109 protein-coding genes, 1 tRNA gene and 2 pseudogenes (2 of these 112 running past the window's edge) are annotated in these 112,079 nt (G+C 66.4%); 41 read left to right on the top strand and 71 right to left on the bottom strand.

Translation table 11 applies throughout. From position 1 onward, the window contains the following. The 6 genes from AC5RUU_RS10415 to AC5RUU_RS10390 form a co-directional block, all read right to left on the bottom strand. A protein-coding gene (locus tag AC5RUU_RS10415; RefSeq protein ID WP_493975129.1) for an anti-sigma factor crosses the window boundary here: on the bottom strand, positions 1–242 show its 5' portion. It extends 508 nt beyond the left edge of the window; 242 of the gene's 750 nt are visible here — the first part of the coding sequence; the start codon lies at positions 240–242; its stop codon lies off the left edge, out of view. After that, the gene (locus AC5RUU_RS10410; RefSeq protein WP_493975215.1) at positions 229–843 is read right to left on the bottom strand and encodes an RNA polymerase sigma factor; all 615 of its coding nucleotides are present in this window, start codon (positions 841–843) and stop codon (positions 229–231) included. Before AC5RUU_RS10410 ends, AC5RUU_RS10415 begins: the two co-directional genes overlap by 14 nt. A 14-nt stretch (positions 844–857) precedes the next feature. Continuing rightward, a complete protein-coding gene (locus AC5RUU_RS10405) occupies positions 858–1,580 on the bottom strand; it encodes a class F sortase (protein WP_493975128.1) in 723 nt (240 codons plus the stop codon). A gap of 122 nt (positions 1,581–1,702) precedes the next feature. Then, positions 1,703–2,548: a DUF4397 domain-containing protein gene (locus AC5RUU_RS10400; protein ID WP_493975127.1), complete on the bottom strand. Its 846-nt coding sequence runs from the start codon at positions 2,546–2,548 to the stop codon at positions 1,703–1,705. Positions 2,549–2,679: 131 nt separating this feature from the next. Then, a complete protein-coding gene (locus AC5RUU_RS10395; protein WP_493975126.1) occupies positions 2,680–3,702 on the bottom strand; it encodes a LacI family DNA-binding transcriptional regulator in 1,023 nt (340 codons plus the stop codon). Positions 3,703–3,788: 86 nt separating this feature from the next. Then, positions 3,789–3,861, bottom strand: a tRNA-Lys gene (locus tag AC5RUU_RS10390). 178 nt (positions 3,862–4,039) lie between these two features. Between AC5RUU_RS10390 and AC5RUU_RS10385 the strand changes: the two genes are divergently transcribed. The 4 genes from AC5RUU_RS10385 (at position 4,040) to AC5RUU_RS10370 (ending at position 7,240) form a co-directional block, all read left to right on the top strand. Next, on the top strand, positions 4,040–4,699 hold the full coding sequence (locus AC5RUU_RS10385) for a hypothetical protein (RefSeq protein ID WP_493975125.1): 660 nt from the start codon (positions 4,040–4,042) through the stop codon (positions 4,697–4,699). A gap of 321 nt (positions 4,700–5,020) precedes the next feature. Next, on the top strand, positions 5,021–5,638 hold the full coding sequence (locus AC5RUU_RS10380) for a DUF47 domain-containing protein (RefSeq protein WP_493975124.1): 618 nt from the start codon (positions 5,021–5,023) through the stop codon (positions 5,636–5,638). A gap of 1 nt (position 5,639) precedes the next feature. Next, positions 5,640–6,653, top strand: a complete 1,014-nt coding sequence (locus tag AC5RUU_RS10375; RefSeq protein ID WP_493975123.1) for an inorganic phosphate transporter — start codon at positions 5,640–5,642, stop codon at positions 6,651–6,653. A gap of 179 nt (positions 6,654–6,832) precedes the next feature. Continuing rightward, positions 6,833–7,240 (top strand): hypothetical protein, encoded by a 408-nt coding sequence (locus AC5RUU_RS10370; RefSeq protein ID WP_493975122.1) that lies wholly within the window; start codon positions 6,833–6,835, stop codon positions 7,238–7,240. Positions 7,241–7,274: 34 nt separating this feature from the next. Here the strand turns inward: AC5RUU_RS10370 and pstB are convergent, their stop codons facing one another. The 4 genes from pstB to pstS form a co-directional block, all read right to left on the bottom strand. Continuing rightward, positions 7,275–8,054: a phosphate ABC transporter ATP-binding protein PstB gene (pstB, locus tag AC5RUU_RS10365; protein ID WP_493975121.1), complete on the bottom strand. Its 780-nt coding sequence runs from the start codon at positions 8,052–8,054 to the stop codon at positions 7,275–7,277. 81 nt (positions 8,055–8,135) lie between these two features. Next, the gene (gene pstA, locus AC5RUU_RS10360) at positions 8,136–9,248 is read right to left on the bottom strand and encodes a phosphate ABC transporter permease PstA (RefSeq protein ID WP_493975120.1); all 1,113 of its coding nucleotides are present in this window, start codon (positions 9,246–9,248) and stop codon (positions 8,136–8,138) included. Continuing rightward, positions 9,249–10,181 carry a phosphate ABC transporter permease subunit PstC gene (pstC, locus tag AC5RUU_RS10355; RefSeq protein ID WP_493975119.1) on the bottom strand — a complete coding sequence of 311 codons (933 nt, stop codon included), beginning with the start codon at positions 10,179–10,181 and terminating at the stop codon, positions 9,249–9,251. It lies immediately after the preceding gene. A 105-nt stretch (positions 10,182–10,286) separates the two neighbouring features. Beyond that, positions 10,287–11,408, bottom strand: coding sequence for a phosphate ABC transporter substrate-binding protein PstS (pstS, locus tag AC5RUU_RS10350; protein ID WP_493975118.1), 1,122 nt, complete (start codon positions 11,406–11,408; stop codon positions 10,287–10,289). A gap of 232 nt (positions 11,409–11,640) precedes the next feature. Here pstS and AC5RUU_RS10345 point away from each other — a divergent pair, with 232 nt between their 5' ends. After that, a complete protein-coding gene (locus AC5RUU_RS10345) occupies positions 11,641–12,768 on the top strand; it encodes an FUSC family protein (RefSeq protein WP_493975117.1) in 1,128 nt (375 codons plus the stop codon). An 85-nt stretch (positions 12,769–12,853) separates the two neighbouring features. Then, a complete protein-coding gene (gene radA / locus AC5RUU_RS10340; RefSeq protein ID WP_493975116.1) occupies positions 12,854–14,227 on the top strand; it encodes a DNA repair protein RadA in 1,374 nt (457 codons plus the stop codon). A 43-nt stretch (positions 14,228–14,270) separates the two neighbouring features. Here the strand turns inward: radA and AC5RUU_RS10335 are convergent, their stop codons facing one another. Beyond that, positions 14,271–14,540 carry a hypothetical protein gene (locus AC5RUU_RS10335; RefSeq protein ID WP_493975115.1) on the bottom strand — a complete coding sequence of 90 codons (270 nt, stop codon included), beginning with the start codon at positions 14,538–14,540 and terminating at the stop codon, positions 14,271–14,273. A 118-nt stretch (positions 14,541–14,658) separates the two neighbouring features. Here AC5RUU_RS10335 and AC5RUU_RS10330 point away from each other — a divergent pair, with 118 nt between their 5' ends. Beyond that, on the top strand, positions 14,659–15,186 hold the full coding sequence (locus AC5RUU_RS10330) for an NUDIX hydrolase (protein WP_493975114.1): 528 nt from the start codon (positions 14,659–14,661) through the stop codon (positions 15,184–15,186). A 167-nt stretch (positions 15,187–15,353) separates the two neighbouring features. Here AC5RUU_RS10330 and AC5RUU_RS10325 read toward each other — a convergent pair whose 3' ends face one another. The 4 genes from AC5RUU_RS10325 to AC5RUU_RS10310 are packed head-to-tail and all read right to left on the bottom strand — an operon-like array spanning position 15,354 to position 18,876. Then, positions 15,354–15,758 (bottom strand): universal stress protein, encoded by a 405-nt coding sequence (locus AC5RUU_RS10325; protein WP_493975113.1) that lies wholly within the window; start codon positions 15,756–15,758, stop codon positions 15,354–15,356. After that, positions 15,755–17,287 (bottom strand): tripartite tricarboxylate transporter permease, encoded by a 1,533-nt coding sequence (locus AC5RUU_RS10320; protein ID WP_493975112.1) that lies wholly within the window; start codon positions 17,285–17,287, stop codon positions 15,755–15,757. The genes AC5RUU_RS10325 and AC5RUU_RS10320 overlap by 4 nt, the downstream gene beginning before the upstream one ends. A 9-nt stretch (positions 17,288–17,296) precedes the next feature. Next, positions 17,297–17,872: a tripartite tricarboxylate transporter TctB family protein gene (locus tag AC5RUU_RS10315; RefSeq protein WP_493975111.1), complete on the bottom strand. Its 576-nt coding sequence runs from the start codon at positions 17,870–17,872 to the stop codon at positions 17,297–17,299. Positions 17,873–17,874: 2 nt separating this feature from the next. Next, complete coding sequence (locus AC5RUU_RS10310; RefSeq protein ID WP_493975110.1) at positions 17,875–18,876, bottom strand: Bug family tripartite tricarboxylate transporter substrate binding protein; 1,002 nt, start codon at positions 18,874–18,876, stop codon at positions 17,875–17,877. A 141-nt stretch (positions 18,877–19,017) separates the two neighbouring features. Here AC5RUU_RS10310 and AC5RUU_RS10305 point away from each other — a divergent pair, with 141 nt between their 5' ends. The 5 genes from AC5RUU_RS10305 (at position 19,018) to AC5RUU_RS10285 (ending at position 25,416) form a co-directional block, all read left to right on the top strand. Then, complete coding sequence (locus tag AC5RUU_RS10305) at positions 19,018–19,902, top strand: LysR family transcriptional regulator (protein WP_493975109.1); 885 nt, start codon at positions 19,018–19,020, stop codon at positions 19,900–19,902. A gap of 138 nt (positions 19,903–20,040) precedes the next feature. Continuing rightward, positions 20,041–20,955 carry a 5-dehydro-4-deoxyglucarate dehydratase gene (gene kdgD, locus AC5RUU_RS10300; RefSeq protein WP_493975108.1) on the top strand — a complete coding sequence of 305 codons (915 nt, stop codon included), beginning with the start codon at positions 20,041–20,043 and terminating at the stop codon, positions 20,953–20,955. A 37-nt stretch (positions 20,956–20,992) separates the two neighbouring features. Further along, complete coding sequence (locus tag AC5RUU_RS10295) at positions 20,993–22,600, top strand: aldehyde dehydrogenase (NADP(+)) (RefSeq protein ID WP_493975107.1); 1,608 nt, start codon at positions 20,993–20,995, stop codon at positions 22,598–22,600. Then, positions 22,597–23,925 (top strand): enolase C-terminal domain-like protein, encoded by a 1,329-nt coding sequence (locus tag AC5RUU_RS10290; RefSeq protein WP_493975106.1) that lies wholly within the window; start codon positions 22,597–22,599, stop codon positions 23,923–23,925. The genes AC5RUU_RS10295 and AC5RUU_RS10290 overlap by 4 nt, the downstream gene beginning before the upstream one ends. A 138-nt stretch (positions 23,926–24,063) precedes the next feature. Continuing rightward, positions 24,064–25,416 carry an MFS transporter gene (locus AC5RUU_RS10285; protein ID WP_493975105.1) on the top strand — a complete coding sequence of 451 codons (1,353 nt, stop codon included), beginning with the start codon at positions 24,064–24,066 and terminating at the stop codon, positions 25,414–25,416. A gap of 9 nt (positions 25,417–25,425) precedes the next feature. Here the strand turns inward: AC5RUU_RS10285 and AC5RUU_RS10280 are convergent. The 3 genes and pseudogenes from AC5RUU_RS10280 to AC5RUU_RS10270 form a co-directional block, all read right to left on the bottom strand. Then, positions 25,426–25,703, bottom strand: a pseudogene (locus AC5RUU_RS10280) (carboxyltransferase domain-containing protein); the annotation flags it as partial. Positions 25,704–25,717: 14 nt separating this feature from the next. Beyond that, entirely contained in the window at positions 25,718–26,947 is a 1,230-nt protein-coding gene (locus AC5RUU_RS10275) for a beta-ketoacyl-[acyl-carrier-protein] synthase family protein (protein ID WP_493975104.1), read from the bottom strand. Between the two features lie 6 nt (positions 26,948–26,953). Then, positions 26,954–28,567 (bottom strand): peptide chain release factor 3, encoded by a 1,614-nt coding sequence (locus tag AC5RUU_RS10270; RefSeq protein ID WP_493975103.1) that lies wholly within the window; start codon positions 28,565–28,567, stop codon positions 26,954–26,956. A gap of 494 nt (positions 28,568–29,061) precedes the next feature. On the opposite strand from AC5RUU_RS10270, the gene disA reads away from it, so the two are divergent. Continuing rightward, a complete protein-coding gene (gene disA / locus AC5RUU_RS10265; protein WP_493975102.1) occupies positions 29,062–30,138 on the top strand; it encodes a DNA integrity scanning diadenylate cyclase DisA in 1,077 nt (358 codons plus the stop codon). Between the two features lie 27 nt (positions 30,139–30,165). Here the strand turns inward: disA and AC5RUU_RS10260 are convergent, their stop codons facing one another. Beyond that, entirely contained in the window at positions 30,166–30,861 is a 696-nt protein-coding gene (locus AC5RUU_RS10260) for a hypothetical protein (RefSeq protein ID WP_493975101.1), read from the bottom strand. A gap of 62 nt (positions 30,862–30,923) precedes the next feature. On the opposite strand from AC5RUU_RS10260, the gene AC5RUU_RS10255 reads away from it, so the two are divergent. Next, on the top strand, positions 30,924–31,961 hold the full coding sequence (locus AC5RUU_RS10255; protein ID WP_493975100.1) for an HhH-GPD family protein: 1,038 nt from the start codon (positions 30,924–30,926) through the stop codon (positions 31,959–31,961). 228 nt (positions 31,962–32,189) lie between these two features. Further along, positions 32,190–32,681 (top strand): hypothetical protein, encoded by a 492-nt coding sequence (locus AC5RUU_RS10250; protein ID WP_493975099.1) that lies wholly within the window; start codon positions 32,190–32,192, stop codon positions 32,679–32,681. An 18-nt stretch (positions 32,682–32,699) separates the two neighbouring features. Here the strand turns inward: AC5RUU_RS10250 and AC5RUU_RS10245 are convergent, their stop codons facing one another. From AC5RUU_RS10245 to AC5RUU_RS10220, 6 genes are all read right to left on the bottom strand, one after another. After that, positions 32,700–32,873: a hypothetical protein gene (locus AC5RUU_RS10245; protein ID WP_493975098.1), complete on the bottom strand. Its 174-nt coding sequence runs from the start codon at positions 32,871–32,873 to the stop codon at positions 32,700–32,702. A gap of 77 nt (positions 32,874–32,950) precedes the next feature. Then, entirely contained in the window at positions 32,951–33,646 is a 696-nt protein-coding gene (dhaM, locus tag AC5RUU_RS10240) for a dihydroxyacetone kinase phosphoryl donor subunit DhaM (RefSeq protein ID WP_493975097.1), read from the bottom strand. Beyond that, entirely contained in the window at positions 33,643–34,275 is a 633-nt protein-coding gene (gene dhaL / locus AC5RUU_RS10235) for a dihydroxyacetone kinase subunit DhaL (RefSeq protein WP_493975214.1), read from the bottom strand. The genes dhaM and dhaL overlap by 4 nt, the downstream gene beginning before the upstream one ends. A 2-nt stretch (positions 34,276–34,277) precedes the next feature. Continuing rightward, on the bottom strand, positions 34,278–35,279 hold the full coding sequence (dhaK, locus tag AC5RUU_RS10230) for a dihydroxyacetone kinase subunit DhaK (protein WP_493975096.1): 1,002 nt from the start codon (positions 35,277–35,279) through the stop codon (positions 34,278–34,280). 202 nt (positions 35,280–35,481) lie between these two features. Continuing rightward, entirely contained in the window at positions 35,482–36,903 is a 1,422-nt protein-coding gene (locus AC5RUU_RS10225) for an FAD-binding oxidoreductase (protein WP_493975095.1), read from the bottom strand. A 158-nt stretch (positions 36,904–37,061) separates the two neighbouring features. Continuing rightward, positions 37,062–37,571 (bottom strand): amino-acid N-acetyltransferase, encoded by a 510-nt coding sequence (locus AC5RUU_RS10220; RefSeq protein WP_493975094.1) that lies wholly within the window; start codon positions 37,569–37,571, stop codon positions 37,062–37,064. 235 nt (positions 37,572–37,806) lie between these two features. Between AC5RUU_RS10220 and AC5RUU_RS10215 the strand changes: the two genes are divergently transcribed. Beyond that, the gene (locus AC5RUU_RS10215) at positions 37,807–39,225 is read left to right on the top strand and encodes an amino acid permease (RefSeq protein WP_493975093.1); all 1,419 of its coding nucleotides are present in this window, start codon (positions 37,807–37,809) and stop codon (positions 39,223–39,225) included. A 175-nt stretch (positions 39,226–39,400) separates the two neighbouring features. Here AC5RUU_RS10215 and AC5RUU_RS10210 read toward each other — a convergent pair whose 3' ends face one another. From AC5RUU_RS10210 to lysS, 5 genes are all read right to left on the bottom strand, one after another. Continuing rightward, positions 39,401–41,521 (bottom strand): S9 family peptidase, encoded by a 2,121-nt coding sequence (locus AC5RUU_RS10210; RefSeq protein WP_493975092.1) that lies wholly within the window; start codon positions 41,519–41,521, stop codon positions 39,401–39,403. 112 nt (positions 41,522–41,633) lie between these two features. After that, the gene (locus AC5RUU_RS10205) at positions 41,634–44,126 is read right to left on the bottom strand and encodes an ATP-dependent Clp protease ATP-binding subunit (RefSeq protein WP_493975091.1); all 2,493 of its coding nucleotides are present in this window, start codon (positions 44,124–44,126) and stop codon (positions 41,634–41,636) included. Between the two features lie 352 nt (positions 44,127–44,478). Then, on the bottom strand, positions 44,479–44,814 hold the full coding sequence (locus tag AC5RUU_RS10200; RefSeq protein WP_493975090.1) for a histone-like nucleoid-structuring protein Lsr2: 336 nt from the start codon (positions 44,812–44,814) through the stop codon (positions 44,479–44,481). Between the two features lie 135 nt (positions 44,815–44,949). Further along, positions 44,950–45,153, bottom strand: coding sequence for a hypothetical protein (locus tag AC5RUU_RS10195; protein WP_493975089.1), 204 nt, complete (start codon positions 45,151–45,153; stop codon positions 44,950–44,952). Between the two features lie 2 nt (positions 45,154–45,155). Beyond that, complete coding sequence (gene lysS / locus AC5RUU_RS10190; RefSeq protein ID WP_493975088.1) at positions 45,156–46,694, bottom strand: lysine--tRNA ligase; 1,539 nt, start codon at positions 46,692–46,694, stop codon at positions 45,156–45,158. Between the two features lie 48 nt (positions 46,695–46,742). Between lysS and AC5RUU_RS10185 the strand changes: the two are divergent. Next, positions 46,743–47,398, top strand: a pseudogene (locus tag AC5RUU_RS10185) (alpha/beta fold hydrolase). Between the two features lie 106 nt (positions 47,399–47,504). After that, complete coding sequence (locus tag AC5RUU_RS10180) at positions 47,505–48,341, top strand: alpha/beta fold hydrolase (protein WP_493975087.1); 837 nt, start codon at positions 47,505–47,507, stop codon at positions 48,339–48,341. A 66-nt stretch (positions 48,342–48,407) separates the two neighbouring features. Here the strand turns inward: AC5RUU_RS10180 and AC5RUU_RS10175 are convergent, their stop codons facing one another. The 4 genes from AC5RUU_RS10175 to AC5RUU_RS10160 form a co-directional block, all read right to left on the bottom strand. Continuing rightward, positions 48,408–49,886, bottom strand: a complete 1,479-nt coding sequence (locus AC5RUU_RS10175) for a DHA2 family efflux MFS transporter permease subunit (protein WP_493975086.1) — start codon at positions 49,884–49,886, stop codon at positions 48,408–48,410. 126 nt (positions 49,887–50,012) lie between these two features. Next, positions 50,013–50,579: a type 1 glutamine amidotransferase domain-containing protein gene (locus AC5RUU_RS10170; RefSeq protein WP_493975085.1), complete on the bottom strand. Its 567-nt coding sequence runs from the start codon at positions 50,577–50,579 to the stop codon at positions 50,013–50,015. Between the two features lie 274 nt (positions 50,580–50,853). Next, positions 50,854–51,663, bottom strand: a complete 810-nt coding sequence (locus tag AC5RUU_RS10165; protein WP_493975084.1) for an alpha/beta fold hydrolase — start codon at positions 51,661–51,663, stop codon at positions 50,854–50,856. A gap of 284 nt (positions 51,664–51,947) precedes the next feature. After that, complete coding sequence (locus AC5RUU_RS10160) at positions 51,948–52,568, bottom strand: TetR/AcrR family transcriptional regulator (RefSeq protein WP_493975083.1); 621 nt, start codon at positions 52,566–52,568, stop codon at positions 51,948–51,950. A gap of 129 nt (positions 52,569–52,697) precedes the next feature. Here AC5RUU_RS10160 and AC5RUU_RS10155 point away from each other — a divergent pair, with 129 nt between their 5' ends. Beyond that, complete coding sequence (locus tag AC5RUU_RS10155) at positions 52,698–52,964, top strand: hypothetical protein (RefSeq protein WP_493975082.1); 267 nt, start codon at positions 52,698–52,700, stop codon at positions 52,962–52,964. A gap of 11 nt (positions 52,965–52,975) precedes the next feature. Here the strand turns inward: AC5RUU_RS10155 and AC5RUU_RS10150 are convergent, their stop codons facing one another. From AC5RUU_RS10150 to dacB, 15 genes are all read right to left on the bottom strand, one after another. Further along, positions 52,976–53,908: a 4-phosphopantoate--beta-alanine ligase gene (locus AC5RUU_RS10150; RefSeq protein WP_493975081.1), complete on the bottom strand. Its 933-nt coding sequence runs from the start codon at positions 53,906–53,908 to the stop codon at positions 52,976–52,978. A 2-nt stretch (positions 53,909–53,910) separates the two neighbouring features. Next, the gene (locus tag AC5RUU_RS10145; protein WP_493975080.1) at positions 53,911–54,804 is read right to left on the bottom strand and encodes a Rossmann-like and DUF2520 domain-containing protein; all 894 of its coding nucleotides are present in this window, start codon (positions 54,802–54,804) and stop codon (positions 53,911–53,913) included. Then, positions 54,797–56,425 carry a PH domain-containing protein gene (locus tag AC5RUU_RS10140; RefSeq protein ID WP_493975079.1) on the bottom strand — a complete coding sequence of 543 codons (1,629 nt, stop codon included), beginning with the start codon at positions 56,423–56,425 and terminating at the stop codon, positions 54,797–54,799. Before AC5RUU_RS10140 ends, AC5RUU_RS10145 begins: the two co-directional genes overlap by 8 nt. Then, complete coding sequence (locus AC5RUU_RS10135; RefSeq protein ID WP_493975078.1) at positions 56,422–56,934, bottom strand: PH domain-containing protein; 513 nt, start codon at positions 56,932–56,934, stop codon at positions 56,422–56,424. Before AC5RUU_RS10135 ends, AC5RUU_RS10140 begins: the two co-directional genes overlap by 4 nt. Beyond that, complete coding sequence (locus AC5RUU_RS10130) at positions 56,915–57,460, bottom strand: DUF3180 domain-containing protein (protein ID WP_493975213.1); 546 nt, start codon at positions 57,458–57,460, stop codon at positions 56,915–56,917. Before AC5RUU_RS10130 ends, AC5RUU_RS10135 begins: the two co-directional genes overlap by 20 nt. Beyond that, positions 57,457–58,002 (bottom strand): 2-amino-4-hydroxy-6-hydroxymethyldihydropteridine diphosphokinase, encoded by a 546-nt coding sequence (folK, locus tag AC5RUU_RS10125; protein WP_493975077.1) that lies wholly within the window; start codon positions 58,000–58,002, stop codon positions 57,457–57,459. The genes AC5RUU_RS10130 and folK overlap by 4 nt, the downstream gene beginning before the upstream one ends. After that, complete coding sequence (gene folB / locus AC5RUU_RS10120) at positions 57,999–58,412, bottom strand: dihydroneopterin aldolase (protein WP_493975076.1); 414 nt, start codon at positions 58,410–58,412, stop codon at positions 57,999–58,001. Before folB ends, folK begins: the two co-directional genes overlap by 4 nt. Before the next feature lie 16 nt (positions 58,413–58,428). Further along, positions 58,429–59,349, bottom strand: a complete 921-nt coding sequence (gene folP, locus AC5RUU_RS10115) for a dihydropteroate synthase (protein ID WP_493975075.1) — start codon at positions 59,347–59,349, stop codon at positions 58,429–58,431. Between the two features lie 10 nt (positions 59,350–59,359). After that, positions 59,360–60,004: a GTP cyclohydrolase I FolE gene (gene folE / locus AC5RUU_RS10110; RefSeq protein WP_493975074.1), complete on the bottom strand. Its 645-nt coding sequence runs from the start codon at positions 60,002–60,004 to the stop codon at positions 59,360–59,362. 9 nt (positions 60,005–60,013) lie between these two features. Then, positions 60,014–62,077, bottom strand: coding sequence for an ATP-dependent zinc metalloprotease FtsH (gene ftsH, locus AC5RUU_RS10105; protein WP_493975073.1), 2,064 nt, complete (start codon positions 62,075–62,077; stop codon positions 60,014–60,016). 225 nt (positions 62,078–62,302) lie between these two features. Continuing rightward, positions 62,303–62,674, bottom strand: coding sequence for a VOC family protein (locus AC5RUU_RS10100; protein ID WP_493975072.1), 372 nt, complete (start codon positions 62,672–62,674; stop codon positions 62,303–62,305). Positions 62,675–62,677: 3 nt separating this feature from the next. Further along, complete coding sequence (gene hpt, locus AC5RUU_RS10095; protein WP_009358389.1) at positions 62,678–63,229, bottom strand: hypoxanthine phosphoribosyltransferase; 552 nt, start codon at positions 63,227–63,229, stop codon at positions 62,678–62,680. Positions 63,230–63,259: 30 nt separating this feature from the next. Continuing rightward, positions 63,260–64,336, bottom strand: a complete 1,077-nt coding sequence (tilS, locus tag AC5RUU_RS10090; protein ID WP_493975212.1) for a tRNA lysidine(34) synthetase TilS — start codon at positions 64,334–64,336, stop codon at positions 63,260–63,262. A 120-nt stretch (positions 64,337–64,456) separates the two neighbouring features. Continuing rightward, positions 64,457–65,617 carry a zinc-dependent metalloprotease gene (locus AC5RUU_RS10085; protein ID WP_493975071.1) on the bottom strand — a complete coding sequence of 387 codons (1,161 nt, stop codon included), beginning with the start codon at positions 65,615–65,617 and terminating at the stop codon, positions 64,457–64,459. 150 nt (positions 65,618–65,767) lie between these two features. After that, complete coding sequence (gene dacB / locus AC5RUU_RS10080) at positions 65,768–67,288, bottom strand: D-alanyl-D-alanine carboxypeptidase/D-alanyl-D-alanine endopeptidase (RefSeq protein WP_493975070.1); 1,521 nt, start codon at positions 67,286–67,288, stop codon at positions 65,768–65,770. Between the two features lie 155 nt (positions 67,289–67,443). Here dacB and AC5RUU_RS10075 point away from each other — a divergent pair, with 155 nt between their 5' ends. The 3 genes from AC5RUU_RS10075 (at position 67,444) to AC5RUU_RS10065 (ending at position 70,217) form a co-directional block, all read left to right on the top strand. Further along, the gene (locus AC5RUU_RS10075; protein WP_493975069.1) at positions 67,444–67,932 is read left to right on the top strand and encodes an inorganic diphosphatase; all 489 of its coding nucleotides are present in this window, start codon (positions 67,444–67,446) and stop codon (positions 67,930–67,932) included. A gap of 80 nt (positions 67,933–68,012) precedes the next feature. Next, entirely contained in the window at positions 68,013–69,443 is a 1,431-nt protein-coding gene (locus AC5RUU_RS10070; protein WP_493975068.1) for a carboxylesterase family protein, read from the top strand. Positions 69,444–69,464: 21 nt separating this feature from the next. Next, positions 69,465–70,217: a DUF429 domain-containing protein gene (locus tag AC5RUU_RS10065; protein ID WP_493975067.1), complete on the top strand. Its 753-nt coding sequence runs from the start codon at positions 69,465–69,467 to the stop codon at positions 70,215–70,217. On the opposite strand, the gene AC5RUU_RS10060 is transcribed toward AC5RUU_RS10065, so the two are convergent. Then, positions 70,214–72,637 carry a phosphoketolase family protein gene (locus tag AC5RUU_RS10060; protein ID WP_493975066.1) on the bottom strand — a complete coding sequence of 808 codons (2,424 nt, stop codon included), beginning with the start codon at positions 72,635–72,637 and terminating at the stop codon, positions 70,214–70,216. The genes AC5RUU_RS10065 and AC5RUU_RS10060 overlap by 4 nt on opposite strands. Before the next feature lie 167 nt (positions 72,638–72,804). On the opposite strand from AC5RUU_RS10060, the gene AC5RUU_RS10055 reads away from it, so the two are divergent. Further along, on the top strand, positions 72,805–73,404 hold the full coding sequence (locus AC5RUU_RS10055; RefSeq protein WP_493975065.1) for a hypothetical protein: 600 nt from the start codon (positions 72,805–72,807) through the stop codon (positions 73,402–73,404). Positions 73,405–73,474: 70 nt separating this feature from the next. On the opposite strand, the gene AC5RUU_RS10050 is transcribed toward AC5RUU_RS10055, so the two are convergent. The 3 genes from AC5RUU_RS10050 to AC5RUU_RS10040 all read right to left on the bottom strand — a co-directional run bounded on the left by AC5RUU_RS10050 (position 73,475) and on the right by AC5RUU_RS10040 (position 75,385). Beyond that, entirely contained in the window at positions 73,475–74,059 is a 585-nt protein-coding gene (locus tag AC5RUU_RS10050) for a histidine phosphatase family protein (RefSeq protein WP_493975064.1), read from the bottom strand. 69 nt (positions 74,060–74,128) lie between these two features. Then, positions 74,129–74,515 (bottom strand): hypothetical protein, encoded by a 387-nt coding sequence (locus AC5RUU_RS10045; RefSeq protein ID WP_493975063.1) that lies wholly within the window; start codon positions 74,513–74,515, stop codon positions 74,129–74,131. A 12-nt stretch (positions 74,516–74,527) separates the two neighbouring features. Then, positions 74,528–75,385, bottom strand: coding sequence for an HAD family hydrolase (locus tag AC5RUU_RS10040; RefSeq protein WP_493975062.1), 858 nt, complete (start codon positions 75,383–75,385; stop codon positions 74,528–74,530). A 246-nt stretch (positions 75,386–75,631) separates the two neighbouring features. On the opposite strand from AC5RUU_RS10040, the gene AC5RUU_RS10035 reads away from it, so the two are divergent. Beyond that, complete coding sequence (locus AC5RUU_RS10035) at positions 75,632–76,654, top strand: hypothetical protein (protein WP_493975061.1); 1,023 nt, start codon at positions 75,632–75,634, stop codon at positions 76,652–76,654. Between the two features lie 68 nt (positions 76,655–76,722). On the opposite strand, the gene serS is transcribed toward AC5RUU_RS10035, so the two are convergent. Then, complete coding sequence (gene serS / locus AC5RUU_RS10030; protein WP_493975211.1) at positions 76,723–78,003, bottom strand: serine--tRNA ligase; 1,281 nt, start codon at positions 78,001–78,003, stop codon at positions 76,723–76,725. 91 nt (positions 78,004–78,094) lie between these two features. Here serS and AC5RUU_RS10025 point away from each other — a divergent pair, with 91 nt between their 5' ends. Further along, positions 78,095–79,150: a diacylglycerol/lipid kinase family protein gene (locus AC5RUU_RS10025; protein WP_493975060.1), complete on the top strand. Its 1,056-nt coding sequence runs from the start codon at positions 78,095–78,097 to the stop codon at positions 79,148–79,150. A gap of 87 nt (positions 79,151–79,237) precedes the next feature. Here the strand turns inward: AC5RUU_RS10025 and AC5RUU_RS10020 are convergent, their stop codons facing one another. The 3 genes from AC5RUU_RS10020 to AC5RUU_RS10010 form a co-directional block, all read right to left on the bottom strand. Then, positions 79,238–79,444, bottom strand: a complete 207-nt coding sequence (locus AC5RUU_RS10020) for a hypothetical protein (protein WP_493975059.1) — start codon at positions 79,442–79,444, stop codon at positions 79,238–79,240. A 94-nt stretch (positions 79,445–79,538) separates the two neighbouring features. Next, the gene (pheA, locus tag AC5RUU_RS10015; RefSeq protein WP_493975058.1) at positions 79,539–80,519 is read right to left on the bottom strand and encodes a prephenate dehydratase; all 981 of its coding nucleotides are present in this window, start codon (positions 80,517–80,519) and stop codon (positions 79,539–79,541) included. After that, positions 80,519–80,845: a rhodanese-like domain-containing protein gene (locus AC5RUU_RS10010; RefSeq protein ID WP_493975057.1), complete on the bottom strand. Its 327-nt coding sequence runs from the start codon at positions 80,843–80,845 to the stop codon at positions 80,519–80,521. Before AC5RUU_RS10010 ends, pheA begins: the two co-directional genes overlap by 1 nt. A 196-nt stretch (positions 80,846–81,041) precedes the next feature. Here AC5RUU_RS10010 and AC5RUU_RS10005 point away from each other — a divergent pair, with 196 nt between their 5' ends. The 5 genes from AC5RUU_RS10005 to AC5RUU_RS09985 all read left to right on the top strand — a co-directional run bounded on the left by AC5RUU_RS10005 (position 81,042) and on the right by AC5RUU_RS09985 (position 85,523). Continuing rightward, positions 81,042–82,448 (top strand): amidase, encoded by a 1,407-nt coding sequence (locus AC5RUU_RS10005; protein WP_493975056.1) that lies wholly within the window; start codon positions 81,042–81,044, stop codon positions 82,446–82,448. 173 nt (positions 82,449–82,621) lie between these two features. Further along, the gene (locus AC5RUU_RS10000; RefSeq protein WP_493975055.1) at positions 82,622–82,825 is read left to right on the top strand and encodes a hypothetical protein; all 204 of its coding nucleotides are present in this window, start codon (positions 82,622–82,624) and stop codon (positions 82,823–82,825) included. 98 nt (positions 82,826–82,923) lie between these two features. Beyond that, positions 82,924–83,283 (top strand): hypothetical protein, encoded by a 360-nt coding sequence (locus tag AC5RUU_RS09995; protein WP_493975054.1) that lies wholly within the window; start codon positions 82,924–82,926, stop codon positions 83,281–83,283. 298 nt (positions 83,284–83,581) lie between these two features. Beyond that, on the top strand, positions 83,582–83,836 hold the full coding sequence (locus AC5RUU_RS09990) for a lipopolysaccharide assembly protein LapA domain-containing protein (RefSeq protein ID WP_493975053.1): 255 nt from the start codon (positions 83,582–83,584) through the stop codon (positions 83,834–83,836). 238 nt (positions 83,837–84,074) lie between these two features. Further along, positions 84,075–85,523, top strand: a complete 1,449-nt coding sequence (locus tag AC5RUU_RS09985; protein ID WP_493975052.1) for a purine-cytosine permease family protein — start codon at positions 84,075–84,077, stop codon at positions 85,521–85,523. A 73-nt stretch (positions 85,524–85,596) separates the two neighbouring features. Here AC5RUU_RS09985 and AC5RUU_RS09980 read toward each other — a convergent pair whose 3' ends face one another. Together AC5RUU_RS09980 and AC5RUU_RS09975 are read right to left on the bottom strand one after the other, a co-directional pair. Then, the gene (locus AC5RUU_RS09980; protein ID WP_493975051.1) at positions 85,597–86,178 is read right to left on the bottom strand and encodes a DUF4190 domain-containing protein; all 582 of its coding nucleotides are present in this window, start codon (positions 86,176–86,178) and stop codon (positions 85,597–85,599) included. Between the two features lie 58 nt (positions 86,179–86,236). Beyond that, positions 86,237–86,809, bottom strand: coding sequence for a LysE/ArgO family amino acid transporter (locus AC5RUU_RS09975; RefSeq protein ID WP_493975210.1), 573 nt, complete (start codon positions 86,807–86,809; stop codon positions 86,237–86,239). A 93-nt stretch (positions 86,810–86,902) separates the two neighbouring features. On the opposite strand from AC5RUU_RS09975, the gene AC5RUU_RS09970 reads away from it, so the two are divergent. After that, positions 86,903–87,865 carry a LysR family transcriptional regulator ArgP gene (locus AC5RUU_RS09970; protein ID WP_493975050.1) on the top strand — a complete coding sequence of 321 codons (963 nt, stop codon included), beginning with the start codon at positions 86,903–86,905 and terminating at the stop codon, positions 87,863–87,865. Here AC5RUU_RS09970 and AC5RUU_RS09965 read toward each other — a convergent pair. Then, entirely contained in the window at positions 87,825–88,718 is an 894-nt protein-coding gene (locus AC5RUU_RS09965; RefSeq protein WP_493975049.1) for a nuclease-related domain-containing protein, read from the bottom strand. The two genes, AC5RUU_RS09970 and AC5RUU_RS09965, sit on opposite strands and share 41 nt — an antisense overlap. A gap of 240 nt (positions 88,719–88,958) precedes the next feature. On the opposite strand from AC5RUU_RS09965, the gene pgm reads away from it, so the two are divergent. Then, the gene (gene pgm, locus AC5RUU_RS09960; RefSeq protein ID WP_493975048.1) at positions 88,959–90,620 is read left to right on the top strand and encodes a phosphoglucomutase (alpha-D-glucose-1,6-bisphosphate-dependent); all 1,662 of its coding nucleotides are present in this window, start codon (positions 88,959–88,961) and stop codon (positions 90,618–90,620) included. On the opposite strand, the gene AC5RUU_RS09955 is transcribed toward pgm, so the two are convergent. Both AC5RUU_RS09955 and AC5RUU_RS09950 read right to left on the bottom strand, forming a co-directional pair. Next, the gene (locus AC5RUU_RS09955; RefSeq protein ID WP_493975047.1) at positions 90,617–91,132 is read right to left on the bottom strand and encodes a 2'-5' RNA ligase family protein; all 516 of its coding nucleotides are present in this window, start codon (positions 91,130–91,132) and stop codon (positions 90,617–90,619) included. The genes pgm and AC5RUU_RS09955 overlap by 4 nt on opposite strands. Positions 91,133–91,320: 188 nt before the next feature. Next, positions 91,321–91,926, bottom strand: coding sequence for a malonic semialdehyde reductase (locus AC5RUU_RS09950; protein ID WP_493975046.1), 606 nt, complete (start codon positions 91,924–91,926; stop codon positions 91,321–91,323). Between the two features lie 182 nt (positions 91,927–92,108). Here AC5RUU_RS09950 and AC5RUU_RS09945 point away from each other — a divergent pair, with 182 nt between their 5' ends. Continuing rightward, positions 92,109–93,461 (top strand): uracil-xanthine permease family protein, encoded by a 1,353-nt coding sequence (locus AC5RUU_RS09945; protein ID WP_493975045.1) that lies wholly within the window; start codon positions 92,109–92,111, stop codon positions 93,459–93,461. A gap of 2 nt (positions 93,462–93,463) precedes the next feature. Here AC5RUU_RS09945 and AC5RUU_RS09940 read toward each other — a convergent pair whose 3' ends face one another. From AC5RUU_RS09940 to hxlB, 6 genes are all read right to left on the bottom strand, one after another. Next, a complete protein-coding gene (locus AC5RUU_RS09940; RefSeq protein WP_493975044.1) occupies positions 93,464–94,297 on the bottom strand; it encodes an SGNH/GDSL hydrolase family protein in 834 nt (277 codons plus the stop codon). After that, positions 94,294–95,181 (bottom strand): GAF domain-containing protein, encoded by an 888-nt coding sequence (locus AC5RUU_RS09935; protein WP_493975043.1) that lies wholly within the window; start codon positions 95,179–95,181, stop codon positions 94,294–94,296. The genes AC5RUU_RS09940 and AC5RUU_RS09935 overlap by 4 nt, the downstream gene beginning before the upstream one ends. A gap of 115 nt (positions 95,182–95,296) precedes the next feature. Continuing rightward, positions 95,297–96,280 (bottom strand): glucose-6-phosphate dehydrogenase assembly protein OpcA, encoded by a 984-nt coding sequence (locus AC5RUU_RS09930; protein ID WP_493975042.1) that lies wholly within the window; start codon positions 96,278–96,280, stop codon positions 95,297–95,299. Further along, a complete protein-coding gene (zwf, locus tag AC5RUU_RS09925; protein ID WP_493975041.1) occupies positions 96,277–97,833 on the bottom strand; it encodes a glucose-6-phosphate dehydrogenase in 1,557 nt (518 codons plus the stop codon). Before zwf ends, AC5RUU_RS09930 begins: the two co-directional genes overlap by 4 nt. Positions 97,834–97,943: 110 nt before the next feature. Next, the gene (gene hxlA, locus AC5RUU_RS09920) at positions 97,944–98,567 is read right to left on the bottom strand and encodes a 3-hexulose-6-phosphate synthase (RefSeq protein WP_493975040.1); all 624 of its coding nucleotides are present in this window, start codon (positions 98,565–98,567) and stop codon (positions 97,944–97,946) included. 46 nt (positions 98,568–98,613) lie between these two features. Then, a complete protein-coding gene (gene hxlB / locus AC5RUU_RS09915) occupies positions 98,614–99,210 on the bottom strand; it encodes a 6-phospho-3-hexuloisomerase (RefSeq protein ID WP_493975039.1) in 597 nt (198 codons plus the stop codon). A 134-nt stretch (positions 99,211–99,344) separates the two neighbouring features. On the opposite strand from hxlB, the gene AC5RUU_RS09910 reads away from it, so the two are divergent. Further along, entirely contained in the window at positions 99,345–100,658 is a 1,314-nt protein-coding gene (locus AC5RUU_RS09910) for a helix-turn-helix transcriptional regulator (protein WP_493975038.1), read from the top strand. A gap of 30 nt (positions 100,659–100,688) precedes the next feature. Here AC5RUU_RS09910 and AC5RUU_RS09905 read toward each other — a convergent pair whose 3' ends face one another. Continuing rightward, positions 100,689–100,934: a hypothetical protein gene (locus tag AC5RUU_RS09905; protein WP_493975209.1), complete on the bottom strand. Its 246-nt coding sequence runs from the start codon at positions 100,932–100,934 to the stop codon at positions 100,689–100,691. 186 nt (positions 100,935–101,120) lie between these two features. Then, the gene (locus AC5RUU_RS09900) at positions 101,121–101,801 is read right to left on the bottom strand and encodes a GntR family transcriptional regulator (RefSeq protein ID WP_493975037.1); all 681 of its coding nucleotides are present in this window, start codon (positions 101,799–101,801) and stop codon (positions 101,121–101,123) included. A 120-nt stretch (positions 101,802–101,921) separates the two neighbouring features. On the opposite strand from AC5RUU_RS09900, the gene purU reads away from it, so the two are divergent. The 7 genes from purU to AC5RUU_RS09865 all read left to right on the top strand — a co-directional run bounded on the left by purU (position 101,922) and on the right by AC5RUU_RS09865 (position 111,217). After that, the gene (purU, locus tag AC5RUU_RS09895; RefSeq protein ID WP_493975036.1) at positions 101,922–102,827 is read left to right on the top strand and encodes a formyltetrahydrofolate deformylase; all 906 of its coding nucleotides are present in this window, start codon (positions 101,922–101,924) and stop codon (positions 102,825–102,827) included. Positions 102,828–102,881: 54 nt separating this feature from the next. Next, positions 102,882–105,374 (top strand): GcvT family protein, encoded by a 2,493-nt coding sequence (locus AC5RUU_RS09890; protein ID WP_493975035.1) that lies wholly within the window; start codon positions 102,882–102,884, stop codon positions 105,372–105,374. Positions 105,375–105,376: 2 nt separating this feature from the next. Then, the gene (locus AC5RUU_RS09885) at positions 105,377–106,033 is read left to right on the top strand and encodes a cyclodeaminase/cyclohydrolase family protein (RefSeq protein ID WP_493975034.1); all 657 of its coding nucleotides are present in this window, start codon (positions 105,377–105,379) and stop codon (positions 106,031–106,033) included. Continuing rightward, positions 106,030–106,905 (top strand): bifunctional 5,10-methylenetetrahydrofolate dehydrogenase/5,10-methenyltetrahydrofolate cyclohydrolase, encoded by an 876-nt coding sequence (locus AC5RUU_RS09880; protein ID WP_493975033.1) that lies wholly within the window; start codon positions 106,030–106,032, stop codon positions 106,903–106,905. Before AC5RUU_RS09885 ends, AC5RUU_RS09880 begins: the two co-directional genes overlap by 4 nt. Positions 106,906–107,102: 197 nt before the next feature. Continuing rightward, positions 107,103–108,443, top strand: coding sequence for a molybdopterin molybdotransferase MoeA (locus AC5RUU_RS09875; RefSeq protein ID WP_493975032.1), 1,341 nt, complete (start codon positions 107,103–107,105; stop codon positions 108,441–108,443). After that, on the top strand, positions 108,440–109,315 hold the full coding sequence (gene fdhD, locus AC5RUU_RS09870) for a formate dehydrogenase accessory sulfurtransferase FdhD (protein ID WP_493975031.1): 876 nt from the start codon (positions 108,440–108,442) through the stop codon (positions 109,313–109,315). Before AC5RUU_RS09875 ends, fdhD begins: the two co-directional genes overlap by 4 nt. A gap of 375 nt (positions 109,316–109,690) precedes the next feature. Then, the gene (locus AC5RUU_RS09865) at positions 109,691–111,217 is read left to right on the top strand and encodes a polysaccharide deacetylase family protein (RefSeq protein ID WP_493975030.1); all 1,527 of its coding nucleotides are present in this window, start codon (positions 109,691–109,693) and stop codon (positions 111,215–111,217) included. A gap of 109 nt (positions 111,218–111,326) precedes the next feature. On the opposite strand, the gene AC5RUU_RS09860 is transcribed toward AC5RUU_RS09865, so the two are convergent. Further along, positions 111,327–112,079 carry the 3' portion of an alpha/beta hydrolase gene (locus AC5RUU_RS09860; protein WP_493975029.1) on the bottom strand. 102 nt of this gene lie beyond the right edge of the window, so the window shows 753 of its 855 coding nt (coding positions 103–855); its start codon lies beyond the right edge, outside the window — the gene reads right to left on this strand; it ends in the stop codon at positions 111,327–111,329.

Below are 112,079 nucleotides of genomic sequence, written 5' to 3'. Positions count from 1 at the left end.
GGATCCTCCCGCAGGGCCTGGGACAGCCCGAGTTCCCGGTGGATGCCGGCCCACACCTCAGGACCCGGCACGGACAGGCTGCTGCTGTCCGGCGTCGTCTTCACCGCGTCCACCGTCCGGCGGAGCGCCGCGAACTCGGCGGCGCAGGATGGGCAGCCCCTCAGGTGATCCCGGCCGTCCGCGTCGTCCCAGTCGTCATACAGGGCAAGGAGGCTCAACTGTTCCGGATCAAGGTGCGGCATGGTCTACCTCCAATCTTTTCCTCAAGTGCGTGAGGCTGCGGCGGATATGGCTCTTGACGGTACCAAGCGGCAGGTCAAGTTTCCGCGAGATCTGCTCATGCGTCAGGTCTTCATAGAAGGCAAGCTTCATGATGGATCCCTGGGGTTCGCCCAGCCGGTCCAGTTCCCCGTCCAGGAGCAGCCGGTCCGCCAGTACCTCTGCCGCCTCAGTGCCCGGGCCGGCCTCAGCGCCCATCCCGGCCCCCGCTGCAGCCACCGCCTTGCGCGCTTCCCGCGCTGATGCAGACCGGGCGTCGGCAATGGCGTTCCGGGTGATGCCCACAATCCAGGCAGGAAGCCGCGCTGTTTGCGGGTTGAACGTGTTGCGGGACCGCCACACCCGGATGAAGACTTCCTGGGTGACGTCATCCGCGGCCGCACGGTCAGCCAGCGATCGCAGGGCCAGGGTGTGCACCAGCGGAGCGAACTCGCGGTACGCCGTGGCCAGCGCCTGCTCGTCGCCGGCAAGGAAGGATGCGGTCAACCCGTCTTCCCACCTTTCGGCGGCCTGCCCAGGAGGTGTCACGGAGGACTCCTTCCCGGCTGCGGTGGCGAGAATCATGCCTGGATCGCCGCTCATTCAAGGACCGCGGTGACAATCACATTGTCGCTGTAGTCCATCCGCTCGTCCAGCCATCGGCCGCCGCACGTGACCACTTTGAGTTCGTGCGGCCCGGACCTGCGGAACAGCGAGTCGCCATCGAACTTGTCCTTCGCCATCGTTTCCACCCTGACCACGCGGTAAGTCAGGGCCGGCGCACCTTCGCGCCCCACCCGGATGGCGGTTCCCGCGGGCACAGACTTCAGCTGCGAAAAGGGCGCCCGGTCCGAGGCGGTGTCGATGTGGCCGGCGATCACGGCGGTGCCCTCTGCAGCTCCGGGAGCAGGGCCGAACCGGTACCACGCCGCCGTGTCGAAGGCATCGGGGAGCTCCATGGCACCCTCGGCTGACACTCCCCCGGGAACCACCGGCATATCGATCGCAGTTCCGGCGACAGTCAGGGACGCGGGTGCCGGTTCCGCGGACGCAGCCGCCTCCAGGGTGGCAGGACGGACCGGGATGTCCGCTGCCTGCGGCTGTGCGGTGGGTGCTGGCGGGGTGGCGGCGACGGGCGGGAGTGTGGCGGTGGCGGGACCGGCAGCGGTGGTGGCCTGGCTGGCAGCGGCTGCTGCCGCATCCGGGGCGGGCTCTGCGGGCATGCAGGCCGGAAGAAGCAAAGCTGCCGCGAGGAAGGCGGTCCCCGCAAAACCTGGAGAACGACGGCGGGACTCCCCGGCCGTCGTCGTGGTGGTGTTCATCTGTCCGCCTCCCTGCGGCAGCCGAAGGATCGCCACTGTGGTTGGATCAGGAGCAAGCCGTCCGGCTGGAATTCCGGGCGGCCTGCTCCCTGTTGCAGTACTGGTTTTGGTGTTGCTCCTGGCTACCGCTGCCCGCGCGCTGCCCCGACGGCCCGGGCTGCACCCATGCCGGCGAACAGGATGGCCAGTGCTGCAGCGCCGAAGCCCAGTGCGAGCGCGCCCGGTTCTGCCGGTGCTGCTGAAGCAGCGTTGGCGGAGCCGTTAAGTGCCCCCGGGACGGAACCCGGCGAGGAGTGCAGGCCCTGGATGGTCTGGACTGCCAGCTGCAGGTTGTTGTCCGCCAGGCTGCCCCACGCATACACAATGGTGTGCGTTCCCTCGGACACGGTTACGTCGGCAGGTCCGATGACCGGTGTTGTGGTCCCGGCTGCGGCGACGGCTGCGGGGATGGTTCCGGGACCAAGGGTCAGGGTCTGCTCGTTCGGGTTGGCCAGGTTGGAGATGGCGGCGGTACCTCCGGCCAGGACGTCGACGGGGGGTGCTGCCGCTGCGTGCCGGACCGTGAGCTTGCCCTTGCCCGCCGCGATCTGTGAAACATCATTGGTATAGAGGTTCGCGGTGGGGTTGCCGCCGGCGTCGAGGTTGGCCACGGCGGTGTAGTTTCCGTTGGCAGCCAGGGTGACGCTGACGGGGCCGATCACGGCTGCACTTGCGTCCGCGGCATCCGAGGCGGTGATGGCGAGCTCGTAGGCGCCCGCCGGAAGCGCCAGGGGCCCGGCCAGGGTGCCGGGGGTGAAGTCGTCCAGGGTCCGTTCGCCGTTGACCCAGACGTCAACCGTCAGCCCGGGGACACCGTGCAGCACGGAGAGCTGGGCGTCCCCCTCGGCCGCCTGGGCGGGGCCGGCGAGAGCGATTGCTGCCGCAATTGCCGCTGCACCGGCACCTGCTGTGAAGATCCTGTTGCGCATGTCCTTCTCCTTCATCGGCCCGCCTCGCGGGCGTTTTTTGCTTACACCCCTACTACTGGTGCAGGCCCGGAGATGGATGCAGATTCATGGAAAAATTCTTTTGCGGATTTGCGGCTGGCGTTCGCCGCCAGCTATCTGCCGCCTGCCGGCGGTGCTGTGCTTGCCCGCGGTACGAGTTCCGGGGTGACCACCGTGGAGCTGACTGCCGCCCCGGCTTCGATTTCCTTGAGCATGATGTCCATGCACCGCCGGCCCAGCTCCTCGAAGTCCTGCCGGACGGTGGTGAGGGGCGGGGTGAAGTACCCGGACTCAGGCTGATCGTCGAAGCCCACCACGGAGACGTCGTCGGGCACGCGGACGCCTGCCTCCGCGAAGGCGCGCAGCAGGCCCAGGGCCATCTGGTCGTTGCCCACGAAAAGCGCGGTGGCGCTGCGCTTTTCTGCCAGTCTCCGGCCGATCTCGTAACCGCGGCCGGCGCTCCAGTCGCCTTCCACAAGGAGGTTGTCCGCAAGCCCGGCCGTGTGGAGCGCCTCCCGCCACCCTTCTGCGCGCTCGGCGGCGTCGGTCCAGTCCGGCGGACCGGACACATGGCCGATCTGCCGGTGCCCCTGCCCGATGAGATGTTCGACGGCGAGCCGGGCGCCCTGCCGCTGGTCCACCATGGCGCCGCTGACGTTGCTGTTGCCGAGGGAGCCCACGGCCACCACCGGCACAGACAGCGTCATCTCGTCAAGCGCCTTCAGGGTGTCCGCGTGCGGGACCAGCACCGCTATCCCGTCCACGGCCTGGTCCATGAAGTGGCTGACGGCATCGGAGATCGTGTCGCGGCTGATCTCGCGCAGGGCGGCGATGCTGACAAAGTAGCCGGCGTCGCGGGCGGCCTGCTCCACACCCAGGAGGGTGTTGGCCGGCCCGTATTGGGACAGCTCACTGGCCAGGACCCCGATGGTCTGCGAGCGCCGGGTCACCAGGCTCCGCGCTGCGGTGTTCCGCCGGTACCCCAGCTCCGCGATGGCCGCCTCCACTTTCTCGCGGGTGGCCTTGCTGACGTTGGGATGGTTGTTGACCACCCGGGAGACGGTCTGGTGGGAGACGCCGGCCACGTCCGCCACGTCCTCAAGACGCGGCATCCTGCCCTTGCTGCTTTTTGCCATGTGCCTATTGTCCCCGCTGGGCGGGGCAGGACACTGCACGAACAACAGCAGGCCGGAGGCGATGTGCCTCCGGCCTGCTGTGCGGGTGGGCCCTGTGGGGCTCGAACCCACGACCCACGGATTAAAAGTCCGATGCTCTACCAACTGAGCTAAAGGCCCCTGCCGGCCGGTCCAACAGCCTGTGTTGTACCCGTCCGGCCCAATCCATTTCTGGACGTTAATACTCTAACGCATGGTTCCGGCACCTTCGCACGCAAGCCGGGCACCCGCCGTCGGGCTTTTCCGGACGGGAACAGCGGTGCTCGTATCCGGCACAGCACAGGAGTAGCGTGGGGGCATGAGCGAGCAAGCAGGATCCAGTCCCTACGGAGGCGCGCACCGGCACCACAAGCCCAAGCCCTTCGCCCCCATCGACTTTGAGCCCTTCGCCGGCGGCGCCGATCCAGCCCGGGTCTCCGAGGCCGCCCACCTTGCCGCGCAGGCCCTGGTCCGCCACGGCCGGGACAGCGACGACCCCGTGGTCACCCAGCGCCTGGTCAAGCTTGCCGACGAACAGGGCCTGGAAGCCATCGCCGAGATGTGGGCCGAAAGCCCCGCCCGCTCACTTCCGGGTGCGCTGTGGCGGCTCTACGCGTTGAGGGCGGCAACCGTCCACGACCCCGAACGCATTTCCGTGTATTTCCGGGCGGGCCGCGACACCGCCCAGGTCTCCAACGTGGTGGCGGGCGCGGCTGAGCCTCCCGGCGCGGACGAGATGACCGCCATGGCTGATGCCATCCTGTCAGGAGCGTTCGACGGCGAGTTCGACGTCGCGCTGGAACGTTCCGCCGCTTTCTGCCGCGTGGTGGCACTCGGCCAGGCGACCATCGCCGACGGCGCCGAGCACGCCAACGAGGCGCACGCCAGCAAGCTGACACGCAGCTCGCACCAGCTGGTCAAGACAGCGGAAGACCTTGAGCACGCAGCCAACGCATGGCGGCTCGGCGAACTGGACTGATCCTGCCCGCCCGGCCGGCCTGGCAGGCCCTTCGGCCGGACTGCCCACCAGCGCCCGGCTGTCAAGATTGACTTGGGAGCGGCATCGTAGAACACTGAAACTGGTGTCGAACCGCGAAACCCCCGGGCTTCAAAACTCAGCCGCCTAGAGCGGCCTACCGCCGAGAGGCGTATCCGGTTCGGCACCATTTTTCTGCCCAGTTCCTGTTTTCCCATTTCAGGGGTGCAGTTACGGCCCGGTAGAGTTAGCGTCAGTTGCGCGCCGGGGTCAAGTCACACGGCGGCAATCCCCGCCCTGTACTTTTCCCGGAGACGGAACCACGTGAAGCTGCGCCTTTTTCCCCAGGAGCCCGCCGGGCTGAACCTTCTCTCGCAGATGGCGCAGCAGATTGTGCTGGCCAGCGGGACGCTGGCGGAAATCCTTGGCGTGCCCGCCGGCGAGCACGCCAAGCTGGTGGAGGACATGCACAACCACGAGGCCAGGTGCGCAGAACTGCAGTTCGCCCTCCTCACCCACATGCGCACCAGCTTCGTGAACCCGCTCCCCCGCGAGGACATGTACGCCCTCTCCCGCTACCTCAACGAAGCCATGGAAAAAATGGACGCCGCCGCGGAACTCGTGGCCCTGTACAAGCTGGACCGGCTGCCCAGGCGCGCCGCCGACCAACTCGAGATCATCAGCCGGCAGGCGGAACTAACCGTGGACGCCATGCGCCGGCTGGACAACCTGGACGACCTCGAGGACTACTGGATCGAGATCCTCCGGCTGGCCAAACGCGCCGAACGGACGCACCGGGTGTGGGTGGCGGACATGATCAGCGACATGAAATGGGCGCAGTACTCCCGCAACCGGGATGTGGCCAACCAGCTGGTGGAGGTCACCAAGGACATGCGGCGGATCGCCACGCAGGTGGGCAGCATCATCGTCAAGGAATCCTGAGGTGGTTCCAGCCATTTTCGGCGCGGTGGTCCTGCTGACAGCCGGCTTTGCCTTCCTCAACGGCTTCCGTGATGTTCCCAACGCCGTGGCGCTGGCCGCCCGGACCCGGGCCCTCACCCCCAGCGTCGCCGTGCTTCTGGCCGCCTTCTTCAACTTCATTGGCGCCCTGCTAAGCGCCACCCTTGCGGTTGCCGTCAGCCAGCACTGGATCACGCTGCCGCCGGGGACCGACGGGTTGAGCATCCTGGCCGCCGGCCTTGTCAGTGCTTTTGCATGGGGGTTGCTGATGTGGTGGCGTGGCATTCCCGCTTCCTCCACCCATGCCCTCGTGGGCGGCCTGGCCGGCGCCGGGCTGGCCAGCCTCGCCGTGGGCGGCACGGGCGTTGGCGGTGTCGACCAGTCGCTGCTGCTGCAGGTGGTCCTCCCCCTGGTACTGTCCCCGCTGGTGGCCTTCGCCGGTTCCTTCCTGCTGGTCTATCCGGCCACGTGGGCGGCGCGCTACACCCAGCCCAGCGTGGTGAACCAGCGTTTCCGCCGCAGCCAGGCCGTCGCGGCGGGGGCGGTGGCCTTCGGCCACGGCCTGCAGGATGGCCAGCGGGTCAGCGCGGTGCTGCTGCTCGCCCTGCTGGCGGCCGGCTATACCGACGGAGGCAGCATCCCCATGTGGGTAGCGCTGCTGTCCGCGGTGATGATCACGGCAGGGACGCTCTTTGGCGGCTGGCGGATTTCGCACACCATCGGCCACAAGATCACGCGGGTTGATCCCCTCCGCGGCTCGGTGGCACAGATTTACAGCGCGGTAATGCTTTTCGTGGGCGCCATAGCCCTCCATTTGCCGCTGTCCACCACCCACACCGTCACGTCGGCGGTCCTCGGGGCGGGCGAGAACCAAAACTTCTCCGTAACGAACAGGAAGCTTGTCATCCGCATCCTGGCGCTCTGGGCCCTCACCCCAGCCGCAACCGCCGCTGCCGCCTTCGTGCTGGCACTGGCGTTGTCGCCACTGGGCGGTTGATCGGCCTCCGGCCACCCGCCCTAACGCCCTGTACAGCCGAACGCGGGTGACGTAGATTCAAAAGTACGTCCTTCGGCGCTGGGGCCTGGGACAGCCCGCCGCCGCGTGCAGGTCCGCGGGCGTTGGCCGCTGAAGCCAATCGGCGGCATGGATGCACATCGCGGAAAAGAGCAGGCATTATGTCTACCTCCAATTCCCGGCGCCCTCTGCCCCAACCGCGGCAGCTCGGATGCGAATCATGCGGAACCGAACACCAGCTCACCATCCATGCCATCACCGCGGTGGGTGCGGCGGGCGGCGACCTGGTGACCGTTTCCTACACCTGCAACGACTGCAACCTGTTCCAGGAGCACCTTGCCTATGCGGCTGACGTTGCAGCGGCCCTTCACCAGGTGCGCTGGATGGCGAAGGTGATCATGTTCGGGGACGACTACATCCATTGTGGTTTCCCCATGGAGGAAGCCGAGTTCGAAATAGAGCGGCTCTGCTACCGGAGCAGCAACAGTGGAAGCGGCCTAAGTGCCGTGTGCCTGACCACGCGGGTACTGCGCTGCCGCTGCGGCTTCCAGCTGGAAGTTCCGGCTTAGCTGCCGGCTGCAGCTTCATCCGAAGCGGCCGGCTTTATCCGAAGCGGCCGGAGACGTAGTCCTCGGTGGCCTTCTGGACCGGGTTGCTGAAGATGGTGTGGGTGTCCCCGAACTCGATCAGCTTGCCCGGCTTGCCGGTGCCGGCAATGTTGAAGAATGCAGTCTTGTCCGAAACACGGGCGGCCTGCTGCATGTTGTGGGTCACGATCACCACGGTGTACTGGTCCTTGAGCTCATTGATGAGGTCCTCGATGGCCAGGGTGGAGATCGGGTCCAGGGCGGAGCACGGCTCGTCCATGAGGATCACCTGCGGCTCCACGGCGATGGCGCGGGCAATGCAGAGGCGCTGCTGCTGGCCGCCGGACAGCCCCGAACCGGGTTTGTCCAGGCGGTCCTTGACCTCGTTCCACAGGTTGGCGCCCTTCAGCGAGCGTTCCACCAGGACATCGGCCTCACCCTTGGAGATCTTCTTGTTGTTCAGCTTGACGCCGGCCAGCACGTTGTCGCGGATTGACATTGTGGGGAACGGGTTGGGGCGCTGGAACACCATGCCGATCTGCGAACGCACGGTCACCGGGTCCACGCCTGCACCGTACAGGTTGTCGCCGTCGAGCAGGACCTCGCCCTCAACGCGGGCGCCGGGCAGTACCTCGTGCATCCGGTTCAGGGTCCGCAGGAACGTGGACTTTCCGCACCCGGAGGGGCCAATGAACGCGGTGACGGACTTGGCCTCGATGTTGATGGTGACGTCCTCCACGGCGAGGAAATCGCCGTAGTACACGTTCAGGTCCTTGACGTCGATGCGCTTAGACATGGTGTTCCTTCACTTGCTGGGTATGAATTGAGTCTAGGTTTCCGCCCGGCTGGACGGTAGGGACAGTGTCCGGGAGCGGGGTCAGCGGCCGGCCTTGGGTGCGAAGACGCGGGCGATGAGCCGGGCGGCCAGGTTGAGGATCATCACCAGGATGATCAGCACCGGGGCTGCACCCCATGCGCGCTGGGAGGACGGGTCCGGGTTGGCCGGCGAGGTGGGGTTCAGGATCTGGGTGTAGATGAACGTAGGCAGCGAGGCCATCCAGCCGCCAAAAACGTTGTTGTTGATGCTGGTGGCGAAGCCGGCGGTGACCAGGATGGGCGCGGTTTCACCGATGACCCGGGCGATCGCCAGGGTGACGCCGGACGCAATGCCGGAAATCGCCGTCGGGATGACCACCTTGACGATGGTCCGCCACTTGCGGACACCCAGGGCGTAGGCAGCCTCGCGCAGCTCGTTGGGGACGATCTTCAGCATCTCCTCGCTGGAGCGGACCACCACGGGGATCATCAGCACAGACAGGGCAACAGCGGCCACCGCACCGGTCTTGGTGCCCGGGCCCACGACGGCGAAGAAGAAGGCCGCGGCGAACAGGCCGGCCACGATGGACGGGATGCCCGTCATCACGTCAACGAAGAACGTGATGGCCCTGGCCAGCCGCCCGTCGTTGCCGTACTCCACCAGGTAGATGGCGGTGAGCAGGCCCACGGGAACGGAGATGAGGGTCGCCAGCAGGGTAATCTGCACGGTGCCCAGGAGCGCGTGGTAGATGCCGCCCAGCACCGGCCCACCTCCCTCCACTGCCCGGTTGTCGTAGACGCCGGTGACGCCGTTCATGGAGGTGCTGAGGAACCCCGGGGCCAGGAGCCCGGGCACGCCGTTCACCAGCACCGTCCAGATCACCGAGACGAGCGGGAGCAGCGCGACCAGGAAGGAACCCACCACCAGGCAGGTGGCCAGCTTGTCCTTGGCCTTTCGGGATCCCTCCACCATGGCGCTCCAGGACACCAGCCCGACGGCGAACAGCAGCGCCGAGACGATGCCCCAGCCGAAGGCGTTGAAGCCGAGCAGGGCCAGGATGGCGGCGCCGATGATGAGCGCGCCGGCCAGGACCACGTAGGGGGCGTACTTGGGCAGCTGGCCCTTGGTGAGTGCCGAGTGCTTGCTGCGCACCGGGGTGAGCGTGGAGGTCATTTAATTGGCTCCCGAGAATTCTTTGTGCCGGGTGATGATCCAGCGCGCGATCATGTTCACGGCCAGGGTGATGACGAACAGGACCAGGCCGGCGGCGATCAGGGTGCTGACCTTGAGCCCGCTTGCCTCGGGGAAGTTCAAGGCGATCTCCGCGGCGATGGTCTGGTTGCCCGACTGGATCAGGCTGGCGGTCAGCGCGCCGGAGGAGAGCACCAGGGCCACAGCCATGGTCTCGCCCAGTGCGCGGCCAAGGCCCAGCATGACGGCGCTGATGATCCCCGGCCGCGCGAAGGGGAGGACGGACATCTTGATCATTTCCCAGCGGGTGGCACCGAGTGCCAGGGCGGCCTCTTCATGCAGTTTGGGGGTCTGCAGGAAGATTTCGCGGGACAGCGAGGTGATGATGGGCAGCACCATGACCGACAGGACAATACCGGCCGTGAGGATGGTCTTGCCGGTGGCGGAGGCCGGTCCCTGGAAGATGGGCAGCCAGCCCATGTTCTCCGCCAGCCAGTTGTAGGCCGGGGAGATTTCCTTGGCCAGGAACGCCGCGCCCCAGGCACCGTAGATGACGGACGGGATGGCCGCGAGCAGGTCCACCACGTAGCCCAGGCCGGAAGCCAGCCCGCGGGGGGCGAAGTGGGAGATGAACAGGGCAACGCCGATGGCGATGGGCGTGGCGATGACCAGCGCGATCACGGCAGCGATGAGTGTGCCCACCACGATCGGCCAGATGTAGGCGAAGAAACCTTCGCCGCCCTGGATTTCGGCCGCGGGGGCGGTCAGCGCCGGAATCGCCTGGACCACCAGGAACAGCGCGACGCCGAACAGCACGGCGAGGATAAGGCAGCCGGCGGCCAGCGCGGCGCCGGAGAAGACTTTGTCACCGGCACGGCCGGCGCCCTGGGTGCTGGTCAGGGAGGTGGCGGTCATTCGACGGCCCTTCGATCGTTTACTGACACTGGAAATGGTGCGTCCAAACCGAAGTTCCCCGCGCTGCCTTTCGGCAGGCGGGGAACCCGGTTAGTGGTGCGCTGATTAGGACTTGACCTTGATGGACTCGATGGCCGTAGCAGCCTTCTCGGCCAGGGCGGAGGAGAGCGGTGCTGACTTCGCCGAATCCGCGGCCGTCTGCTGGCCTTCCTCGGAGACTACGTAGCTCTCGAAGGCCTTGACCAAATCGGCGGTCTCCTGGCTGTCATAGGCGCTGCAGACTACGTGGTAGGAAACCAGCACGATCGGGTAGGCGCCGGAAGCGGTGGTCTTGCGGTCCAGCTTGATCGCGATGTCGTTGGCGGAGCGGCCTTCAACCGGCGAGCCGGCCTCGACGGCTTTGGCTGCTGCCTCGGCAGAGATCTTCACGAACTCCTCGCCCACCTTGATGGAGGCGGTGCCCAGCGAGCCGCCCACTGCGGAGTCGTCGGCGTAGGTCACGGCACCGGGGGTGTCGGTGACGGTCTTGACCACACCGGAGGTGCCCTTGGCGTTCTCACCCTGCAGGCTGGCAGGCCACACGCCGGAGGACTTGTCCGTCCAGACTTCCGGGGCAGCGGATGCCAGGTAGTCGGTGAAGTTGGTGGTGGTGCCCGAGTCGTCCGAGCGGTTCACCGGGGTGACCTTCAGGTCAGGCAGGGTGACGCCTTCGTTCAGGGCGGCGATGGCGGGGTCGTTCCAGTTCGCGATTTCGCCGCGGAAGATCTTGGCCACGGTGGCTGCATCGAGCTTCAGCTCGGTGATGCCGGGCAGGTTGAAGGCCACGGCGATCGGGGAGATATACACCGGGATGTTGATGGCGCCGTCGGGGCCGCAGACGGCCTTGGAGCTTTCAAGCTCCTCGTCCTTCAGGTAGGCGTCCGAGCCGGCGAACTGGGCCGAGCCGTCGATGATTGCCTTGCGGCCCGCACCGGAGCCGTCCGGGGAGTACTGTACGGTGGCGCCGGAGTTGGCAGCGGCGAAGCCGGCCTTCCAGGCGTCCATTGCTGCACCGGTGGAGGATGCGCCGATGCCGGTAAGCGTGCCGGTCACCTTGGGACCGGACGAAGTCTGCTCGCCTGCAGGCGTGGTGCCGGTGGCGTTGTCTGAACCGCAGGCGGTCAGCGCGAGTGCGCCGGCTGCGATAGCAGCGATAGCCGCGTGGCGGCCAAAGCGGAGTGCCTTCACTAGGTGTACCCCTTCCAGGGTTATTCAGTGCGGGGCAGGGACGGAGAACCCTGCTGCGCGATGCGTACGTTCTGTACCTCCAAGAAAGTTATGGGCTGCAGGTAACAGGATGGGCTGCCAAAGGTGAACGGAATATTAACGACGGCAGGATTTTGGTTTACGAATGCCGGGTCACCATTGCGCAGATCACATCCCCGGTCGTAGTGCGCCGGCAGCAAATAGACTGGACGGCATGGCCCCCGCAGCAGGACTCTCCGCAGGCAGGCGGTTCCTCCACGGCCGGGTCCGCACCGGCCTGATCAGGAGCCGCAACTCCCTTGTTCCGGCCATCCAGATGACCGTCTGCGCCGTGGGCGCTTACGCGTTTGCCGAATACGTTCTGGGCCACTCCGGTCCCCTTTTCGCCGCCACCTCGTCGCTGATTGCTTTGGGCTTCTCGCGTGAGCCGCGGCTGCGGCGGGTGCTGGAGGTTGGGTTGGGCTGCACCATCGGCATCGCGGTGGGCGACCTGCTCCTGCACTGGCTGGGCGGCGGTATCTGGCAGGCCGCCATCGTCCTTTTGTTCTCCATCCTGCTTGCCCGTTTCCTGGACAGCGGCAACATCTTCACCACGCAGCTGGCGCTGCAGTCGCTGCTGGTGGTGCTGCTGCCGGCCCCGTCCGGCGGTCCGTTTACCAGGAGCATCGACGCCGTCATTGGAGGGCTGTTCGCCCTGCTGGTGACCATCGTGGCACCCAAGGACCCGCGCCGCGAGCCGCGCAAGGACGTCCAAAAGCTGCTGCATGAGCTTGCGGAAGTGCTGCGTGAATGCGCCGAGGCGCTGGCGGACAGCGATTCCACCAGGGCGTGGCACGCGCTGGTGCGGGGCCGGAACTGCCAGCCGCTGGTGGACGGCATGCGTCATTCCCTGCGGGCGTCGGGTGAGGTTGCCAGGCTGGCGCCCGCCTACCGCCGGCATCGGGAGGAACTGGACCAGCTGAAGCAGTCGCTGGATTTTATTGACCTGGCGCTTCGAAACAGCAGGGTTTTCGCGCGGCGGCTTACCAGCGCCATCAACCACGCCGCGCTTTCGGACGAGGCCACCGAAAACATCGCCGAGGTGCTCCAGGAGACCGCTGCCGCGATTGACGAGCTGTCGCTGGGGCTGGCGGAAACGCACGACGGCGTACGTCGCGCCCATGTGCGTACGGCCCGCCGGGACCTCAGCGAGATCGCGCTGCGTCTGCACCCGAAGCTGCTGGAAGTACAGCGCCTGGAGGGCGAGACGGTGGTAATGCTGTACCGGCCGCTGATGGTGGACTTGCTCGAGGCGACCGGGATGGATGCCCGCGAGGCACGGGACATCCTGCCGGCACTTTAGCGCAGCTTAGCGGGACCCGGCGGTTGGGCCTGTCCCGCCGGGCGGGCAGGCGGGGAATGTCGGTGCCCGCCTTTAGGGTTGACCCATGGCAACAAAGACTTCACGGGCGTCCAAGGCACCCGGCTATAAGTGCGCGGAGTGCGGCTGGACCACCGTCAAGTGGGTGGGGCGCTGCGGTGAGTGCCAGGCGTGGGGCACCGTTGAGGAAACGGGCACAGCGGTGGCGCGTACGACGGCGGCCACAACAGTTGTAGAGCCGGCCCGCCGGATTGCGGAGGTGGACGCCACCACTGCCGCCTTCATGCCCACTGGCGTGGACGAACTGGACCGGGTGCTGGGCGGCGGACTGGTTCCGGGGGCTGTGATCCTGCTCGCCGGGGAGCCCGGCGTCGGCAAATCCACCCTCCTGCTGGATGTGGCCGCCAAGTTCGCCCGGACCGCGCAGGACGTGCTGTATGTGACCGGCGAGGAATCAGCAGCCCAGGTGAAGCTGCGCGCGGAGCGGATAGACGCCGTCGCGGAGTCCCTGTACCTGTCCGCAGAAACGGACCTTGGCCAGGCGCTGGGGCAGGTGGAAAAGGTCGAGCCGCGGCTCCTGATCGTGGACTCGGTCCAGACCCTCAGCAGCGCTGACGTGGACGGAAGTGCCGGCGGCGTTTCTCAGGTCCGCGAAGTTGCCGCTTCCATCATTGCAGCGGCCAAGCGCCGAAACATGACCACGCTGCTGGTGGGCCACGTGACCAAGGACGGGTCCATTGCCGGTCCGCGGCTGCTGGAGCACCTCGTGGACGTGGTGTGCCAGTTCGAAGGCGAACGGCATTCGCGGCTGCGGCTGCTCCGTGCCGTCAAGAACCGGTACGGGCCCACCGATGACGTCGGCTGCTTTGACCTGAACGAGAACGGGATCGAAGGCCTCACGGATCCCAGCGGTCTCTTCGTCAGCCGTACCAAGGACCCGGTCTCCGGCACCTGCATCACCGTCACGATGGAAGGCCGCCGTCCCCTGCTTGCGGAGGTGCAGTCGCTGCTTGCCGAAAGCCCCAACTCGCAGCCGCGCCGGGCCACCAGCGGGCTGGACAGCTCACGGGTCTCCATGCTGCTGGCCGTCTTGCAGCAACGCGCCGGAACCCTCCTGCACAAGGACGATTCCTATGTGGCCACTGTAGGCGGTGTGAAACTCAGTGAGCCCGCCACGGACCTTGCTGTTGCCCTGGCTGTTGCCTCGGCGAAGGCACGCAAGCCGCTGCCCATCCGCCTGATTGCGTTCGGCGAGGTGGGGCTCGCGGGCGAAGTCCGGCCCGTACCCGGCATCAACCAGCGTATCCAGGAGGCCCACCGGCTGGGTTTCACCCATGCCGTGGTCCCGGCCAGCCACACGGGACCCGGGCCAGTGCCCGCCGGCTTTTCGGTCCGGGAAGTAGAGCACCTGACCGAGGCGCTGAGTCTGTTGATCGGGTAACGCCTGTTGATTGGACAGCGTCCGCTGACCGCGACCCCGCCGCCTAAGGGTGGCGCGGCATCTGGTCCGGTTCGTCCCGTTGGAAGTTGAAGAGCCAGCCGGACACGTCGCTGCGCAGCGCCAGCAGCGGGCCTCCGGTGGCATTCACGTTTCCCGTGGGAACGTAGTATCCACGCCCGGAGCCGGGACCGCCGGCCGCGCGGTCCAGGGCATCCAGCAGGTGCCTTGGCAGGTGGCCCTGCGGGCCGAGGCTGCGAAGCTCATCAAGTTCTTCCGGCGTCAGCCGCCCCAAAACCTCAGCAATATTGGCCATGACGGGTCCCTTCGAGCAAAGTGCTTGAAGGAATAACCTAAAGCAGTGCCGTGAACTGCGGGTTAACGCATGACGGCGAATTCGCTTCTTTTGAAATGCTGCTGAAAATGGAGGACACATGCCGGTTCGAAGTGCAGGAATTCTTCTGTACAGGCTGGGCACGGGCAGCGCATCCGGCCCTGGCTATGGTCCGCACGCGGGCAACCTGTCCGCTGAACCGGACGGGCTGGAGGTGTGGATTGCCCACATGGGCGGGCCGTTCTGGGCCAGCAAGGATGCCCACGCCTGGTCCATTCCAAAAGGCGAGTACACGGAGGACGAGGATCCGCTGGCGGCCGCCCTCCGCGAATTCGCAGAGGAAATGGGAACTCCCGCACCGGCCGCCGACTACCTTCACCTCGGTGAATTCCGCCAGCCGTCCCGAAAGGTCATTACCGTCTACGCGGCGGAGCAGGACTTCCTGCCCGAACGGATCGTCAGCAACACCTTCCCCCTGGAGTGGCCGAAGGGGTCCGGCATAATCCAGCACTACCCGGAAATTGACGACGCCCGCTGGTTTTCGGAACAGGAGGCAAGGATCAAGCTGGTGAAAGGCCAGCTGCCGGTCCTTGATGCCCTGGCCGAACACGTCCGACGGTCGTCGTGACAGCCGGGGGCTCGGGCCGCCTGCGCAGGAAAGCCGCGCCCGGGCACAACGACTTCGATGTGGTCCCTGCGGTCGAGTTTCGCCCAGTCAGGGATGGGCACGGCCTTCATCGCTCACCCGCGGGCTGGTTTACTGATGTACATGGCACCTTCCCAAGGGGCTCGTGATTAGAAGTTGCCGCCGTCGGCCTTGACCGCCAGAACAGGACGGTCCGCCTGCATGAGGATGCGCTGCGCATGGCTGCCCAGGATGAACTTCCCCACTTGTGTGCGGTGCCGGAGGCCAATGACAATCAGCGAAGCGTTGGCGTCCCTGGCCACGTCCAGGAATTCGTCGGCGAGGTCATGCTGGTATGGCGGCTGGATGACGCTCGCCTGGACGCCGGCCTCGGTGGCCCGGCGGGCAGCCTGCTCCAGCAAGTCATCCGGCGCCACCGACTTGTCCACCAGCGCACCCTCCCTTGCAGAGTTGACGATCAGGAGATCCTCATTCCGCAGGCGGGCTTCGGCGATGCCGGCCTTCAGTGCGGCTTCTCCTGCCGGTGTTGGGACGAATCCGACGACGATGCTCATACTTTCTCCTTGATGTCCGGCCGGGCGGCCGATGCGGCAACGGGCGACTTGCGCTTGGCGATAAAGGTGCGGATGACCGGCAGAACGGCTACCAGGACAAAAACAACGAGCAACGTGGCTGAGATGGGGCGGCCGAAGAAGCCCAGCGGGTCGCCGCCGAAGACCAGCAGTGAGCGGCGCATGGAGCTTTCGAGCAGTTCACCCAGGACGAAGGCCAGCACCAGGGGGCCAGGCTCGAAGCCGAACTTCTTCATCAGGTAGCCGATGATGCCGAAGACCACCACGAGCGTGACGTCGAACATGCTGTTGTTGATGGTGTACGCACCCAGCAGCGTGATGAGTGCAGTGATGGGCGCCAGGATGGCGGCGCGGACACGCAGGATCCGTACGAAGAGACCCACCAGCGGAAGGCTCATGATCAGCAGCAGGATGTTGCCGATGTACATGGAGTTGACCACACCCCAGAACAGCTCCGGGTTCTGCTCCACCAGCTGCGGACCGGGGGTTACGCCCTGGATGAGCAGTGCACCGAACATCAACGCCATGGTGGCGTTGGCCGGGATGCCAAGCGTCAGCAGGGGGATGAAGGAGGAGGTTGCGGCCGCGTTGTTGGCCGTCTCGGGACCTGCGACGCCTTCCGGAGCCCCCTTGCCGAACCGCTCGGGTTGCTTGGCCCGTTTCTTTTCCATCGCGTAGGAGGCCATGGATGCGATGGTGGCGCCGCCGCCGGGCAGGATGCCCAGGAAGAAGCCAAGGACAGAACCGCGGCCGATGGAGCCGGAGGCCTGCTTGAGGTCCTGGCGGGACGGCCAGACGTTGGCCACCCTCGACGGCGCTTTCGCGGCCCGGTGCCGTTCCTCCAGGTTGTAGAGGATCTCGCCCAGGCCGAAGAGGCCCATGGCGATAGGTACGAAGTCGATGCCGTCAGCCAGCTGCATGCTGCCGAAGGTGAAGCGGCTTTCACCTGTAAAGATGTCCCGGCCCACTGTAGCGAGCAGGAGCCCAAGGGCCGCCGCAATGAGGGCCTTGGCCTTTGCGCCGTTGCTGATGGTGGCCACGAGCAGGATGCCCAGCAGGGCCAGGGCCGTGTACTCGGGCGGGCCGAAGTCCAGCGCGAAGCTGGCAACGATGGGCGCCAAAAAGGTCAGGCCGACGATCGCTGCAGTGCCGCCTACGAAGGAGCCGATGGCTGCAAGGCCAAGCGCCGTACCTGCCTTGCCCTGCCTTGCCATCTGGTAGCCGTCAAAGACCGTAACCACTGACGATGCTTCACCGGGCAGCCGCAGGAGCACCGACGTGATGGTGCCGCCGTATTGGGCGCCATAGAAGATGCCCGCAAGCATGATGATGGCGGTGACGGGCTCGACGTTGTAGGTCAGCGGAAGCAGGATGGCGATGGTCGCTGCCGGCCCCAATCCGGGCAGCACGCCGATCAGCATGCCGATGACGACGCCGATCAGGCAGTAGAGGAGGTTGGTCGGCTCCAGGACAACCCCAAATCCGTTGATGACGGGATTCAGAAAATCCACGGGTGTCTCCTAGAAGAGGTGGGGAATGGAAGTGCCGAGCGCCAGGACAAAGATGCCGTAGAAAGACGCGATGACGACGGTGCTGACCAGGAGCGTGGAGCGCCAGGTCTCGCCGCCGAGGAAGCGCATCCAAACGATGCACAGCACCAGTCCGGGGATCTCGAAACCAATGAGCGGCATGAGGGCCACCATGGCGGCGAGGGTGACCAGCCCGGTAAGGGGGGCCATTGACATGCGCGTGAACTTTTCGGCGTCCCGGTTATGCCGGCCCAGGAGGAGCTGGAACAGGCCCAGGGCCACCATGACGCAGCTGATGATGAACGGCCAGAGGCCGGGCTGAGGGCTGGCAGGTGTGCCCAGTCCCATCGCAACGGAGAGGACTACAGCGCCGATGCCCACACCGAGGACCACCAGGGAGGACGCCATGTTGGCAAGGGCGCCGGCGGCCGGCGGTTTCTCCTCTTCCCATTGGGCAGCGAGCTGCTCAGGAGTAAGGGCTTCGGGGACTTCGTGGTCGGCGTCCCCGCCGGACGGGGCAGCAGGACTGCCGCCCCGTCGGGCGGACACTGCAGGAGTGGTCTCCATTACTACTTGGCCCCGCCGAGGTTGATGTCGTACTTCTCCACCAGTTCCTTGTACTTTGCTGCGTAGTCCTTCCACTCGGTGACAACTTCTTCACCCGAGATCTCCTTGGGGGTCAGCATGTTCTTTTTGTTGAACTCCTGGTACGCCTCGGTCTTGAAGGCTTCCTGGAAGGCAGCAAGGAGCCTGTCCTTGACCTCCTGCGGGGTGCCCTTGGGAGCGGCGACGGCCCGGTACTGCGCCACGGGAACGTCGTAGCCTGCTTCCTTGGCGGAGGGCGTATCCGGCAGGAAGCTGTTGCGCTCCTCCGAGAACACCAGCAGCGGGGACACCTTTCCGGCCTCGATCTGCGGCATGGCCTCGCCAAGCTGGATGGTGGCTAGTTCCACCTGGTTGCCCAGGACAGCAGTCAGCGCAGGCTTGCCGCTGTCAAAGGGGATGTCCGTGCCGGTCACGTTGGCCTGCTTGAAGAGTACGGTCTGCGCCAGCTGGCTGCCGGTGCCGACACCCGTGGTGCCGAAGGTGACGCTGCGCCCGGCGTCGGTGACGTCCTTGAAGGACTTGAAGCCGGATTCGGGGCTGGCCACCAGGACGTAGTCATCCTGCGACAGCCCTGCGATGACGTCCAGGTCGTCGATGTTCACTGCCTCGTCCTGTGACACTGCGAGGGGCGTGATGGTGATCAGCGACGCGTTCAACAGAACGAGTTCCTGCCCGTCCGCGGGCTTGCCGGCAACTTCCTTGGTGGCGAGGGCGCCGTTGGCACCCGGCTTGTTCACCACGGGCATCGGCTTGCCAAGGGTCTTGGAGGCTCCCTCTGCAAGCGCCCGGGCGATCAGGTCGGTGCTGCCGCCGGCTGCCTGGCCGACCGTTAGGTTGACCGGCCCGGAGGGGTACTCGGCCGAGTTGGACTGGCCGCCGGCTACGTTGCCGCAGGCAGTCATGGCCAGCAGCGTGATGGCCGAGGCCGCGCCGAGGACAGTACGGCGTGTGGGGAAGTGCTTCATTGGGACTCCTCATAAAGACTCCGGGATACTCCCGGACGGTGCTGTGAACCGAATCACTTCGGGTTGCTGAACCGAGTTTAGGGACGCGTTATGATGCCTGTCTAAGCCCAAATGGGCATCAAGTGATACCGGGAAGGCATCATGTTTACGTTTGACCAGCTGGCGGGATTTATAGCAGTCGCAGAAGAGCTGCACTTCGGGCGGGCAGCCGAGCGCCTCAACATGACCCAGCCTCCGCTGAGCCGGCAGATCCAGAAACTGGAAAAGATCGTCGGCGCAGAACTCCTGGAGCGGGACAACAGGCGCGTGGAACTCACCTCGGCGGGCCGGATGTTCCTTGAGGAAGCCCGCCGGCTCGTGGCGCTGGCAGAACGCGCCCCCCTGACCGCCCGCCGGATCGCGTCCGGACGCTCCGGCGTCCTGCGGATCGGCTTCACGGCCGCCAGCGGTTTCAGCATCCTGGGCCCGTTACTGGAGGAGGTCTCCGGGATCATGCCGGACGTGGACATCGACCTGCAGGAGCTGGTTACCCGTGAGCAGCTCAACGGCCTGCTCACCGGCGAGCTCGATCTTGGCTTCGCGCGCCCTCCCTTTGACAGCGAGACCTTTGATTCCCACCTGCTCTACCGCGAGTCCATGGTGCTGGCGGTCCCGTCAGGCCATCCCCTGACCCTGCTTGGACGGGACGTCACCGCCGAGGACTTCAAGGACGAACGCCTGATCATGCACTCCCCCACCCAGGCCCGCTATTTTTACGATCTTGTGGTCCGCATGGTGCCAATCCGGCACACCAATGTGGTGCACACAGTCAGCCAGATCCTCACCATGGTCTCGCTCGTGGCGGCCAAGCGCGGGCTGGCCTTCGTACCCCACTCGGCCACGATGCTGGGCATCAAGGGCGTGGAGTTCCTGCCGCTGGAAGCTGGGAGGGGGGAACAGGTGGAATTGCATGCGCTGTGGAACCGCAGGATCACCAACCCTGCCCTGGCCCGCCTTCTGCGGGGCCTCGAGTTTGACATGGAATAATTACGGCCCCTCCCGCGACCATTCCTTGAAGGTATCAATAAATATAAAAATGCACTTAGACAGGCATCAGCGGCGCTCCTAGTCTGGAGAGGAATCATCAGCCTGCCGCCCGCGGCGCACACACCGGAGGACCACATCGTGGCAAAGTACACCCCCCAGGAACTGGCAAATACCTTGAAAGACGGCCTGCTGTCGTTCCCGGTGACGTCCTTTGACGCCCAGCTGCAGTTCGATGAGGAGAACTACCGCAAGCACCTTGCCTGGCAGGCCAGCTTTCCCGTGGCAGGCCTGTTTGCCGCCGGCGGCACCGGCGAAGGCTTCTCCCTCACCCCGGCTGAATCCGAGCACGTGGTCCGCACCGCCGTCGAAGAGGTCGGCAACCAGGTTCCTGTGCTTGCCTCGGCCGGTGGCTCCACGGCACAGGCCATCGAGAACGCCAGGGCTGCCGAAGCAGCAGGCGCGGACGGCCTGCTGCTCCTCCCGCCATACCTGACCGAAGCCGACCAGGCCGGCCTGACCGATCACGTCAGCGCCATCTGCAGCGCCACCTCCCTGGGTGTCATCATCTACAACCGCGCCAACGCCATCTACAAGGACACCACCGTTGCCACCCTCGCAGACCGGCACGAAAACCTGATCGGCTTCAAGGACGGCGTCGGCGACCTTGAGCACGATGCCCGCGTCTACGCCAAGCTCGGCGACAGGCTCTTCTACCTCGGTGGCCTCCCCACCGCAGAGACATTCGCCCTGCCGCTGTTGCAGCTGGGCATGAGCACCTACTCCAGCGCCATGTACAACTTCGTGCCGCAGTTCGCCCTGGACTTCTACCAGGATGTGCGCAACAACGACCGTGCGGCCGTCAACAAGAGGCTCAACGACTTCGTGATCCCCTACCTTGACATCCGCGACCGGGTGAAGGGTTACTCTGTCTCCATCGTCAAGGGCGGCCTTGACGCCATCGGCCGCTCGGCCGGCCCGGTCCGCCCGCCGCTGCAGAACCTCGCCGAGCAGGACCTCGCAGAGCTCAAGGCCCTGATTGCCCGCGTTTCCTGACAGTTCCCTGATCCACCGCTTCCCAGGAGGAACAATCGTGACCCTCACCGGACACTCCCTGATCGCCGGACATACCGTCGTCGGCGACGGCAAGACAGCCCACGGCTACAACCCGGCCACCAATGAACAGCTCCACCCCGCGTATTCGCTGATCACCGGGGAGCAGCTGAAGCTGGCTACCACCGCGGCTGCGGAAGCTTACCCTTCCTTCTCAACGCTGGACCCGGAAACGCACGCCGGATTCCTCGAAGCCATCGCGGACAACATCGAGGCCATCGGCGAGGAACTCATCACCCGGGCCAGCCAGGAAACGGGCCTTCCCGCCGCCCGCCTGCAGGGCGAACGTGCCCGCACCACCGGCCAGTTGCGCCTCTTCGCAATGGTGGTGCGCCAGGGTGACTTCCGCGGCGTCCGCGTTGATCCCGCCATCCCGGACCGCACCCCGCTTCCGCGCGCGGACATCCGCCAGCGCCAAATCCCGCTCGGCCCCGTCGCCGTGTTCGGTGCCAGCAACTTCCCGCTGGCCTTCTCGACGGCGGGCGGCGACACCGCCTCAGCCCTCGCCGCAGGTTGCCCCGTGGTCTTCAAGGCCCACAACGCCCACCCCGGTACCGGTGAACTCGTTGGCCAGGCCGTGGTCAAGGCCGCCAAGGACTTCGGCCTGCACCCCGGCGTCTTCTCCCTGGTCTACGGACCCGGTGCCAGCATCGGACAGGCCCTCGTCGCCGACCCCGCCATCAAGGCCGTCGGCTTCACCGGCTCCCAGGCTGCCGGCATCGCGCTGATGAAGACCGCGGCCGCCCGCCGCGAGCCCATTCCCGTGTATGCCGAAATGTCCTCGCTCAACCCGGTGTTCGTCTTCGAAGGCGCACTGAAAGGCGACGTCGACGCCCTGGCGCAGCAGTACGTCACCTCCGTCACCGCCAGCTCAGGACAGCTCTGCACCTCCCCCGGCCTGCTCTTCGCCCCTGAAGGCGAGGCAGGGGATAAACTCGCTGCCGCCGTCGCACGCGCTGTCTCCGCGTGCGCCGGGCAGACCATGCTCACCGAAGGCATCGCCGGTTCCTGGAACGCCGGAACCGAAGCCCTCGGCAGCGCAACAGGCGTGGACCTCATAGGGAAGGGACTGGAAGGGGAAACCAAGAACGCCCCCGCGCCCACCATCTTCGGCACCCAGGTCCGCGACTTCGTCACCAACCATGTCCTCCATGAGGAGATCTTCGGCGCCGCCAGCCTCGTCATCCGTTACAAGACCATCGACGAACTCCTCGAAGCCGTTACCCGGCTCGAAGGCCAACTCACCGCGTCACTGCAGCTCACTGAAGAGGACTACCCCACCGCGGCGCCCCTGATCCCGGCCCTCGAGCAGAAAGTGGGCCGCATCATCGTCAACGGCTGGCCCACCGGCGTCGAAGTGGGCCACGCCATGGTCCACGGCGGACCCTTCCCCGCCACCTCCGACTCCCGCACCACCTCCGTCGGCACCCTCGCAATCAACCGCTTCCTGCGCCCCGTCGCCTACCAGAACATCCCCCAGGCACTCCTCCCGGCCCCGCTGCAGGACGCCAATCCCTGGCACCTGAACCGCAGGATCGACGGCGTCGTGGAAGCCGCCGAAGCACAGAAAGCAGGAATTAGCGCATGACCTTCCAGCCAACCATCGCCAGGGTCGAGGTTGTCCCGGTTGCCGGCTACGACAGCATGCTGATGAACCTCAGCGGAGCGCACGGCCCGTTCTTTACCCGGAACGTTGTGATCATCACCGATTCGGACGGCCGGACCGGCCTGGGCGAAGTTCCTGGCGGCGAGAAGATCCGCACCACCATGGAAGAAGCCGGCGCCCTGATCAACGGGAAGCCCGTGGCCCGCTACCGCTCGCTCCTCCGTGAAATCGCGGCTGAGTTCGCGGACCGGGACGCCGGCGGCCGTGGCCTGCAGACTTTTGACCTGCGCACCACGGTCCACGCGGTCACCGCCGTCGAGTCCGCGTTGTTGGACCTCCACGGCCAGTTCCTCGGGGTCCCGGTAGCTGAACTGCTCGGCGACGGGCAGCAGCGCACCTCCGTTCCGATGCTCGGTTACCTCTTCTTCGTGGGCGACCACAAGCGGACGGATCTTCCCTACCTGGTGGAGGATGCACCGGCAGACAGGTGGGAGGAGTTGCGCCGGCAGGAAGCCATGACTCCGGAGGCCGTGGTTGCCCTGGCTGAAGCCGCGCAGGAACGGTACGGGTTCAGTGACTTCAAGCTCAAGGGAGGGGTGCTGTCCGGCGACGACGAAGTGGACGTTGTCACCGCCCTGGCCAAGCGCTTCCCCGACGCCCGCGTCACCCTCGATCCCAACGGCGGCTGGCTCCTGGACGAAGCAATCAGGCTGGGCAAGAGGATGCAGGGCGTCGTGGCCTACGCCGAGGACCCGTGCGGAGCTGAAGGCCGTTTCTCCGGCCGCGAGGTCATGGCGGAATTCCGCCGGGCTACCGGGTTGAAGACAGCCACGAACATGATTGCCACGGACTGGCGGGAAATGTCGCACGCCATCCGCAGCAACGCCGTCGACATTCCCCTGGCCGACCCACACTTCTGGACCATGCACGGCTCGGTCCGGGTTGCCCAGATGTGCCACGAGTTCGGCCTCACCTGGGGCTCGCACTCGAACAACCACTTCGACATCTCGCTTGCCATGTTCACCCATACCGGCGCTGCGGCGCCCGGCGAAATCACGGCCCTGGACACACACTGGATCTGGCAGGACGGCCAGGGGCTCACCAAGGAACCGCTGCAGATCAAGGACGGGGCCATCGAGGTTCCGGCAGCCCCCGGCCTGGGCATTGAACTGGACCGTGAAGCCCTGGACAAAGCGCACAAGCTGTACCTGGAGCACGGCCTTGATGCGCGGGACGACAGTATCGGCATGCAGTACTACATTGAGGGCTGGTCCTTCGACCCCAAGCGGCCCTGCCTTGTTCGGTAACGCTGGACGGTAGCACTGTCGGGCAGCAATCCTCCGCTAGCACTGTTCGGTAAAGTAGTGGGGTCGCGTCACCGGCCCCACTACTTTGTTGAGCCCCGCAGCCGGCCTGCGTTATCTACCCCAAAGGAAATACATTCAATGAAGTCTGTGGACAATGCTGTCTCGGACGTGGCCTTTGCCACCAGGAAGTTCTTCAAGCGCGTGCTGCCAATCATGCTGGTCATGCTGGTCTGCAACCAGCTGAACCGGTCGAACATCGGCTACGCCCAGGACCACCTCCAGGCCGACGTAGGCATTGGTGCCGCCGCATATGGTTTCGGTGCCGGGCTGTTCTTCATCGCCTACGCCATCTTTGAACTTCCCAGCAACGTGATGATGGAAAAGTACGGCGCCAAGGTCTGGCTGACCAGGATCATGGTCAGCTGGGGCACTGTTTCCTTCCTGATGGCGTTCGTGCAGAACGAAACCATGTTCTACGTCCTGCGCTTCCTGCTGGGCGCCGCGGAGGCAGGCTTCTTCCCGGCCGTCATCTTCTACTTCGCCCGTTGGGTTCCGGCTGGCCAGCGGGGCAAGGCGACGGCAATCTTTATCGCCGGCTCCTCCATCGCGGCGGCAATTTCCGGGCCCATCGCCGGCATGCTGCTGAGCCTTCACGGCGCCCTGGGGCTTCGTGGCTGGCAGTGGCTCTTCGGATTCGAAGGCGCCCTCTCCGTAGTAGTGGGCATCATCGTCTACTTCCTCCTGGACGCAAAAATCCAGGACGCCAAGTGGCTGTCCCCGGCCGAAAAGGAAGCCCTCGGCCACGCCATCAGCGACGAGGACGCCCAGCACGCCCAGCACGACGGCGGCAAGGTAAACCGCTGGAAAATGCTGCTCAACCCGCAGATCCTGCTGCTGTGCGGCATCTACTTTTCCGTGCAGCTGTCCATTTACGCCAACACCTTCTGGTTGCCCAGCATCATCAAACAGATTCCTGGCACAACGGACCTCACCGTCGGGTTCCTCTCTTCGATCCCGTGGATCTGTGCCGTCTTCGCCATGTACTTTGCGGCGAAGCTGCAGGACAAGGCCAGGTCCAAGCGCCCGCTGCTGGTGGTTGCCCTGCTCGTTGCCGCCGTGGGGACGTTCGCCGCGGCCATCGCCTCGCCCGTCATGGCCCTGGTCTTCCTGGCCATCGCCGCCATGGGCTTCAAGAGTGCCTCACCCCTGTTCTGGACCATCCCGCAGGCGGGCCTGCACCCGCTGGTCCTGGCCCCCGCCATCGCCATCATCAATTCGCTTGGGAACCTGGGCGGCTTTGTTGCCCCCTTCGGCTTCGGCATCATCAAGGAGCAAACGGGTAGCGTCATCCCCGGCCTGTTCGCACTCGCGGCCGCCTCCACCATCGCCGCAGGCCTGGTGTACTTCCTGAAGGAGCGCCGCAGCGGGAATGAGCCCGCGGCCGAGGTCGAGGACCTCGAACTGGAGGCAGCGGTTCCCGGCCGCGCCTAAGGCAGTCTTGGCGAAAGGCCTACCCAGCGCGACGGATCCCGCGGGCACGGCAGTGCGGGGCGAGCTGCGGCGCGGGACGTTGAGCGAGCCGTTTTCGCCCACCAGGTAGGTAGAGCCGGGGCAAAGCCGTCGAACGCCCCTGTCCATTGCCTGCCGGTCTGGGCTGCAATGACGCCGTCGGCTCCCAGCCCGGTGAGCCGGCCTACTTCGGCGAGGTCGTCGCCGCCGTACACCACGTCGATGGTGACCTCGTTGCCGGTGCCGCGGCCGGGGGCAGCGAGGTCAAGGTGCGGAATAAGGGCTACTCTCCGGTGATCACCAAAGCAACGCTGTGCCCGCCAAAGCCGAAGGCGTTTACCAGCCCGGCAGGGGAGTACCCGGGCTGGAGGATGTGGACGTCTTCGGTTACGACGTTAAGGTCTACTTCCGGGTCCAGTTCTTCGACGTTGAGGGTGCCCGGGAGCTGGCCAGTGCGGAGGGCCTCAAGGACCACGACGGCGGCCAACGCGCCGGCGCCGCCCAACAGGTGTCCGGTGTGCCCCTTGGTGGAGGTCACGGGCACGTCCGCGCCGAAGACCGCTTTGATGGCCTGGCCTTCAAGCCGGTCCCCCACCGGGGTGGAGGTGGCGTGGGCGTGGACGAAGCCGATGTCCGAGGGCTGCATTCCGGCAGAGTCCAGCGCCTTCTGCATCACGCGCCGCTGCATGGCGGGGTCCGCTGCCACGATGTCGTTGGCGTCGGAGGTGACCGCTCCCCCGGCCACGGACCCCAGTACCGCCGCGCCGCGGGCGCGCGCGTGCTCCTCGCTCTCCAGCACTACCACGCCGGCGCCCTCTGCGAGCACAAAGCCGTCCCGGCCGCCGTCGAACGGGCGCGAGGCGCGCCGCGGATCCTCCGAGCGGGTGGACAGGGCACGGATCTGGGAAAAGCCGGTGAGCACCAGGTCATTAATGGAGGCATCCACACCGCCCGCAATCACGACGTCGGCAGCACCGGAGCGGATCATCTCGGCTGCCTGGACAATCGCCTCTGCCCCCGAGGCACAGGCGCTGACGGGGGTGCGGGCCCCACCGCGGGCACCGAGGTCGATGGAAACCCAGGCCGCCGGGCCGTTGACCATCAGGCGGGTGAGGGTGTGCGGCGAGACCTTGCGCGGTCCTGACGCGGCCAGGGTGCGGTCCTGTTCAAGGGTGGAACCCAGGCCGCCGTAGGCGGAGCCGATGACTACGGCGAAGCGTTCGGGGTCCACCTCGGGGGCGCCGGCGTGCTTCCATGCTTCCCGTGCCGCGATGAGCGCCAGCTGGCCGCAGCGGTCCATCCGCTTCATCTCGCGGGTGCTGAGGTGCTCCGAGAGGTCAGCCGTGACCTGTCCGGCCATCTTCACGGGCAGCTGTTCCGCCCACTCCTCTTTGAGGGCGGCGATACCGGACTGGCCCGCCAGAAGGGCGGACCAGGTTTCGGGCACGGAAGACCCAACAGGGTTGATGGTCCCGGCGCCGGTGACCAGCGCGCGTGGTGGTGATGCAGTCATGTCGCCCTACTTCGCGGGGTTGTGGGTGCCGATGGGCAGAAGGGTTAGGTCCGGGTGGTTCTTTTCGATCCGCCGCAGCGCCCAGACGTCGTTGAACAGGGCAAGGTATTCGCCGTCGGACCGCAGCAGCACCTCGGCACCCGGCACGTTGGCAAGCGCCGGCATGGCGTCCGCCGTCGAAATCCTGGCCAGCGAGTAAGGCAGGCGCTCCAAACGCATGGGGGCGCTGAAGTCGTGCGCCATGCGGTCCTCCACCACCTCGAACTGCATGGGTCCGACGGCGGCGAGCACCGGCGCCTGGTCGCCACGGACGTCGGAGCGGAGCACCTGGATGACGCCCTCGTGTTCGAGCTGCTCGATGCCGCGGCGGAACTGCTTGAACTTGCTGGGGTCCTTGGACCGCGCCACCTGGAAGTGCTCGGGAGCGAACAGCGGGATCGCGGGGTACTCCACCGGGTCCTCAAGGAACAGGCTGTCACCCACGCGCAGGGACGAGGCGTTGACCAACCCCACCACATCGCCGGGGTAGGCCTCGTCAATAACTTCGCGTTCCCGGCCGAACACCTGCTGTGCGTACTTCGTTGCAAAGGACTTGCCGGTGCGGGTCTGGGTGACCACCATGCCGCGCTCGAAGACGCCGGAGCAGACGCGGATGAAAGCCACATGGTCGCGGTGGGCCTTGTTCATGCCGGCCTGCACCTTGAACACGAAGCCGGAGAACGGCGACTCGACGGGCCGCGGGGTGCCGTCCACGTCGGGGCGCGGTGCCGCCGGCGGGGCAAAGTCCACCAGCGCGTCCAGCAGCTCCTTGACGCCGAAGTTGAGCGCCGCGGAGCTGAACAGGATGGGGGTGGCCTTGCCTGCGTGGAAGGCGTCGACGTCGAATTCCAGGTTCGATTCGATAACCAGTCCGGCCTCGTCCACGGCGTCGGACCAGTTGCTGCCCTGGTCTGCCGCCGCCTCCTCCGGGGTGAAGTATTCGGTGATGGCGATTTGCGCACCGGCATTGTTGCGCTGGAAGCGGGCGAAGCGGTCGTTGCGGAGGTCCCAGACGCCGCGGAAGTCGCCTGAAATTCCTACGGCCCAGGTCAGGGGCATGGGCTGCAGGCCGGTGCGCTCGGTGATCTCGTCCATCAGAGCCAGCGCGTCCAGGCCGGGCCGGTCCCACTTGTTGATGACGGTGATGATGGGAAGGTTCCGCTGCTTGCAGACCTCGAACAGCTTCATGGTCTGGGTTTCCAGGCCCTTGGCGGCGTCCACGAGCATCACTGCGCAGTCGACGGCTGCCAGTACCCGGTAGGTGTCTTCCGAGAAGTCGGCGTGGCCCGGGGTATCGAGCAGGTTGATGACGGTGTCCCGGTAGGAGAACTGCAGCGCCGCGGAGCTGATGGAGATGCCGCGGTCCTTTTCCATCTGCATCCAGTCGGAGACGGTTTCCTTGCGGTTGGCCTTGCCGCTTGAGGCACCGGCAGTACCGATCACCTTCGCGTGCAGTGCAAGCGCCTCGGTCAGCGTCGACTTGCCGGCATCGGGGTGCGAGATGACAGCAAAGGTCCGACGGCGGCCTGCCTCTTTGTGAATCGCCGAGATCCGGGCGGGGGTCAGGACATCTTGGGACACTGTGCTACTTTCGCTGCGGGTGGGACTGCCGGGCGCTGACGGCGCCTCTCCGGGCACTGCGCTCCGGGGCATTGCGGCCCTGGGGCCGGGTAACAGCCTGGCGGACAGCCAAGTTCCAAGTTTATCGCAGGGCTGCAAGCCGGTTCCGGCCCTGCTTAACGCCGGTGAAATCCCTTCGTTCAAAACCGGGAAACGGCCGCATCACTGTGCACGCGTGGGACTCACCCGTCCCTGGGGCATCCATGCCGGGCACTTCCACGCGCTGCCGGATAAGCGGGACCAAAAACACCTCGCCGCGGGCCGGAGGCCGGACCGCTTCCCGGCCACTTTTGCGCACACCCAAACGGGGCACTTTAGGGCTTGCCCGTGCGGAAGTTGGAGTTCTTGCCCCTATCATTGAGCTTGCGGGAAAATGAGTACTTTTCATCCTGCCGGTGAAGCGCGAAAGCCGGCATTCTTGCGGGCGGCGGTCCGCACCTTTGAAGGGAAAACCTATGGCGCGGAGCCCCGAAGAATCACTCAGGGCAACTCTGGGCAGAGTGGCACCCGGAACTCCCCTTCGTGACGGCCTGGAGCGCATCCTCCGCGGACGCACCGGCGCCTTGATCGTCCTGGGTTCCGACCGCACCGTAGACTCCATCTGCTCCGGCGGCTTCGATATCGGCATCGATTTTTCCCCCACCAGGCTCCGGGAACTCGCCAAGATGGATGGTGCCATCATCTGCGACAAGGATGCCGGTAACATCCTCCGGGCGGCGGTCCAGCTCGTGCCCGATTCCAGCATTGAGACTCAGGAGTCCGGCACCCGCCACCGTACGGCCGAACGTGTTGCCATCCAGACCGGTGTTCCCGTCATCTCCGTCAGCCAGTCCATGCAGATCATCGCGTTGTACGTGAATGGTTTGCGGCACGTGCTGGAGGGCTCGGAGAAGGTCCTGGCCCGCGCCAACCAGGCCCTTGCCACCCTTGAACGCTACCGTTCGCGCCTTGACCAGGTCACCAGCTCACTGTCAGCGCTGGAGATCGAGGCGATGGTGACGGTCCGGGATGTGGCGGTTACCTTGCAACGGCAGGAAATGGTCCGCCGGATCTCAGAAGAAATTTCCCAATACGTCCTGGAACTCGGCGAAGACGGCCGGCTCCTGTCGCTCCAGCTCGATGAGCTGACGGTGGGCCGCGGCCCGGGCAGCGACGTCATCATCCGCGACTACGCAAGCCCCGATGCCTCTGCCGAGGACATTGAAAAGGCTGTCAGTGCGCTGGTTAATCTCGGTCCCACTGAGCTGATCGATCTCGGGAAGATTTCGGGAATCGTCGGCTTCGCCGGCGGCGAGGCGAACCTGGATGCAGTGGTCCAGCCCCGAGGCTACCGGCTGCTGTCCGGGCTGAAGGCAGTTCCCAAGGCTGTCGCCGACCGGCTGGTGGACCACTTCGGCGGATTGCAGTTCCTGATGGCCGCCACCATCGACGACCTCATGACCGTTGACGGCATCGGTGACCAGCGTGCACGCACGGTCCGTGAGGGCCTGAGCCGAATGGCGGAAGCCAGCCTGCTGGACCGTTTCCTCTAGAACCCCTGCGCCCATTTAAGAAGAGCGTCAGTTCAGCTGGAAGACAGCCTTCGGGCTGGCTTTGGACCCGAGCCTTGCAGTGAAGATGTAGTACGCTCCGCCCGCGCCGGGCTTCGCGTCCACCGGCTGGCAGCCCTCCACGGTGCGGTTCCGCGACCACGGGAAGTTGGCGGTTTCGCTGGCGCCCGGGGCGATCACCTTCACCAGGTCTTCGCTGGCTGCCTGGCAGTCCCTGGACGAGAAGACACGGTCCGGGCCGCTGGTCACCAGGAACTCCATCTGCGAGGTGCCGATGTTGACCTGGCACGGCACCGTCCCCCCGTTCGTCACCTTCAAGGTCAGCAGCGGGTTTTCGTCCGGGCCGTAGGCAGCCTTGTCCGTGGAGGCGGAAACCGTGACGAGGTTCTGGTTGCAGGTGGGCGTGGCGGAAGGGGTGGGCGTGGGAGCAGTGGAAGCGGAGGCTGACACGGAAGCCGAAGGTCCGGCGGTGGGATCCGCGGAGGCTGCAGCGCCTGCCGGGTCCGTGGATGAGGCCTGCTCGGAAGCCCCGTTGAAAACCCCGGCCATTGCGAACCCGCTCACTACCAGGGCCACGACCATCAGCAGCGCGCCGCCAACCACCAGCCGCCGCCGGCGGTAAACGGCAGGACTGTGCTTCCGGACGCTGCTGGAGCCGGATGCCGATGCCTTGCCGCGTGCTGATGAAGTGCCCTGCTTGCCCATCCTTCTAGGCTAGGGAACCGGCGGGGTTCTGCCCCGCCACCACGCCGCCGTGCAGCCAACCGATGGCTGCATCCGGTTTCCAGCCTGGGAAACGCATCCATTACAGTGTTGGGATCGATACGAAGACTCCCGCTCCAGCAGCGCCCGCAGCCCTGCCGGGCAACGCCGCGGAGCTCCAGCAACTGCATGACAGGATCACCCGCTGGTTCGCCGGGACCGCCCGCGACCTGCCCTGGCGTGATTCCTCCTGTTCCCCGTGGGGTGTCCTGGTCAGCGAAATCATGCTGCAGCAGACGCCAGTGGTCCGGGTGCTGCCGGTGTGGCACGAATGGCTAAAACGCTGGCCAACTCCTGCCGGCCTGGCAGGCGAGCCTGCCGGGGAGGCCGTCCGCGCCTGGGGCCGGCTGGGGTATCCCCGCCGCGCGCTGCGGCTGCATGCTGCTGCCAACGCCATCGTCCAGGAGCATGGCGGCAAGGTCCCAAACACCTACCCCGGGCTGCTGGCACTTCCCGGCGTGGGAAGCTACACCGCCGCAGCGGTCGCGGCCTTCGCCTACGGCCGCCGCGAAACCGTGGTGGACACCAACATCCGCCGCGTCCACGCACGGCTGGTCTCCGGCGCCGCTCTTCCGGCCCCTGCCCTGACCGCTGCAGAGATGCGCCTGGCCGCCTCGCTTCTGCCCGACGACAACGCCACGTCCGTGCGCTGGAACGCTGCGGTCATGGAACTGGGCGCCTTGGTGTGCACGGCCCGGGTGCCCAAATGCGGGGCCTGCCCGGTGAAGGACTCCTGTGCCTGGCTGGCGGCGGGCGAGCCCCCGCCGTCGTATGTTCCCAAAGGCCAGGCCTGGCACGGCACGGACCGCCAGGTCCGCGGAGCCGTGGTGGCTGTGCTGCGCCTTGCCGAGGCTCCCGTGCCGCCCGAGATGTTCCATCATGCGCCTGCCGACCTGGGCTTCGCACCGGAGGGGATGGGCGTGCCGCTGGCCGCGCTGCACCGGCTGAACCCGCCGCCGGAACAGCTGGAGCGCTCCCTGGCCGGGCTGCTGGCGGACGGGCTGGCGGAACTGCACGACGGCGGATACCGCCTGCCTGCCTAAGAGACCGGCCGGGCGTTGCCTGGCTTGGGCGCTTTTCGTTGTCGCTGCGGCGGCGGGTCAAGCCGCAGCCGGCAGTTCATTCCCACGTACCAGTTCAGCGATTCTGGGGACGCTGTCCACGGGGCCTTCGGTCTCCTTTTGGGTGTCAGCGGCACCCCAGCCATAACAATGGCTGTACCAGTTGTCCCTTCCCGGCGCGCAGCCCCGGCTGCGGTTCTACTCTGAAGTATGCACAAGCAAGGGCTTCTCCTGGCATTGATCACGACGGCGGGGCTCGCGTCCGGGTGTGGCCCCGGTCCCGGCGCCGTTCCCTGCCCGGCCATAGCCCAGGCCACGGCAGTGTCTGTCACTGTCGCCGCTGATTACGCGCCCCAGGTGAGCGCCCTGCACCTGAAAGCCTGCCAGGACGGCACCTGCAAGGAGGCCGACGTCGAATTACAACCCGGCAGCGCCTCGATCGACCAGGGCTGCACACCGGACGGTGTTTGTTCCGCCACCGCCTCGCCGGACGGCACAAAGGTGGGAATGCTGATGCTGGACACCCTGACGGAGGCAGCGATGACGGTGACCTCCTCCGGACGCGGGGCGGAAGGATCGCCGCTGCCCGTGCACACCCTGGAATTCCGGCCGAAGGCTGATTACCCGTTCGGGGTGCAGTGCGGAAAATTTATCTCCGCTGGCGTGACGTTGGACGGCTCAGGCCTCTATGAGCGGGCCTGACAGTTCAGGCAGGACTGCCTAGAACAGCGCGGGTTGGCTGAACGAATCCGTGGCAGGTTCCCATGCCCCACCGGATACCGGCGGTTCCGCCCGCCATTCCAAACCCAGGTCCGTGAGCAGTTCCTCCACCGACGTCTGCCCGTCCAGCACTTCAATTGCCGGGTAGTTGTCTTCGGGGTCCTGCCGTTCCATGGCATCGAGCTTATTCGCAGGAGCAGGCAAAGCCCTCCGGAACACACCGCGGGGCGGCGATTTGCGCGGGAAGGCAGCTACGGTTCACCAAAGCCCGCCTGCACCAGCCCGCCCACGTAATTCACCGCACGTTCGGCATCCGCGCCCCGCGCCTCCACATGCAGGACCGATCCCTTGGCGGCGGCCAGCGTCATGAGTGCCGTCATGGACGAGCCGTCCACACCATTGACTGTGACCTCGGCGTCCAGGGAGGACAGCCCCCCGGCAATTTTCGCGGCAGGGCGTGCATGCATCCCCGCCTGGTTGATGAGCTCAAAGTCGCCGGTGAAGTCAGCACCCTCGCCGGTGACGGACCCTTCCGACACGTCGCGCTGGGGGGCCGGGCCGGAATGCTGCATCGGGCCGCGGGCTGCTTCCGCTGCCCGTTTGACCCCCTGCATGTCCGCGCCGCCCTGCGAAGCCACGGACGCTGCCACCACACCTTCCACCAGCGGGGCGTCAGCCAGCAGCACACCCGCCGGATCCTCAGCGAACTCCAGCGCGGACTCGGCAGTCATTACCGCCGATCCCAGATCCGTGAGGATCACCGCGCCATCACCCCCGGCGGCGCGGTCCAGGGCGGCGAGGACCTTTTCCAGGCTGGTGCCGATCCTGCCGTCGGTGGTGCCCCCGGCTGCCAGCACCAGGACGTCAGGTGCCATTTGGGCGGCAAGCTCCGCCGCGCCGTCGGCAATCTTTTCACTGTGCGAGACCACCACAATGCTTACCGTCACGCAGCAGCCCCCACCGCAGCCCTCAGGATCAGTGCGCTGGATGCCGCACCGGGGTCGCGGTGGCCTGCGCTCCGCTCACCCAGGTAGCTGGCACGGCCCTTCCGCGCCACCAGCGGATCGGTGGCGACGGCCCCGGCTTCGGCGGCCTCCGCCGCGGCGACCAGGACCGTCAGGATGTCAGGGCTCCCGGCGTCCGCGGCTGCCTTCGCCGCCTCGGCTGCAGGTGTCCACGCGTCCACCATCGTTTTGTCCCCGGGCTCCGCCTTGCCGCGGGCCACAATCCCGTCCCTGGCGGCGGCCAGCGCGGCGGCCCAACCAGCCGGATCGATTTCCGGGGCATCACCCATGGCGCCGGCTGCCCGGAGGAAAGCAGTGCCGTACAGCGGTCCCGCTGCGCCGCCCACCTTGGACATCAGGGTCATGGCCGTGAGCTTAAGTGCCGCGCCCGGCGTCTCCGGAGCCGCCTCTGCCAGCTTGTCCAGGACCGCCTGGAAGCCGCGGTCCATGTTTTCGCCATGATCGGAATCGCCGATGGCGCGGTCCAGTTCAATCAGCTCAACCCGGTGCTCGGCCATGGCCTGGGCGCACAGGGTCAGCCACTTCACTGCCCAGGTGACGTCCAGCACCACGGCTACACGCCCCACCGGAGGGCTGCGGTGTGGACGGGTGCGTCCCACAGTTCAGCAAGTTCGTCGTCCAGCCGGAGGACGGAGATGGAACAGCCTTGCATTTCCAGGGCCGTAATGTAGTTGCCCACCAAGGAACGCTCCACCGTGGCTCCCCGGTCAGCCAGGATCTGCGCGGCGCGCCGGTAGACGATGTACAGCTCGCTCAGGGGCGTGCCGCCCATCCCGTTGACGAAGAGCAGCACTTTGTCGCCGGAGCTGACCTTGAGGTCGGAAAGGACGGGCTCCAGCAGCCGGTCGGTGATGCCGTCAGCGTTTTCCATGGGGATGCGGTGCCGCCCCGGCTCTCCGTGGATGCCGATGCCGATTTCGATTTCGTCCTCGCCAAGGTCGAAGCTGGGCGAGCCAGCATGGGGAACGGTGCAGGCGGAGAGCGCCACGCCCATGGTGCGGACGTTGGCGTTGACCCGTTCGCCCACAGCTGCCACGGCGTCCACGTCGTCACCCCGCTCGGCGGCGGCGCCGGCAATTTTCTCCACCAGCACTGTGCCACCTACGCCGCGGCGGCCCGCGGTGTACAGCGAATCCTCCACAGCGACGTCGTCATTGACCAGAACAGTGCGGACGCTGACGCCTTCCGCCTCGGCCAGTTCCGCCGCCGTCTCGAAGTTCAGGACGTCGCCCGTGTAGTTCTTGACGATGTGCACGACGCCGGCGCCTGAGTTTACTGCGAGGGTGGCGGGAAGGATCTGGTCCGGCGTGGGCGAGGTGAACACCGCCCCCGGCACGGCGGCGTCGAGCATTCCCCGTCCCACAAAGCCGGCGTGCAGGGGCTCATGGCCGCTGCCGCCGCCGGACACCAGCCCCACCTTGCCGTTCACGGGTGCGTCCTTGCGCGTGATGTAGGTGGGGTCGGCGCTGACTGTGACAAGCCCTGCATGCGCCAGGCCAAAGCCCTGGACCGATTCGTCGACTACAGAGCGGGGATCGTTGATGAGTTTCTTCATGGCGTTGCTCCTGGCTGTGCTCCTGAAGGTGTTCCTCCGACCCTACTACCGGCAGGCGCCGGAACGATAGGTTTGCGCTGGTGGGAGGCGGATGCGGCAAAGGGACAGCCCCCAATGACTGTCCCTTTACCGGGCGCGAACTCCGGCCCGGTCAGTTTATCCATCAATTCGAATAAAACTGAATGCCGGGACCGCATCCGGCTCAGGCGGCCGCTGCCGGGGCCTCCGCAGACATTGGGAGGACGGCATGGCCGTGGCGGAAGAGGTTCTTGGGATCAAACTCCGCCTTGGCTGCACCCAGCTCTTCCCGCATCCCTTCCGGCCACGCAGTGGCGGCGAGCTCCGGGGAGGCCAGGTGGCCGTGCAGGTTCACCAGGCTGCCGCCTGTTCCATACGGCTTCAGTGCCAGCCGTGCGGCGTCGATGGCATCCGAGACCAGCTCCGCGATGGGCGGGGCCATGACTCCCACGGTGAAAAAGGACAGGCCGGCGTCCCGGCCGCCAACGCAGTCCGTTCCGGCGGCCGTTCCGCTCAGGGGAGCCGCAAGTGCGCCTCCCATCAGCCTGATCTCGCTCAGCAGCAGTGGCGCCCTGCTTTCCGGACCGGCAAGTTCCAGCAGAACATCGTCCAGTCCGGGACCAAAGCCCCTCAGGAGCATTCCGCCCTCGCGCACCGGTACCGGATGTTGAGGATCCGCATGGATCTCGTCCACGCGGTGATGCGGAAGCAGCCCGACGGAGTCCACCAGGACGGGGGCCGCGGCCCGCATCGGCGCGAGCAGGGCCGCCCCCTCCTCCTCATTCCCCTGCCAGGCGAACCGCAGGTGCATCACGAAGTTGCCGCGCAGGAAGCCCGGCACTTCCTCCATGTCGGGGAGGCGCAGGAAGGCCAGCGACGCCGATGCCTCGGAGGGCAGGTCCTGTGTCCAGCTGCGGAAAGCGGAGAGGACTTCCCGCGCGTGCGTGCCATCGTAGAAGATGCCGCCGGCATAGAGTTCGCCGGCCGGGAAGAGGGAGAATTCCATTGCGGTGACGATGCCAAAATTGCCCTTGCCGCCGCGGAGCAGGGAGAACAATCGGGGCTCACTGGTGGCATCCACGCGCCGCAGCACGCCATCCGGCGTGACCAGGTCAAAGGCTCTGACATGGTCGGACGCAAAGCCATACTTCCGCCCGAGGAGGGGCAGTCCGCCGCCAAGGGTGTAGCCCACCACTCCAACGTCGGTGGTGGAACCATGCAGACCGGTCAGCCCGTAGGGAGCGGCAGCCTTGAGGACATCCCGCCAGCGCACGCCGGCACCGACGCGGGCAGCCTGTTCGTCCGGGTCGATGGACAGCTCCAGCATGTAGCGGGTACTGATCAGCAGGCCGCCGGTGATGGCGTTGGCGGCGCCGTGGCCGGTGGACTGGACGGAGATGGACATATCGCGGGCGGAAGCCCACTTGACGGCAGCCACGACGTCTTCGGCGTTGACTGCCGTCAGGACCAGGTCCGGCGTGTGCCGGGTGGCGAGGTTGAAGGCGGCAACTTCTGAATCAAAAGAAGCGTCGCCCGGGGCGTAAACCAGTCCGCGGACAAGGAGCTGCAGTTCGGTTTTGGCCGTGTGGGTAGGGAGGATCTGCATGTCTGGCTTTCACTAGTTGGGCTGCTCCCCAGCAAGCCTCAACAAGTTTATCCATCGAATGGACGGATAGGAAGAGGTGAAAAATCATCCATTATCCTGCCGCCCGGCGCGGGGGTCAGTTCCCGGAACGGGGGACCTTCGGCCGGTTCCGGGGTGGGCTACAGGAACCTGATCATCCGGGTGTTGCCAAGTGTGTTCGGCTTCACGCGCGCAAGGTCCAGGAACTCAGCGACGCCTTCGTCATGGGAGCGCAGGAGCTCCGAGTAGACCTCGGGGTCCACGGCGGACTGGTCGGCCATGACTTCAAACCCGTGGCGCTTGAAGAAGTCCACTTCGAAGGTAAGGCAGAAGACCCGGTCCACCCCCAGGGCCCTGGCCTCCTCGAGCAGGCTCTCCACCAGCACGTGTCCCACTCCCCTCCCGCGCCAGTCCTCGGAGGCAGCCAGGGTGCGCACCTCGGCCAGGTCCTCCCACATGACATGCAAAGCCCCGCAGCCGATGACCTCGCCGTCGTTGGACTCGGCGATCCGGAACTCCTGGAGGCTTTCGTAGTAGGCCACCGTCTCCTTCGCCATCAGGATCCGCTGCTCGGCAAGTGGCGCCACCAGCTTCTTGATGGCGGACACATCGCTCGTACGGGCAGGGCGGATATGGAAGGAGTCGGTCACAGGCCAATCCTAGTTCGGCGGCGCCCTGCCGGTTGCTTCCGCTCCGGCACCTGCCGGCCTTCATCAGGCAGCCAAGTTCAAGCTCTGCTTACGCTTAGCAGCCGGATGTGGGTGTGACTGCGCAGAGTTGTGAGATGTCGCCCGCGTGCGTTTGCGCAGGTGAGGCGCCAGCAAGCAGTGTTTCGACTGTTATCCCCGTCACCCTATGGGCAACGTCGCCCGTTCCGGAGGAAAAATGGCTTTAGGCTCCCCGACCCTGACAGACGCCCCTGTGGAGGAAGAAGGACAACGCGGCCTTCGGCGCTCCATGGAGGCCCGGCACCTCGTGATGATCGCCATGGGAGGTGTCATCGGCTCCGGCCTCTTCCTCAGCTCCGGCTACACCATTGCCCAAGCCGGGCCACTCGGTGCGATCATCGCCTACCTCATCGGGGCTGCCGTGGTGTACATGGTGATGGCATGCCTGGGCGAGCTGGCGGTCGCCTATCCCGTGTCCGGCGCGTTCCACATCTATGCCGCCAGGGCCATCGGCCCGGCCACCGGATTCGCCACGGCATGGCTTTACTGGTTGTGCTGGGCAGTAGCGCTCGGATCGGAATTCACCGCTGCCGGGCTGCTGATGCAGCGCTGGTTTCCGCAGGTTGATGTCTGGGTCTGGTGCCTGGTTTTTGCGGCCGTCCTGTTCACGCTAAATGCTATTTCGTCGCGCGTTTTCGGTGAATCCGAGTTCTGGTTTGCCCTCATCAAAGTAGCCGCAGTTATCGGCCTGATCGTCCTGGGCGGCGCGGCATTGCTCGGTTTCCATCCCCTTGCCGAAAATGGCTACCCTTTCCTGGGCGAAAACCTCAACACACCCCAGGGGCTGTTTCCGAACGGAATCACCGGCGTCCTGATCACCACCCTGGCCGTCTTCTATGCATTTTCCGGGTCGGAGCTTATCGGTGTGGCCGCGGGCGAAACTGCCAATCCCGCCGTAAATATCCCGAAAGCGATGCGGACCACGGTGATTCGGCTGCTGATCTTTTTTGTCGGCGCGATTGCGGTGATTGCCGGCACTGTGCCGTATGAAGACACATCCCTGGAAGTGAGCCCCTTTGTCACCGTCTTCTCACAGCTGGGCATTCCCTATGCGGCCGACATCATGAATTTCGTCATCATCACGGCTCTCTTGTCCGCGGGCAACTGCGGCCTGTTTTCCTGCGCCCGGATGCTTTTCTCGCTTGCGGACGAGGGGCATGCGCCAAAAGCGCTGGGAAGGCTGACAAAAAGGGGAATCCCCATGCTTGCCCTGTGCGTCAGCATGCTGGGCGGCCTTGCGTCGCTGATCAGCAGCGTGGTGGCACCGACCACGGTTTACCTGGTGCTGGTGTCAATCGCCGGATTCGCGACGGTAGGCGTATGGATGTCCATCACCGCGTCGCACTTTTTCCACCGCCGGGCATTCCTGCGGGCAGGAGGACGACACTCTGATCTTGCCTACAAGGCGCCGCTCTTCCCGCTGCTTCCCATCGTCGCGTTCCTGCTCTGTTTAGTCTCGCTGATCGGCATCGGCTTCGACCCCACGCAGGCCACCGCACTGTACTTCGGCATCCCGTTCGTGGCCGGCTGCTACGCCTACTTCCACTTCAAGTACGGCCGTCAGCGTTCCGTATGAGGGGCCGTGCAACGACAGGGTTGAACACACGAACGATCCTGACCAGGTGAGTGACGCACGAGGTGGCGGGCATCAGGGATTTATGTAGGCGCCGTCAAAGCGACGAAGGAGCAGGCGCCGGGAAATCCCTGATGCCCGCCACCGAACCCAGCCAGGGAAACACGAAGGGGGCGGGCTAGAGTCCCAGTTCTGCAGGCAATGGGACATCCTTGCCCAGAACGTTCTTTGCCAGGAACGATTCCACCACCTGGTACCAGACCTTGGCGTGCTGCGGCTGGAGGACCCAGTGGTTTTCGTCCGGGAAGTACAGGAACCGGTGGGCAGTCTGCCCGTCGGCGTCGGCGGCCAGCCGGGATCTTGACAGCAGCTCATACCAAAGCCTCAGGCCTTCCCCAATGGGCACCCGGTAGTCCTTGTCTCCGTGGATCACCAGCATGGGAGTGCTGATCTTCTCCACATGCAGGTGCGGCGAGTTGTCCAGCGCCATGTCTTCGGTCATTTCCTTCAACCAGTACTGGGAAGCGTCGGTGGTGGGACCGAACTGGTCCAAGGCCCACAGGCTGGCATGGCTGACGATGGCTTTGAACCGGTCCGTTTGCCCGGCCACCCAGTTGGCCATGTAACCACCGAAGGAACCGCCCATGGCCGCCGTCCTTGTCGCGTCCAGATCGGCGCGTTCGACGGCGGCATCCGTCACGGCCATGAGGTCCGTGAACGGCGTTTTCCCCCAGGAGCCCCACCCCCGCTGGATATAGGCCTGACCGTAACCGGTGGACAGCGCCGGGTCCGGCAGCAGCACGGCATAGCCCCGGGCGGTGAGGAGCCAGGGGTTCCACCGCCACGTCCACGCGTTCCAGGATGCCAGCGGTCCGCCGTGGATCCACAGCAGCAGCGGGGCCGGGTTGTCCGCTGAGGCCCCCTCGGGCAAAGCGAGGTAGGCCGGGACCCGCGACCCGTCCCGGCCTGTGGCAGCGATGCGCTCCAGCGTGCCCGGACACGCCGGCCGTTCCGCCGGTGCCGGCAGGGGCGTGGTTTCCCCAGTAGCCAGGTCAATACGCACCGCTTCCGGCGGATAGGCGTAGGAGCTGCGAAGTGCATAGGCGGTGCGCCCGTCCGGCGAAACCACGACGTCGGTGTATGCCGCGGCGTCCTGGGTCACCCGGGCGACACCCACCCCGGCCGCAGAAGCCTGAACGCTGATCCGGAAAAGGGGCGACGCGCCGTCGTCGTCTGCTGTGGCCAGGAGGGCTGAACCGTCCGGCAGCCAGGCGCATGGCTTGGCCCACCGGTCCCAGCCATGCGCCAGGGGCTGCAGGCCTGTGGCCCCATCAGCTGTGCCCGAAACATCCAGCAGGTGAAGCTTGACCTCCGGCGCCTGGCGCGGTGTGGAGTCGCTCTCGCTGACCACCACCAGCGTGGTGCCGTCCGGGCTGACGGGGCCGGGGAAGTAGCTCATGCCTTCACGGTCCAGGAGCACCTTCATACTGCCCGACGCGACGTCCACGGACACCAGGACCGACCGGCTGTCCGCCCGGGCGAGGGGCTTGGTGAAGCTCGTGTAGATGGTGCTGCCGTCCGGGCTGACAACTGACTCTGCCTCCCGAAGCCGCGGCCCGGCGCCGGGCGTGAGGTTGCGGAGGACCAGCGGCACGGTGGCATCCACAGTGGTGGGTTTGCCCGTCCCCACCTCCTCTCCCGGTTCCACGGCGAAGATCCGCGGCTGCCCGGGGCCGAGGTCGGCGTCCCAAAACCTCACAGGGTATTCGCTGTGCAGGATGGCCGAAACTTTGTTGTCCTTGCGGGCTTTGCGGCGCCGTGCATCGTCCTCCTCGTCGATGGAGCCGGCCAGGACCTCGGCAGTCACGAAGGCCGCGTCCGCGTTCCTGGCCGTGAACACGCCGTTCACGCCGCCGGGGCGGGTGAGGACTACGCGGGCTTCCCCGCCGTCGGCTGGAAGCAGCCAGAGGGCGCTGACCGGGTCCTCCTCCGGGCTGTCCGGGTCGGGCCGGGCGGACGTGAAGTAGACATCCCCGTTTGTGGCGAAGGCCGCGCCGGCCTCGCCTTTGGCGCTGCGGGTGATGCGCCGCGCGTGCTTCTGCCCGGCCGGGTCCAGCTCCCACAGGGCAGTGGCGAACTCCGTGCCTTTGCCGTTCAGGGTGCTGACGGTAGTGACAAGGCGGGTCCCGTCAGGGCTGAGGCTCAGGCCGCTCACCCGGGGGATGGACAGGTAGTGGTCGAAGTCGTGGAAAGGGGTCAGTGGTTGATCGCCCGGGATCGCCGGGTTCAAAGTAGCCATGCCACCGATTCAACACCTCCTGTGCCTTGCATCACAAAACGCACTCCGGGCGAGAATGCGAAAAGCCCCGCCTGCACCCTGATGGGCGCGGACGGGGCTTTCGCTTGTGAAACTAGACGCTCGGAGCGATTTCCGGGATGCGCGGCTTGGCGTTGCCGGCGAACGTGAACTTGGCGTCGTCACCTTCGCCTTCCACGTCCACCACAACGATGTCGCCGGCGTGGATGTCGCCGAAGAGGATCTTCTCGGAGAGCTGGTCCTCGATCTCGCGCTGGATGGTGCGGCGCAGCGGCCGGGCACCCATGGCGGGGTCGTAGCCGCGGGTCGCCAGCAGCACCTTGGCGGCAGGCGTGAGCTCGATGCCCATGTCCTTGTCCTTGAGGCGCTTCTCCAGGCGGGTGACGAACATGTCCACGATCTCGATGATCTCGTCCTGGGTGAGCTGCGGGAACACCACAACGTCATCCACACGGTTCAGGAACTCGGGGCGGAAGTGCTGCTTGAGTTCCTCCGTCACACGGGCACGCATGCGGTTGTAGCCGGTCTGTGTGTCGGTGCCGGACTGGAAGCCGGTGGCAACGCTCTTGGAGATGTCCCGGGTACCCAGGTTGGTGGTCATGATGATCACGGTGTTCTTGAAGTCCACCACGCGGCCCTGGGAATCGGTCAGGCGGCCGTCTTCAAGGATCTGCAGCAACGAGTTGAAGAGATCGGCGTGGGCCTTCTCAACCTCATCGAACAGCACCACGGAGAACGGACGGCGCCGCACCTTCTCGGTCAGCTGCCCGCCTTCCTCGTAGCCAACGTAGCCCGGAGGGGCACCGAAGAGCCGCGAGACGGTGTGCTTCTCCGAGTACTCGGACATGTCCAGCGTGATGAGGGCGTCCTCTTCACCGAACAGGAACTCCGCGAGTGCCTTGGCCAGCTCGGTCTTGCCGACGCCGGTGGGGCCGGCGAAGATGAACGAGCCACCGGGACGCTTGGGGTCCTTGAGCCCTGCACGGGTGCGGCGGATGGCCTGCGACAGTGCCTTGATGGCCTCGTTCTGGCCAACCACACGCTTGTGCAGTTCGTCTTCCATCTTCAGCAGGCGCGAGGACTCTTCCTCGGTCAGCTTGAACACGGGGATGCCGGTGGAGTTGGCCAGCACCTCGGCGATTAGGTCCTCATCCACCTCAGAGATGTCGTCCATGCCGCCGGACTTCCAGTGGCGTTCCTTCTCCGAGCGCTCGGCAATCATTTTTTGCTCCTTGTCACGGAGCGAAGCTGCGCCTTCGAAGTCCTGCGCGTCGATCGCGGACTCCTTCTCCATCTTCAGCTTCGCGATGCGCTCATCCATGGCCTTGAGCTCCGGCGGAGCGGTCATGCGGCGGATGCGCAACCGGGCCCCGGCCTCGTCGATCAGGTCGATCGCCTTGTCCGGCAGGAAGCGATCCGAGATGTAACGTTCGGCGAGGCTGGCAGCGGAGGCCAGGGCGCCGTCGGTGATCGTGACGCGGTGGTGTGCCTCGTAGCGGTCACGCAAGCCCTTGAGGATCTCGATGGCGTGCGCCACGGAGGGTTCCTTGACCTGGATGGGCTGGAAGCGGCGCTCCAGCGCGGCGTCCTTCTCGATGTGCTTGCGGTACTCGTCCAGCGTGGTGGCACCGATGGTCTGCAGCTCGCCGCGGGCCAGCATGGGCTTCAGGATGGACGCGGCATCGATGGCACCTTCGGCGGCACCCGCACCCACCAGGGTGTGGATCTCGTCGATGAAGAGGATGATGTCGCCGCGGGTGCGGATTTCCTTGAGGACCTTCTTCAGTCGCTCTTCGAAGTCACCGCGGTAGCGGGAGCCTGCCACCAGGGAACCGAGGTCCAGCGTGTAGAGCTGTTTGTCCTTGATGGTCTCCGGGACGTCGCCGCGGACAATGGCCTGGGCGAGGCCTTCGACGACGGCAGTCTTGCCAACGCCGGGCTCGCCGATGAGCACCGGGTTGTTCTTGGTGCGGCGGGAGAGGACCTGCATGACCCGTTCCATCTCCTGCTCGCGTCCGATGACCGGGTCCAGCTTGTTCTCGCGTGCAGCCTGGGTCAGGTTGCGGCCGAACTGGTCCAGCACAACGGAGCCGGCGGGTGCACCCTCGGGTTGGCCCGAACCGACGCCTGCGCCGGTGGTCTCCTTGCCCTGGTAGCCGGAGAGGAGCTGGATGACCTGCTGGCGAACCCGGTTGAGGTCGGCACCGAGCTTGACCAGCACCTGCGCGGCAACGCCCTCACCCTCCCGGATAAGGCCGAGCAGGATATGCTCCGTGCCGATGTAGTTGTGGCCCAGCTGCAGGGCCTCGCGCAGCGAGAGCTCCAGCACTTTCTTGGCGCGTGGGGTGAAGGGGATGTGCCCGGACGGAGCCTGCTGGCCCTGGCCGATGATCTCCTGCACCTGCTCGCGCACGCCGTCGAGCGAAATGCTCAAGGACTCAAGAGCTTTGGCGGCAACGCCCTCACCCTCATGGATCAGACCCAAGAGGATGTGTTCGGTACCGATGTAATTGTGGTTCAGCATGCGTGCCTCTTCTTGGGCAAGCACAACTACGCGACGGGCACGGTCCGTAAATCGCTCAAACATTTCGCCACACTCCTAGCTACGACGTACTTTGATGCTACGTGGCGGGCCCGTACTTGTGGAGCGTGTTCGCCACAGGGGAAACCCGCACGGGTTTGGGAATATTGGCAGGCCTTGTCCAACGATGCCGGCCTGCCGCGGAGTTTAGGCGGCGAAACCACGCCGCGCTCCGTGCGGATAGCCCCTGAAGAAGTAGACACCGGCATTTTGAAAGCGGCTGCCGCCGGCACGCTGCCTGAGCGGCAGTAAATACTACGACGACGGCGGCAGGGGTCCGCACTTTTGCGTACGGGCCGAAAAAACCCTGCTTCCCGGCGACGGGAAGCAGGGTTTAAAACCAGGTCCGCGGCTTCGGCTAGGAATTTGCCTTTTGGTAGGCTTCCTGGATTTCAGCCTGAATTCGGCCGCGGCTGTTAACGGTGTAACCGTTGTCCCGGGCCCATTGCCTAATTTGGGCTGAATCGTGGCTGCGGCCCCCGGCAGGAGCCTTGGGCGTACGGGCGGCCGCGCGGCCTCCCGATGCCTTTCGCGCGGCGGCAATAAAGCGCTCCAGTGAAGACCTGAGCTCAGCAGCGTTGGCCGCCGAAAGGTCAATCTCGTAGTTCGTCCCGTCAAGGCCAAACTTCACATTCTCGTCTGCGGATCCCCCATCCAGATCATCAACGAGGATGATGTTTACTTTCTGTGCCATTTAACGTCTTCCTCTTGGAAAGGGTGTTTTTCAGAAAAGCAGGATGTTTCCCTAAAAAGTATGACTCTCTTTATGGCAACGCGTCAAAGCGCCTAATGGTTCCTTGGGGATAACCACAGAAGATTAGGGGTTTTTCTATTTGGATTCGGGGTCCGGCCGGTCGGAAGGCTGTTCTTCGGCCTGGCGATCACCGGACCGTGCCGCCCGGGCGGCGGCCTCGGCCTGGGCGCGGGCCTCCGCCTGCCGCTCGGACTTGTCGGCATTGAAAATCGCCTTCATGGCAAACCAGAAGAGGAGGCCCACCACCACGGACGGCAGGAGGACGGCTACGTATTCCATGCTCAGTGGCCTTCGGGCTTCAGCAGGGGGAAGAGGATGGTTTCCCGGATGCCCGCTCCGGTGAACAGCATCACCAGGCGGTCGATCCCCAGGCCGATGCCGCCCATCGGCGGGGCACCGTACTCCAGGGCGCGCAGGAAGTCCTCATCCAGTTGCATGGCTTCGTCATCGCCGGCGGCAGCGTGGCGGGACTGCTCCGTGAGCCGCTCACGCTGGATGACCGGATCGATCAGTTCGGAGAACGCCGTGCCGCGCTCCATGCCGCCGATGATCAGGTCCCATGCCTCGATGAGCCGGCCGTCCTTGCGGTGCGGGCGGGCCAGCGGCTGGGCGGAGGGCGGGTAGTCGTAGACAAACGTGGGGTTCAGGAGGGTGGGCTCCACGATCTCACCGAAGAGCTCCACCGCCAGCTTTTCGGCGTCCCACTTGGGGTCAACCTTGACGTCGTGCTTTTCCGCGACTTCGCGGAGCACCCCAAGCGGTGTGTCCGGGGTGATTTCCTGCCCAACGGCGTCGGAAAGCCCCGGGTATACCGCAAGCCAGGCCCACTCGCCGTCGAGGTTGATCTCCCCGGCCTCGGTCTGGATGACGCGGCCGGCACCCACGGCGTCGGCTGCGTCGAGGATGATCTCCTTGATCCGCTCCGCCATCACGAACTGGTCCGCCCAGGCCTCGTAGCATTCAAGGGTGGTGAACTCGGGGCTGTGGGTGGAGTCCACGCCCTCGTTGCGGAACACGCGGCCCATGTCGTAGACGCGGTCGATCCCGCCCACCACGGCCCGCTTCAGGTACAGCTCGGTGGCGATGCGCAGGGTCATTTTCTGGTCAAACGCGTTCATGTGCGTTTCGAACGGACGGGCCAACGCACCGCCGTGGACCAGCTGCAGGATGGGTGTTTCAACCTCCACATAGTTGTGGCGGAAGAGCGTCTCACGGATGGAGCGGGTGATGGCGGCCCGGGTGTACACCATCTCGCGGGCCTCGTCGCGGACCATCAGGTCCACGTAGCGCTGGCGGACACGGGTTTCCTCGTTCAGCTCGGCGTGCAGCACCGGCAGCGGGCGCAGGGCCTTGGAAGCCATGGACCAGGAGTCCGCCATGATGGACAGTTCGCCGCGGCGGGAGGAGATCACCTCGCCCTTGATGAAGACGTGGTCGCCGAGGTCAACCAGGGCTTTCCAGTCGGCAAGGGCTTCTTCGCCGATGCTGGCGAGGCTGAGCATGGCCTGCAGGCGGGTTCCCTTACCGTCGGTGCCGCCCTCCTGGAGCGTTGCGAAGCACAGCTTGCCGGTGTTGCGGATGAACACCACGCGGCCGGTGACGCCCACGACGTCGCCCGTGGTGTCATCCGCCTCAAGGTGGGCGTACTTTTCCCGGATTTCGGAGAGGGAGTGCGTCCGCTCCACGCCCACCGGGTAGGCCTCCGTGCCGCGCCCGATAAGTTTGGCGCGCTTCTCCATGCGGATCCGCATCTGCTCGCTGGCGTCGAGGGGCTCTGGGGCGTTCTTGGGGGCGGGGGTGTTTTGGGAAGTCACAGTCATCAAGTTTACCGGGACTTCGCGCCCCCGCTCCCGCCTAGGATGGGGCGGGTGAAAGAACGGTTCCTTCCAACGCACGACGGCGGCCGCCTGGCCTTATACAGCTACGGCACCGTGGATGCCCCGGGAGAACGCCGCGTGGTGCTCATCGGCGGAGCGTTCCTGACCGCGCTGATCTACCGGCCGTTCTCGATCGCACTCGCCAAGGGCCTGGGCGGAGGATGGGCCGTGGACGTGTACGACCCTGCGGTGAGCATCGACGGCAGCATGGACACCGCCTGGCTGGACGGGTTCGAGGACGCCGTCAACAACGGCAGGGTGGGCCACGCCCTGGCGCACATGAAGAAGGCCACGTCCCCGGGATCCGCCATGGCCCGGATCCCGGAACCCGTCCTGGCCGGGCTGATGCACTGCTGTCGCGGACCAAGGTCAACAGGATGTTCCGCGAGGTGATGCCCAGCGGTGTCGGCGAACTGCGGGCCGCCTACAACGAGGCCGACCATGCCAGGGACTTCAGCGTGCTGCCCGCCAATACCCATTTCATGGCCGGCGGAAAGAGCCCCAGCTACTACAAGGTCACGGCGGAGCGGCTGCATGCGGCCGTCCCGGGCAGCACATTCGAGCTCTCCCCCAAGGGCTTCCACGGCTCCATCCCGGCGGCGGTCAATGAACTGGTGGCGGACATATCGAAGTACTTCAGGGAATGAAGTGCCCAGAAGCACTCCTGCGTGCTGCGGCGTCACCGGCCTGCCGTCCAGTCCCGCCTGGGTGTCCGTGATGCTGACGTCCAGCTTGCTCGGATAGGCTCGAACCATGACGCGCGAGAACATCAGGACCCCCGACGGCGGCACTCTGGAGCTCTTTTCCACTGGCGCGGAACTGTCTTCCGCCGGTTCGGGCGTGGTGATCATCCCGCCCTCCATGGTCACCGCGGCGGATTACACCAAGTTCGCGCAGAAGCTCAGCGCAGCCCTGGGCCGCCCGGTGCACACGTTCAACCGCCGCGGCCGGGGATCGTCATCGCCCCAGCCGGAGGACTACACGCTGGACGTAGACATCCGCGACCTGGACACCGTCATGAAGCACACGTCCAGCACTGACGTGTTCGGCCACAGCTTCGGCGGCGCCGTGGCCTTGCACGCGGCGCGGACCCTGCCGGTGGAGCGGCTCGCGGTGTACGACCCCGCCGTGTCCGTCAACCACTCCGTCAAGGCGGACTGGATCGCCGAGTATGAGAGCGCCGCTGCCGCTGGCGATGACGACCGCGCGCTTGCCGTAATCCAGCGCGGGCTCGAAGCGGGCGGCTCCTTCTCGTCGCGCATGCCGCTGTCAATGCTGACCCTCGCCAACAAGCTGACGGCCGGCACTTCAGAGGGCAAGCAGCAGCGCGAGCTCATGCGCACCGGCGTCCGCGAAATCAAGGCGATCATCGCGGCGGACATGCCGGCGGAGCCGTTTCTGGCGCTTCCGCTGGAAACCCTGATCGTGGTGGGCGAAAAGAGCCCGGCGTACTTCGGAGTGGCGTGCGGCCAAATCCACGACGTCCTCTCCGGCTCCAGCTACACCATCCTGCCCGGCTTCGGGCACGACGGCGCCATCAAGGCACCGGACGTCCTGATCAAGGAACTGAGCGAGTTCTATGCCGGCTGACCCAACTGAGTAGCAGCAAATGTCGTTTTGAGCGGTCAAAACGACACTTGCTGCTACCTAGTTGGGCTAGTGCGCGGGACCGTGGCCGGCCGTGGCACCTGCCGTCTTGCGCATCATCGCTGAGAGTACGACGGCGGCAAGGGCTATGACGGTTGCTGTCAGGAACGCAGCACTCATCCCGGCGACGAGTCCCGACGTCGCGGAAACCACCGCGAAGATGGATACCAGCAGCGCGGTGCCCGCGGCACCGGCCACCTGCTGGGTGGTGCTCATGAGCGCCGAACCGTGGGAGTAGAGGTGCGGCGGCAGCGGGTTCAGCCCGGTGGTGAACGCAGGCGTGAACAGCAGCGCCAGCCCGAAGCTCAGCCCCACATGCAGGGCGACGATCCACCAGACTGCCGTGCCGCCGTCGAGCATGGAAAACTGCCAGAGGGTCAGGACCATCAGGACGGACCCGGTTACGGTGAGCGGCAGGGGTCCCACTTTGTCGAACAGCCGGCCGATGACCGGACCCAGCAAGCCCATGGCAAGGCCGCCGGGAAGCAGCGCCAGGCCGGTTTCGAGCGAACCCAGGCCGCGGATTTCCTGGAGGTAGAGCGGCAGCAGGATGACGCCGCCGAACAGCGCCATCATGGCCACCACCATCAGCAGCACCGAGACGGTGAACATCCGGAAGTTGAAGGCGCGGAGGTCCAGCAGCGGAGCTTCCGCCTTCTGCAGCCGGACCTGCCGGAGGACGAAGACCGCAAGGCTGGCCACACCGATCACCAGGGCCGCGATGGCACCCGCGCCAGGACCGGCCTGCCCGCCATGGCCGCCGCCAATCTGGCTCAAGCCGTAGACCAGTCCGCCAAACGCAGGAACGGTCAGGAGCACGGAGGGGAAGTCGAGCTTGGACCGCTCAGCCTCGCCGACGTTGGTGAGGTACTTGGCCCCGATTGCCAGAGCCGCCAGGGCCACCGGCAGGACGAACACGAACATGAAGCGCCAGGTGAAGTGCTCCAGGATCAGGCCCGAAACGGTGGGGCCCATGGCGGGAGCCACCGAGATGGCAATGCTGACGTTGCCCATCACCGCGCCGCGCTTGGCCAGCGGGACGAGGGTCAGGATGGTGGTCATCAGCAGCGGCAGCATGATCGCCGTGCCGCCTGCCTGGATGATGCGGGCCAGCAGCAGGATCTCGAACCCGGGGGCCACTGCGGCCAGGGCGGTACCGCCGGCGAAGAGCCCCATGGCGAGCATGAAGACCTTCCGCGTGGACAGGCTCTGGAGGATGAAACCGGTGGTCGGAATGACCACGGCCATGGTCAGCATGAACCCGGTGGAGAGCCACTGGACGGTGGGAGCGTCCACCTGCAGGTCCACCATGAGCCGCTGCAGGGCGACGTTCATGATGGTCTCGTTCAGGATGACCACGAACGTGGCCACCAGCAGCGTGCTGATGATGGTCACGGACTCCCGGGACATCTTTTCAGGCGCGGCGGGCTTGGTTCCTTCGGCATGGACGGACTGGCCGTTTGCGTTCGGCGAGACTTCGGTAGACATGAGTGTTCCCTCAGGGAGAGTAATGAGTGGTGCGCGAACATGGCCGCTGCAGATGGCAACACTCTACCGGTTGGAGTAATTCCTCCGCACGGGATCTTTTTTCAAACCCTGAGGGAACAAAAGGTGTCAGGCAGTCTGGCCTGCGTGCTCACCTTCGGAGATTTCCTCCACCAGCTTGCTGTTGAACGCGGGAAGGTCGTCCGGTTTCCGGCTGGTCACCAGGCCCTGGTCAACCACCACTTCCTGGTCCGTCCAGTTGGCTCCGGCGTTCCTGAGGTCGGTCTCGAGCGTGTGATAGGACGTGACATTCCGGCCACGAAGGACCCCTGCTTCGATGAGCAACCACGGTCCGTGGCAAATCGAGGCGACCGGTTTGTGCTGTTCGAAGAAGCTCCTGGTGAAGCTCTGTGCGTCCTTGTCCACGCGCAGGTGGTCGGCGTTGACGACGCCTCCCGGAAGCACCAGCGCGTCAAAGTCGGAGGCGTTGGCCTCTGCCACGGTAAGGTCCACGTCGAAGGTGTCCCCCTTTTCCGTGCCTTCGAAACCCTGGATCCTGCCGCTCTTGGGCGCCACCAGCGTGGGCTGGCCGCCGGCATCCTTCACGGCTTGCCAGGGGCTGGTCAGCTCAACCTGCTCCACGCCGTCCGTCAGCAGGAATGCGACCTTCTTGCCTGCGATGCTGTGTTCTGACACTTGTTCCTCCTCATGTGAGGCCAGTTCCGGCCCGCTTTTGGCACGCCGAGTCCGCCCCGAGAGTTGTTTGCCTGACAGCTTCCAGCCTAGGAAGACCAAAAGTGATAAGCAAGCTGACTATTGCCTTTTGGCTGAGGCTTCGTGGAATTTACGACGGCGGGAGGCGGCCATGGTTTCCCGCCGTCGGCGTGCGGCCCCGCCTGGGCCTCGCTGGCGCGGAGGTAGGGCTTGGTCAAGATTGATGCTCGCACTTCTCAGCCTGCCCGGCCAACGGTCAAGGTCTGATTGGGCTGCTGAGCGAACGAAGGAATGTTCTGACCTCGAGGTTGAAGGCGTCGGCGGCCTCTACGTTGCTCAGGTGCCCGACGCCAGGGAGTACGACGAGCTGCGATGCAGGGACCTTCGCGTGCAATTCCCTCCCGACCGCCAGCGGCGACCGGGCGTCGAGTTCGCCGTGCAGCACGAGCGTCGGGACGCCGATGACTGGGAGGGTGCCGCGAAGATCGGCATTTGCCATCGCTCGGAGCATCGTCAAATTGGCTCGCGGGCGGATGCCGGACATCAGTGCGAGTGTCTGTTCGGTGATTTCTCGCGGCGCGGACTCGGTGAGCATGCCGGGCAGGTACTTGGGCAGCCATTCGTCCGGAGGCTGAGAGACTTCCTCGCTGATCTGCTGGACTCGCCGCTGCACCTCGTCCGCTGGCAGGGAGCCGGCCCAGCCCGCGTACGCCCCGGCCAGGATCAGGCTTCTGGGGAGGGTCGGATGTCGTGCATAGAGCGCCAGGGCGAGCGCGCCACCGAACGAAAGGCCCAGGATGTGCGAGCGAGTCAGGCCCAGCACACTCACGAACCCGGCCAGGCTGTCGGCGTAGTGTTCCATGGAGAAGGACCCGGGCGGATCGTCGGATCCTCCGCAGCCCGGAGCGTCCCAGGCGACGACGTCGAACTCGTCAGCGAGGTCGTCGAGCTGCGGGCCCCAGGACCGACTGTCTAATCCAAAGCCGCCATGGAGAAGGAAGAGGGGATCGCCCGCTCCCGCACGCCTGTAGGTGATCTTGAGGCCGGACACCGTAACTGCGTCCACCCCCGTATCTTGGCATCCGGTGACCAAGCCTGGCAACGCTGCGCCCACAGTCAAGAGCGGCGGCCCAAAATATACCTTCGTCACGGATTCAGGCGGCTATTCCATACGAATTACCGCGGGAATCATTCGGTTCGTGCCAACCTACCTGCAAGGAAACTCGTGGGATGAGGGGCCTACTGCTTCACCACGCGTTGGCGTGCTTGTGGTGGCACGTGTTGAGCTACCGCTGAAATCTCGCCATGGAGCGGATGTACCGGGAGATGTCCGTGGTCGAGGAATCGCTGCTAGGGCCGGTGGTGCTCAATCAGCCAACCCGCCATCTGCTGGGCACGCTTGTTGGCCTGCATGTCGCCCTCCGTGGCGGAGATGATGGAACCTTTCATGAGAATGTGCCAGGACCGGGAAAATTCTTCGGGATGAACCAGTCCCGCCTCCTCCGCCAGCACCTGCACGTGCCCCCTGATCTTTGCCAGGTAGTCGATACTGGCCTGGCCCAGCGGGTGGGCGGGACCCATCTCCAGCAGAACGTTGATAAAGGAGCAGGCTTCGAAATCTTCCCGGAGGAACCAGTCGCCAAAGACGTCGAAGATGGCCAGCAACTGTTCCTCGGCGGTGCTTCCGCGGCGGCGGGCCTCGGAGACGATCGCGTTGACGGTCCACTGTTTGTCGCGCTGCTCCAGGAATGCCAGGACCAATGAGTCCTTCGACGGGAAGTGCCGGTAGAACGTTGCTTTGGCTACGCCGGACCGCTCGATCAGCTCGTTGACGCCGACGTCGCGGACACCCCGCCTGGAAAAGAGCTCGTACGCGACTGCGAGGATTTTCTCCACGGAACCGGCAGGACTGATAACCGCTTCTGCCGCGGGGGATGCGGCAGGCGGTGGAAACTCTGCCTCGGGATTCATCGCAATACCAGTCTACAGCGGGGAAGACAGACCGGTCTTCCCCGCTGTAGTGTTTTGCCTAGCGCAGTGCTAACGACACCGTGGAGGCCTCCCACACCGGCCGCTTCGGATTGGTGCAAGGAGGCCCCTATGTCAGCAGAGCGGATGTTCCAAAGCGTGCCTTCGGACCCCGACCCCTGGATGGCCAGTGATACCCCTGCCGAGGTCAGGCAGCTCGCCATCGAATCGCTCCGCTGGCAGGCGCAGGAAATCATCGATGAACTGCTCGGCAACAAGGATCCCGGCGAAGAGCTCTCCCGGGCGAGGCTGCGCCGATGCGTCGCCCGGAACCCGGGCCGCCCGGAACGGGCACTCCTCGAACAGCTCGCGGTCAACCAGGATAAGCCCGGACTCTGATCCAGCGGCCGTCAGGAAGCCAGCGGGGCATTGTCGATCAACCGTACGGGACCCACCTTGGCAGCGATAAGTGCCAGCCCCTCACCACGGAACGGGGTCTCACGGCAGTTCTCCGCAAGAGGCTCCAGGGTGACCGGATCCACTACGTCGAAGTAATCCAGCTCCACGAGCGGCTGGGATTCCACCAGGTCCACGGCCGAGTCCAGGTCCAGCGGCTCCCGCGCGGCCGCCCGCTCCTCCAGCAACCGCAGCGCCCGGGACAGAACCAGCGCAGCGTCCCGCTCGTCGTCGGACAGGAAGCGGTTACGGCTGGACAGGGCCAGTCCTTCCGCGGAACGGACCGTCGGCACCCCAACGATTTCCACCGGAAAGTTGAGGTCAGCCACCATGCGCCGCACCAGCGCCAGTTGCTGGGCGTCCTTCTGCCCGAAGTAGGCGCGGTAGGCCGGCAGGCCCGGACCGGCTGAGCCAGACTCTGCAGGACCGGAAACCGGTACCCCCGCCGCCGGAATCCCATAGTGCAGCAGCTTGGCCACCACAGTGAGTGCGCCGTCGAAGTGCCCGGGGCGGGAGGCCCCCTCCCACTTCTCTCCCAGCCGCCCGGAAGTGATCCGCACCAGCGGCTCCCCGCCGGGATAAACCTCATCCACCGCCGGCGCGAAGGCCAGGTCCACACCTTCGGCTTCCAGCAGTGCAAGGTCGGCGTCAAGCGTGCGCGGGTAGCGGTCCAGGTCCACGGCGTCGCCGAACTGCAGCGGGTTGACGAAGATGGAGGCCACCACCACATCGTTCTGTTCGACGGCGGTGCGGGCCAGCGCGGCATGGCCCGCGTGAAGTGCGCCCATGGTGGGCACCAGGCCTTGGGAGTCCCCCTGCTTGGCTGCCAGGAGCCGGGCGCTTTCGGCGTGCAGGTCTGCCACGGTGGTGACGAGTTTGATGGGCATCGTCAGTCCTCCTTCGGTTCGAGTGCCTGTCGCAGCCCCTCGAGCTGTCCGGCTTTCAGCAGCCCGCGGCCTTCGGCGCGCAGTGCTGTGGCGCGTGCCATCGCAAGGTAGGCGGCCAGCACATCGCCCTGCCCGCCGCCGTCGTACTCCCGCAGAGCCTCACCATGCGCCCGCACCGTTCCCACGTCCCCCCGCGCCACCGGTCCGGTAAGGGCGGACTCGCCCGAGGCCAGTGCGTTCTCCAGGGTTGCGCGCAGCAGCGGGCCAAGCATGCGTTCGGGTTGCTCGACTCCCACTTCCCCCAGCAGCTGGGAGGCCTGCGCCACCAGGGTCACCAGATGGTTGGACCCGTGTGCCAGCGCTGCGTGATACAAAGTGCGGTCCGCCTCGGCGATAACCACCGGCTCCGCGCCCATCTCCACCACCAAGGCCTGCGCAATGGGGAGCATGGCGGCATCTGCGGTCACGCCGAAGGTGCAGTCAAGGAGCCTGGTGAGGTCAAGGCTCATGCCGGTGAAGGTCATGGCCGGATGAAGCGCCAGCGGAACGGCGCCCGCCGCCCGCACGGGATGCAAAATGCCCACCCCGAACCTCCCCGATGTGTGGGCCACCAGCTGGCCAGGCTGCCAGGCACCAAGTGTGGCCAGCCCGTCCACGAGCTCCGGCAGGGCGTCGTCCGGCACAGCGAGCAGCACCAGCTCGGCGCGCTCCACAATCTCCAGCACCTCCAGGACGGGCACGCCGGGAAGCAGGGACTCAGCCCGCTCACGGCTGGCGTCAGACACCGCTGACACCCCGACGACGGCATGTTCCGCAGCGCGCAGGGCGGCGCCAAGGACCGCCCCAACTTTCCCGGCGCCGATGATTCCGACGCCGAGGCGTCCGGGTCTAGCCATGCGTGGGGCCTTCCTGTCGATCATGCTTATGGGCTTCCGCCGGCTCAACCACCGGCCCTGGCTCTATCGGCACGGGCTCTATCACGGGTTCTGGCCCTGGCACCGGCACTTGCGCACCTTCCGGCGGTGCCCCCGGCGGCAGCCCGACTTCCCGCAGCCACTGTTCGGTGGTTTGCCGCTTCCGGGCCAGCCGGGCCCGCGCCGACTGGGCGTCGAACAGCGCCAGCGCCTCGTCGGTGCCAGCCTGGGTAAGGCGCGGCACCACCGGGCCCGCAGTGGTGTGCAAAACCAGGTCGGCAACCCGGAACCGGCGCGCCAGCGGTCCCTGGTGCAGCGCCATGGACTGGGTGCGCTGGTGCGGCACCACTACAAGTTCCCGCCACCAGCGGCCGGACCGGATGAGCAGGGCGGTGCCGGTGGCGGTGAAGCCGTTCCGGCGCCAGCCCAGCGGGGCAAGAAACCGGGCCCGTCGCGGCGTGGTGACAAAGCCGCCGTCGGAATCCAGCCCCGTCAGCCCGGCACCAAAAACGGCGGCAGGGTGATCGGTTCCGGGATCCGGCAGCACCAGGGCGAGCATGTTCATCACGTCATCCAGCTTCCCGACCGGCAGCAACGTGGTCCGGGAGGTCCCCTCCCCCGCGTTCTCCACCAGGCCGTAGCCGGCAACGTTGACCTGCATCCGGTACCAGCCGAACGGCCGCCACAGCGGTGGCTGGCCAATCTTGAGGGCCTGGACGCGGCCGGGCGGCAGCGTCTGCGTCTGGGTGTCCAGCAGCCCGTAGCGCAGCCGGATGCCGTCCGGCGATATGGCGGCCGTGAAGTTGTAGCCCTTGTTGAACAGGTTCCAGTAGCTGGCCGCAAGGCCCAGCGCCGCCGGAATCAGGTAGAGATAAAACGCCTGGTTGCCGGTAAGCGCGGAAAGCACCACGGACACGATGGCGCCCACCGCCACGAAAAGGCTCTGCTCGCTGAGCAGCAGCGAACCGACAAGGCGCGACGGCGGAACCGCAAGTACCGGAAACTCCGGCGCCTCGGGTGCAGCCTCGCCAGAACCTTCCGCCCCGACGTCTACTCCGGCAGCCCGCGCAAGGATGGTGGCGCGGAGCCGGCGGGCGTCGTCGATTTTCAGGTAAGCCAGGCGGACCGCGGACTCCCCAGCGTCGGCCACCTCGAACTTGAGCTCAGCGAGGCCGAAGATCCGGGCAAGCAGCGGCTGCACGATATCGATGGCCTGCACCCGGTCCAGCCGCGCCTGCCGCTGCTGGCGGAACAGGAAACCCGTGTTGACGCGCACATAGCCCCCGGACACCTGGTACTTGGTGAAGTACCAGGTCAGGACGAAGCCCAGCACTGCAATCAGCAGCACGGTCCCGCCGCCGGCCAGCAGGAAGGGCGCACGGCCTGCCAGCTCGTTTTCGAACAGCGGCCGGCCCTGCAGGGCGCGCTCAAAAATGTCTCGGCCAAAGAAGAAGCCGATGGCGGCCAACGCCACCCAGCCGCGGACGAAGGGTGATGCGGGGTGCACACGCAGCCACTCGCCGTCGGGCGCTGTGCTGTCTGGGACGGGAAGGGAACTGCTTGCCGGCACCCCTGAATCGGGGATCCGCCCGTCAGCGGTCACAGCCCTGCCAGCCTGGCTTCGCCGCGGGCCGCCAGCTGCTCACGGAGCCGGGCACCCTCCGCGGCGGGCAGCCCGGGGATCTTGGCGTTGGTTCCCGGCGACGCCGTGTGCAGCTTGAGCGTGCACAAATTGAGCCCGCGTTCCACCGGCCCCACGCCGATGTCCACATACTGCATCCGGCCGTAGGGAACAGCCATGGTGCGCTGGAAGAAGATCCCGGTGCGGATCAGGAGGTCGTCATCCCGTTCGGCATAGCCAATGGCGCGGACCTGCCGCGGGATCAGCACCAGCCGCCAGACAGCCACAACGAGCATCACCGCAGGGACGGCAACGGCCAGCCACAGCGGCGGCCAGACCCACCATCCCTGCAGCACGAAGATCAGGGGCAGGGAAAGCAAAAGCACCGCAACCACGTTGCCCACGGCCCACTCCACCAGCCGCACTGTGACGTACTTGGGCGACACCCGCTGCCAGACGATGCCCGGCGGATCAATCGCCTCGGTATGCATATTCGCCCTCCCCCGCGGCTTCTCCGCGGACCGCGCGCCCCGGCTTCCCGTCGACGCCTTTGGTGTCGCCGTCCTCTGGAGGGATCCTGCAGAACCGTTCCACCACCAGGCCCACCACGATCATCCCCAATCCCCCGCCGGCCATTGCCAGTGCAAGCCACGTGATTCCCTGGTCGCTGCGAAGGCTCCAGATGCGCAACTGGTCCAGGAAGATGCCCACGTGCCAGCCCAGGAGTACGGTGCCGGCGTAGGCGCAAGCCTGCGCGAGGACCAGGGTGCGGGCGGCCAGGAGCGGATCCAGCACCGTCTTCTTCCTGGTGCTGTCCTTGAGGCTGTTGCGCCACCGCAGGACGCGGAGCCCCAGGATGAGGGTGATGGCCACGATGACGCCCATCGTGGCCAGCGCCGTGGCGGGCAGGACGGGAGTGGACATGCCGTACCGGCTGGTAATCACGGTGGCCGACCAGCCGGCAACTGCCAAAACGACGCCGATCAGCAGGAGGCGCAGCGGGCTGAGGGGCTTCACCATTCCTCCACTGCCCCGGCGGTGGGCATGCCGTCGAAGTCCCCGAAGCCATCGAACGGCGCAAGGTCGTCGAAATCAGCGGCCTGGGCGGCCAGCGTGCTGATGCGCTCTCCGCCCAGCACGGCAGCGGGTTCGATAAGGGCCCAGGGATAAAGGACAAAGGCACGGCTCGCTGCACGGGGATGCGGCAGCGTGAGCACGGGGTCGTCACTGTGCACGTCGCCGTAAGTAATGATGTCGACGTCGAGCGTCCGCGGCCCCCAGCGAACCTCCCGAACGCGGTGGTGCTTGTTCTCCACCGCCTGGCAGTGCGCCAGCAGCTCGAGCGGGGGAAGGCTTGTTTCAACGGTGATGACCATGTTCAGGAAGTCCGGCTGGCCGGGCGGGCCGCCCACAGCCTTGGTCTGGACAATCGGAGACACGTCGAGGAGCCGCACTTCCGGCGGGTCAACGAGGTCGGCCACCGCTCCGGACAGTGTGTCGTTCCGCTCCCCCAGGTTGCTGCCAAGGGCCAAAACCGCCTTGGCGTATCCGGCATTCACGCCGTGTCCCCTTCGACGGGCCTCTCCCGGTGGACGGGCCTCTCCCGGCGCGTGGGTTTCTCCCGGTGCACCGTGACGGCGACGTCACCGAAGGGGACTTCGATAGGCGCCTGCGGCTTGTGCACAGTGATGTCCACGGCCTGGAGCTGGAATTCTTCCAGCAGGCTGTCCGCGATCCGGACGGCCAGGGCCTCAATCAGGTTCAGCGGCTCGCCGGAGACCCATTCGGTAATACGCTGCGCCACCTCGCCGTAGTGCGCGGTGTCGCGGACATCGTCGGACTCCGCCGCCTTGGCGAAGTCCAGGTACAGCACTGCGTCCACAACAAAAGGCTGGCCCTCGCGGCGTTCAAAATCAAACACGCCGTGATGGCCGACGGCTGTCACGCCGGTCAGCGTAATCCTGTCCATGGGTCCCCCGGCCCTGCTACGTAGTTGTGGATGCTGCCGCCAGGCGGGCGGCAACCTTGACGGCGTCCAGGCTGGCGCCGACGTCGTGCACGCGGACCGCCCACGTACCGCGGTAGGCGCAGATGGCAGTGATCGCGGCCGTGGCGGCGTCGCGTTCCTCCGGAGAGGCGGACTTGCCGGCTACGGTAAGCAGGGTGCCCAGGAACCGCTTGCGGGATGCGCCCACCAGGACCTTGTGGCCAAGGCTGTCCAGCTGGTCCAGGTTCTGCAGGAGCTCCCAGTTCTGAACATCGTTCTTTGCAAAGCCCAGTCCCGGATCGATGATGATCTGCTCCTGGCTGACGCCCGCGGCGTAAAGCTTGTCCCGCACGCCGGCAAGCTCGGCCACGACTTCCCCGGCCACATCGGAATACTCCGCTAGGGAATTCATGGTGCGGGCGTCACCGCGGCGGTGGGTGAGGATATACGGAACCTTGGAGGCGGCCACGAGCTCGGCCATCTCCGGTTCGATGCTGAGGCCGGAGATGTCATTGATGATGGCGGCACCGGCGCTTACCGCGGCAGCGGCCGTGGATGCGTGCGTGGTGTCGATACTGACCAGCGCCCCGGCCTTGACCAGGGACTCGATGACGGGGATGACGCGGCGCTGTTCTTCTTCCGGGCTGACGTCCTCAGCGCCGGGGCGGGTTGATTCGCCCCCAACGTCGATGATGTCCGCCCCGGCGTAGAACATGCGCAGGCCTGCGGCGATAGCGCTGTCCGCGCTGGCGTGCTTGCCGCCGTCGCTGAAGGAATCGGGGGTGACGTTCAGGATTCCCATGACCAGGGTGCGGTCGGTGGGAAGGTCTTCAAAGCGGGCTGCCGGGCGCGGTTTGCGCAGGATGGGCAGCGGCGAGGTCGCGGGCCCGGTTCCCGGGGTTGCGGCTAGTGAGTCCATGGTCTGATTGTTACCTTCCGAGGATGAGGCTCATGGCTTCGGCACGGGTGGCCGGGTCATGAAGCTGCCCGCGGACCGCACTGGTGACGGTCTTCGCTCCGGGCTTGCGGATACCGCGCATTGACATGCACATGTGTTCGCATTCGACAACAACGATGGCGCCCCGCGGCTTGAGGTGGCGGACCAGCGCTTCGACAATCTCAGTGGTGAGCCGCTCCTGAACCTGGGGGCGGCGGGCATAGATATCCACCAGGCGGGCCAGCTTGCTCAGCCCGGTGACTTTCCCGTCATGCGAGGGGATGTAGCCCACGTGGGCCATCCCGTGGAAAGGCACCAGGTGATGCTCGCAGGTGGAGTAGAAGGGAATGTCCTTGACCAGGACCAGTTCCTCGTGGTCCAGGTCGAAGGTGGTGGACAGGACGTCCGCGGGATCGTGGTGCAGCCCGGCAAATACCTCAGCATAGGCCTTGGCCACCCGTTTGGGGGTGTCAATGAGGCCGCCGCGGTCCGGGTCCTCGCCGATGGCCAGGAGGATCTCGCGGACAGCCGCCTCGATTCTGGGCCGGTCCACTTTTTGGTGTTTGGGGTGGGAGGATCCGTCCTCCGCCTGGTATCCGGCGGAGGCGGGAACATCGTCGTCGTCGAAGGAAGTCACGAAGAAAGCTTAGCCGCGAAGGGTGTCAGGCCCGGATTCGGGGACGCCACCCTGGAACTGGGCATCTTCCGGGACGCCCTGCGGATGCGGCGGCTGGGCGTCCAAAGGCTCGTCCAGGCGAGCCTTTGTGGCCTCTTCCTGCGCTTCGCGCTCCGCCCGCTCCTGGCGGCTCTCCACGGGGCCGGCCATTTGAACCGGCCGGGTCTCCTTGGACAGCCACACCTCACGGAAGTCACGCTTGCGGACATCCCGGAAGATGTCTGCGATCTCGGCCTGGTTCAGTGTTTCGCGCTCCAGCAGCTCAAGGGCCAGGCGGTCCAGGACGTCGCGGTTCTCGGTGAGGATGGCGTAGGCCTCGTCATGGGCCTGGTCGATGAGGCGGCGTACTTCCTCGTCCACAACATAAGCGATCTGGTCCGAGTAGTTGCGCTCATGCCCGGCGTCGCGGCCCAGGAACGGCTCGCCGCCGCCCTGTCCAAGGCGCACGGCGCCAACGCGCTCGCTCATGCCGTATTCGGTGACCATCTTGCGTGCGGTGCCGGTGGCCTTCTCGATGTCGTTCGAGGCGCCGGTAGAAGGATCGTGGAACACGATCTCCTCGGCCACGCGGCCGCCCATGGCGTAGGCCATCTGGTCAAGGAGTTCGTTGCGGGTCACGGAGTACTTGTCGTTCTCCGGGACCACCATGGTGTAGCCCAGGGCACGGCCGCGGGGAAGGATGGTGATCTTGGTGACCGGTGCGGAGTTGCGCAGCGCGGCTGCCACCAGGGCGTGGCCGCCCTCGTGGTAGGCGGTGATCTTGCGCTCGTGTTCCTTCATGACCCTGCTGCGCTTCTGCGGACCCGCCATGACGCGGTCAATGGCCTCATCCAGCGCACGGTCGTCGATCAGGTTGGCGTTGGAACGCGCGGTGAGCAGCGCGGCCTCGTTGAGCACGTTGGCGAGGTCGGCACCCGTGTAGCCGGGGGTCTTCTTGGCCACCGCTTTGAGGTCAACGCCGGGGGCCATCGGCTTGCCTTTGGAGTGCACCTGCAGGATCTGGTCGCGGCCGATCAGGTCCGGCGCCTCGACGCCGATCTGGCGGTCGAACCGGCCCGGCCGGAGCAGTGCGGGGTCCAGGACGTCGGGGCGGTTGGTGGCGGCGATGAGGATGACGTTGGTCTTGACGTCGAAGCCGTCCATCTCAACCAGCAATTGGTTCAGGGTCTGCTCGCGTTCGTCGTTGCCGCCGCCAATGCCGGCACCACGGTGACGGCCCACGGCGTCGATCTCGTCCACGAAGATGATGGCCGGGGAGTTTGCCTTGGCCTGCTCAAAGAGGTCACGGACGCGGGAAGCACCAACGCCGACGAACATTTCCACGAAGTCGGAACCGGAGATGGAGAAGAACGGAACACCGGCCTCACCGGCCACGGCGCGGGCCAGGAGGGTCTTACCGGTACCCGGAGGGCCGTAGAGCAGCACACCCTTGGGGATCTTGGCGCCGACAGCCTGGAACTTGGCGGGCTCCTGCAGGAATTCCTTGATCTCCTGCAGTTCCTCAACCGCTTCGTCAGAGCCGGCGACGTCAGCGAAGGTCACCTGCGGCATATCCTTGCTGACCATCTTGGCCTTGGACTTGCCGAACTGCATGATCTTGGAGCCGCCGCCCTGCATGCGGGTCATAAGGAACCAGAACAGCGCGCCCAGGAGGATGACGGGGATCAGGAGGGACAGCAGGCCGGAGAACCAGTTGCTTTCAATCGGCTGGTCCGTGTAGCCCTGCGTGGGGTTGGAGTCGGTGACAGCCTTAACCACGTCCTGGGCGCGGGCGTCCACGAAGAAGAACTGGACGCTCTTGCCCTTGTCCTGGCCGTCCAGGTTCAGGTTTTCCTTCAGCGTCAGGTCAACGCGGTTCTCGCCGTCGAAGATCTTTGCCTGCTCCACCTGGTTGCCGGCGAGCAGTTCAAGGCCCTTGTCGGTGTCGATCCGTGCCGCACCGCCGGGAGCCAGCGTTGCAAAAGCCACAAGGAGCAGACCGACCACAACGACGATCCAGATGCCCGGGCCCTTGAAAAAGTTCTTAGCTTTCATCTGTTCGGGGGCTGGCCCCGTCCCTTCTGGTAGTGCTGCACGGCGAGTAGTTTGCGCGCGTGATGGTGCTGCGTCAGCTTCTAGCTATACACCGTCCGGAGTAGATCACGCATGGTGAAAACCAAAAGTTCCCTGTCGGCGTACCGCCGCCGCCCACGCGCGTGGGGCGTGCGACGGCGGTGCCTCCACAGGTGGCGCTGCGCCGGCTGATTGCACCCGGCGCACCTACACGTGCTGGTCCAGGTAAACGGGGTTGCCGTCCGGATCGGTCAGGATGGCACTGGCAGGCCCTGTTGTTCCCTCATCCGCCTCGGCGGCAAACTCCACTCCCTGGGCCTTCAACTGTCGCTGAAGTTCGCGGACGTCCACGAACGAGTCCAGCGGTTCGGCATCCTGGTTCCAGCCCGGGTTGAAGATCAACACGTTTTTCTCGAGCATCCCCTGGAACAGCCCAAGGTTCACGTCGCCGTTCTTCAGGATCACCCAGTTCTGGCCAGGATCTCCCGCATACTGCGTAAAACCAAGCTTGCCGTAGAACTCCATGGACGCCGGAAGGTCCTGCACGGCGAGGCCAACCGAGAAGGCGCCGAGTTCCATGGCTTACTCGTAAACGTGCGGCGCCAGGGTGCCCACGAAGTCCAGGTTGCGGTACTTCTCGGCGTAGTCCAGGCCGTAGCCCACCACGAACTCGTTGGGGATGTCGAAGCCCACGTACTTCACGTCGATCTCCACCTTGGCGGCGGTGGGCTTGCGGAACGCGGTGCAGATCTCCACGGAGGCGGTGCCGCGCGATTCCAGGTTGGTCTTGAGCCAGGAGAGGGTCAGGCCGGAGTCGATGATGTCCTCGACGATCAGCACGTCCTTGCCCATGAGGTCTGTATCGAGGTCCTTCAGGATGCGCACCACACCGGAGGACTGGGTGCCGGAGCCGTAGGAGGACACAGCCATCCAGTCCATCGAGATGTGGCTGTGCAGCGCCCGGGCGAGGTCCGCCATGACCATGACAGCGCCCTTGAGCACGCCCACGATGAGGATTTCGCGCCCCTCGTAGTCCTTGTCGATCTGGGCGGCGAGTTCGGTGATCCGCTGCTGGATCTGTTCCTTGGTGTAGAGAACGTGCTTGAGGTCTGCCTGGACGTCGTTTGAATCCACCAATGGCTCCTGTGTAGATGCGGGGTGCGACTATTTTGCGGGCGGTTTTTGATGCCGGAACACTAGCTTCCCACAGCGCGGCCCTCCACGGGGAACGGATCCGCGCTGATCCGTTCCGTCAGGCCGGGCGCTTTCCAACCGGTCGCTTTCCAACTGGGCGCTTTCCAACTGGGTAAGGGACAAGCGGTACACGCTCACGCCGCCGGGAAGTTCCACCGGGCCTGCAGACCCCTGCCGCCGCAGCAGCGCCTCCGCCGCCAAAAGGCGCTGGTAGCTGGGCTGCTGCCCGCCGACGTCGGCCGCTGCCTTGGCGATCACGCGGAACCTGATGGCGGGGGCCAGGCCGCGCAGCACCTCCTCGGGAAGGGTGACGTCCGGTCCGTTCCGCTCGGCCAGGGATGCGTAGGTGCTTTCCGCCACATCCTCCAGGTAATCGGCGTCCAGCTGCAGGATGGACGCCGTCCGGGCAAGGGATTCGGCGACGCCGGGCCCCAGTTTTTCCTCCAGGTGCGGGAGGACCTCCACGCGGGTGCGCGACCGGGCGTATGCCGGATCCGCGTTGGACGGATCGTGCCAGGGCTCCAGTTCCTCCACGGCGCAGATCTCTTCGGTGTCCGCGCGCCGGAGTCCCAGGAACGGACGCAGCAGGATCCCGCGCACCGGCCGCATGCCCGCCAGCGAACGCGTTCCGGAGCCCCGGGCAAGCCCCAGCAGCACTTGTTCGGCCTGGTCATCGAGCGTGTGCCCGAGCAGGATCACCTCGGCGCCCTGGTCAGCGGCTGCCGCTTCCAGCGCTTCATGCCGGGCTTCCCGGGCCGCCGCCTCCGGGCCCATACCCGCACCGGCCACCGTCACGGTGCGGACCTCCACCGGGGCGAGTCCCAGGTCCTCCAGGGCCTCCGCGGTGCGCGCGGCCACCCTGCCCGACCCTTCCTGCAGCCGGTGGTCAACCACCACCGCACCCACGGTGACGGGGTGGCCGTCAACATGCCCGCGGCGGGCGTAATAAGCGGCGACGGCGGCGAGCGCCAGGGAGTCCGGCCCGCCGCTGCAGGCAACCAGGACGTGGCGGGGATACCCGGCCTGGGCCAGGGCGTCCCCCAGCATCTTGCGCGCAGTGCCGACGACGGGCGCCAGCCTGCCGGGCCGGCGTCGTCCGCCCTGAAAGCCGCCCGGGACGGTGCCCTCAACAGCGGAAGCCGCGTCAGGTGATTGGCCGTGCGGCAACTACAGACCCATCCGCTCAAGCCACAGCTTGGCGTCGTGGATTTCGGGCTCGGTGGGCAGGTGGTCAACGGACTCCCAGACCCGGTTGAAGCCTTCCATCCCGGCAACATCAACCACGGCGCGGACGAACCGGGCGCCGTCGGAGTACTGGCGCATCTTGGCGTCCAGCCCCAGGAGGCTGCGGATGAACTTCTCAATCACGCCGCGGTCCTTGCCGCGGTCGTTGAACCGCTGCCGGATGGTCTTCACGGACGGGACAATGGTGGCGTCGACGGCGTCCATCACCACATTCGCGTGGCCCTCCAGCAGGCTCATCACAGCCGTGAGGTGCGAGATGGCGGCCTTTTCCTCCGGGTCCTGCAGCAGGTCCAGGATGGCGCCGCGACCGGGAGTGTTCCCGTTAGCCGAGCGGTCCTTCAGCGAGCGGGCGGCCGCGGTGGCCCGGTCCATCAGCGAATCGACGTTGCCCAGCAGGTGAACACTGAGTTCATCAATCTGCTGCAGCATGTGGTGGCGCAGCCACGGGGCGGCGGCGAACTGCACCCGGTGGGTCTGTTCGTGCAGGCAAACCCACAGGCGGAAATCCTCCGGCGTGACGTTGAGCTCGCGCTCCACGGACACGATGTTCGGCGCCACGAGCAGGAGCCTGCCGCCCGCCGGCGCGTTCGACCCTTCGGCCAGCGCGGCGAAGGGGTCGTACTGGCCAAGGACCTTGCTGGAAAGGAAAGCCAGGACCGCGCCCAGCTGGCTGCCGGTGATGGCACCGCTCACGCTGGCTGCTGCAGGACTCAAGGTGCCCCGGCGGTTTTCGAGCATCTTTTCCATGGCGGGCTTCAGCATCACGGCGAAGCTCTGCGTGTTGGCCTTCGCCCAGGACGCCCTGTCCACCACCAGCACGGTGGAGTCCCGGAGGTCCCTGGCGGCTTCCAGCCCCGTGATCTCGTGCACGTGCGGAACGGAGGCGTCCGCGAGCCGGCGCAGGCTGTCCACGGCCTCCCCGATGGCTGCCTGGTTCAGGACCGGTCCGGCAGGAGCCAGCCTGGCCGCGGCCGAGGCCGCCAAATCCCAGTTGATCAGGGACTCGGCCGTGGCGGACCGGGTGTTGGCGGACTTGTCCGATGAGGGCAAGGTCGATGCGGACTCGCGTGCAGTGGACTCCATAGCTCCCATCAGAACACAGCAGGCTGGGGATCGTCCTTAAGTTCGCTGACCGGCGAACCTCCGGGTGCCGGGGGCGGGGAGCGTGCCCCGCGCCCGAGGCAACAGACGCACGAGGCAGACGCACGAGGCAACAGACCGGGTGCGGTATTCCTAGCGGCAGCCGCAGGCGGCGAGCACGGTCGCGGCTCGGTCCAGCGCCGCCCGGTTGCCCGCGGCGCCAGGCGTGAGCCCGTTTCCGATGAAGGAAAAGACCAGGAGCCGGCCGTCGGCATCCACCACATACCCGCTGAGCGCCAGCACCGTGTTGAGGGTGCCGGTTTTGGCGCGCACCAGCCCTGCACCACCGGCCGTGCCTTCGTCCCCGTACCGTGTGTCCAGGGTGCCGGTCAGGCCGGCGACCGGGAAGCCGTCCAGCGCCTCCCGGAGCCTGCTGTCCGTGCCGGACGTGATGGCACGCACCACTTCCGCGAACTGGCTGGCGGAGACCTGGTTGCCCATGGCAAGGCCGCACACGTCCACGAGTTTCATGGAGTCCGCCGGTATCCCGGCACCTGCCACCTGGGCACGGACGGCCGCAGTGGCGCCGTCGTTGCTGCCGGGCCCGCCAGTGGCAAGGGCAGCCAGCCGGCCCAAAGCCTCTGCCAGGTAGTTGTCCGATTCCTGCAGCATCAGGTCAACCTGCTGGGCCACCGTGGCCGACTCCACTGTCCCCAACACACGGGCAGCGGCGTCCGGCCCGGTGTCCGGCCCGCTTTGCGCCGCCCCGGGTGAACGTTCGACGCCGGCCGCCACCGTCAGTCCCGCGGCCGCACCTGCTTCACGGAGCCGGGCGGCGAACTCCGCCGCAGCGGTCATGGCTGAGTCCTGCGGGCGCGGTCCGGTTGTGACGGCAGGATCGAAACGCGCCGAGTTCAGCGCCAGGGGGTACAACGGCGCCACTTCCCCGGCGGCAACATCCCCTTCCTGCCAGGCCGGGTTGAGGGCCGGGCCGGTGAAAAGGGAATCGTCCACCAGGACCTTGATCTCGCCGGTTGTTCCTCGTGCCTTGAGCGAGCCAACGGTCCGGTTTGCAAGCGTGGCCAGGCCGGCGTGGCCCATCACCTGTTCTTCGGCGGATTCCCCGGCTCCCAGCAGGACGTCCCCGCCGCCGGCCAGGACCACCTGGCCGGCGGACGGGCCGGCCGTCACCGTGGTGCTGAAGCGGTGGTCCGGGCCCAGCGCGCGCAGCGCGGCCACGGCAGTCAGCAGCTTCATGTTCGACGCCGGCACCCGGCTTTCGGAGCCTCCCCGGTCGAAGAGGACCTGGCCCGTGAGCGCATCCTGGACCATGGCAGTGAAAGTACCGCCGCCGTCGGTCTTCAACAGCGGGTCCACCTGCGCGGTGACCGAGTCCCGGGATGGCACCCCTGCGGAAGGATCCAAAGTGGCAAGCCCCTGCCGGGCAGAAAGAGTGGCCGGGGCCTGCTGCCATTCGGGAGCGGCCGGCGCGGGAGCGGGGGGTTCCGGACCGAGGAAACCGGGAGCCACCAACAGCGCGGCGGGGAGGGCGAGAGCCACAAGGAGTACGGTGAGCAGGGCCTGCGGCCAAGTCCGGCGCAGGGCCGCCGTGCCGCTCTTAACCGCCCGGCGGATGCGGTCAGGCCACGGATCCGTGCCGGTTGTTCTGGTCATGCTGGTGCTGGTCCTCAAGTCCTGAAATATCCCCACAAGTTCCTGATTCCAGGGCCTCTCGCTATATCCTCAATAGTAGTCGGCGGCACGGACACTCCTTTTTGTGGGCCCGTCAAGTGTGCCGCGCACCCCCTGCAATCGCCGAGGAGCATTCCATGAAGCACGACGTGACCATCGAGATCCCCAAGGGATCGCGCGTCAAGTACGAAGTTGACCACGAGACCGGCCGCGTCCGCCTGGACCGCGTCCTCTTCACCGCCATGCAGTACCCCACCCACTACGGGTACTTCGAAAACACCCTCGGCGAGGACGGCGACCCGTTGGACGCACTGGTGCTCCTGCAGGACTTCGACCTGCACCCGGGTGTCATTGTCGAGTCCCGCCCCATCGGCGTGTTCAACATGACTGACGACGGCGGCGGAGATGCCAAGATCCTGTGCGTTCCCGTGGACGCCCGCTTCGACCACATCCAGGAAGTCAGCGACGTCAACGACTTCCTGATCAGGGAGATCGAGCACTTCTTCACCCGCTACAAGGACCTGGAGCCGGGCAAGTGGGTTAAGGCCGAGGGCTGGGGCGACCGTGCCGCCGCCGAGGCCGAGCTGGAAGCCTCCATCAAGCGCTACGCGCCTACCGGCCACTGATTTCCGGCTGCCACCGGTTTACGACGGCGGGTGCCAGGCTCTGCAGAGCCAGGCACCCGCCGTCGGGCTTTCCCCGCAAGATGTGGAATCGTTGCACTGTGAATTCCGTGCCTTTGTTTCATCCGCCCTGCGGCCCTGTGGCGGGCTGGCGGGACGGTGACGTTCTCCGCGCCACCGGCATTCCCTACGCCACCGCCGCCCGGTTCCAGCCGCCCGTCCCGGCGCCTGACTGGACGGAAACCTTCTCCGCCACGTCGCCCGCACCGGCGTGCCCGCAGGGTCCGGTCCCCTTCCTCGACGACGTCTTGGGCACCCGGTATGGTGAACTGCCCGGCAGCGAGGACTGCCAGAACCTGTCCCTCACCATGCCGGCTGACATTGGCGCAGATGAACGTCTCCCCGTCATGGTTTGGATCCATGGCGGCTCCTACACCACGGGTTCGGGCGACCTCGCCATCTTCGATCCAGCTGTGCTGGTGGCCGAGAACCGGGTAGTAGTGGTTTCGGTGACCTACCGGCTTGGGCTGTTCGGATTCCTGGCAACGCACACCGGCCGGCCGGGCAATTTGGGCCTGCTGGACCAGCTGGAGGCATTCCGCTGGGTGCAGCGGAACATCGCTGCATTCGGCGGGGATCCCGGGCGGGTCACCGCATTCGGCCAGTCCGCGGGCGGGGACGCCATCGCCCACCTGATGGCCACGCCGGAAGCACCCTCACTCTTTCAACGGGCCATTATCCAGAGTGCACCGCTGGGCATCGCCCGCGGGCGCGCCAAAATGAACCACGCCATGGGAATCGCGGCCGAGGCCGTCACCGCGGACACCCCGGCCATGGAGGTGGTGGAGCGGGAGGAACGCGTTGCCCAGGTGGCCCGCCGGTTCGGAATGCTGGCGGCCATGCCTTTTGGTACGCAGTACGGGCACGAGCCGCTTCCGGCGGAGGCCGACATTGAGGCAGCCTGGAACCGGTCTGCTCCCGGAATAGAGGTGCTGATCGGGCACACCGCGGAAGAGGCCCGCCTGTTCCTGCCACGGAACCCCCGCCTGATGCGTTTGCTCAGGCTTCCGGGAGCGGGACCCGCGGCGGTGCGTGCCATTGACTGGGTGGTCACCCAAACCGTCTACGGCAGGGCAGCCCGGAAGTTCGCCCGCCGCCACACCCGCGCAGGCGGACGGGCGCACCGCTACATCCTGCGCTGGCACGCCCCGGGCAACATCTTCGGCGCGGCCCACACCATCGACCTGCCGCTGCTTTTCGGCGCCCGGACCACGTGGGACGGCGTGGGACTGATTGCCGGTGCCAGCTGGGAGGAGGTGGATGCCGTCGGCCGGGAGCTCCGGTCACTTTGGGCCCGCTTTGCCCGCGGCGACGCGCTCGGTAAGTCGGGCGGGATTACGGGGGCTCTGGAGTACGAGTCGGAACGCCGGCCGTCGCAGGCCCCTCAAAGTCCCCGGGCGGCGGTGCACGCGCTGCGGATGGCTTCCGCCAGAATGTCCTGGCGCCGGAAGTAGGCGGAGGTAAAGTCTGATCACGTGAAGACGCTCGGCGTGGACCTGGCTGCGGCCACGAAGAAGACGGCGGTGGCCGTCATCCAGTGGGGCGGGGGCTCGGCCAAACTGGTGCACCTGGTGCTCGACGTAGACGACCAAGAGATTGTGGAGCTCTTCGGCGCATGCAGCCTGACCGGCGTCGATTGTCCCGTCGGGTGGCCGGATGCGCTGATTCCCTTCCTCACCGGACACGCCGCCTTGGACGCCGGACCGGTGCTGGCGCATGACGGAATAGCGGGGCGGCGCCTCCTGGCGTACCGCGACACCGACCGGTTCGTCACCGCCCGCACCGGCCTCATCCCGCTCAGTGTCTCGGCGGACCGGCTGGCCCATCCTGCCATGCGCTGCGCGGTGATCCAGGCGAAAATCGCCGTCCTGCACGGGCCGCAGGCAAGGGACGGCTCCGGACGGCTTGCCGAGGTCTACCCCGCAGCGTCCCTGAAACTGTGGGGACTCAACGGGCGCGGCTACAAGGGACGCGGAATCCCGGAGGCGGAACGCCTCGGCGTGCTGCTGGAAGCCTTGGGCACGCGGACGCCATGGTTGGACCTGGCCGGGTACGGGGACCAACTGGCCGGTTCGGACGACCTGTTTGACGCCGTCGTCGCTTCACTCACCGCCCGGGCCGTGGCCCGCCGTCGCACGCTTCTCCCCGGCGGGGCCCAGGCAGCGGCCGCCCGCAGTGAGGGCTGGATCCATCTGCCGTCCTGCACTCTGGAAGAGCTGGTGGACTAGGGCGTTGGTTGCCCCCCGAGCTTCCAGTTGCGGATTTCCTCCGGATCCTCGCCGTGGGTCCGCGTGTGCTCCCAGGCCCGCATCCGCCGGTCCTGAAGATCCTGGCGGAGGAGCGAGTGCCTCTCGGCGAGCCCCGGCACGCGGTCTATGGCGTCGATTGCGAGCTGGAACCGGTCGATGCCGTTGAGCATGGCCATGTCGAACGGGGTAGTGGTGGTTCCCTCTTCCTTGTAGCCCCGCACGTGCAGGCCCTCCTGGTTGGTCCGGCGGTACGTGAGCCGGTGGATCAGCGCCGGGTAGCCGTGGTAGGCGAAGATGATGGGCTTGTCCGTGGTGAAGATCCCGTCAAAGTCGCGTGCCGGGAGCCCGTGCGGATGCTCGCGGTCGTCCTGCAGGCGCATCAGGTCCATCACGTTGACCACGCGGACTTTCAGCCCCGGAGCACCTTCGCGAAGCAGTTCCGCGGCGGCCACGGTTTCCACGGTGGGGACGTCGCCGGCGCAGGCGAGGACGACGTCGGGCTCCTCACCCGCGGCTTCCGACCCCGCGAACGTCCAGATTCCCAGGCCCCGGCGGCAGTGGTTGGCAGCATCCGCCGGCCCCAGCCAGGTGGGCGAGGGCTGCTTGCCGCTGACCACGATGTTCACGTAGTCCGTGGACGCCAGGCAGTGCTCCATGACGGACAGCAAAGTGTTGGCGTCGGCCGGCAGGTACACGCGGATGACCTCGGCCTTCTTGTTCACCGCATGGTCGATGAACCCGGGATCCTGGTGCGAGAAGCCGTTGTGGTCCTGCTGCCAGACATGGGACGACAACAGGTAGTTTAGCGACGCCACGGGCTGGCGCCACGGCAGTTTGCGGTGCACCTTGAGCCACTTAGCATGCTGGTTGAACATGGAATCGACAATGTGGATGAACGCCTCGTAGCAGCTGAAGACGCCATGCCGGCCGGTCAGGAGGTAGCCCTCCAGCCAGCCCTGGCACAGGTGCTCGCTGAGCACCTCCATCACCCGGCCGGACCGCGCCAGGTGCTCGTCGACGTCGTCGATCCTGTACTGCCACACCTTGTCCGTGACCTCGTAGACGTTCTGCAGCCGGTTGGACGCCGTCTCGTCAGGACCGAAAAGACGGAAGTTTTCCATGTTCAGGGAGATGACGTCCCGCATCCACGAACCCAGCGTGACCATCGGGCTGACCAGCTCGGTGCCCGGGGCGGACACCTCGACGGCATGGTCCCGGTACGCGGGCAGCTTCAGCGCGCGGCGGAGCAGGCCGCCGTTGGCATGCGGCGTCGCGCTCATCCGGAAGTTCCCTGTTGGCGCGCCCTCGGCGACGTCGGGCCGGAGCCGGCCGTCGCCGTCGAACAGTTCCTCAGGACGGTAGGACTTCAGCCACTCCTCAAGCTGGCCCAGGTGCCCGCTGTTGGTGCGGACCTCGGACAGCGGGACCTGGTGGCTGCGCCACGTGCCTTCCACCTGCTTCCCGTCCACGGTGCGCGGCCCGGTCCAGCCCTTCGGCGAGCGCAGGACGATCATTGGCCAGCGGGGCGCGCCCCGCTCTCCCGGACCCGGCGTGTCCGCGTTACCAGGGTTAGTTTCGGCCTCCCACGGGCCCCGGTGCGCGTCCTGGATGGCGCGGATGTCCGCGAGACACCGGTCCAGGGCCTCGGCGAAGTCCTGGTGCGCCTTTTCGGTGGCGTCCGGATCGTCCACGGTCACGAAGTACGGCTCATGGCCGTAGCCGCGGAGCAGCTGCTCCAGCTGCTCCTCCGGCATGCGGGCCAGGACGGTGGGGTTGGCGATCTTGTAGCCGTTGAGGTGCAGGATGGGCAGCACGGCGCCATCAGTTGCCGGGTCCAAAAAGTTGTGGGAGTGCCAGCTGGCCGCCAGCGGCCCGGTCTCAGCCTCGCCGTCGCCGATCACGACGGCGCTGACCAGTTGCGGGTTGTCGAACACCGAGCCGTACGCGTGGGCCAGCGAGTAGCCGAGTTCGCCGCCCTCGCTGATGGAGCCGGGGCTCTCCGGGGCGGCGTGGCTGGGGATGCCGCCGGGGTAGGAAAACTGGCGGAAGAGTTCCGCCATGCCCTCGGCGTCGTTGCCGACGTGGGCGTAGACCTCTGAGTACGTGCCTTCCAGCCAGGCATTGGCGACGACGGCGGGGCCGCCATGGCCCGGTCCGGCGACGAAGAGCATCTCGGCCGAGTCGCGGCGGATCACGCGGTTCAGGTGGGCGTAGACGAAGTTCAGTCCGGGGGTGGTCCCCCAGTGTCCCAGCAACCTGGATTTGGTGTGCTCTGCCGTGAGCGGTTCGCGCAGCAACGGGTTGGAGCGGAGGTAGATCTGGCCCACGGAGAGGTAGTTGGCGGCCCGCCACCAGCGGTCTACGAGTTCGAGTTCTTCCTGCCCCATGCTGCCGGTCATAACCATCCTCACGTCTCGTTCGCCGCCTTGCGGCCGCCATCCCTCCATGGCAGCAGATGGGCCGTCCGGAGGCAACCTGTCAGGGCAGGATCCGCCCGGAGTTCGGGCTTGACCAGCCGTAACACTGGGGTTCCAGGGTTCCTACTACCGGGTAGTGTGTACCCAGAATGTTCACGTTGACCATCAATCAAACGGACAGCCGGCGCGATGGGGACCGGGTGCCGCAGCTTCTCAAGGACCTGCGGCATATTCCTGCGCGCCTGGACTTTGACCGCTCCGTGGAGGATGAGGTCCAGGGCATTGTCGACTTCCCGCACCAGGCGGTGGATGCGGCACTGATCGCCCTGCGTAGCGGTGCCTGGTATGTCGGGATCGGCGTGGGACCGGTCAACGAGCCGCTGCCCAACCAGATCAAGGACGCTTCGGGGCACGGCCTGGTGTACGCGCGGCGTGCGGTGGACCGGCTGCGCAGCAGCAAGGACCGCATTCCTGTGGCTGTGGAGGGCCCGCTGGCGGACGTGGCGCATGACGCCGAGGCGGTTCTCCGGCTGCTTGGTTACATTGTCCGCGACCGGTCCGACGCCGAGTGGCGGGTGCTCGACCTGCTGACGCCAGGCGTCCGTGGGCAGCAGAAGGCCGTGGCGCAGGAACTGGGCATCACCACCCAGGCGGTCAGCAAGGCGGTTGCCCGGGCGCAGTGGAACGAGGAACATGCTGCCCGGCCTGCGGCTGCCCGCCTGCTGGCGCTGATCCTTGAGGTGCGGTAGCTGCCCAGGCAGCCGCCCCCCGTCGGGAATTACCCCGGCGGAGATTAGCCCCGCGCGTTACCCCAGTCCCTCAGCTTGAGGCGGCTGCCAGCACCGGTTCGCCGTTAAAGTATTCAAGCTGCCAGCCCTCGATGGCGTGGTGGTGCGCCAAGTTCAGGACCGCGTTGTCCACGCTCGCCAGGGTCTGCCCGACGGCGCGGCTCAGGCTGACGCGGAGGAGCGTGCCGTGCGTGACCACCAGGAGCCGCTGGCCGCGGAACTCTTCGGCGAGGGCTTCCAGCGCGGCGAGGCCGCGGGTTGCGGCCTCGTCCTCGCTCTCGGCACCTTTGAATCCACCCGGGACGCGCAGCGCATCCAGCTCGGGCCCTGCCTGCATCCCCTCCGCGGGACCGAAGCTGCGCTCGGTGAGTTCCGGGACACGCCGGACCACGGTCAGCCCTAAGCCTTCGGCGATGAGGTCTGCCGTTTCCGCCGCCCGGCTCAGCGGCGAGGAGACGACGGCGTCCCACTGGTACGGAGCCAGGACGGCGACGGCGTCACGCGCCTGGCCGCGGCCGACGTCGTTCAGGGGGATGTCAGTGGATCCCTGGAGCCGGCGCTCGGCGTTCCAGTCAGTCTGGCCGTGGCGGACGAGGGCGAACGTCGTAAGGGTCATGGCTTCTATTCTGCCTTGGCCGGGGACTGGATCCGGACCATGGCGCCCCTTCGCCTGCGCCCACCGGGCTCAGCTGGCGGAGACGACGAAGTAGAGCACGGCGAGGACCAGCGCCACGGGGGTCATGACCAGGCGTTCGGGCTTGCTGCGCGAGATGGCATTCATGACGACGCCGAGCCCGAAGTATCCCGTGAGCACCCACATGGCCACCGCGGTGGCGGGTCCGCCAACCAGTGGTGCCACGATTCCTGCTTTGCCCAGCGCCACGTACCCGAAAACAGCGTAGAGGACGATGGAGACGGCGCTGCCGATGCGCAGGTTCCGGGGAAGCACCTCATGCTGTCCTCCCCACGCCAGCCTCCCAAGAGGGCGGCCGGCGATCAGGAGCGACTGGAAAAGGGCAAGGCCGGCAAGGACCGCGCAGGCGGAAATGGCCGCAACCTGCACCGGAATCATCCGGAAGTACCGCTAAAGGAGGCTGCGCAGCACGTGGGCAGCGCCGTCGTCGAACACGGAGCGGGTAACCTCGTCCGCAACGGCAAGCACTTCCTCCGGCGCCTGGCCCATGGCCACACCCCGGCCGGCCCACGTCAGCATCTCGATGTCGTTCCGGCCGTCACCGATGGCAACGGTGAGGTCGGGATCGATGGCGAGCTGGAGGCGGAGGTTCTCCAGGGCGCTCGCCTTGGTGACTCCTGCCGCGGCGATGTCCAGCCACGCGGTCCAGCCCACTGAGTACGTCACCCCGGCAAGGCCGATGTGGCGGATCGCCTCGTTGAACTCCTCCGGCGTGTTGTCCGTGCTGAACACCACCACGCGCACTGCCGTGGCTTCGAGCATGGTGTGGAAGTCCACGCCCACCGCCTCGACGCCGAAGCTGGCGTCCTGGAACCGTTCGGTGGAGAGGAAGTTCCCGTCCGCGTCCTCCAACGCGTACTTGGCGGATGGAAGCCGCTCGCGGAGGGCGCGAAGCGCAGGCGCAGGATCAAAGGTTGCCCGGTGGATGACCTCGTAGCCGTACTCCAGCTCGGGGTGCAGGCGCAGGGTCACACCGCCGTTGCAGCAGACGGCGTATCCGCGTTCGATTCCGATTTTCTCGATGATGGGCAGGGTGGCGTTGAGGGACCGGCCGGTGGCAATCATCACCTCGTGTCCGGCGGCCACTACGGCCTGCGCGGCTTCCCGGACGCCCGGCGACATGTGGCCATCATGGTCCACGAGGGTGCCGTCCACGTCCAGGGCGACCATCAGCTTCGGTCCGTTGTTGTTTTCGTTGTCTCGCCGGTCATCGTTGCCGGCGACTGTGGTTTCAGTCAGCGTTGTCATCCATCAAGTAGAGCAGACACCCCTGACACGCGGTAGGACGCGCGCCACAGGTTTGCTGAACACCCGGTTAATACTCACAGCCGGTGCCCTGTGTGACTGCTTACCTCGGGGCGCTCCCCCGCCCATGGACATTTCCCCGCTGCGTCTTCAGGGGAATAGCCCATTCAGCGGGGATTGCTCATCTAGTTGTCCACATGCTCCCACCGCGCCATGGCTTCGGGTGCACAACCCGCCCAGCATGGGGTCATGGAATCCGATACCCCTGCCCTGGTTCTCGCCAGCCGCCGTCGTGCCCTCACCGGAAGCAGCCGGGCCCTTTGCCGTGCTTACAGCGCCGGTGCGTTGATCAGGGTCAGAACCGGTGTCTACTACAGCAAAGCCGCGTGGCTGGGTCTCAAGCCGTGGGAGCGCTACGCGATGACAATGGCTGCTATCGCCACGATCGATCCAGAAACAACGTTTTGCTACCTGACGGCCCTACGCATCTGGCGGCTGCCAGTTCCGGGGGTCCCTCCGCAGATTCACGTCATTACGCGTTCACCCCACAAGGCGGGCCGACTGCCTCCCACCACTAACGCTGCACGGAATACCAAGACCGGGATAACCGGCCTGGAAGGTGTCCGCAGCTATGGCATCACCAGGCATCACTGGCCTGCCGAATCCGCGCAGTACCTGGGGTACTCGGTGACTTCGCTGCGCCAGACCGTCGTGGACTGCATCGTGCGGATGGAACTTCCGGAGGCTGTGGCTGTGGCCGACGCCGTACTTGGCCCCGGCCGGAGGCAGGACGAACGGCTGAGCCGGCTCCAATTACTTGAGGCCGCAGCCCTGCTGCCCTCCGCCACGAAACGGCGCCGGATGGAGGAGGTGCTCGATCTGGCGGATGAAGGCTCCGAGTCCGTTGGAGAATCGCGCAGCAGGGCGATGATCTACGTTCTGGGATTGCCGGCTCCGGTCCTCCAGCACTCGTTCTCGGATGCCGAGGGATTCATTGCGCGGACGGACTTCTTCTGGCCGGACTTCGGGGCAATCGGTGAGTTCGACGGCGATGCCAAGTACCTCGAGGACGGCCTGCTGGGCGGAAAGAGTACTCGGGAAGCAATCCTTGCCGAGAAAAAGCGGGAGGACCGGCTGCGTGCCCTTGGGTACAAGGTGGCCCGATGGGACTGGATGACGCTGTCAGATCCGGAGTTGCTGCGTCAACGGCTCGCCGCGGCCGGCGTTCATCCGCAAAAGTCCCCGCACCGTGGTCGTACCCCCCGGGCGTAACGGGGGACTGGACCACGAGGCGGGGACTTTTCGCGCAAGCGGAAGCGGAAGCGGAACCCGACGGCGGGCTACAGGACCGGCAGCACCTCAAGCCCGCCCAGGTACTTCTGCAGGGCCTTGGGCACGTTCACAGAGCCGTCGGCGTTCTGGTGGTGCTCCAGGAGGGCCACAATCCAGCGGGTGGTGGCCAGGGTTCCGTTGAGCGTGGCAACAGCCCGGGTGCCCTTGGCGACGCCGGCCTCGTTCACCGCGCGCTCGCGGATGTTCAGGCGGCGGGCCTGGAACGTGGTGCAGTTGGAGGTGGAGGTCAGCTCGCGGTAGGCGCCCTGGGTGGGGACCCACGCCTCGCAGTCGAACTTGCGGGCGGCAGAGGTGCCCAGATCGCCCGCTGCGGTGTCGATGACCCGGTACGGCAGTTCGCACTTGGCCAGCATTTCCTCTTCCCATGCCAGCAGCCGCTGGTGCTCGGAGGCGGCTTCCTCAACCGTGGTGTAGATGAACATCTCGACCTTGTTGAACTGGTGCACGCGGATGATGCCCCGGGTGTCTTTGCCGTGCGACCCCGCCTCGCGCCGGTAGCAGGAGCTCTGCCCCGCGTAACGGATGGGCCCCGCCGAGAGGTCCAGGATTTCGTCTGCGTGGTAGCCGGCCAGGGAGACCTCCGAGGTGCCCACCAGGTAAAGGTCGTCTTCGGCGAGCCGGTAGATTTCGGCGTCGTGCTTTACATCGAAGCCGGTGCCCTGCATGGTTTCGGGGCGCACCAGTGTGGGGGTGATCATCGGGATGAAGCCGGCCTCAATGGCCTGGTCCATCGCCATCTGCAGCAGCGCCATCTCCAGCCGGGCACCTACGCCGCGGAGGAAGTAGAAGCGTGCGCCGGATACTTTGGCGCCGCGCTCCATGTCGATGCCGCCGATCAGCTCGCCGATTTCCAAGTGGTCGCGGGGCTCGAAGTCGGGGAACTCGCGCGGCGTGCCGACGGTCTTGACCACCACGTAGTCGTCCTCGCCGCCCGCGGGAACGCCGTCCTCGATGAGGTTGGGGATAGTGCGCAGCAGCTCTTCCTGTTTGGTCTGCGCGGCATCGGCTTCGGCGGACGCCGCCTTGACCGCGTTGGCCAGTTCCTTCACCTCAGCCAGGAGGGCCTGCTTCTCCTCGCCCTTGGCCTGTGCCACCTTCTTGCCGAAGGCGTTCTGCTCGGCGCGCAGGTTTTCGAAGCGGATCAGCGCTGCCCGCCGGGCGGAATCCGCGGAAATGATCGCGTCCACAACTGATTCGTCCGCGCCGCGGGCGCGCTGGCTGGCACGGAACTTGTCCGGGTTTTCGCTGAGGTCTTTTACGTCGATCACCATCCAAGGGTATCCAAAACAATGCACGACGGCGGGCGGTTACCGGGCGCGCCGGGCCGGGGGCCTTCCGCCGGGCTACTGTTGAACCACCATGAGCGACTGGATTCTCTACCTGCTGATCGGGGTGGCGCTTGCCTTCGCCATCTCCAGCTGGTGGGGCGTGCGCAAGCTCAAGGCCCTGCACATGCGCAGCGCAGTGGGCGAAGACGCCCACGAATCAGGGCTCGCCCAGCAGCGGGTGGCAGTGGTCCTCAACCCCATCAAGGCGCGTGCCGGCGAGGCTAAAGCCAGCATCCAGCGTGCCTGCCTGGCAGCGGGCTGGGAGGAACCGGCCTTCTTCGAGACCACGGCCGAGGATCCCGGCTTCTCCCAGATGCGGGCCGCCCTGGCAACCAGGCCCGACGTCGTCCTTGTGGGCGGCGGCGACGGTACCGTCCGGGTTGTGGCCGAGTCCCTTGCCCACACCGGCGTGGCGATGGGCCTGATCCCGTTGGGCACCGGCAACCTCCTGGCCAGGAACGTGGACCTGGACGTCAACGACCTCCACGGCAACGTCCAGACGGCCCTCTTCGGCCGGCAGCGTTTCATCGACACCGCCCGGATGGGGATCCACAACTCTCGCACAGGGCATTCCTCCGAGCACGTCTTCCTGGTCATCGCGGGAATCGGCATGGATGCCGAAGTCCTGGCCGACACCAACGACGGCCTCAAAAAGGCGGTCGGCTGGCTCGCCTATACCGAGGCAGGCATGCGGCACCTTCCCGGCCGGCGGAAGAAGATCTCCATCTCGCTGGACGGGAGCCCCGAACAGGTCCGGAACATCCGCAGCGTACTGTTCGCCAACTGCGGCCTGGTGCCCGGCGGGATCGATTTCATCCCGCAGGCCATGATCGATGACGGCATGCTGGACGTGGTGGTGATGAGTCCGCGCAGCGCGCTTGGCTGGCTGCTGATGTACGTGAAGATCATGTTCAAGCACAGCGGGAAGCTGCCCATCATGACCATCTACCGGTCGGGCAGGGTGGTCATCAAATGCCCCGAGCCGATGCCCACCCAACTCGACGGCGACACGTCAGGGGAGGCCACGCGGCTCACCGTGCAGGTGGATCCACGGTCGCTGCTGGTCAGGGTGAAAGGCCAGGTTTAGGGCGACGGCCAGGGTTCGTACGACGACGGCGGCACAGGAAGTTTCTTGGGTTGAGGGTGCTGCTGGTTGCGTAATTTCGGGCGCCGGTCAGGCGCTGGCTTCCTTGGCGGCCTCAGCTGCGGCTTTTGCTGCGGCGCGGGCCTCGGACTGCTCGCGGATCATGGCCTGCTCCTCTTCGAAGCGCAGGCGGTCAGCACGGTCTGCTTCGTCGCCGTCCCAGTCTTGGTTGTCGGCGGTGGGCCGAGGGTTGACAATCATCCCCTGGCCGTCGTTTTCGGTGCTGCTGGTAGTCATGACCCGCTCCCTTCATTAGGGGCCATCCCCCATGTGGATCAAGTAAGCATACGCATTGTCCACAGCCCCGTGAAGTACCCGGGAGCGCAATTACCTACGCTGTGGGCGAAGCGGCGGAAGCGCTTTCCGCCGTCGAAGTTTCCGGCTGCAGCAGCGATCCCACCCAGGCCCTTGCCGCCACGAACGCCTCATCCGAGGTGTGTGCTTCGACGGTTGTCTCCTGCATGTCCGCGCGGGGATATGAACCCAGGAAACGGGTCCTGGGGCTGATCCTGTGCAGGCCGGCCAGTGCGTCTGCCACGCGCGCATCCTCTACGTGCCCGTCCGCGTCGATGCTGAAGAAGTAGTGGCCCAGGTACTGCCCGGTGGGGCGGGACTCGATCCGGCTCAGGTTCACGCCCCGGCTGGCGAACTGGTCGAGGATTTCCATGAGCGCACCGGGCCGGTCTTCGGGAAGCGGAACCACGAGAGTGGTCTTGTCGGCGCCGGTCCGCTCCGGAAGCAGCCCCGGACGGCTGACCAAAACGAAGCGTGTCACCGCCTCCGGGTTATCCCCGATGTTCTCCGCCAGCACGCAGGGACCGGGCTCCTCCCGGACCACGAGCGGTGCGCAGATGGCGGCGTCGTAGTGGCAGCCATCTGCCAGCAGGCCCAACGCCGCGGCTGCCGTTGACGAGCCTGGCACGTACTCCGCCGCCGGAAGGTTCCGGCCCATCCACAGCCGGCACTGCGCCCAGGCATGTCCATGGGTGGATACCCGCCTCACGTCCGCGAGCCTGACGCCGGGCCGGGCCACCAGGACGAAGCTGATGGGCACCAGCACTTCCCGGATGATGCGCAGTTCCTGGCCGCCGGCGATGGCGTCCAGGGTGGCCGTGACGCCGCCCTCCACCGAGTTCTCGATGGGAACCATGGCCGCGTCAGCGGACCCGCCCCGGACCAGGTCCAGGGCGGCGTTCACGTTGGACGCCGGGATCCGTTTCGCCGCCCCGGCATCCGGCACCTGCATCAGGGCTGCCTCGGTGAAGGTTCCTTCAGGACCGAGGAACGCGTACGTGGCGGGTGAACCGTGCATCAGAGGACGATGGGCTTGAGCCCGTTGTCCGAGACCAGGGGTTTTCCGAGTTCCAGCCACTGGTCCATGCCGCCTGCCACGTTGATGGCGGTGTAACCCTGGCCGGTCAGCCATTGCGCTACCCGGAAGGAGCGGCCTCCGGTTCGGCAGATAATGTACAGGTCCTCGTCCGGATCCAGTTCTTCCAGCCGGGCAGGGATCTGGTCCATGGGGATGTGCACTGCGCCCTCGGCGTGGCCCGCTGCCCATTCATAGTCCTCCCGGACATCCACCACCACGGCGTCGTCGGGGATGTCGTGGACGGGTACGGTATCGAAATCACTCATGGCAAGTCCTGTCGTGGCGGATCGGAGTCAGCTTAAAGCCTAGTGCTTTGGCCGCGGCCGGGCCCGGGGCCGCGGCAAGTTACTCTTCATAGGGAAGCCGAAGGAGGACACGTGCCCGCAGACCAGCGCACCACCCCTGCCACCTCGGGCGGCCCCGGGCCCGGCACCCGGCAACAGCGCGCGGAGTGGTGGTATCTTGGCTGACCTCCATGAGCTGTCCGCCGTCGAACTGCGGGATTGCCTGCGGCAGGGCGACATCTCGGCTACGGACGCTGCAGCCCACTTCCTGGCCCGGGTGGAGCAGCGCAATCCCCTGCTGGGCGCCTTCGTCACCGTGACGGCGGAGCAGGCGATGGCGCAGGCACGCGCGGCCGATGCCCTGCGTTCCCGCACCGCTGCCGGCGAGCTGCCCCTCCTGCACGGCATGCCGCTGGCCTTCAAGGACCTCACCGACGTTGCCGGCGTGGTGACGACCCACGGCAGCGCGGCACTGGACCGCAAACCGGCGCCGGCGGACGCGCCGCTGGTGGCGCTCCTGAAGGAGGCCGGCGTGGTTCCGCTGGGAAAGACGCAGGTTCCCGAGTTCGGCCTGACGGCATACAGCGAAAACCGGGTCGCGCCGCCGTCGCGCAATCCCCATGCTCCCAGCAGGAGCTCGGGCGGCTCCTCTGGCGGCAGCGCTGCCGCGGTGGCAGCAGGCCTGCTCCCCTTCGCCCCGGGGACCGACGGCGGCGGTTCAGTCCGCATTCCCGCGGCGGCCTGCGGGCTGGTCGGGTTGAAGCCGGGCCGGGGCCTGGTGCCCGCCGGGGAAAGCCAGGGCGACCCCGCGCGGCTGGTGGTGCCAGGGCCACTCGCCCGGAGCGCCGCCGACGCCGCGCTGATGCTGGACGCTATGGTGCCCGGCGCCGGGTATCTGCAGGCCATGGGCCAGGAACCGTCGCGGTTGCGGATTGGCCTCACCCTGGACAGCCCCTGGTCCGGCACGTTTCCGTTCACGCCGGACCCGGAAGCACTGGAGGCGCTCGAAGCCGGGGAGAAGCTCCTGGCGCACGCCGGGCACTCCGTGGCCGACGCAGCCATCCGCTACGACAACCGTTACGCGGAAGCGTTCACCACGGCCTGGACCGCCGGGGTGGGGAGCGCCCGGATCAGCCCGCACCGCGAAGCCCTGCTGGCGCCCCTGACCCGGACATTCCGCCGCCGGGCACAACAGCGCAGCCCCGCCAAACTTGCCGAATCGCTGGCGTTCCTGCGGCAGTTCCAGCAGGACACCGTGGCGCAGTACGGGCAGTGGGACCTGATGTTGATGCCTGCACTGGCCCAGACCCCGCGGCCGGTGGGCTGGTTCACCGGGACCGCGCACGGCGATGACCGCTGGCCTTCCGCGTACTGGCCGGGAGATGCCGACGACGACTACCGGAAACAGTGCGAATTCGCGCCCTGGTCCTCCATGGTCAACGTGTGCGGACTGCCGGCCATCACCATTCCGGTTCACTGGACGGGCACATCCTCCGGCCAGGGGCTGCCGATGGGAATCCAACTGGTGGGCCCACCAGGCTCGGAATTGCTGCTCCTGCAGGTGGCCCACCAGCTCGGCTTCTAGGGCGCGGGCTGGTGACCTGCACCTGACCTGGGCAACGCCGGCGTCCGCGAAGGCCTGGTTAAGGGCCACTGACATTGCCGCGGACCGGCAAGCGCCGAATGTGCCTGCAAAGTGTCGACTCCTCAGCGCATCAGGAGGACGATTAAAGGGCAGTCACTATGAGGAGGTCTGTGATGTGCTATTCATCCAGCAAGGACTTCGGGTGGGGCATCAAAAAGGACGCCGAACGCCAGCCTGAAGCCAAGCAGGAAACACCGGTGGAGACACCGGAGCCGCGGATCAAGGCGCAGGACTACACGTTCTGGGCTTTCCCGAACTGGCGCAGGACGCCAACGCCCCGCACCCCCTCCGCCGGACGGAGCAAGGAAAGGGTCTAGCGCGCCGCTCACCACAGAAGGGTCTCCGCCGGAGGCCCTTCTGTGCTGGAAGGGCCCGGGCGCAGAACGTGCCGGGCCGCCGGCTGGAGGATTGACGCATGCAGGGACAGTTTGTGCACGAGGCCACGCTTCGGATTGACCACGACGCCGATCCAGGGGCGCCGGGAGCAGCAATTACCGTGGCGTTGTGCGGGAGTTGGGAGCATCCCCCGCCTTGCCCCTTGGCCGCCCATCACACCGCAGTCCGGCAGGACAATGACACGCTGAGGCTGCGGACCATCTTCTCTGCCGACCCGGGGCAGGAAGGTGAGGTCCGGCGTCGGATTCGGGCGGCGCTCGCCCGCGGAAGCATGGCCGGACCGGGCGGCGAAGTGTCCCGCTGGGCCCTCCTGGGGAGTGAAGCGGGTGAACTGACGACGGCGGAACGGGAGCATGTCCGCCGGATGGCCGGCACGTAGCACTGTTGTGCCAGCGGAAACCCGCCCGCTAAGGTGGCATCATAAGTATACTTACGATTTTTGGAAGGGGTCGGCAATGAGTGCTGGACAGTACACGCCGGGGACCGAGGGCCAACCGGAGCCGACGGCCGGTGGGAATCCGCCGGTCGGTCCAGCCGGCGGATCCGCAGCGCCGGACCAGCGGCCGCCGGGCGCGGCCCCGGTAAATCCCGCACCCGCAAGCCCAAGTCCCACAACCGCAGGTCCCACAAACCCTGCATCCGCGGCGACCCCCCAGCCCCAGGCCCCAGAACCGCGGGTGACCCGCGCCGGCGTCGTTTGGGTTGCAGTGGTGGCGGCCCTCGTCCTGCTGATTCTGCTCATCATCTTCATCCTGCAGAACCAGGACCTGGTGCTGGTCCGATTCCTGGGCTTCGAAGGCACCGTCCCGCTGGGTATGGCGCTCTTCATCGCCAGCGTTACCGGCGGGGTCCTGGTGGCGGCTGCCGGTGGCGCCCGCATCCTCCAGCTCCGCGCCAACGCCCGCCGCACCCGCACCGCGCAGCGGAGGTAGTGCAGGACCGGAACCGATAAGGAGCGCAAACAGGGAAGGGCTGCGCCGGGACAACTCCCCGCCCCCTGGGCCACTCCCCCCTGCACGCGCAGGGGAATAGCCCATCCGGAGGGGAGTTTTGCGCGCGACACGCCGGGCTGTCTGGGCAACCGGACAGCCCGCGGCTTTTCCCTGTTCTCATCGGCCCGCCAACCCAGTGTGATGGAACCTACGTTTTATCACCCAAGGAGTTTTGGCCATGGCCGCAGGAAATACAGCCGTAGAGGCACGATCCATTGAAATGATTCCGCACCACGAACGCCACGGCAGCCCGCGGGGGCAGTTCACGCTGTGGTTCGGTGCCAATGCGCAGATCACCGCCATTGTGGATGGCGCGCTGGCCGTCGTCTTCGGCGCCGACGCGTTCTGGGCCATCATCGGCCTGCTGGTGGGCAACGTGGTGGGCGGTGCTGTCATGGCGCTGCATTCGGCACAGGGACCCAGGTTGGGGCTGCCGCAGATGATTTCCAGCCGGGCGCAGTTCGGCGTCTACGGGGCGGTGATTCCGCTGGTCCTGGTGATCCTGATGTACATTGGCTTCGCTTCCACCGGCACCGTGCTCTCCGGGCAGGCCATCAACCTCATGCTCGGCGTGGAGGCGCCCGCCGTCGGAATCCTCATCTTCGGCGCCGCAACGGCCCTGCTGGCCATCCTCGGCTACAAGTACATCCACGCCCTGGGCCGGATTGCCACGGTGGTGGGTCTGGCCGGCTTCCTGTACCTGACGGTTGCGGTGTTTACGAAGTTCGACGTGACGCAGGTGATGATGGTCAAGGGCTTCGAATGGCCCACGTTCCTGACGGCAATAGCCTTGGGCGCCGGATGGCAGCTGACCTTCGGCCCCTACGTCGCCGACTACTCCCGCTACCTCCCCGCCAACACATCCGAGCGCAAGACGTTCTGGTACACCTTTGCCGGCTCGGTTGGCGGCGCGCAGTGGGCAATGACGCTCGGTGCGATCGCCGGCGGCTTGTCCGCCGCGAAGCTGGGCGGCGACTTCCTGAAGAACCAGGTGGGCTACATGGGCGACCTCGCGGGCGGCGGCCTCATCGCCGTCTTTATCTACCTGGTGATCGTCACCGGCAAGCTCACGGTCAACTGCCTCAACGCGTACGGCTCCTTCATGTGCGGCGTCACCATCAGCACGGCCGTCAATCGCAGGGACTCCGTCTCCAAAACCGTCCGCATTGCCTTCATCATCGCCGTCATCGCAGCCAGCGTCCTGATTGCGCTGTTCGCCAGCAAGGACTTCCTGAACCTCTTCAAGAACTTCGTCCTGCTGCTGCTGATGGTGTTCACGCCGTGGTCCGTGATCAACCTCGTGGACTACTACAAGATCTCCCGGGACCGGCTGGACATCCCGGCGCTCTACAACCCGGACGGACGCTACGGCCGCTGGAACGTGGCGGCGCTGGCCTCCTACGGTATCGGCGTCCTCATCCAGATCCCGTTCCTGGCGCAGGCCCTTTACACCGGCCCCGTCACAAAGCTGCTGGGCGGCGCGGACATCTCCTGGCTGGTGGGGATCGTGGTCACCATGGCCATCTACTACCCGTGGGCGAAGGCCACCAACCGGGCACCGGCCGAGTCGGTGTACCCGGACAGCGGCGAGGACCGGGTTCCGCTGGCGACAGCCGCCAAGGGATAAGGAACGACGACGGCGGCCCGGTTGGAGGACATCCGCCCGGGCCGCCGCTTTGGCCGGCCCGGTTGTGCCCGGGTCAGAAGGTGTAGGTGGCCGTGGAGCCGGCGTAGGCCAGCCCGATGATGAGCAGCAGCCAGAACGCACCGTAACCAAGCAGGCACAGATAGCCCAGCACCAGGCCGGTGATGGACATGCCCTTGCCGGACGGCTCGCGCTTGAGTGCCATGTGGCCGGTCACGATCGCCGCAATCTGTGGAAGCAGCAGCCAGCCCATGATCACGGACGCGATGCCGCACACCATGCTGGCAATACTCAGGGTCTTTGGCTCGGCGGGCATCCCGTAGTAGGAAGGCTGCCCATAGGGGCTGGCCGGCTGGGAGTACGGTGCACCGCCCTGCGCATACTGGCCGCCGCCGTACTGGGTGCCACCGTATTGGGCGCCGTACTGGTTTCCCTGGGCGTAGGGGCCTTGGCCATATGCGGGCTGCGACGGCGCGTCGGAGCCGTACGGCGGCACGAAGCGCGGGGGCTCGTAGCCGGCTGGCGTTTCAGCGCCCGACGGCGGCATGCCGGGTTGGGAGGCCTGGTCCCGCGAGGAGCCGGGCCACTGGGAGTCGGGCCGCTGGGAATCAGGGCGCTGGGAAGGCTGGTCGGTCATGGTTTTCCCCCTGGAATTTTGGTTCCAGCCTATCGCCTGCGGGCACCTCCCGAACCCGTTAGTGAAGGACGAGCTTCACCGCCAGGCCGAGCATGACGGCGCCGATCACCAGATCCACGGCCCGCCACGTCCTGGCGCTGCCGAGCACACCCGCCAAGGCGCGTGCACCGTACCCCAGTGCAGAAAACCATAGGATGCTGCCCGCCACGGCACCGCCCGCGTAGACCCACCGAAGATCGGACCCCTGCTGGTTGGCGAGGCTCCCCACCAGCACCACGGTGTCGAGGTAGACGTGTGGGTTCAGGAAGGTCAACGCCACCGTGGTGGCCACCACCGAGCCCTTCGACCGCGGCGGCTCCTCGTGGAGGGCGGACGGCTTCAGGGCAGCAACGAAGGACCTCGCCGCGAACCACACCAGATATGCTGCACCGCCCCACCGCAGTACCTCCAGGGCTTCCGGAAACCGGCTCACCAGCGCGCCGATCCCGGCGGTCCCGCCAAGGATCAGGGCTGCATCGCCAGCCATGCAGACGGCAACCACCGCGCCGATATGTTCGCGCCGGACGCCCTGGCGCAGGACGAAGGCGTTCTGCGCTCCGATCGCCACGATCAGCGCCAACCCGGTCAACATCCCCGCAAGTCCTGTCATCACCATGCCTCGACGGTACGGAGGCCGACGAGTGAAGACAAACGAATGATTCTTCCGCGTCATTAGACTTTCTTCATGAACTTTGAACACCTCCGGGCGCTCACAGCCGTGATCGACGAGGGAACCTTCGAAGCGGCCGCGGACCTCCTGCGGCTCACACCGTCAGCCGTTAGCCAGCGCATCAAGGCCCTGGAAGCTGCCACGGGCCAGGTCCTGGTGCGCCGTCGGCTGCCCTGCACCCCCACCGACGCCGGCGTGGTGTTGCTTCGGATGGCGCGCCAGGTACAGGTCCTTGAAGCGGAGGCCTCAGCAGCCCTCGGCAACGGCGCCGCGTCCCGCGCGCTGGTGCCGGTGGCCGTCAACGCGGACTCGCTGGCCACCTGGTTCGTTCCGGTCCTGGGCGACGCTGCAGGCTGGGAGGACACCACCCTGGACCTGCATGTTGAAGACCAGGGCCACAGCAGCCAGCTCCTGCGGCAGGGGGACGTCATGGGCGCTGTGACTTCCGATCCCGTCCCGGTAAACGGGTGCCGTGTGGAGCTGCTGGGCCACATGCGGTACATCCCGGTGGCTGCCGCCGTACTCCACCGGCGGTTTTCGGGCTCCCGGGGCGTGGACTGGGCTGGCATGCCGGTATTGAAGTTCAACGCAAAGGACAACCTCCAGCGCCAGCTGCTGGCGGCCAAGGGCCTGGAACAGTCACCGCCCACGCACACCGTTCCGTCGTCGGAAGGGTTCCTCGCTGCCATCAAAGCCGGCCTGGGCTGGGGCATGGTTCCCGAACTGCAACTGGGAACGGAGCTGGCCGACGGGTCACTGGTCCTCCTCGAAGGGGACGCCCACGAGGATGTACCCCTCTACTGGCAGTCCTGGACGCTTGATTCCAAACGGCTCAACCGCGTCACCGGGTCCGTCCGGGATGCCAGCCGCCATCAACTGCGCGCGGCTGCCACGGGCGGCCGGAAGGGTGGCGCCGCCCGGCGGGCCGGGCGCGGGGTTAGCGCGCCCAGTACGGCAGGACGTACACCGCGAAAATGACGAAGGCCGCCAGCAGCGCCAGCCGGCCCGCGCTGGTTCCGGCCTGCCGGTGGGGCCGGAAGCTCCTGCCGTGCCGCGCTGCTCCGGAATGCCCGCCACGGGAGGAGGGTCGGGACGGCGCGCTGCCCGGTTTCGCGGTCTTCTCAGCCAGTCCTGCGTCTTGCCTGGCCAGGGGCTTTTCGTGTGTGGACGGCGCGCCGGGCGGCAACCCTCCAGCCGGCCGGACCACGGTTCCGGCCCGGACGTTCCGGAAAGCGGTGATGCCGGGCTCCTGTTCATGCGTGAGCTCCTGGCCGAGGTGCGCATACAGCCCCACCACGGTTTGCTGGTCCAGCACGGCCGGCAATGATTCAATGGCCGCCACTACGCGCTGGGAGCCCGCCACCGCGACGTCCGAGTTGGTGATCCCAAACACGTCCGGCTGGGCAGCCATGCAGATCAGCGGGCGGACCAGCCTGCGGTGCGGCGGCGCAATGACGGACGCGACGGCGGCACACTGGGCAAGTGCGCCCTCCACCGCCTGGGTCCGCGCGTAGCGGCCCTGCCACAGCACCCCGGCTGCCACGCGGACCTCGCCGGTCCAGTTCTTGGCGTCCACCACCACCACGCCGCCCGGGCCGACCAGAACATGGTCCAGGTTGGCCTTCGGCCGCCCCGGCCAGTGCACGTCGTGCAGCACATACCAGCCGCGCGGCACCAGCTCACTGAGCTTGTCTGCAACCACCCGTTCGCCCGCGGCCCCCGCGTCCCACGCCTTCGTGGCACGCTCGGCCTGGTCGAGCTGGCGCTTGAGCCTGGCAACCCTCTCAGCGGCCAGCCGTGACTGCTCGGCTGCTCCGTCTCCTGCCCCCATGGTTGGTCCCTGCTTCCCTGCCGTGACAGCGACGGCGGCAGGCCGCCGTCGCCCTTTGCCTGCGGATGTTTATCCGGATTTTTTGAAACTAACAGGGGGCGCGGGGGCCGGTATATAAGTACTTTTCCCGCGTGTACTCAGGTTCGCTACTTGGTTTGCGGTGATGACACGGCTCCGTCACAGGGGCCCGAATGTGGGCGGTTCGTTTTGACTGCCGCGAGGTTCTGGCATGCTGGTGCCATGGCTAGCCGCGCGGGCACAGTTGCCCAACCCCAGGACCTTGTTGACATCACTGCGCTCCTCGACGCGTATTACGACATGACGCCGGACCTGGGTGATCCCGGCCAGCGCGTCGTGTTCGGCACGTCCGGGCACCGCGGTTCCAGCCTCAAGGCGTCATTCAACGAAAAGCACATCGTGGCCATCACCCAGGCCATCGTGGAGTACCGCGCGGCGCAGGGGGTCACCGGTCCCCTGTTCCTGGCCAAAGACACGCATGCGCTGAGCGAGCCGGCGCAGAACAGCGCCCTGGAGGTCCTCGCCGCGAATGGCGTCCAGGTCCTCGTCGACGCACGGCACGGCTACACCCCCACCCCTGCCCTGAGCCACGCGATCCTCACGTACAACAGGAATGCCGGACCCGGCGCACCCCAGGCTGACGGCATCGTGGTGACCCCCAGCCACAATCCGCCCGCAGACGGCGGATTCAAGTACAACCCACCGCACGGCGGTCCCGCCGACTCCGACGCGACCGGCTGGATCGCCAACCGCGCAAACGAGCTGCTCGAAAACGGCCTGCGCGGAGTGAAACGTGTCCAGCTGGCAGACGCCATGGCCGCCGATACCACCGGCAAGTTCGACTTCCTCAGCAGCTACGTTGACGACCTGCCCTCGGTCCTCAACCTGGACGCCATCCGTGACTCGGGCGTCCGGATCGGCGCCGACCCCATGGGCGGCGCCGCGGTGGACTACTGGGGCGAGATCGGCGAGCGCCACCACCTGAACCTCACCGTGGTGAACCCCACCGTGGACCCGCAGTGGGCGTTCATGACGCTCGACTGGGACGAAAAGATCCGGATGGACTGCTCGTCGCCGTCCGCCATGGCGTCGCTGATCAAGCGGATGTCTGTTGGTGCGGACGGGAGCGCCGCCTACGACGTGGCCACCGGCAACGATGCTGACGCGGACCGGCACGGCATCGTCACCCCCGACGGCGGGCTGATGAACCCTAACCACTACCTCGCCGTGGCCATTGACTACCTGTACCGGAACCGCAGCGGCTGGAACCCTGGGTCCGTGGTGGGCAAGACCCTCGTGTCTTCCTCCATCATCGACCGCGTGGCCGGGAGCCTGGGCCGCAAACTGGTTGAGGTGCCGGTGGGCTTCAAGTGGTTCGTGCCGGGCCTGCTGTCCGGCGAGGGTGCGTTCGGCGGCGAGGAATCGGCCGGCGCCTCGTTCAACAAGAAGGACGGCAGCGTCTGGACCACGGACAAGGACGGCATCCTGCTGGCACTGCTGGCCTCCGAGATCACCGCCGTGACGGGCAAGTCCCCGTCCCAGTTGTACAAGGGTTTGACGGACCAGTTCGGCGCCCCGGTGTACGCCAGGATCGACGCGGCCGCAACGCGTGAGCAGAAGGCCAAACTGGGCAGGCTCTCGGCTGCCGACGTCACGGCGACGTCCCTGGCAGGCGAAGAAATCACGGCGAAGCTCACGGAGGCGCCGGGCAACGGTGCTTCCATCGGCGGCCTCAAGGTGGTCACGGAGAACGCCTGGTTCGCGGCCCGCCCGTCCGGCACAGAGGACGTCTACAAGATCTATGCGGAGTCGTTCAAGGGCGAAGAGCACCTCAAGCAGGTGCAGGCAGAGGCCAAGGCGCTGGTGGACGGCGTCATCGCCTAGCCGGTTTCCCGCCCCAAGGGACCAGAGGCGGAGGACCAGAGGCGGAGGACGCGCCGGATGGTGTGGTCCCCATCCGGCGCCATGTCCACCAGCGCAATCCGGTCAAGCTCGACGGCGTCGCCCGGGTTCAGGCGCTTTGTTCCGTGGTGTGAAACGTGCGGGCGGTAGCCGGTAAGGGTATGGCGCGGCGTCAGGATCCTGCCGTCCACCGCTGCCACGGCCCGGACGAGTTCCTCATGAAGGGTTTGGAGCGCAGGGTCCGGCCGCACGAGGCTGACGGCCACGGAGCCGTTCCGGCCGAACGCGGCGTCCTCCCCCACCGACAGGTGAGTACCGAGGGCCGCTGTTGCGGGTACTTCCGCAAGGGCGGCGACGCGTTCGGCGGGGCCGGCACTGTCCGGACCGCCGACGTCGAACCTCACCAGGGTGACATGCAGCGGCCAGTCTGTGCGCGGGAAAACCGCGCCTTCGGCCACCGGTTCCACGAACGCCACGAAGATGAGGTTCCGCATAGGCCCAGTCTCCCACCCCTGCCACCCTCCCCCTTCAGACGCTCTCTCACTTCCTGCGCTTAAACCCAAACGCTCTCTCACTTCCTGCGCTCAAAACCCAAACCCTCTCTCACCGGGTAGTTCACCAGGTGAGAGAGCGTCTGCGAAAGGGCGCAGAAAGTGAGAGAGCGTCCGTGCGGGTGGCTGGGTCAGACGGTGCGGACCACGTCCTGGTAGGCGAATTTCGGCTTGGCTTCGCCCCAGGCGTCTTCACCGGGCTGGCCGATGTTGACCACCAGGAAGCTCTTCTGCTCGCCGGCCGGGAAGAAGGCTTCGTCGATGGCACCGAAGTCGGCGCCGGTCATGGGACCTGCCGCAAAGCCGAGGGACCGGACGGCCAGGATGAAGTAGCCGGCCTGCAGGTGGGCGTTGTTGTTGCCAGTGGCTGCCGCAAGCTCGGGGTTGGCGTCGTACATGGCCTTGGGGGCGTTGTAGCCGGGCAGGAAGTTGTCCCACTCGCCGGCCCAGTCAGTGTCGTAGCTCAGGATGGCCACCAGCGGGGCGGACGCGGTCTTGGCGCGGTTGCCGGGCATGAGGGCGTCCACGAGCTTCGCGCGGGCCTCGGCGGAGCGGACGTAGGTGACGCGCAGCGGCTGCGAGTTGAAGGCGGTGGGGCCGAACTTGGTGAGTTCGTAGATGGCCTGGGCCTGTTCCTCGGTCACTTCACCGGTGAAGGTGTTGGCCGTGCGGGCCTCGGCGAAAATGGCGTCGACGGCGGCCGAATCGATAACCGCTTCTTCATGGGCAATGGTCATTGGCTTACCTTTCGCTGCGCCTCCCCGCGTGCCGGGTTGGCCTCTTCGCTTTCCATAGTTGCAACTTCAAGTTCTGGCGTCCTCTTCCCGTGACGGCACGTGACCTTAGCCACAGGATTCCGGGCGGTATTCTGGTGGCAGTCATCTTCGCCACCGGCGGCACCCCCTGAAAGGCCCCTCCCATGAGCATGCTCGGAATCAAGTGGAAGCTGCACGGCACCGGCAAGTCCATCAAGCCCGGCCACGTGGTGGCACCCGACGAACGGCTGGCCTGGCCGCTGACCATCGGCGTGGGCATGCAGCACGTGGTGGCCATGTTCGGCGCCACGTTCCTGGTGCCCATCATCACCGGCATGCCGCCGGCCACCACGCTGTTCTTCTCCGGCATCGGCACGCTGCTTTTCCTGGTGATCACCAAGGGCCGGGTCCCCAGCTACCTGGGTTCGAGCTTCGCCTTCATCGCGCCCATCATGGCGTCGCAGCAGCAGTTCGGAGTGCCGGGAGCCCTGGGCGGCGTGATCCTGGCCGGAGCCGTCCTCGCCCTGGTGGGCGCCATCGTGCAGAAGTTCGGCGCCGAGTGGATCAACCGGCTCATGCCGCCCATCGTCACCGGCGCCATCGTGGCGCTGATCGGCCTGAACCTTGCTCCCGCCGCGAAACAGAACTTCGCCGCCGCGCCGGTCACCGCCGTCGTTACCCTTGCCACCATCATCCTGGTCAGCGTCCTGTTCCGCGGGATCCTGGGCCGGCTCAGCATCCTGGTGGGCGTGGTGGTGGGTTACCTCGTGGCCATGCTCCGTGGCGAAGTCAGCTACGAAAAGATGGACGCGGCTGCCTGGGTGGGCCTTCCCCAGTTCCAGACCCCCGAGTTCCACGTCGGCGTCCTGGGCCTGTTCGTGCCGGTAGTCCTGGTGCTGGTGGCGGAAAACATCGGCCACGTGAAGTCCGTAGCCGCCATGACGGGGCAAAACCTCGACGGCGTCTCCGGGCGTGCGCTGATGGCCGACGGCGCCGCCACCGTCCTCGCCGGCATCGGAGGCGGTTCGGGAACCACCACCTATGCCGAAAACATCGGCGTTATGGCCGCCACCAAGGTGTATTCCACAGCCGCCTACTGGGTTGCGGGCATCTTCGCCATCCTTCTCAGCTTCTCACCGAAGTTCGGTGAGCTGATCGCCACCGTCCCGCCCGGCGTGCTGGGAGGTGCGGCCACCATGCTGTACGGCATGATCGGCATCCTCGGCGTGAAGATCTGGGTGCAGAACAGGGTCAACTTTTCCAACCCGGTGAACCTGACAACCGCTGCCGTGGCGCTGATCATCGGCATCGCGGACTACACCTGGACCGTCGGCGACCTGACGTTCACGGGCATCGCGCTGGGCTCGGCAGCCGCGCTGGTGATTTACCACGGCATGCGAGCCATCGCGAAGGTCCGGGGGACGGTGGCCGAACCGGAGTCCGAGCAGGCAGGACTGCCGCCGGCGGTCAAGGCGGCAGTCAACGCTGCGGCGAAACGGGCTCCCAGGAAGCGGTAGGACTAGGCCACTTCGTCAGGCCGGTTGAGTCCGAAGACCGGCCCCGGCTTGGGCCGCTTGGCTTCCAGCGACTCGTCGGACCCATGCGGCAGGATCCGGCGCAGCACCCAGGGGAAGAAGTATTGCCGGGCCCACACCAGGTCTTCCGCCCGGGCCTGGGTCCAGCCATGGCCAGGCACCGGCCGCGGCTGGAGCGGCTCGAGCGTGTGCGGCACTTCCAACGCGTTGAGGGTGGCGACGGCAACGGCATGGTGGCCCAGCGGGGACAGGTGCAGCCGGTCCGGGTCCCACATCCGGGCATCCTGGAGCTCGGGCAGGCACCACAGGTCAACCATGGTCACGTGGTGGCGCAGCGCAATCTTGTGCAGGTGCTCGTTGTAGATGGCCATCCTCCCCCGGATCTGGCTGAACACGGGGGTACTGCCCCAGTCCGGCCCCGCGAACAGGAGGACAGTGGCTCCTGTGGCGGCCAGCTTTTCCACCGCCTGGTCCATGTGCCTGGCGAGTTTGTCCGGATGGCCGCGGCGGAAAACGATGTCGTTCCCGCCGCCGGACATGGCGATCAGGTCAGGCCTTAGCGCCAGGGCCGGAGCCAGTTGCACGTCCAGGATCTGCCGCAGCAGCATCCCCCGGACCGCGAGGTTGGCGTAGGCGAAGCCGGGCTGGCCAGCGCTGAGTTCCTCCGCCACGCGGTCCGCCCAGCCGCGCAGTCCGCCGGGGCTGCGCGGCTCGGGGTCGCCCACACCTTCGGTGTACGAGTCTCCGAGTGCAACAAACCGGTGCCAGGGGTGCCGTTCCCCGGTACCGGCCCGCAGGTCCTGCTCTTCCGTCGTCATGCCGTCCTCCTTCGCACGGTTGAAGGCGGGCGTTGCTTCTTTGCAGTACCCGCCGCAGGTGACGTCTGTGATGGTTGGTCCAGCTCCGCGGGCGCCAGCAGGCGGAAGTCCTCGACGCCGTCGGGCAGTTCCTGCCTGAACCCGGGCGCCCCCGCCCCAGGCCGGTCCATGGCCGCGACGGGCGCGACGACGTTAAGGGCCGCGTCCCTCAGGTCCAGTTCGTGATGCAGCGCCTGCGTCTGCAGGAACCGCAGGGCCCCCTCCCGGCTCAGGCCGTACTCGTTCATGAGGCTGCGCACCGCCAGGTCCACCAGGACCAGCGAGCTTTGCACGACGGCGATCCCCGCCGTCGTTTCCGCCCTCTCGGCCACGCGGACCACCACACGCAGGGCCCGCGACACCTGGTGCACGTAGCTCCGGCTCCTGACGAGGTCGTCACTGGTGAAGGTGTGGGGCGCGGAGGCGTACAGGTTGATGGCTGCACTCGCTCCGCCTTCGGACACGATGGGTGCTGACAGCAGTGACTGGACGCCATGGCTGGCCGCCGCGCTTGAATAGCCTGGCCAGCGGCGGTCCCGGCTGAGATCGGACAGCAGGACAAATGCACCGGTGCGGAGGGCTTCCATCAACGGCCCGTCCGCGAAGGAGCACTGCTCCCGGTCCGCCTCGCGTGCCTGGTCCGTGCTGGCGGCGAGGGTATGCGCCTTGCCAAGGCGGAAGAGGGTGGCAGCCCAGGCGATACCCCGGCGTTCACCCTGGATATCCGTCATGAAGTCGCGGGTGACTTCCCAGAGGTACGTCTCGACATCCTTGCTGTCGAAAACGGGCTCCGGTGGCATTGGAAGAGGTCCCCAGCCAACCTGCCCCGTGGGTTCAGCGGCCATTCTCCACGCCTTGCTTGAAGCACTCCGGCCTACTGCAAAACCTTCTTCTAAGAATACGTCCCGCAGCCACGTTGCAGGCACTTTCGGGCAAGTTTTGGGGCTTTCGTCCCAGAACCTACGCCCGGGCGAGCCAGTTCACGGACATGTCCCGGGCTTCCGTGCCACCGGTCCGCACCGCCTCCTGCGTGTATCCGCCGGTTGCCAGGGTGGTGACCACGTCGCCGAAGACGTGGTCGGGGTCGAGGCGGCGGAGTTCTTCGGCGAGGCAGTCGCGGAGGCTGCGGCGGGGCAGGGAGATGCGTTGGGCTGGCTGGCCTGGTTGGGTGAGCTCGGCGACGGAGAGTCCGGGGCGGAAGAGTTGGACGTCGCCGCCGGGGCGGCTGAGGCGCACGCGGCGGATCCCGGTGCCTGCGGGGTCCGCGACGATGGTCACGGGTGCGTCCAGGGACAGGGTGAGCCACGCGGCGAGCAGGATGGTGGAGGGTGAGTCCGAGGCTCCTTCGACCGCGACGGCGGTCACGGGGGAGGTGTCCACCTCGTCCAGGGCTGCGGCGAGTTGGATCCGCCAGTTGGTCAGCCGGGTCCAGGCGAGGTCGGTGTCGCCGGCCTTGTAGGTGGCGCGGATGTTCTCCAGCGCGGCCTGGGGGTCGGGTTCGTTCGCCGAATCAGTGATCCGGCGGTGCGCGATCCTGCCGATCGAGGTTTCGCACGCGTTTTCGGGTGCCCCGTGCGGCCACCAGGCCACGATCGGGGCGTCCGGGAGCAGCAGCGCGGCGACCAGGGACTCGGATTCGTGGGCGAGCTGGCCGTAGCCGCGCAGCACGATCACCTCCGACGCGCCGGCGTCCCCGCCCACCCGGATCTGCGCGTCCAGCCGGTCCGGATGCTCCTTCCCGGCGTCGGCCAGGACGATGATCCGGCAGGGGTGTTCCCGGCTGGCCTCGTTCGCGGCCTCGATCGCTTCTTCCTCGAGCCCGGACGTGGTGACCACCACCAGGGTCAGGACCCGGCCCAGGGCGATCACGCCGCCCTGCTCGCGCAGGGCCATGATCTTCTTGGACACGTTCGAGGTGGTGGTATCGGGCAGGTCTACGATCATGGCCTTCTCCAGGTTCGTCCGTCACGGGCCAGCAACTCATCCGCGGACGCGGGGCCCCAGCTGCCGGGGGCGTAGGGCTCGGGCTGCCCGGGCAGGGACGCCCAGTACTCCTCGAACGGGTCAAGGATCTTCCAGGACAGCTCCACTTCCTCATGCCGGGGGAACAACGGCGGCTCGCCCAGGAGCACGTCCAGGATCAAACGCTCATACGCCTCCGGTGAGGATTCGGTGAACGAGTGCCCGTACCCGAAGTCCATCGTCACGTCCCGGACTTCCATCTGCGTGCCCGGGACCTTGGACCCGAACCGGATCGTGGCGCCCTCATCGGGCTGGACCCGGATCACCACCGCGTTCTGCCCGAAATCATCATCACTGTGGTCACGGAACAGCAGGTTCGGGGCACGCTTGAACACCACCGCGATCTCGGTCACCCGCCGGCCCAAACGCTTCCCGGCCCGCAGATAAAACGGCACACCGGCCCAGCGCCGGGTATGGATATCCACCCGGATCGCCGCGAACGTCTCGGTGGTGGAATCGGCCGGGATGCCCTCTTCCTCCAGGTAGCCCTGGACCTGCTCCCCGCCCTGCCAGCCGCCGGTGAACTGCCCCCGCGCGGAGTGCGTGGACAGGTCCTCGGGGAACTTGACGGCGGCGAGGACTTTTTCCTTCTCCGCCCGCAGGTCATCGGCGTTGAAGGAGATGGGCTCCTCCATCGCCGTCAGCGCCAGCAGCTGGAGCAGGTGGTTCTGGATCACGTCGCGGGCCGCGCCCACGCCGTCGTAATACCCCGCCCGGCCGCCGGTGCCGATGTCCTCGGCCATCGTGATCTGGACATGGTCCACGTAGTTCGCGTTCCACAACGGCTCGAATAACTGGTTCGCGAACCGCAACGCCAGGATGTTCTGCACCGTCTCCTTGCCCAGGTAATGATCGATCCGGAACACCGCATCAGCCGGGAACACCGACTCCACAATGTCATTCAACGCCCGGGCCGACTCAAGGTCATGCCCGAACGGCTTCTCGATCACCACCCGCCGCCACTTATCCCCGTCAGCCTGCGCCAGCCCATGCCTGGACAGCTGCCGGCACACCTGCTCGAACGCCTTGGGCGGGATCGACAGGTAGAACGCGTGGTTCCCCCGGGTGCCCCGGACATCATCGAGTTCCTTGACCGTCTCGCCAAGCCGCTCAAACGCCGCGTCGTCGTCGAACTCACCCTGCACAAAACGGATACCCTCGGCCAGCTGGTTCCACACCGCCTCATCAAACGGTGTCCGCGCATACGACTGCACCGAGGACTTCACCTGACCGGCGAAATCCTCATCACTCCACGCCCGGCGCCCAAAACCCACCAACGCGAAACTCGGCGGCAACAACCCCCGGTTCGCCAGGTCATACACCGCCGGCATCAACTTCTTCCGCGCCAAGTCACCAGTAACCCCAAAGAGCACCAACGACGACGGACCGGCAATCCGGTTCAAACGGCGGTCACGGGGATCCCGGAGCGGATTACGCCCCCGGCGCGGGCCGGCCAGCAGTGATATTCCGGTCATGGGATTCCTTTCCACGCGGTGAGCGGGTGCACCTGTTGCACAGCAGAAGGGCAGACGGCACAGCGGCCCCACCCTGCCGGGTGGGACCGCCGGATTTCCAAAAGGCCGGGCTAGCTGATTGCGGCCTGGAGTTCCTTGGCTGCCAGTGCCGGATCTGCAGCGCCGTAAATGGCACCGCCGGCCACGGCCACCTCGGCGCCCGCCTGCTGTACTGCTGCGATAGTGGTGATGCTGACGCCACCGGCCACGGAGAACGGCACCTGCGCCTTCTCACCGGCACGGAGGAGTCCGTTCAGGTCAAAGCCGGGCTTTGCCTGTTCGTCCAGGCCGGCGTGGAACTCGACGAAGGTGGCACCGAGTGCACGGACTTCCTGTGCGCGGGCGGCCTTGTCCGGCACGCCGATCAGGTCCACCACGATGCCCTTGTTGTGCGCCCGCGCTGCCTTTACGGCGCCTGCGATTGTGGAGTCATCGGCGCTGCCCAGTACGGAGACAAGGTCGGCGCCCGCTTTGAAGGCGATGTCCGCTTCGAGCTCACCGGCATCCATGGTCTTCATGTCCGCAAAAACGGTCTTGTCCGGGTGGGCTTCCTTGACGGCGGTGACGGCGCCCAGGCCTGCTGCCTTGATCAGGGGCGTGCCCAGCTCGATGATGTCAACGTATTCGGCCACCTTGCCGGCCAGTTCGAGGGCATCCTCAACCGTGAGCAAATCCATGGCTACCTGAAGTTTCATTGGTACTGCTTTCTGTTAGGGGTTCTATAGGGGACGGAAAAGGGTTCTATTCGAGGTTTGCGTGGCGCAGCCACAGCTGTTCGGCCGGGACATCAGCGGTGTCCCACAGGGACTGGAACAGCGCTTCTGTTGCCACGAACAGCACCTGCTCGAAGAGGCTGCCGGAGTACTGGCGGGAGACGCCGGAGCCGTGGTCAGTTTTCTGCTGGGCGGGGACAACCACGACGACGTCCGACAGGCCGGCGAGCGGCGACCCGGGGTTTGCCGTGAAGGCGACGATCCGGGCGTTGGCCTTGGAGGCTGTCTCGGCGGCTTTAACCACCCCTGACGTGGTACCTGAGCCTGAGGCGACCAGGAGAAGGTCGCCTTCACGGATCGCCGGCGTGGTGGTATCGCCGGCAACGTGCACCACGAGGCCAAGGTGCATGAGCCTCATGGCAGCCATACGCAGCACCAGTCCGCTGCGGCCTGCGCCGGCAACGAACACCCGGTTTGCCCGGGCCAGTTCGGCGGCTGCCCCGTTCAGCTGCCCCGGGCGGATCTGCGCGGTTGTGTCGGTGATCTCCTGCAGGACCAGGGAAATGTTGCTCCCGATGGCTTCACCGGCAGCTTCCACAACGGGTTCCGTCAGAACGGTGGTCATCAAGTCTCTCCTCCTTCAGTGGGGCCTGCGTTCCATGCTCCGGCAATTGAGGGGTAGGTGAAACGGTAATTCGGGATGGTTTAAACCACCCTTTCGGGTAGGTAGTACCGGGGATGCTCGCGTAAGCTGGCGTGATGAGCGAGCATCCCCCGTCCGTTGGGCCTGTTGTTACCAGCCCCCGCCCCGCCCCTCCTTGGCCGCTGCTTGCTGCCATCGCCGGGATCGTGGAAGCGCCGCTCTCCGGCATTGCGGAACAGCTCCGGGAGGCGGTGCTCCCCTACGCAGGCGGCAACGCACTGGTGATCTTCACCGAAGAGTGCACCGGGCGGCCCCAGAAAAAGGCCGGCGATGCGGAGATCATGGACCAGGTGTCCATCGCCGAACTGCAGCACGTGCGGGCAACACTGACAGACCAGGGCCGCGCCTGGCTTGGGGAGGCACCGGTAGCGGGCAGGACCCGGCGGATCCTTGCGCTCACCTACCTGCCCAGCAATGCGCTGCTGGTCATCACCTACCCGGAGTCCGCTGACCCGGGCTTGCCGGACGCGGCCAACCTGCCGCTGGTGACCTACCTGTGGGAGCTCGCCGCGCGGCGCATCCAGGAGAAGGTCAACGACGCCCCGCCGTCCTACCTCGTCGAATCCCGGGCAGCGTCGGCGGAGCGGCTCCGGGTGACCAGTGAACTCGTTGACCTGCATTCAACGACCCTCGAGACACTGCTGGCAGCGGCGCGGTCACCCTCCCTCGACGACGCTGCGGCCCGCACCACCGTCACAGACGTAGCGGCAAAAGCCCTGGTGGAGTTGCGCACACACAACGACCGGACCACTGAACTGATAGAAGAACCGGTGGCCACGGCGTTTGCGCGGCTTCGGGAGGATCTCCGTCCCCTGACCCGCTTGAGCGGGATTGACGTGCAGTTCATCGAACCGCCGCTGAACGGCAGGGCACTGCCCGGCGAGGTGGCCACTGCGGCGCGGGCCATCGTGCGCGGTTTGCTGCTGGCGATGATGGAACAGCCGGAGGTCCGCCGCGTCCGCACCCAGTGGGACTGCGACGGCGAGAACCTCCTCATCAACGTGCGCGACGACGGCCGGGGCGGCCTCGCCCCGGACGCACCCAACATCGGGCGGCTGGACCGCAGGGTTCAAGCCCTGGACGGGAAGATGGAAATCGACCTCATGCCCGGCTGGGGCGCGGACATCTCGGTCACCCTCCCCTTGGATCCGCCCGCGGCGCCCGGCGACATCACCGCCTGGAACCTTGCGGCCCGGGAACTGGAGGTACTTCAGCTGCTCGCTGCCGGCCAGCGGAACCGCAACATTGCCTCAGAGCTCAACATCAGCGAGAACACCGTCAAGTTCCACGTCCGTAATCTTTTCCGGAAGCTTCAGGTGACATCCCGCACCGAAGCCATCGCCCTGGCCCACAGCCACGGCCTGAGGTGATTCCGGGCGCGTGGCAGTAACCCGGCCTGGTCAAAGCCAGACTTGGTAGCCCGTTGACTTGTCGAAGAGCCGGCGCGTGGTGATCCCCGCCCCGGCGATCCAAAGAACCGAGTCGTCCTCGGCTGCCTGGTCCACAACGCCGGTAGCCACGTGTTCCCCGAGCAGCCATACCTCCACGGTATGGCCCGTCAGCCGTGCCCAGTCCTTGCGAAGGCCGCGCTTGGTGCCGGAAGCGCCCTCTTTTGTCTTCGGGCCGCTGCTGCCGGAGGCTGGCATTTCCACGGATACGCACAGGTTCAAGAATTTCCTCCATCACTGGCACGGGTGCCGCCGCGTCATCGGGGCACCTTCTGATATTGCTTTGATATATCAGGAGCAGAACCCAGTATGTTGCAGGTCACATTGCCTGTCAACGGACGGCCGCGAGGGTCCAGACATTGGGCCCGGACCTGGTGGCGAGCCCTAGGCGGCGAAGAGCGCCCCGCGGACGGCGCGCTCGAAGCCGCTGACGTGCACCCTGGCCAGCTCGGCGGCCTTTTCCTCGTCCCCACCTATGACGGCGCGCAGCAGGTCAAGGTGCTCACGGACATGCAAGGACAGGTCGGGAAGGCGGTCTATGACCATGCACCAGATCCTGGTGGCGAGGTTGTCGTACCGCACCAGGATGTCTTCGAGGTGCGGGTTGGCAGCAGCAGCGTAGATCCCCTGGTGCACGCGGGCGTCCAGCCGGAGGGTTTCGGTTACCGAGGCGGCGCCGGCGTCGAAGCCTTCAACGTCCTCGAGGATTGCCTGCAGCTGTGCCCTGACAGCCTGGGTGGCCACCCGGGCGGCGCGGGCTGCAGCCAACGGCTCCAGCTGGGCGCGGATTTCGGAGATGAACGAAAGGTCCGTGACGTCCACCCGCGTGGCGAACGTGCCCCGCCGCGGGTAGGTGATGACCAGGCGGTCCAGCTCCAGGCGTTTCAGCGCCTCACGCACGGGAGTACGGCCGACGCCCAGTGATTTGGCCAGCACCTCGTCATTGAGCAGCTCCCCCGGCTTGATGTCCAGCACCAGGAGCCGGTCCCGAATGCTCTCGTATGCGACGTCGGCGAGGGACTTCCTGCTGCCCACATCCGCCACTGCCAAGCTTTCCAAAGCCATGCCAGGACCTTTCCCGAGCTGAAAAATAGCTATTGACCTTCCCCACCGCCCAGTATACGCTGAGGTCCAATCTAATATATCAGTTTGCGACTTTGGAATATATCTAGAAGGAGGAGGGACATGACCCTCATGGAAACAGAGACATCAGCCACCGCACTGGCGGCACCCGTGCAGGAGCAGGCGCAGAAGTTCGTACTCACACTGTCGTGCGGCGAACGCGCAGGAATCGTGCAGGCCGTGACCACCTTCCTGTTCGAGCGCGGCTTCAACATCGACGAGCACCAGCAGTTCGACGACAGCCTGCGGGAAACGCTGCACCTGCGCACCGCGTTTTCCGGCTCACCGGCCTACACCCCGGACACGCTCGAAGAAGAGTTCCGTCCCATCGCCGACCGCTTCGACATGAAGTTCAGCTTCCACGACCAGACCAAGCAGCGCGTCCTGGTGATGGTGTCCAAGTTCGGGCACTGCCTCAACGACCTCATCTTCCGCTGGCGCGGCGGCAGCCTCGGCGGAGACCTCGTGCTGGTGGTGTCCAACCACGAAACGCACCGGGCCATGGCGGAGGCCGCCGGGCTGCCCTTCATCCACATCCCGGTGACGCCTGAGAGCAAGGATGACGCGGAGCGTCGGCTGCTTGAGCTGGTGGAGGAGCACAACGTGGACCTGGTAGTCCTGGCCAGGTACATGCAGGTGCTCTCCGACGACCTGTGCCGGGCGCTGGAGGGACGGGCCATCAATATCCACCACTCATTCCTCCCCGGCTTCAAGGGTGCCCGGCCCTACCACCAGGCCTACGACCGCGGCGTCAAGCTGGTTGGCGCCACCGCGCACTATGTCACCGCGGACCTGGACGAGGGCCCGATCATCGAGCAGGAAGTCATCCGGGTGGACCACACCTACGGCCCCAGCCAGCTGTCCACCGTGGGCCAGGACGCCGAGGCACTCGCCCTCTCCCGCGCGGTGCGCTGGCACTGCCAGCACCGCGTCCTGCTGGACCAGACCAGCACCGTGGTGTTCCGGTAGCCCGCCGTGCCCGCAGCAAAAGACTTAGACACGAACACCAGCAGGAGTAAGCACATGGAATCGTCGCCACGCATTGTCATCATCGGAGCCGGGATCGTCGGCACGAACCTCGCCGACGAACTCGTCACCAGGGGCTGGAACAACATCACTGTCCTGGACCAGGGCCCCCTCAACATGCCCGGCGGATCCACCTCGCACGCCCCCGGCCTGGTCTTCCAGACCAACCCGTCGAAGTCGATGGCACTGTTCGCCAAATACACGGTTGAGAAGCTCTTGTCCCTGACCGAGGACGGCGTCAGCTGCTTCAACCAGGTGGGCGGGCTGGAAGTCGCCACGACAGAGACGCGCCTTACCGACCTCAAGCGGAAACTCGGGTATGCAGCGTCCTGGGGCATTGAAGGATCCATCCTTTCCCCCGCGGAATGCAAGGAGCTCTACCCCCTGCTGAACGAGGAGGAAATCCTCGGCGGACTCCACGTTCCCAGCGACGGACTGGCCAGCGCAGCCCGTGCCGTGCAGCTGCTGATCAAACGGACCGAGGCCGCGGGTGTGAAGTACCTGGGCAACACCGCCGTCACCGGCATCGAGCAGTCCGGCCGCCGGGTTACCGGCGTGCAGACGTCCGACGGCGTAATCCCCGCTGACATCGTGGTGTCCTGTGCCGGGTTCTGGGGAGCCAAGATCGGTGCCATGATCGGCATGTCCGTGCCACTCCTCCCGTTGGCCCACCAGTACGTCAAGACCACACCGGTGCCGGCCCAGCAGGGCCGGAACGAACTGCCGAACGGCGCCACGCTGCCGATCCTCCGCCACCAGGACCAGGACCTCTACTACCGCGAGCACGGCGACCGGTACGGCATCGGCTCCTACGCGCACCGGCCGATGCCCGTGGACCTCGACGAACTGGCCAGCTTCGAGCCCGGTACCATCAGCGAACACAACATGCCGTCCCGGCTGGACTTCACGGTCGAGGACTTCCTCCCGGCCTGGGAAGCCACCAAGCAGCTGCTTCCGGCGCTGGGCGAAAGCGAGATTGAGGACGGCTTCAACGGCATCTTCTCCTTCACCCCCGACGGCGGTTCACTCGTAGGCGAGTCCAAGGAACTGGACGGCTTCTTTGTCGCAGAGGCCGTGTGGGTTACCCACTCTGCAGGCATTGCCCGCGCTGTGGCCGAACTCCTGACCACCGGCAAGTCCGGGATCGACCTGGGTGACTCCGATATCCACCGCTTCGAGGAAGTGCAACTGACGCCGGAATACGTCAGCGAGACGTCCCAGCAGAATTTTGTGGAGATCTACGACGTCCTCCACCCGCTCCAGCCCAAGCTTTCGCCACGCAACCTGCGGGTCAGCCCCTTCCATGCCCGCCACAAGCAGTTGGGCGGGTACTTCCTGGAGGGCGGCGGATGGGAGCGCCCGTACTGGTTCGAGGCCAACGCCGAGCTCCTCAAGGAGATGCCTGCCGACTGGCAGCCGCCGGCCCGGGATGCCTGGTCCGGAATGTTCAGCTCCCCCATCGCGGCGGCCGAAGCGTGGAAGACGCGCACCGCCGTCGCCATGTATGACATGACCCCGCTCAAGCGCCTCGAAATCTCGGGCCCCGGCGCCCTCAAGCTCCTCCAGGAGCTGACGACGGCGGACCTCAACAAGAAGCCGGGCGCGGTCACCTACACCCTCCTGCTGGACCATGCCGGCGGCATCCGGAGCGACATCACCGTGGCCCGGCTGAGCGAGGACACGTTCCAGCTGGGTGCCAACGGCAACATCGACACCGCCTACTTCGAGCGGGCCGCACGGCACCAGACGGAAAGCGGATCAGCACAAGACTGGGTCCAGGTGCGTGACACCACCGGCGGCACCTGCTGCATCGGCCTCTGGGGTCCGCTGGCACGCGACCTCGTCAGCACAGTCAGCAGCGATGACTTCTCCAACGATGGCCTGCGCTACTTCCGGTCCAAGAACGTGGTCATCGGCGGCGTGCCCGTCACGGCCATGCGCCTGTCCTATGTAGGAGAACTGGGCTGGGAGCTGTACACCAGCGCGGACAACGGCCAGCGGCTGTGGGATGCGCTGTGGAAGGCAGGCCAGCCGTTCGGTGTCATCGCCGCCGGCCGTGCAGCCTTCAGCTCGCTCCGCCTGGAGAAGGGCTACCGCTCCTGGGGTACGGACATGACCACCGAGCACGATCCTTTCGAAGCCGGCCTGGGATTCGCCGTCAAGATGGCCAAGGACAACTTCGTCGGAAAGGCCGCACTGGAAGGGCGCACGGAGGAAAACTCCGCACGGCGCCTGCGCTGCCTGACAGTCGACGACGGCCGGAGCATTGTGCTGGGCAAGGAACCGGTGTTCTACAAGGACCAGGCAGTGGGCTACGTTACCAGCGCCGCTTACGGCTACACGGTGGCCAAGCCGATTGCCTACGCCTACCTGCCCGGGACCGTTTCCGTGGGTGACTCGGTGGAAATCGAGTACTTCGGGCGGCGCATAGTGGCCACCGTTACCCAGGATCCGCTGTACGACCCCACCATGACCCGGCTGCGCGGTTAGCCATGACCAGCACGGATACGGCCGGCACAGCGACCATCAGTTCGGAAACCATCAGCAGCTACCTCACCCGGCTTGCCTCGCGCCAGCCCACTCCGGGCGGCGGCGCGGCAGCTGCGCTCCACGCCGCACAGGGCGCTGCCTTGGTGGCCATGGTGGCCAGGTACTCCACCGGCGCGAAATACGAGCAGCACGCTGCCCTGGTGCAGCGGATCACGGAAGGTTCCGAAGGCCTGCTGGCCGAGGCGCTGCGCCTGGCGGATGCGGACGAAGCTGCCTTCCAGGGAGTCATCGACGCCTACAAGCTCTCCTCGGAAACGGAGGAGCTCAAGGCGGCCCGGACAGCAGCCATCCAGGAAGCCCTCGTCCTGGCGGCCCGGACCCCGGCCCGGCTCATCGCCGTTGCCGGATCGGTGGTGGAGCTCGCAACGGAGCTGTTCGACGTCGCCAATGCCAACGTCATCAGTGATATTGCCGCAGCAGCCGATGCCGCCAGGGCAGCGGCAACCACCGCACGGGTCAACATCGACATCAATGTGGTGGCCGTCAAGGACCCGGCCGCGCGCGCGCAGCTTGGCCAGGAGACGGACGGCCTCGAGGACAAAGTGGTGCTGGCCGCCGACTCCCTCGTTTCCCGGGTACGTGAAAGGATCCTCCGTTGAGCACTGTGACATTGTCAGGCAAGGAACTCGCCGGCATCATCCGGCAACGGGTCCAGGACGAAGCCCGGTCCCTGGAACACGACGGCGTGCGGCCCGTACTGGCCGTGGTCATGGCCACCGATGACGAATCGACCAAATGGTACGTCCGTTCGATCGAGCGTGCGGCCGAACGGGCCGGCATCGGGTGCCGGATCGTCGACCTCGGCCACGATGCCACCGAACAGGTCCTGGCCAGCGTCCTGCGGGACCTGAGCGCGGAGCCGTCCGTGAGCGGCATCATCCTGCAGACCCCGCTCCCCGAAGATGTCCGGACGGATGCCCTGGTGGGCCTCATCGCACCCGAAAAGGACATCGACGGGGCCAATCCCCTCAGCCTTGGCCGCCTTGCCGTGGGCCAGCCGGCCTTCGCGCCTGCTACCGCCCGGGCCGTCGTCGAAATCCTCAGCCACTACCGCATCCCGGTGGCGGGCCGGAACGTCGTCGTTGTGGGCCGCTCGGCTGTGGTGGGAAAACCGCTGTCCCTCCTCCTGCTCGAGCGCGACGCCGCCATCACCGTCTGCCATTCGAGGTCCGGACCGCTCGAAAAGTACACGAAGGATGCGGATGTGGTGGTGGTGGCAGCCGGGCGGACAGGTTTGCTGACCGGCAGCCATGTCTCCGCCGGGACAGTAGTGGTGGACGTCGGCACCAACGTCCTTCCCGACGGTTCCCTGGTGGGCGATGTGGACGAGGCAAGCGTGAGCGGGGTTGCGGCCGCGCTCACACCCGTCCCGGGCGGGGTGGGTTCGGTCACTACCGCGCTGCTGCTCCTCCATACAGTCGAGGCAGCGCGGCTGCAGTCGCCGTTGCTGGTCCTGGAAGCCGCGGGCTGACGCAGCGGCGAAAGGACCGCAAGGGCAGCTGACCCCACATCCAAACAAGGACCTGATGGTCCCGTTATCCGTAACTGGTGCTTCGGTGGGCCTAAAACCTGGGGAGGTATTCCTCATCGAAGCACCGCTTTCGGACAACGGGGCCATTGCCCTGTCCGGCCGGTTCCGGCGTATGTCACAACAGGAAAGGAGCAGCGATGCTCACTACCGAATTCGTGGCCGGTCCGCCGGCCGCGCCCGATCGGCCCGAAGGTGCGCATTCCGGCCATGCAACGCAGTCCTGGGCGGGCGCGCGGCAGCTGGCGTTCAATTGCGCCCGCCCGCTCGTGGCCGTCAGCGTTCCCTTGGCGGAAGCCGCGGGTCGTGTCCTGAACCGCGATGTCCTCGCATCGCAGGACCTTCCGCACTATGCGTCCTCCGCCATGGACGGCTGGGCTGTCAACGGTGCGGGCCCCTGGCTCCTTCCGGATCAGCAGCAGCCGGCACACATGGAAACCGCATCGGCACTTGTTGGGCCCTTGGCACCGAACCACGCGAGGGTCATTGCCACTGGCGGGCTGGTTCCGCCGGGCGCCGAAGCCGTCCTCCGCAAGGAGAGCGGCAACGTCGTCTCCGGACCGCGCGGGAACCCCGTCCTTTCCGTCGGTTCCGGCGCCCGGCCCGGCGAACCCCGCCGCGGCCAGCACATCCGGCCCGCGGGCGAGGAGGCCCTGGCGGGTGATGTCCTCCTGCCGGCTGGCACTGTCCTGAACCCGGCGCACATCGCCCTCGCGGCTGCGGCCGGCCTTGATCACGTCGAGGTCCGGGCCCGGCCGGCAGTCGCCGTCGTCCTTACCGGCTCCGAAGTGGTGACGCACGGAAGCCCGGGCCCGGGGCAGGTGAGGGATTCGTTCGGCCCGCAACTCGGCACCGTTGTTTCACTGCTGGGCGGCATTGCCTGCAGCCCGGTGCGGATCGGCGATTCCTTCAGCGAATGGCGTTCCGCCCTGGACGCCTCGGCCATGCCCGCCGGACAGGCCAATGTCGTTATCACGACCGGCGGCACCGGGAAGTCCGGCACCGACCATTTCCGGGCTGCCATCGGCTCCCTGGGCGGGCGCCTGCTGCTGGACGGCATCGCCATGCGCCCCGGCCATCCGGCAGTGCTGGCTGAGCTCCCTGACGGCCGCTTCGTGGCCGGGCTGCCGGGCAATCCCCTCGCCGCCATGATGGCGCTCCTGACCGTCGGAGCCCCGCTGCTTGCTGCCCTGGGAAGCCAGCCGATGCCCGCAGCGCACAACGTCCTGTCCGGCAGCGACATTGCTCAGGACCAGGGCCGGACCCGCCTTATCCCCTGCAGGTTCCTGTCCGGGCTGTCCTTTCCTGTCCAGCACACGGGACCGGGCATGATGCGAGGGCTGGCATGGGCGGAGGGCGTCATGGCGGTTCCCCCGGCCGGCGTGGAGTCCGGACAACCCGTTCCCGTCCTTCCCCTGCCCTGGAACCAGGCCATGGATACGACCTATGACACGACCCGCCGAGGATGGAGCATTCCATGACCCGCATGACCCAGCGCCGGAAGATTCACCGCTTCTATCTGGACGGCTCGGCCACGGAGTACCCCGTGCGGTTCAAGGAAGACGTCCTGGCCGCCGAGGAACCCCTGGAAATCCGCCTGAACGGCCGCTCATTCGCCGTCACCATGCGGACGCCGGGAGACGATTTCGACCTGGTGGCCGGCTTCCTCGTTTCAGAAGGCATAATCCGCCACGGGTCGGAACTGAGCTCGCTGCGGTTCTGCGCGGGCAGGAACGGCGACACCCAGACCTTCAACGTCGTGGACGCGCAGCTGGGGCCGGACGTTCCGATGCCGGACACCATGCGGCACGTGTACACCTCAAGCTCGTGCGGCATCTGCGGGACCGAGTCCATCGATGCCGTCCGTAAGACCATCCACTTCGACCCCGCCCAGGACAGGCTGCGGATCCCCGTTGACGTCCTGGCAGGACTGCCGGAGAAGCTGCGGGAAGCCCAGGCAGTGTTCGACAAAACTGGTGGCGTCCATGCCGCCGGCCTGTTCCGGGTGGACGGGACCGAAGCGGAGCTGCTGTGCCTCCGCGAGGACGTTGGGCGCCACAATGCGGTGGACAAGGTGGTGGGCTGGGCCCTCCGGCAGGGGCTCCTGCCGTTGCGCGGCACCGTATTGCAGGTGTCCGGGCGCGCATCGTTCGAACTCGTCCAAAAGGCGGCCCTGGCGGGGATTCCGGTCCTGTCCGCTGTCAGCGCACCCTCCAGTCTGGCCGCCGACCTGGCCGCCGGAACGGGCGTGACCCTGGTGGGCTTCAGCCGCGGGCACAGCCTGAACGTCTACGCAGGCCGGGAACGGCTGGACCGCCCCGCTACGGCGGTCCGGCAGGAAAGCACCGTCTAGCATCCCGCGCGGGACGCGCTTCTTCACTTCCAGGACCGAGGCCTACGCCGCTGAATCGGCGCGCAGGAACGCCCTCCCGGCATCATGGCTGCACCATTACGGTCACCACAGGCCCACACCGCTGGTGCGATGTGTGCGTGCGGCCGCGCGTTCACCCTCAAAGGCGGGCCAGCAGTTCGAGCCCCTTTTGGTCCTCGGCTGCTGCTTGACTGACTGATTTTCCCGTCAGCAGCTCTGCCCCCCTAATCAATGCCCCTAGCGACACGCACAAAAGGGGGAGGTCGGTGCCGAGGTTCAAGAAGCGCCACAGCTTACCGTTGGCCCATCATCCTTCGTGACATCGACGCGAACGTGACACGTTTTGCTGGAGGAACCGTGACAACGTCCAACCCTACGCGGCTGCTCGTGCTTTCGCTGACAGTCGTTGCCGGCCTGGTCCTTACTGCTTCCGTCGCGGAACCCGTCCAGCCACCACTACCTTCCCGGCCTGTCAACGCTGTTCCCGGGACGGCTCCGGCAAAGATCACCGCCGGCGCGCCGGCGCTTGCAGACATAAGTATGCGCACCGCAGGTGCGGCCCCCACGGCGGCAAGCTGGCAATACATCACTGGTGCGGGGACTTTCAATACCAGGCTGGACGCACGCCTCTTGGGGATTCTGGACGCCAGAGCGGGCGGCCGTCATGAGCCTTCAGCGCAGAACAGCACCACGGCACCGATGGGTAATGGATTGACGGTCACCCACGAGGTGGTGCTGGCCACCGGAAATATCGTGGGTTCCCGGTTCGTGCAGGCATACATGGACGGGGGCGTCCGGACCGGCTACGCCGAAGAAATCACTTACGAGGACCTCAGCACCGGCGCCGTCTCGGGAAGCGCCGACCTGGTCCACGCCCAAGAGATCCCCACGCTGCGCACCATGATCCGCGAGGTGCCCTTTCCCGCTGCCCCACACGCCGTTGACCAGGGACCGATGACGCGGGCTACCGAACAGGCCAGCGCCCCACCGGCAAGCCCGGCGCCGGGTGCTGGGCCCATTCCGGATGCCGAGTTACTCTCGGCAGTCACGTTCACACCGGCAGGGCAAATCAGCATCACGCTTAGCCGGCATCCAGATACCGGCTCCACACTTGCTGATCCCATGACCGTCATCCTCAGCGCTGAGGCCACCGGCAAGGTCCTGTCGCCGGCTGGCCAGGCACTTCGAGGGCATGTAATTGCCGGTACGCCGTTCAGCGGCCCCGCACCTGTGCCCGGCCGTGCTGACCACATCAACTGCGACATCGTTCCCTGCGCTGCATTGACCTACGATGACGGGCCGAATGACCAGACGACCAGGCTCCTGCAGATCCTTGATCAGCACAAGGTGAAAGCCACGTTTTTCCAGCAAGGCGTGTACGTCAATTCCCACCCGCACATTGCCAAGGCGGTAGCCGACGCGGGGCACACGATAGCAAACCATACGATGAGCCACCCATACCTGACCAAGCTTTCAGCCGCCGGAATTGCACGGGAGATCCAGGGCGCACAGGCGGCCATTGAAAGGGCGGCGGGCGTGGTGCCGCCCTACGTGCGTCCACCGTATGGTGCAACGAACGCCGGTGTTGCCGCTTCCGTTGGACTTCCGCAGATCACCTGGGATGTTGATTCCATGGACTGGCAATCGCGGAACAAATCCGTCTATATCGCGCGGATCATGGGGTTGGTCAAACCCGGGTCAATCATCCTGCAACACGACGTCCATGCCGCAACCGTCGATGGCCAGGACAGGCTCATCACGCAGCTCAAAGGCAGGGGCTACTACCTGGTGACCCTGCCGCAGCTTTTCGCGGGGATCGAGCTGAAGCCCGGGGCGACGTACAAGTGTCGCGGAACGGCACCAGGCTGCGTCCCCGCTCGCTGACAGATTGTCCTGCTCCAACGCCGGGAAGGGGCGGCAACACTCCGGTGACCCTGCCCGCTGTTGTTGGCGTACGAACGGACCGGCGGCATTTCCTCCCCCGGTTGCAGGCTTACGGCGCGGCGCTGGTGTGCTTGGCCAGGAAGTCAATAGTCCTGTCGCGTGCCTCCCGGGCCTCGGCATAATCGAGGTGGAACTGATATTCATGGGGCAACGACGGTTCATGGTGTGCCGGCCAGAACAGTTCCGTCACCGGGACACCTTGCGCCTTTAGACGGGTGCTGTAGGGGATGGACTGCAGCCAGGTCAGTCCATCCCCGTTCCCGCCACTGATAAAAGTGGGCGGGAAGTCACCGGTGACGAATTCGATGCTGGACATGCTGCTGCCGGCGTATGTCTCGGACCAGTTCTTTGTCCCCGTGTAGGCCCACAGAGCAGTCTTGAATCCCCAGGCGGTTATCCCGCTGAGGTCGGCCATGGCCTGGAGATCATAGACTCCGCAGTACAGGATCGTGGCGGCCAACTCGTTTTTCTCCAGCGCCGGTTTTATGCCCATGAGTGCGGCGTACTCTGGATTTACCGTCAGGGTGGCCAGCTGGCTGGCAAGTTGCGCTCCTGCGGAATCTCCAGCCAGGACGATGTGGTCAGAATCGACACGCAGTTCTGCCGCATGTTCCTTGATGTAGGCCAGGGCCTCGTTGAGGTGTTCGATCGCGGCCGGGTAGGTGCTCTCGGGAGCGATCGGGTAATTGACTCCGATAGTGGTGTAGCCCTCTGCTGCCAGGATGCGGAGGTAGGGTTCAACATCCTGCTGGTTACCTGATATCCAGGCACCTCCGTGGATCCACACAATCGTCGGCAGAGG

Source organism: Arthrobacter sp. K4-10C (assembly GCF_059090085.1).
Note: the sequence above shows the minus strand (reverse complement) of the source record. Positions and strands in the feature narration are given on the sequence as shown.

Bases quoted from the DNA above. Each gene is read 5' to 3' on its own strand.
- AC5RUU_RS10035 (WP_493975061.1), top strand. From the start codon at position 75,632: ATGGAATCCGATACCCCTGCCCTGGTTCTCGCCAGCCGCCGTCGTGCC.
- AC5RUU_RS10075 (WP_493975069.1), top strand. From the start codon at position 67,444: ATGAAGCACGACGTGACCATCGAGATCCCCAAGGGATCGCGCGTCAAG.
- AC5RUU_RS10290 (WP_493975106.1), top strand. From the start codon at position 22,597: ATGACCTTCCAGCCAACCATCGCCAGGGTCGAGGTTGTCCCGGTTGCC.
- pstA (WP_493975120.1), bottom strand. From the start codon at position 9,248: ATGACCTCCACGCTCACCCCGGTGCGCAGCAAGCACTCGGCACTCACC.
- AC5RUU_RS10025 (WP_493975060.1), top strand. From the start codon at position 78,095: ATGAGCGACTGGATTCTCTACCTGCTGATCGGGGTGGCGCTTGCCTTC.
- AC5RUU_RS10205 (WP_493975091.1), bottom strand. From the start codon at position 44,126: ATGTTTGAGCGATTTACGGACCGTGCCCGTCGCGTAGTTGTGCTTGCC.
- pgm (WP_493975048.1), top strand. From the start codon at position 88,959: ATGGCTAGCCGCGCGGGCACAGTTGCCCAACCCCAGGACCTTGTTGAC.
- AC5RUU_RS10255 (WP_493975100.1), top strand. From the start codon at position 30,924: ATGGCTGCATCCGGTTTCCAGCCTGGGAAACGCATCCATTACAGTGTT.
- tilS (WP_493975212.1), bottom strand. From the start codon at position 64,336: ATGCTGGGGGACGCCCTGGCCCAGGCCGGGTATCCCCGCCACGTCCTG.
- pheA (WP_493975058.1), bottom strand. From the start codon at position 80,519: ATGCACGGTTCACCCGCCACGTACGCGTTCCTCGGTCCTGAAGGAACC.
- AC5RUU_RS09965 (WP_493975049.1), bottom strand. From the start codon at position 88,718: ATGGGGGCAGGAGACGGAGCAGCCGAGCAGTCACGGCTGGCCGCTGAG.
- AC5RUU_RS10315 (WP_493975111.1), bottom strand. From the start codon at position 17,872: ATGGAGACCACTCCTGCAGTGTCCGCCCGACGGGGCGGCAGTCCTGCT.
- AC5RUU_RS10225 (WP_493975095.1), bottom strand. From the start codon at position 36,903: ATGCAGATCCTCCCTACCCACACGGCCAAAACCGAACTGCAGCTCCTT.
- AC5RUU_RS10275 (WP_493975104.1), bottom strand. From the start codon at position 26,947: ATGACTGCATCACCACCACGCGCGCTGGTCACCGGCGCCGGGACCATC.
- fdhD (WP_493975031.1), top strand. From the start codon at position 108,440: ATGACCCGCATGACCCAGCGCCGGAAGATTCACCGCTTCTATCTGGAC.
- ftsH (WP_493975073.1), bottom strand. From the start codon at position 62,077: ATGAAAGCTAAGAACTTTTTCAAGGGCCCGGGCATCTGGATCGTCGTT.
- AC5RUU_RS09945 (WP_493975045.1), top strand. From the start codon at position 92,109: ATGAGCATGCTCGGAATCAAGTGGAAGCTGCACGGCACCGGCAAGTCC.
- zwf (WP_493975041.1), bottom strand. From the start codon at position 97,833: ATGACCGGAATATCACTGCTGGCCGGCCCGCGCCGGGGGCGTAATCCG.
- AC5RUU_RS09980 (WP_493975051.1), bottom strand. From the start codon at position 86,178: ATGACCGACCAGCCTTCCCAGCGCCCTGATTCCCAGCGGCCCGACTCC.
- AC5RUU_RS10085 (WP_493975071.1), bottom strand. From the start codon at position 65,617: ATGGAGTCCACTGCACGCGAGTCCGCATCGACCTTGCCCTCATCGGAC.
- AC5RUU_RS10100 (WP_493975072.1), bottom strand. From the start codon at position 62,674: ATGGAACTCGGCGCCTTCTCGGTTGGCCTCGCCGTGCAGGACCTTCCG.
- hxlA (WP_493975040.1), bottom strand. From the start codon at position 98,567: ATGAAACTTCAGGTAGCCATGGATTTGCTCACGGTTGAGGATGCCCTC.
- AC5RUU_RS09970 (WP_493975050.1), top strand. From the start codon at position 86,903: ATGAACTTTGAACACCTCCGGGCGCTCACAGCCGTGATCGACGAGGGA.
- AC5RUU_RS10215 (WP_493975093.1), top strand. From the start codon at position 37,807: ATGGCTTTAGGCTCCCCGACCCTGACAGACGCCCCTGTGGAGGAAGAA.
- AC5RUU_RS09955 (WP_493975047.1), bottom strand. From the start codon at position 91,132: ATGCGGAACCTCATCTTCGTGGCGTTCGTGGAACCGGTGGCCGAAGGC.
- AC5RUU_RS09975 (WP_493975210.1), bottom strand. From the start codon at position 86,809: ATGTTGACCGGGTTGGCGCTGATCGTGGCGATCGGAGCGCAGAACGCC.
- AC5RUU_RS10010 (WP_493975057.1), bottom strand. From the start codon at position 80,845: ATGAGTGATTTCGATACCGTACCCGTCCACGACATCCCCGACGACGCC.
- AC5RUU_RS10155 (WP_493975082.1), top strand. From the start codon at position 52,698: ATGTCAGCAGAGCGGATGTTCCAAAGCGTGCCTTCGGACCCCGACCCC.
- dhaK (WP_493975096.1), bottom strand. From the start codon at position 35,279: ATGAAGAAACTCATCAACGATCCCCGCTCTGTAGTCGACGAATCGGTC.
- AC5RUU_RS09905 (WP_493975209.1), bottom strand. From the start codon at position 100,934: ATGCCAGCCTCCGGCAGCAGCGGCCCGAAGACAAAAGAGGGCGCTTCC.
- AC5RUU_RS10345 (WP_493975117.1), top strand. From the start codon at position 11,641: ATGGCCCCCGCAGCAGGACTCTCCGCAGGCAGGCGGTTCCTCCACGGC.
- AC5RUU_RS10180 (WP_493975087.1), top strand. From the start codon at position 47,505: ATGACGCGCGAGAACATCAGGACCCCCGACGGCGGCACTCTGGAGCTC.
- AC5RUU_RS09950 (WP_493975046.1), bottom strand. From the start codon at position 91,926: ATGACCATTGCCCATGAAGAAGCGGTTATCGATTCGGCCGCCGTCGAC.
- AC5RUU_RS10325 (WP_493975113.1), bottom strand. From the start codon at position 15,758: ATGAGCATCGTCGTCGGATTCGTCCCAACACCGGCAGGAGAAGCCGCA.
- AC5RUU_RS09875 (WP_493975032.1), top strand. From the start codon at position 107,103: ATGCTCACTACCGAATTCGTGGCCGGTCCGCCGGCCGCGCCCGATCGG.
- AC5RUU_RS10135 (WP_493975078.1), bottom strand. From the start codon at position 56,934: ATGCATACCGAGGCGATTGATCCGCCGGGCATCGTCTGGCAGCGGGTG.
- AC5RUU_RS09900 (WP_493975037.1), bottom strand. From the start codon at position 101,801: ATGGCTTTGGAAAGCTTGGCAGTGGCGGATGTGGGCAGCAGGAAGTCC.
- AC5RUU_RS09930 (WP_493975042.1), bottom strand. From the start codon at position 96,280: ATGATCGTAGACCTGCCCGATACCACCACCTCGAACGTGTCCAAGAAG.
- folP (WP_493975075.1), bottom strand. From the start codon at position 59,349: ATGGACTCACTAGCCGCAACCCCGGGAACCGGGCCCGCGACCTCGCCG.
- AC5RUU_RS10150 (WP_493975081.1), bottom strand. From the start codon at position 53,908: ATGCCCATCAAACTCGTCACCACCGTGGCAGACCTGCACGCCGAAAGC.
- pstC (WP_493975119.1), bottom strand. From the start codon at position 10,181: ATGACCGCCACCTCCCTGACCAGCACCCAGGGCGCCGGCCGTGCCGGT.
- hxlB (WP_493975039.1), bottom strand. From the start codon at position 99,210: ATGACCACCGTTCTGACGGAACCCGTTGTGGAAGCTGCCGGTGAAGCC.
- radA (WP_493975116.1), top strand. From the start codon at position 12,854: ATGGCAACAAAGACTTCACGGGCGTCCAAGGCACCCGGCTATAAGTGC.
- AC5RUU_RS10000 (WP_493975055.1), top strand. From the start codon at position 82,622: ATGTGCTATTCATCCAGCAAGGACTTCGGGTGGGGCATCAAAAAGGAC.
- AC5RUU_RS10050 (WP_493975064.1), bottom strand. From the start codon at position 74,059: ATGACCCTTACGACGTTCGCCCTCGTCCGCCACGGCCAGACTGACTGG.
- purU (WP_493975036.1), top strand. From the start codon at position 101,922: ATGACCCTCATGGAAACAGAGACATCAGCCACCGCACTGGCGGCACCC.
- AC5RUU_RS10260 (WP_493975101.1), bottom strand. From the start codon at position 30,861: ATGGGCAAGCAGGGCACTTCATCAGCACGCGGCAAGGCATCGGCATCC.
- AC5RUU_RS10400 (WP_493975127.1), bottom strand. From the start codon at position 2,548: ATGCGCAACAGGATCTTCACAGCAGGTGCCGGTGCAGCGGCAATTGCG.
- folB (WP_493975076.1), bottom strand. From the start codon at position 58,412: ATGGACAGGATTACGCTGACCGGCGTGACAGCCGTCGGCCATCACGGC.
- AC5RUU_RS09940 (WP_493975044.1), bottom strand. From the start codon at position 94,297: ATGACGACGGAAGAGCAGGACCTGCGGGCCGGTACCGGGGAACGGCAC.
- AC5RUU_RS10200 (WP_493975090.1), bottom strand. From the start codon at position 44,814: ATGGCACAGAAAGTAAACATCATCCTCGTTGATGATCTGGATGGGGGA.
- AC5RUU_RS10145 (WP_493975080.1), bottom strand. From the start codon at position 54,804: ATGGCTAGACCCGGACGCCTCGGCGTCGGAATCATCGGCGCCGGGAAA.
- AC5RUU_RS10285 (WP_493975105.1), top strand. From the start codon at position 24,064: ATGAAGTCTGTGGACAATGCTGTCTCGGACGTGGCCTTTGCCACCAGG.
- AC5RUU_RS09935 (WP_493975043.1), bottom strand. From the start codon at position 95,181: ATGGCCGCTGAACCCACGGGGCAGGTTGGCTGGGGACCTCTTCCAATG.
- AC5RUU_RS10370 (WP_493975122.1), top strand. From the start codon at position 6,833: ATGTCTACCTCCAATTCCCGGCGCCCTCTGCCCCAACCGCGGCAGCTC.
- AC5RUU_RS10175 (WP_493975086.1), bottom strand. From the start codon at position 49,886: ATGTCTACCGAAGTCTCGCCGAACGCAAACGGCCAGTCCGTCCATGCC.
- lysS (WP_493975088.1), bottom strand. From the start codon at position 46,694: ATGACTGTGACTTCCCAAAACACCCCCGCCCCCAAGAACGCCCCAGAG.
- AC5RUU_RS09890 (WP_493975035.1), top strand. From the start codon at position 102,882: ATGGAATCGTCGCCACGCATTGTCATCATCGGAGCCGGGATCGTCGGC.
- AC5RUU_RS10055 (WP_493975065.1), top strand. From the start codon at position 72,805: ATGTTCACGTTGACCATCAATCAAACGGACAGCCGGCGCGATGGGGAC.
- AC5RUU_RS10250 (WP_493975099.1), top strand. From the start codon at position 32,190: ATGCACAAGCAAGGGCTTCTCCTGGCATTGATCACGACGGCGGGGCTC.
- AC5RUU_RS10310 (WP_493975110.1), bottom strand. From the start codon at position 18,876: ATGAAGCACTTCCCCACACGCCGTACTGTCCTCGGCGCGGCCTCGGCC.
- AC5RUU_RS09910 (WP_493975038.1), top strand. From the start codon at position 99,345: ATGAGCGAGCATCCCCCGTCCGTTGGGCCTGTTGTTACCAGCCCCCGC.
- AC5RUU_RS10045 (WP_493975063.1), bottom strand. From the start codon at position 74,515: ATGATTCCGGTGCAGGTTGCGGCCATTTCCGCCTGCGCGGTCCTTGCC.
- pstB (WP_493975121.1), bottom strand. From the start codon at position 8,054: ATGTCTAAGCGCATCGACGTCAAGGACCTGAACGTGTACTACGGCGAT.
- AC5RUU_RS10330 (WP_493975114.1), top strand. From the start codon at position 14,659: ATGCCGGTTCGAAGTGCAGGAATTCTTCTGTACAGGCTGGGCACGGGC.
- AC5RUU_RS10195 (WP_493975089.1), bottom strand. From the start codon at position 45,153: ATGGAATACGTAGCCGTCCTCCTGCCGTCCGTGGTGGTGGGCCTCCTC.
- AC5RUU_RS09885 (WP_493975034.1), top strand. From the start codon at position 105,377: ATGACCAGCACGGATACGGCCGGCACAGCGACCATCAGTTCGGAAACC.
- AC5RUU_RS10245 (WP_493975098.1), bottom strand. From the start codon at position 32,873: ATGGAACGGCAGGACCCCGAAGACAACTACCCGGCAATTGAAGTGCTG.
- AC5RUU_RS10410 (WP_493975215.1), bottom strand. From the start codon at position 843: ATGATTCTCGCCACCGCAGCCGGGAAGGAGTCCTCCGTGACACCTCCT.
- AC5RUU_RS10020 (WP_493975059.1), bottom strand. From the start codon at position 79,444: ATGACTACCAGCAGCACCGAAAACGACGGCCAGGGGATGATTGTCAAC.
- AC5RUU_RS10395 (WP_493975126.1), bottom strand. From the start codon at position 3,702: ATGGCAAAAAGCAGCAAGGGCAGGATGCCGCGTCTTGAGGACGTGGCG.
- AC5RUU_RS10305 (WP_493975109.1), top strand. From the start codon at position 19,018: ATGTTTACGTTTGACCAGCTGGCGGGATTTATAGCAGTCGCAGAAGAG.
- AC5RUU_RS09995 (WP_493975054.1), top strand. From the start codon at position 82,924: ATGCAGGGACAGTTTGTGCACGAGGCCACGCTTCGGATTGACCACGAC.
- AC5RUU_RS10060 (WP_493975066.1), bottom strand. From the start codon at position 72,637: ATGACCGGCAGCATGGGGCAGGAAGAACTCGAACTCGTAGACCGCTGG.
- AC5RUU_RS10040 (WP_493975062.1), bottom strand. From the start codon at position 75,385: ATGACAACGCTGACTGAAACCACAGTCGCCGGCAACGATGACCGGCGA.
- AC5RUU_RS10070 (WP_493975068.1), top strand. From the start codon at position 68,013: ATGTGGAATCGTTGCACTGTGAATTCCGTGCCTTTGTTTCATCCGCCC.
- AC5RUU_RS10210 (WP_493975092.1), bottom strand. From the start codon at position 41,521: ATGGCTACTTTGAACCCGGCGATCCCGGGCGATCAACCACTGACCCCT.
- AC5RUU_RS09985 (WP_493975052.1), top strand. From the start codon at position 84,075: ATGGCCGCAGGAAATACAGCCGTAGAGGCACGATCCATTGAAATGATT.
- AC5RUU_RS10160 (WP_493975083.1), bottom strand. From the start codon at position 52,568: ATGAATCCCGAGGCAGAGTTTCCACCGCCTGCCGCATCCCCCGCGGCA.
- disA (WP_493975102.1), top strand. From the start codon at position 29,062: ATGGCGCGGAGCCCCGAAGAATCACTCAGGGCAACTCTGGGCAGAGTG.
- AC5RUU_RS10385 (WP_493975125.1), top strand. From the start codon at position 4,040: ATGAGCGAGCAAGCAGGATCCAGTCCCTACGGAGGCGCGCACCGGCAC.
- AC5RUU_RS10405 (WP_493975128.1), bottom strand. From the start codon at position 1,580: ATGAACACCACCACGACGACGGCCGGGGAGTCCCGCCGTCGTTCTCCA.
- dacB (WP_493975070.1), bottom strand. From the start codon at position 67,288: ATGACCAGAACAACCGGCACGGATCCGTGGCCTGACCGCATCCGCCGG.
- AC5RUU_RS10335 (WP_493975115.1), bottom strand. From the start codon at position 14,540: ATGGCCAATATTGCTGAGGTTTTGGGGCGGCTGACGCCGGAAGAACTT.